Origin of the sequence: Stappia sp., assembly GCF_048268045.1 — a bacterium.
Taxonomy (GTDB): domain Bacteria; phylum Pseudomonadota; class Alphaproteobacteria; order Rhizobiales; family Stappiaceae; genus Stappia.
The window spans coordinates 280,695-395,302 of record NZ_JBLWWG010000003.1 but is presented as its reverse complement, the minus strand read 5'-3'; the positions used below and the strand labels follow the sequence as shown (position 1 = coordinate 395,302).

The 114,608-nt window shown below is 67.2% G+C and carries 99 protein-coding genes and 1 tRNA gene (2 of these 100 cut by a window edge); 55 read left to right on the top strand and 45 right to left on the bottom strand.

The genetic code is table 11. The annotated features are described in order from the left end of the window. Together ACN0WF_RS06900 and ACN0WF_RS06895 are read left to right on the top strand one after the other, a co-directional pair. Positions 1–728: the 3' portion of a polysaccharide deacetylase family protein gene (locus tag ACN0WF_RS06900; protein ID WP_417772066.1), read on the top strand. 355 nt of this gene lie to the left of the window's left edge; the window shows 728 of its 1,083 coding nt (coding positions 356–1,083); its start codon lies off the left edge, out of view; it ends in the stop codon at positions 726–728. Beyond that, a complete protein-coding gene (locus ACN0WF_RS06895; protein WP_417772065.1) occupies positions 725–1,882 on the top strand; it encodes a glycosyltransferase family 4 protein in 1,158 nt (385 codons plus the stop codon). Before ACN0WF_RS06900 ends, ACN0WF_RS06895 begins: the two co-directional genes overlap by 4 nt. On the opposite strand, the gene ACN0WF_RS06890 is transcribed toward ACN0WF_RS06895, so the two are convergent. Both ACN0WF_RS06890 and ACN0WF_RS06885 read right to left on the bottom strand, forming a co-directional pair. Continuing rightward, complete coding sequence (locus tag ACN0WF_RS06890) at positions 1,879–3,156, bottom strand: UDP-phosphate alpha N-acetylglucosaminyltransferase (protein WP_417772064.1); 1,278 nt, start codon at positions 3,154–3,156, stop codon at positions 1,879–1,881. The two genes, ACN0WF_RS06895 and ACN0WF_RS06890, sit on opposite strands and share 4 nt — an antisense overlap. Then, complete coding sequence (locus tag ACN0WF_RS06885) at positions 3,137–5,215, bottom strand: GumC family protein (protein WP_417772063.1); 2,079 nt, start codon at positions 5,213–5,215, stop codon at positions 3,137–3,139. Before ACN0WF_RS06885 ends, ACN0WF_RS06890 begins: the two co-directional genes overlap by 20 nt. Before the next feature lie 250 nt (positions 5,216–5,465). Between ACN0WF_RS06885 and ACN0WF_RS06880 the strand changes: the two genes are divergently transcribed. Then, positions 5,466–6,260: a WecB/TagA/CpsF family glycosyltransferase gene (locus ACN0WF_RS06880; RefSeq protein WP_417772062.1), complete on the top strand. Its 795-nt coding sequence runs from the start codon at positions 5,466–5,468 to the stop codon at positions 6,258–6,260. Positions 6,261–6,271: 11 nt separating this feature from the next. Here ACN0WF_RS06880 and ACN0WF_RS06875 read toward each other — a convergent pair whose 3' ends face one another. Together ACN0WF_RS06875 and ACN0WF_RS06870 are read right to left on the bottom strand one after the other, a co-directional pair. Continuing rightward, positions 6,272–7,006 carry a cobalt-precorrin-6A reductase gene (locus ACN0WF_RS06875; RefSeq protein ID WP_417772061.1) on the bottom strand — a complete coding sequence of 245 codons (735 nt, stop codon included), beginning with the start codon at positions 7,004–7,006 and terminating at the stop codon, positions 6,272–6,274. After that, positions 7,003–8,115, bottom strand: coding sequence for a cobalt-precorrin-5B (C(1))-methyltransferase (locus ACN0WF_RS06870; protein ID WP_417772060.1), 1,113 nt, complete (start codon positions 8,113–8,115; stop codon positions 7,003–7,005). Before ACN0WF_RS06870 ends, ACN0WF_RS06875 begins: the two co-directional genes overlap by 4 nt. A 160-nt stretch (positions 8,116–8,275) precedes the next feature. Here ACN0WF_RS06870 and cobA point away from each other — a divergent pair, with 160 nt between their 5' ends. Together cobA and ACN0WF_RS06860 are read left to right on the top strand one after the other, a co-directional pair. Continuing rightward, on the top strand, positions 8,276–9,151 hold the full coding sequence (gene cobA, locus ACN0WF_RS06865; RefSeq protein ID WP_417772059.1) for a uroporphyrinogen-III C-methyltransferase: 876 nt from the start codon (positions 8,276–8,278) through the stop codon (positions 9,149–9,151). An 11-nt stretch (positions 9,152–9,162) separates the two neighbouring features. Next, entirely contained in the window at positions 9,163–10,497 is a 1,335-nt protein-coding gene (locus ACN0WF_RS06860; protein ID WP_417772058.1) for a cobyrinate a,c-diamide synthase, read from the top strand. A 15-nt stretch (positions 10,498–10,512) separates the two neighbouring features. Here ACN0WF_RS06860 and ACN0WF_RS06855 read toward each other — a convergent pair whose 3' ends face one another. From ACN0WF_RS06855 to ACN0WF_RS06820, 8 genes are all read right to left on the bottom strand, one after another. Then, the gene (locus ACN0WF_RS06855; protein WP_417772057.1) at positions 10,513–11,139 is read right to left on the bottom strand and encodes a class I SAM-dependent DNA methyltransferase; all 627 of its coding nucleotides are present in this window, start codon (positions 11,137–11,139) and stop codon (positions 10,513–10,515) included. 82 nt (positions 11,140–11,221) lie between these two features. Further along, the gene (locus ACN0WF_RS06850; RefSeq protein ID WP_417772056.1) at positions 11,222–11,848 is read right to left on the bottom strand and encodes a class I SAM-dependent DNA methyltransferase; all 627 of its coding nucleotides are present in this window, start codon (positions 11,846–11,848) and stop codon (positions 11,222–11,224) included. Positions 11,849–11,926: 78 nt separating this feature from the next. Then, positions 11,927–12,700, bottom strand: coding sequence for a precorrin-4 C(11)-methyltransferase (gene cobM, locus ACN0WF_RS06845; RefSeq protein WP_417772055.1), 774 nt, complete (start codon positions 12,698–12,700; stop codon positions 11,927–11,929). Continuing rightward, complete coding sequence (gene cobJ, locus ACN0WF_RS06840) at positions 12,697–14,517, bottom strand: precorrin-3B C(17)-methyltransferase (protein ID WP_417772054.1); 1,821 nt, start codon at positions 14,515–14,517, stop codon at positions 12,697–12,699. Before cobJ ends, cobM begins: the two co-directional genes overlap by 4 nt. Next, the gene (gene cobI, locus ACN0WF_RS06835; protein ID WP_417772053.1) at positions 14,487–15,233 is read right to left on the bottom strand and encodes a precorrin-2 C(20)-methyltransferase; all 747 of its coding nucleotides are present in this window, start codon (positions 15,231–15,233) and stop codon (positions 14,487–14,489) included. Before cobI ends, cobJ begins: the two co-directional genes overlap by 31 nt. Beyond that, a complete protein-coding gene (gene cbiE / locus ACN0WF_RS06830) occupies positions 15,230–16,450 on the bottom strand; it encodes a precorrin-6y C5,15-methyltransferase (decarboxylating) subunit CbiE (RefSeq protein ID WP_417772052.1) in 1,221 nt (406 codons plus the stop codon). Before cbiE ends, cobI begins: the two co-directional genes overlap by 4 nt. Further along, complete coding sequence (locus ACN0WF_RS06825; RefSeq protein WP_417772051.1) at positions 16,447–17,103, bottom strand: precorrin-8X methylmutase; 657 nt, start codon at positions 17,101–17,103, stop codon at positions 16,447–16,449. Before ACN0WF_RS06825 ends, cbiE begins: the two co-directional genes overlap by 4 nt. Then, the gene (locus tag ACN0WF_RS06820) at positions 17,103–18,257 is read right to left on the bottom strand and encodes a sirohydrochlorin chelatase (protein WP_417772050.1); all 1,155 of its coding nucleotides are present in this window, start codon (positions 18,255–18,257) and stop codon (positions 17,103–17,105) included. Before ACN0WF_RS06820 ends, ACN0WF_RS06825 begins: the two co-directional genes overlap by 1 nt. 491 nt (positions 18,258–18,748) lie before the next feature. On the opposite strand from ACN0WF_RS06820, the gene ACN0WF_RS06815 reads away from it, so the two are divergent. Both ACN0WF_RS06815 and ACN0WF_RS06810 read left to right on the top strand, forming a co-directional pair. Continuing rightward, positions 18,749–19,306, top strand: coding sequence for a cupin domain-containing protein (locus ACN0WF_RS06815; protein WP_417772049.1), 558 nt, complete (start codon positions 18,749–18,751; stop codon positions 19,304–19,306). A gap of 110 nt (positions 19,307–19,416) precedes the next feature. Beyond that, positions 19,417–19,941 carry a glycine cleavage system protein R gene (locus ACN0WF_RS06810; RefSeq protein WP_417772048.1) on the top strand — a complete coding sequence of 175 codons (525 nt, stop codon included), beginning with the start codon at positions 19,417–19,419 and terminating at the stop codon, positions 19,939–19,941. Between the two features lie 18 nt (positions 19,942–19,959). On the opposite strand, the gene ACN0WF_RS06805 is transcribed toward ACN0WF_RS06810, so the two are convergent. From ACN0WF_RS06805 to ACN0WF_RS06755, 11 genes are all read right to left on the bottom strand, one after another. After that, entirely contained in the window at positions 19,960–21,108 is a 1,149-nt protein-coding gene (locus ACN0WF_RS06805) for a DUF1513 domain-containing protein (protein WP_417772047.1), read from the bottom strand. Continuing rightward, a complete protein-coding gene (locus ACN0WF_RS06800) occupies positions 21,089–22,294 on the bottom strand; it encodes an imelysin family protein (RefSeq protein WP_417772046.1) in 1,206 nt (401 codons plus the stop codon). Before ACN0WF_RS06800 ends, ACN0WF_RS06805 begins: the two co-directional genes overlap by 20 nt. 180 nt (positions 22,295–22,474) lie before the next feature. After that, entirely contained in the window at positions 22,475–24,001 is a 1,527-nt protein-coding gene (locus ACN0WF_RS06795) for a di-heme oxidoredictase family protein (RefSeq protein WP_417772045.1), read from the bottom strand. Between the two features lie 108 nt (positions 24,002–24,109). Further along, positions 24,110–25,375: an imelysin family protein gene (locus ACN0WF_RS06790; RefSeq protein WP_417772044.1), complete on the bottom strand. Its 1,266-nt coding sequence runs from the start codon at positions 25,373–25,375 to the stop codon at positions 24,110–24,112. Positions 25,376–25,458: 83 nt separating this feature from the next. Further along, positions 25,459–25,974, bottom strand: coding sequence for a hypothetical protein (locus tag ACN0WF_RS06785; protein WP_417772043.1), 516 nt, complete (start codon positions 25,972–25,974; stop codon positions 25,459–25,461). Between the two features lie 236 nt (positions 25,975–26,210). Then, positions 26,211–28,316: a putative bifunctional diguanylate cyclase/phosphodiesterase gene (locus tag ACN0WF_RS06780; protein ID WP_417772042.1), complete on the bottom strand. Its 2,106-nt coding sequence runs from the start codon at positions 28,314–28,316 to the stop codon at positions 26,211–26,213. A 155-nt stretch (positions 28,317–28,471) separates the two neighbouring features. Beyond that, positions 28,472–28,945, bottom strand: a complete 474-nt coding sequence (locus ACN0WF_RS06775) for a MarR family winged helix-turn-helix transcriptional regulator (protein ID WP_417772041.1) — start codon at positions 28,943–28,945, stop codon at positions 28,472–28,474. Beyond that, positions 28,945–30,228: a flavin-dependent oxidoreductase gene (locus tag ACN0WF_RS06770; protein WP_417772040.1), complete on the bottom strand. Its 1,284-nt coding sequence runs from the start codon at positions 30,226–30,228 to the stop codon at positions 28,945–28,947. The genes ACN0WF_RS06775 and ACN0WF_RS06770 overlap by 1 nt, the downstream gene beginning before the upstream one ends. Before the next feature lie 115 nt (positions 30,229–30,343). Next, entirely contained in the window at positions 30,344–31,387 is a 1,044-nt protein-coding gene (locus ACN0WF_RS06765; protein ID WP_417772039.1) for a TRAP transporter substrate-binding protein, read from the bottom strand. A 356-nt stretch (positions 31,388–31,743) separates the two neighbouring features. Next, positions 31,744–32,496, bottom strand: coding sequence for a UTRA domain-containing protein (locus ACN0WF_RS06760; RefSeq protein ID WP_417772038.1), 753 nt, complete (start codon positions 32,494–32,496; stop codon positions 31,744–31,746). Further along, positions 32,493–33,869, bottom strand: a complete 1,377-nt coding sequence (locus tag ACN0WF_RS06755) for a formimidoylglutamate deiminase (protein ID WP_417772037.1) — start codon at positions 33,867–33,869, stop codon at positions 32,493–32,495. The genes ACN0WF_RS06760 and ACN0WF_RS06755 overlap by 4 nt, the downstream gene beginning before the upstream one ends. Before the next feature lie 147 nt (positions 33,870–34,016). Between ACN0WF_RS06755 and hutI the strand changes: the two genes are divergently transcribed. The 8 genes from hutI (at position 34,017) to ACN0WF_RS06715 (ending at position 42,385) form a co-directional block, all read left to right on the top strand. Continuing rightward, positions 34,017–35,246 (top strand): imidazolonepropionase, encoded by a 1,230-nt coding sequence (gene hutI, locus ACN0WF_RS06750; protein WP_417772036.1) that lies wholly within the window; start codon positions 34,017–34,019, stop codon positions 35,244–35,246. After that, positions 35,243–36,790 carry a histidine ammonia-lyase gene (gene hutH, locus ACN0WF_RS06745; RefSeq protein WP_417772035.1) on the top strand — a complete coding sequence of 516 codons (1,548 nt, stop codon included), beginning with the start codon at positions 35,243–35,245 and terminating at the stop codon, positions 36,788–36,790. The genes hutI and hutH overlap by 4 nt, the downstream gene beginning before the upstream one ends. After that, positions 36,787–37,605: an N-formylglutamate deformylase gene (hutG, locus tag ACN0WF_RS06740; RefSeq protein ID WP_417772034.1), complete on the top strand. Its 819-nt coding sequence runs from the start codon at positions 36,787–36,789 to the stop codon at positions 37,603–37,605. Before hutH ends, hutG begins: the two co-directional genes overlap by 4 nt. Then, positions 37,602–39,284 (top strand): urocanate hydratase, encoded by a 1,683-nt coding sequence (gene hutU, locus ACN0WF_RS06735; RefSeq protein WP_417772033.1) that lies wholly within the window; start codon positions 37,602–37,604, stop codon positions 39,282–39,284. Before hutG ends, hutU begins: the two co-directional genes overlap by 4 nt. A 64-nt stretch (positions 39,285–39,348) precedes the next feature. After that, positions 39,349–40,167, top strand: coding sequence for a transporter substrate-binding domain-containing protein (locus ACN0WF_RS06730; protein ID WP_417772032.1), 819 nt, complete (start codon positions 39,349–39,351; stop codon positions 40,165–40,167). A 67-nt stretch (positions 40,168–40,234) separates the two neighbouring features. Then, positions 40,235–40,888: an amino acid ABC transporter permease gene (locus ACN0WF_RS06725; protein ID WP_417772031.1), complete on the top strand. Its 654-nt coding sequence runs from the start codon at positions 40,235–40,237 to the stop codon at positions 40,886–40,888. Between the two features lie 9 nt (positions 40,889–40,897). Continuing rightward, entirely contained in the window at positions 40,898–41,557 is a 660-nt protein-coding gene (locus ACN0WF_RS06720) for an amino acid ABC transporter permease (protein WP_417772030.1), read from the top strand. A 21-nt stretch (positions 41,558–41,578) separates the two neighbouring features. Continuing rightward, positions 41,579–42,385 carry an amino acid ABC transporter ATP-binding protein gene (locus tag ACN0WF_RS06715; protein WP_417772029.1) on the top strand — a complete coding sequence of 269 codons (807 nt, stop codon included), beginning with the start codon at positions 41,579–41,581 and terminating at the stop codon, positions 42,383–42,385. A gap of 13 nt (positions 42,386–42,398) precedes the next feature. Here the strand turns inward: ACN0WF_RS06715 and ACN0WF_RS06710 are convergent, their stop codons facing one another. Beyond that, entirely contained in the window at positions 42,399–42,890 is a 492-nt protein-coding gene (locus tag ACN0WF_RS06710; RefSeq protein ID WP_417772028.1) for an ureidoglycolate lyase, read from the bottom strand. Between the two features lie 421 nt (positions 42,891–43,311). Between ACN0WF_RS06710 and ACN0WF_RS06705 the strand changes: the two genes are divergently transcribed. The 6 genes from ACN0WF_RS06705 to ACN0WF_RS06680 all read left to right on the top strand — a co-directional run bounded on the left by ACN0WF_RS06705 (position 43,312) and on the right by ACN0WF_RS06680 (position 58,234). Continuing rightward, positions 43,312–54,546, top strand: coding sequence for a beta strand repeat-containing protein (locus tag ACN0WF_RS06705; protein ID WP_417772027.1), 11,235 nt, complete (start codon positions 43,312–43,314; stop codon positions 54,544–54,546). A gap of 134 nt (positions 54,547–54,680) precedes the next feature. Beyond that, positions 54,681–55,196 (top strand): phage tail protein, encoded by a 516-nt coding sequence (locus ACN0WF_RS06700; RefSeq protein ID WP_417772026.1) that lies wholly within the window; start codon positions 54,681–54,683, stop codon positions 55,194–55,196. 51 nt (positions 55,197–55,247) lie between these two features. After that, positions 55,248–55,763 carry a phage tail protein gene (locus ACN0WF_RS06695; RefSeq protein WP_417772025.1) on the top strand — a complete coding sequence of 172 codons (516 nt, stop codon included), beginning with the start codon at positions 55,248–55,250 and terminating at the stop codon, positions 55,761–55,763. A 12-nt stretch (positions 55,764–55,775) separates the two neighbouring features. Continuing rightward, positions 55,776–56,294, top strand: coding sequence for a phage tail protein (locus tag ACN0WF_RS06690; RefSeq protein WP_417772024.1), 519 nt, complete (start codon positions 55,776–55,778; stop codon positions 56,292–56,294). A gap of 91 nt (positions 56,295–56,385) precedes the next feature. Then, positions 56,386–57,654, top strand: a complete 1,269-nt coding sequence (locus tag ACN0WF_RS06685) for a hypothetical protein (protein WP_417772023.1) — start codon at positions 56,386–56,388, stop codon at positions 57,652–57,654. A 1-nt stretch (position 57,655) separates the two neighbouring features. Then, positions 57,656–58,234, top strand: coding sequence for a GNAT family N-acetyltransferase (locus ACN0WF_RS06680; protein ID WP_417772022.1), 579 nt, complete (start codon positions 57,656–57,658; stop codon positions 58,232–58,234). 40 nt (positions 58,235–58,274) lie between these two features. Here the strand turns inward: ACN0WF_RS06680 and ACN0WF_RS06675 are convergent, their stop codons facing one another. Both ACN0WF_RS06675 and ACN0WF_RS06670 read right to left on the bottom strand, forming a co-directional pair. Beyond that, positions 58,275–58,577 carry a DUF6916 family protein gene (locus ACN0WF_RS06675; protein ID WP_417772021.1) on the bottom strand — a complete coding sequence of 101 codons (303 nt, stop codon included), beginning with the start codon at positions 58,575–58,577 and terminating at the stop codon, positions 58,275–58,277. A gap of 36 nt (positions 58,578–58,613) precedes the next feature. Next, positions 58,614–59,048, bottom strand: a complete 435-nt coding sequence (locus ACN0WF_RS06670; RefSeq protein ID WP_417772020.1) for a hypothetical protein — start codon at positions 59,046–59,048, stop codon at positions 58,614–58,616. Between the two features lie 189 nt (positions 59,049–59,237). On the opposite strand from ACN0WF_RS06670, the gene ACN0WF_RS06665 reads away from it, so the two are divergent. The 3 genes from ACN0WF_RS06665 to ACN0WF_RS06655 all read left to right on the top strand — a co-directional run bounded on the left by ACN0WF_RS06665 (position 59,238) and on the right by ACN0WF_RS06655 (position 62,207). Next, a complete protein-coding gene (locus ACN0WF_RS06665) occupies positions 59,238–60,023 on the top strand; it encodes a SapC family protein (RefSeq protein ID WP_417772019.1) in 786 nt (261 codons plus the stop codon). Between the two features lie 280 nt (positions 60,024–60,303). After that, on the top strand, positions 60,304–61,764 hold the full coding sequence (locus ACN0WF_RS06660; protein ID WP_417772018.1) for an MATE family efflux transporter: 1,461 nt from the start codon (positions 60,304–60,306) through the stop codon (positions 61,762–61,764). After that, positions 61,761–62,207, top strand: a complete 447-nt coding sequence (locus tag ACN0WF_RS06655) for a glyoxalase superfamily protein (RefSeq protein WP_417772017.1) — start codon at positions 61,761–61,763, stop codon at positions 62,205–62,207. The genes ACN0WF_RS06660 and ACN0WF_RS06655 overlap by 4 nt, the downstream gene beginning before the upstream one ends. 83 nt (positions 62,208–62,290) lie before the next feature. Here ACN0WF_RS06655 and ACN0WF_RS06650 read toward each other — a convergent pair whose 3' ends face one another. Further along, positions 62,291–62,854 (bottom strand): invasion associated locus B family protein, encoded by a 564-nt coding sequence (locus ACN0WF_RS06650; protein WP_417772016.1) that lies wholly within the window; start codon positions 62,852–62,854, stop codon positions 62,291–62,293. Positions 62,855–63,127: 273 nt separating this feature from the next. Here ACN0WF_RS06650 and ACN0WF_RS06645 point away from each other — a divergent pair, with 273 nt between their 5' ends. The 5 genes from ACN0WF_RS06645 to ACN0WF_RS06625 all read left to right on the top strand — a co-directional run bounded on the left by ACN0WF_RS06645 (position 63,128) and on the right by ACN0WF_RS06625 (position 69,564). Then, positions 63,128–63,712, top strand: a complete 585-nt coding sequence (locus ACN0WF_RS06645) for a TetR/AcrR family transcriptional regulator (RefSeq protein WP_417772015.1) — start codon at positions 63,128–63,130, stop codon at positions 63,710–63,712. Continuing rightward, complete coding sequence (locus ACN0WF_RS06640; RefSeq protein ID WP_417772014.1) at positions 63,709–64,875, top strand: efflux RND transporter periplasmic adaptor subunit; 1,167 nt, start codon at positions 63,709–63,711, stop codon at positions 64,873–64,875. Before ACN0WF_RS06645 ends, ACN0WF_RS06640 begins: the two co-directional genes overlap by 4 nt. Before the next feature lie 179 nt (positions 64,876–65,054). Next, positions 65,055–68,201 (top strand): multidrug efflux RND transporter permease subunit, encoded by a 3,147-nt coding sequence (locus ACN0WF_RS06635; protein ID WP_417772013.1) that lies wholly within the window; start codon positions 65,055–65,057, stop codon positions 68,199–68,201. 210 nt (positions 68,202–68,411) lie between these two features. Beyond that, complete coding sequence (locus ACN0WF_RS06630) at positions 68,412–69,044, top strand: LysE family translocator (RefSeq protein WP_417772012.1); 633 nt, start codon at positions 68,412–68,414, stop codon at positions 69,042–69,044. 7 nt (positions 69,045–69,051) lie between these two features. Further along, a complete protein-coding gene (locus ACN0WF_RS06625; RefSeq protein WP_417772011.1) occupies positions 69,052–69,564 on the top strand; it encodes a hypothetical protein in 513 nt (170 codons plus the stop codon). A 32-nt stretch (positions 69,565–69,596) separates the two neighbouring features. On the opposite strand, the gene ACN0WF_RS06620 is transcribed toward ACN0WF_RS06625, so the two are convergent. From ACN0WF_RS06620 to ACN0WF_RS06600, 5 genes are read right to left on the bottom strand one after another with little or no spacing between them, the layout of a single operon-like run. Further along, positions 69,597–70,556 carry a sugar-binding transcriptional regulator gene (locus ACN0WF_RS06620; protein WP_417772010.1) on the bottom strand — a complete coding sequence of 320 codons (960 nt, stop codon included), beginning with the start codon at positions 70,554–70,556 and terminating at the stop codon, positions 69,597–69,599. Positions 70,557–70,585: 29 nt separating this feature from the next. Continuing rightward, the gene (locus ACN0WF_RS06615; protein ID WP_417772009.1) at positions 70,586–72,019 is read right to left on the bottom strand and encodes an acetoin dehydrogenase dihydrolipoyllysine-residue acetyltransferase subunit; all 1,434 of its coding nucleotides are present in this window, start codon (positions 72,017–72,019) and stop codon (positions 70,586–70,588) included. A 2-nt stretch (positions 72,020–72,021) separates the two neighbouring features. Continuing rightward, complete coding sequence (locus tag ACN0WF_RS06610) at positions 72,022–73,035, bottom strand: alpha-ketoacid dehydrogenase subunit beta (protein ID WP_417772008.1); 1,014 nt, start codon at positions 73,033–73,035, stop codon at positions 72,022–72,024. A 1-nt stretch (position 73,036) separates the two neighbouring features. Continuing rightward, positions 73,037–74,065 (bottom strand): thiamine pyrophosphate-dependent dehydrogenase E1 component subunit alpha, encoded by a 1,029-nt coding sequence (locus tag ACN0WF_RS06605; protein WP_417772007.1) that lies wholly within the window; start codon positions 74,063–74,065, stop codon positions 73,037–73,039. Between the two features lies 1 nt (position 74,066). Continuing rightward, positions 74,067–75,386 carry an NAD(P)H-dependent oxidoreductase gene (locus ACN0WF_RS06600; RefSeq protein ID WP_417772006.1) on the bottom strand — a complete coding sequence of 440 codons (1,320 nt, stop codon included), beginning with the start codon at positions 75,384–75,386 and terminating at the stop codon, positions 74,067–74,069. Between the two features lie 259 nt (positions 75,387–75,645). Between ACN0WF_RS06600 and ACN0WF_RS06595 the strand changes: the two genes are divergently transcribed. From ACN0WF_RS06595 to ACN0WF_RS06565, 7 genes are all read left to right on the top strand, one after another. Beyond that, positions 75,646–77,202 (top strand): ABC transporter substrate-binding protein, encoded by a 1,557-nt coding sequence (locus tag ACN0WF_RS06595; RefSeq protein ID WP_417772005.1) that lies wholly within the window; start codon positions 75,646–75,648, stop codon positions 77,200–77,202. A 76-nt stretch (positions 77,203–77,278) separates the two neighbouring features. Beyond that, positions 77,279–78,154: a carbohydrate ABC transporter permease gene (locus tag ACN0WF_RS06590; RefSeq protein ID WP_417772004.1), complete on the top strand. Its 876-nt coding sequence runs from the start codon at positions 77,279–77,281 to the stop codon at positions 78,152–78,154. Positions 78,155–78,156: 2 nt separating this feature from the next. After that, positions 78,157–78,999, top strand: a complete 843-nt coding sequence (locus ACN0WF_RS06585) for a carbohydrate ABC transporter permease (protein WP_417772003.1) — start codon at positions 78,157–78,159, stop codon at positions 78,997–78,999. A 3-nt stretch (positions 79,000–79,002) separates the two neighbouring features. Beyond that, complete coding sequence (locus tag ACN0WF_RS06580; RefSeq protein ID WP_417772002.1) at positions 79,003–80,049, top strand: ABC transporter ATP-binding protein; 1,047 nt, start codon at positions 79,003–79,005, stop codon at positions 80,047–80,049. Then, positions 80,046–81,029 carry a carbohydrate kinase family protein gene (locus tag ACN0WF_RS06575; RefSeq protein WP_417772001.1) on the top strand — a complete coding sequence of 328 codons (984 nt, stop codon included), beginning with the start codon at positions 80,046–80,048 and terminating at the stop codon, positions 81,027–81,029. Before ACN0WF_RS06580 ends, ACN0WF_RS06575 begins: the two co-directional genes overlap by 4 nt. 67 nt (positions 81,030–81,096) lie before the next feature. Next, positions 81,097–81,828: a hypothetical protein gene (locus tag ACN0WF_RS06570; protein ID WP_417772000.1), complete on the top strand. Its 732-nt coding sequence runs from the start codon at positions 81,097–81,099 to the stop codon at positions 81,826–81,828. Further along, a complete protein-coding gene (locus ACN0WF_RS06565; protein ID WP_417771999.1) occupies positions 81,821–82,420 on the top strand; it encodes a hypothetical protein in 600 nt (199 codons plus the stop codon). The genes ACN0WF_RS06570 and ACN0WF_RS06565 overlap by 8 nt, the downstream gene beginning before the upstream one ends. A gap of 152 nt (positions 82,421–82,572) precedes the next feature. On the opposite strand, the gene ACN0WF_RS06560 is transcribed toward ACN0WF_RS06565, so the two are convergent. From ACN0WF_RS06560 to ACN0WF_RS06525, 8 genes are all read right to left on the bottom strand, one after another. After that, positions 82,573–83,319: a glucose 1-dehydrogenase gene (locus ACN0WF_RS06560; RefSeq protein ID WP_417771998.1), complete on the bottom strand. Its 747-nt coding sequence runs from the start codon at positions 83,317–83,319 to the stop codon at positions 82,573–82,575. A gap of 127 nt (positions 83,320–83,446) precedes the next feature. Next, positions 83,447–84,349: a LysR family transcriptional regulator gene (locus ACN0WF_RS06555; protein WP_417771997.1), complete on the bottom strand. Its 903-nt coding sequence runs from the start codon at positions 84,347–84,349 to the stop codon at positions 83,447–83,449. A 135-nt stretch (positions 84,350–84,484) separates the two neighbouring features. Further along, a complete protein-coding gene (locus tag ACN0WF_RS06550) occupies positions 84,485–85,978 on the bottom strand; it encodes a sugar ABC transporter ATP-binding protein (protein WP_417771996.1) in 1,494 nt (497 codons plus the stop codon). Positions 85,979–86,044: 66 nt separating this feature from the next. Further along, complete coding sequence (locus ACN0WF_RS06545; protein ID WP_417771995.1) at positions 86,045–87,136, bottom strand: hypothetical protein; 1,092 nt, start codon at positions 87,134–87,136, stop codon at positions 86,045–86,047. Continuing rightward, complete coding sequence (locus tag ACN0WF_RS06540) at positions 87,133–89,250, bottom strand: ABC transporter permease (RefSeq protein ID WP_417771994.1); 2,118 nt, start codon at positions 89,248–89,250, stop codon at positions 87,133–87,135. Before ACN0WF_RS06540 ends, ACN0WF_RS06545 begins: the two co-directional genes overlap by 4 nt. Positions 89,251–89,268: 18 nt before the next feature. Continuing rightward, complete coding sequence (locus ACN0WF_RS06535; protein WP_417771993.1) at positions 89,269–90,285, bottom strand: sugar ABC transporter substrate-binding protein; 1,017 nt, start codon at positions 90,283–90,285, stop codon at positions 89,269–89,271. 39 nt (positions 90,286–90,324) lie between these two features. Beyond that, a complete protein-coding gene (locus tag ACN0WF_RS06530) occupies positions 90,325–91,338 on the bottom strand; it encodes an ABC transporter permease (RefSeq protein WP_417771992.1) in 1,014 nt (337 codons plus the stop codon). A gap of 385 nt (positions 91,339–91,723) precedes the next feature. Further along, positions 91,724–92,482, bottom strand: coding sequence for a MauE/DoxX family redox-associated membrane protein (locus ACN0WF_RS06525; RefSeq protein WP_417771991.1), 759 nt, complete (start codon positions 92,480–92,482; stop codon positions 91,724–91,726). A gap of 262 nt (positions 92,483–92,744) precedes the next feature. Between ACN0WF_RS06525 and ACN0WF_RS06520 the strand changes: the two genes are divergently transcribed. From ACN0WF_RS06520 to ACN0WF_RS06510, 3 genes are read left to right on the top strand one after another with little or no spacing between them, the layout of a single operon-like run. After that, on the top strand, positions 92,745–93,002 hold the full coding sequence (locus ACN0WF_RS06520) for a PepSY domain-containing protein (protein ID WP_417771990.1): 258 nt from the start codon (positions 92,745–92,747) through the stop codon (positions 93,000–93,002). 7 nt (positions 93,003–93,009) lie between these two features. Beyond that, positions 93,010–93,600, top strand: coding sequence for a cytochrome b/b6 domain-containing protein (locus tag ACN0WF_RS06515; RefSeq protein WP_417771989.1), 591 nt, complete (start codon positions 93,010–93,012; stop codon positions 93,598–93,600). Next, a complete protein-coding gene (locus ACN0WF_RS06510; RefSeq protein ID WP_417771988.1) occupies positions 93,597–94,139 on the top strand; it encodes a helix-turn-helix transcriptional regulator in 543 nt (180 codons plus the stop codon). The genes ACN0WF_RS06515 and ACN0WF_RS06510 overlap by 4 nt, the downstream gene beginning before the upstream one ends. A 73-nt stretch (positions 94,140–94,212) precedes the next feature. On the opposite strand, the gene ACN0WF_RS06505 is transcribed toward ACN0WF_RS06510, so the two are convergent. The 4 genes from ACN0WF_RS06505 to ACN0WF_RS06490 form a co-directional block, all read right to left on the bottom strand. Then, positions 94,213–95,163 (bottom strand): MBL fold metallo-hydrolase, encoded by a 951-nt coding sequence (locus ACN0WF_RS06505; protein ID WP_417771987.1) that lies wholly within the window; start codon positions 95,161–95,163, stop codon positions 94,213–94,215. Positions 95,164–95,235: 72 nt separating this feature from the next. After that, positions 95,236–96,570, bottom strand: a complete 1,335-nt coding sequence (locus ACN0WF_RS06500) for a TRAP transporter large permease (RefSeq protein WP_417771986.1) — start codon at positions 96,568–96,570, stop codon at positions 95,236–95,238. A gap of 1 nt (position 96,571) precedes the next feature. After that, positions 96,572–97,159, bottom strand: a complete 588-nt coding sequence (locus ACN0WF_RS06495) for a TRAP transporter small permease subunit (protein ID WP_417771985.1) — start codon at positions 97,157–97,159, stop codon at positions 96,572–96,574. 194 nt (positions 97,160–97,353) lie between these two features. Continuing rightward, on the bottom strand, positions 97,354–98,394 hold the full coding sequence (locus ACN0WF_RS06490) for a TRAP transporter substrate-binding protein (RefSeq protein WP_417771984.1): 1,041 nt from the start codon (positions 98,392–98,394) through the stop codon (positions 97,354–97,356). A 210-nt stretch (positions 98,395–98,604) separates the two neighbouring features. Here ACN0WF_RS06490 and ACN0WF_RS06485 point away from each other — a divergent pair, with 210 nt between their 5' ends. From ACN0WF_RS06485 to ACN0WF_RS06470, 4 genes are read left to right on the top strand one after another with little or no spacing between them, the layout of a single operon-like run. Then, a complete protein-coding gene (locus ACN0WF_RS06485) occupies positions 98,605–99,357 on the top strand; it encodes an SDR family NAD(P)-dependent oxidoreductase (RefSeq protein ID WP_417771983.1) in 753 nt (250 codons plus the stop codon). A 12-nt stretch (positions 99,358–99,369) separates the two neighbouring features. Beyond that, complete coding sequence (locus ACN0WF_RS06480) at positions 99,370–101,079, top strand: FAD-dependent oxidoreductase (RefSeq protein ID WP_417771982.1); 1,710 nt, start codon at positions 99,370–99,372, stop codon at positions 101,077–101,079. Beyond that, a complete protein-coding gene (locus ACN0WF_RS06475; RefSeq protein WP_417771981.1) occupies positions 101,072–101,977 on the top strand; it encodes a DMT family transporter in 906 nt (301 codons plus the stop codon). The genes ACN0WF_RS06480 and ACN0WF_RS06475 overlap by 8 nt, the downstream gene beginning before the upstream one ends. Before the next feature lie 49 nt (positions 101,978–102,026). After that, complete coding sequence (locus ACN0WF_RS06470) at positions 102,027–102,824, top strand: IclR family transcriptional regulator (protein ID WP_417771980.1); 798 nt, start codon at positions 102,027–102,029, stop codon at positions 102,822–102,824. An 86-nt stretch (positions 102,825–102,910) separates the two neighbouring features. On the opposite strand, the gene ACN0WF_RS06465 is transcribed toward ACN0WF_RS06470, so the two are convergent. Continuing rightward, positions 102,911–103,000 (bottom strand) — tRNA-Ser (locus tag ACN0WF_RS06465). A gap of 637 nt (positions 103,001–103,637) precedes the next feature. Between ACN0WF_RS06465 and ACN0WF_RS06460 the strand changes: the two genes are divergently transcribed. The 12 genes from ACN0WF_RS06460 to ACN0WF_RS06405 form a co-directional block, all read left to right on the top strand. Beyond that, on the top strand, positions 103,638–104,255 hold the full coding sequence (locus ACN0WF_RS06460) for a 50S ribosomal protein L21 (RefSeq protein WP_417771979.1): 618 nt from the start codon (positions 103,638–103,640) through the stop codon (positions 104,253–104,255). A gap of 75 nt (positions 104,256–104,330) precedes the next feature. Then, complete coding sequence (rpmA, locus tag ACN0WF_RS06455; protein WP_417771978.1) at positions 104,331–104,600, top strand: 50S ribosomal protein L27; 270 nt, start codon at positions 104,331–104,333, stop codon at positions 104,598–104,600. 139 nt (positions 104,601–104,739) lie between these two features. Further along, positions 104,740–105,360 carry a GNAT family N-acetyltransferase gene (locus ACN0WF_RS06450; RefSeq protein ID WP_417771977.1) on the top strand — a complete coding sequence of 207 codons (621 nt, stop codon included), beginning with the start codon at positions 104,740–104,742 and terminating at the stop codon, positions 105,358–105,360. Further along, positions 105,342–105,938 carry a GNAT family N-acetyltransferase gene (locus ACN0WF_RS06445; protein ID WP_417771976.1) on the top strand — a complete coding sequence of 199 codons (597 nt, stop codon included), beginning with the start codon at positions 105,342–105,344 and terminating at the stop codon, positions 105,936–105,938. The genes ACN0WF_RS06450 and ACN0WF_RS06445 overlap by 19 nt, the downstream gene beginning before the upstream one ends. Positions 105,939–106,137: 199 nt before the next feature. Continuing rightward, positions 106,138–107,181: a GTPase ObgE gene (gene obgE / locus ACN0WF_RS06440; RefSeq protein ID WP_417771975.1), complete on the top strand. Its 1,044-nt coding sequence runs from the start codon at positions 106,138–106,140 to the stop codon at positions 107,179–107,181. A gap of 69 nt (positions 107,182–107,250) precedes the next feature. Continuing rightward, the gene (gene proB / locus ACN0WF_RS06435; RefSeq protein ID WP_417771974.1) at positions 107,251–108,468 is read left to right on the top strand and encodes a glutamate 5-kinase; all 1,218 of its coding nucleotides are present in this window, start codon (positions 107,251–107,253) and stop codon (positions 108,466–108,468) included. After that, positions 108,461–109,750 carry a glutamate-5-semialdehyde dehydrogenase gene (locus ACN0WF_RS06430; protein WP_417771973.1) on the top strand — a complete coding sequence of 430 codons (1,290 nt, stop codon included), beginning with the start codon at positions 108,461–108,463 and terminating at the stop codon, positions 109,748–109,750. The genes proB and ACN0WF_RS06430 overlap by 8 nt, the downstream gene beginning before the upstream one ends. A 29-nt stretch (positions 109,751–109,779) precedes the next feature. Then, positions 109,780–110,445: a nicotinate-nucleotide adenylyltransferase gene (locus ACN0WF_RS06425; RefSeq protein ID WP_417771972.1), complete on the top strand. Its 666-nt coding sequence runs from the start codon at positions 109,780–109,782 to the stop codon at positions 110,443–110,445. 151 nt (positions 110,446–110,596) lie between these two features. Beyond that, on the top strand, positions 110,597–111,007 hold the full coding sequence (gene rsfS / locus ACN0WF_RS06420; protein WP_417771971.1) for a ribosome silencing factor: 411 nt from the start codon (positions 110,597–110,599) through the stop codon (positions 111,005–111,007). 192 nt (positions 111,008–111,199) lie between these two features. Beyond that, complete coding sequence (gene rlmH, locus ACN0WF_RS06415; protein WP_417771970.1) at positions 111,200–111,685, top strand: 23S rRNA (pseudouridine(1915)-N(3))-methyltransferase RlmH; 486 nt, start codon at positions 111,200–111,202, stop codon at positions 111,683–111,685. A 241-nt stretch (positions 111,686–111,926) separates the two neighbouring features. After that, a complete protein-coding gene (locus ACN0WF_RS06410; RefSeq protein WP_417771969.1) occupies positions 111,927–113,351 on the top strand; it encodes a murein hydrolase activator EnvC family protein in 1,425 nt (474 codons plus the stop codon). Continuing rightward, positions 113,348–114,608, top strand: partial view of a S41 family peptidase gene (locus tag ACN0WF_RS06405; RefSeq protein ID WP_417771968.1) — the 5' portion only. The gene runs 74 nt beyond the window's last position; the window shows 1,261 of its 1,335 coding nt (coding positions 1–1,261); its start codon is at positions 113,348–113,350; the stop codon falls past the right edge of the window. The genes ACN0WF_RS06410 and ACN0WF_RS06405 overlap by 4 nt, the downstream gene beginning before the upstream one ends.

The following is a 114,608-nucleotide window of genomic DNA, read 5'->3' as shown; positions in this document are numbered from 1 at the left end:
TGCCCGTGCTCGAGCGCCACGACGCGCCGGCGACGATCTATGTGCCGAGCGGAGCGATGGACCGCACGCTCAATGCCTGGTGGCTTGGGCTCACCGCCCTGTTTCGAGAGCACGATACCCTCGACATCGCGCCGATGGGCGTCCGCTTCCATTGCCCGACCCGACAGAGCAAGGTCGCCGGCCTCGGCCGCGCCATTGCCTGGGTCTGGCAGGACTTCCGTCGGGCAAAGGCCTTCGCACCAGTCTTCGCCGCCCATGGCATCTCGCTCGAAGGGCTTGTCGACGCGGAATTCATGGATGCCGGCGAAGTGCGCGAACTCGACCGCCACCCGCTCGTGGAAATCGCCGCCCACACGCGGACCCACCGTGCGCTGAGCCTGCTTGCCCGCGACGACGCCAGGGAGGACATCGCCGGCAACAAGCAGGATCTGGAGCAGTTGCTCCAGCGCGAGGTTCCGCATTTTGCCTATCCTTATGGGCCGCCCTCGATCACCGGCACGCGCGAAGCCTCGCTGCTGGCGGATATCGGGTTCCGCACCGGCGTGACGACGACGCCCGGCTGCCTTTTCCCCGACCATCTCGAAACGCCGATGCTGCTGCCGCGTCAGAACGCGGAATATCCCGACGACGCCATGGCCAATGCGGTCTGCGGCATCGAGGGCGTGTTCCGGGCGATCGCCTCGCGTGGCGGCGATCCGCGTGTGCTGCCGGCCGAGGCGTCGCGATGACCGGTGCCTCCGCCAGCACAAGCACGCCACTTTCCGACATCAGGCTCGTTCATGTGGTGCGTCAGTACAAGCCGAGCGTCGGCGGTCTTGAGGATTTCGTGGCGAGCCTCGCGGCCCGGCAAAAGGGACGGTTCGAGCATATCCGTGTCGTCACCTGCGATCGGGTGTTTCGCGGCGGGACCGACAAGCCGCTGCCCCCGCGCGAGGAGATCGACGGGGTGGAGGTGGTGCGGCTGTCGTTCCACGGATCCTCACGCTATCCGGTGACGCCGGGGGTGTTTCGCGCCATCGCCGATGCGGATCTGGTGCATGTCCATGCCATAGACTTCTTCTTCGATGCGCTTGCGCTCGCCGCCCCCTTCCACCGCAAACCCCTCGTCGCCACCACACACGGCGGCTTCTTTCACAGCGGCAACGCAGGCGGTCTCAAGACGGTCTGGTTCAACACGCTGACCCGGCTTTCGGCACGCGCGTACCGGGCGATTGCCTGCTGCAGCCAGAGCGATTTCGACCGGTTCGCCACCATCGCGCCCGACACCGTGCGGCTCGTGGAGAACGGCGTCGACCTGTCGAAATTCGGCGATGCCGGCGCGCGGACACCAGGTAAGAGCATCGTCACCATTGGACGGCTGTCGACCAACAAGCGGGTCGACCGGCTGATCGAGGCGATGGCCGTGCTGGCCGCGCGCGACCCGCAATGGCGGCTCGACATCATCGGCACCCCGTTCGACTGGTCTGCCGAGGATGTGACGGCAATGATCATCAAGCATGGTCTTGGCGATATGGTGCGCCTGCACGTCGGACCGAGCGACACGCGCATGCGCGAGATCCTCGCAAAGACCAGTCTCTTTGCCAGCGCCTCGGTCTACGAGGGCTTCGGCATCGCCCTCATCGAGGCGATGAGCGCCGGGCTCGTGCCCGTGGTCGAACCGAACGCCGCGTTTTCGGCCTTCGCCGCGAAGCACCAAGAGATCGCACTTGCCGACTACTCCGACCCGCTGGCGGCCGCGGACGCGTTGCAGGCCGCCCACGCACGGCTGTCCGCAGCGCCGGCGGCGACACGCGCGGCGGTGATGGCCGTCGCCGACGCCTATTCCTGGGAAGGCACGGCGCTGCGCTACGAGGCGCTCTACCGCGAAGCGCTCGCGCGCTAACTGCCTGGAGGGTGCTCGGGCCTCGACGCGAAGCCCCGCCAGACATCGACGGCGCCAGCGCAGAACCACAGCAGCGCCCCGGTCTTGATCGAATAGAAAGAGCTCGAGACCACCATTAGCAGGCAGACATAGGTGATCAGTCCGGCGCGAAACCGCCAGGCGTCGGGAGAGCGCAGCGGCGCAAAGACGTACAGCGACCACAGCACCGCCACCCCGACAAGCCCGATCTGATGCAGCGAATAGGCGTAGCCGTTGTCCTCGAGAAAGCCGTTGATCGGCGACATGCCGAAGACCGCGAAGCCATCCAGCTTGAGCAGCAGCCAGGAAGCGTGCAGCCAGCGCCCGGCGAGATCGTCCTCCCAGCGCAGGGCATCGGTCGACAGGCCGTAGATCGCCATCGCCAGCGTGATCAGCGCCGGGATCAGCACCCAGATCAGGCGCGGAACGATCCGGTAGACCAGCGTCATCGCATAGATCGCGAAGCAGACGAGCATACCGAAGCGCGCATCGCCCAGCACGATGACGACGGCGGCGGCGGCGAAGAGCAGCCAGCGCCGATCCATGTCCTTGCGGAATATCGCCCACAGTGCCAGGAACGCGCCGTAGTTGCCCATAGCCACCGGCTCGAGAAAGACCGAGGACACCCGGTGCGTGCCCAGAAAGGGCAGCAGGTTGCGCCCCTGCATGCGCGTGCCGCTGATGAAGAGGGAGGAGTCCTCGATGTAGTTGTCGCCAACCTCCAGCGATCCGCGGGCGATGTAGTATTTGAGGATGTTGATATTGGCGATGAAGAGGTCGAGCAGGAAGTACTCGAAGAAGCCGACGGCGACGACGATGGCAGCAGACAGCAGCACGATCCGGTCGACGCTCTCGATATCGCGCACCCGACGCCCAAGAAAGTAGAAGGCGATGGGAATGAGCCCGTCGCGGATCGCCTTGAGGTCGAGCTCGGGGCGCAGCGCCAGGATCATCGCCATATAGGCGAGATAGACGGCGACGACCGTGTAGAGACCGGCGCGCCGGTCGGCGGCAAGCAGCAGCGCCATCGCGATCAGCAGCGCCTCCGCCATCATCACCATGTTCTGGGAGACACCGGCGACGCGGGTGTTGACGAAAGCAAGGAAGCAGTTGAAGACGACCGCGCCGATGACGACGCCGGCGGCGGATTTCAGCCAAAGGTCATAGGTCGCGGGCCGGCGCGAAAAGGTCGGACGGGCCTGCGGCAGGCGGTTCCAGACGGGCGCTCCGAGCGCCTCAGGCCGCCAGCGCGACATTGCCGATCATCCTGTCTTCCCAGGGCTTCAGCAGTGCCAGCGTGCGGTCGAGTTCCGAGCGCCCGGTCTCGCCGACCGTGGAGACCAGCAGGATCGCATCGCAGCAGCCCAGGAGCATTGGCAGATAGGGATTGTCGAGTGCCGAGCCGCCGTCGATGATCAGGAACTCGTCGTTCTCCGCCGCGATGGCGGCCGCGCCGGCGCCCTGCGCCCGTCCGTCGAGCCGTTCGACGGTGAAAGGCGCTCCAGCAGACAAGATCTCACCCGCGTCTTGCCGCGCCGCGACGTCCCGGTCCCTCATCTCCGCTTGCCGGCGGCGCGCAGACAGGCGCGAGCGCGCGGGTGCAGCCTCCCCGCCGGAAGCGGCACGCGAGATCGCCAGAGGAGCCACGTCGTCGACCGGGCTTGCGCCGTTCGGCCTGGCCAGAAGCACCTCTTCGCCCATGTCGTAGAGACCCGCGGCAATCGCCCGCGCCAGCGGGGCGACGTCGGTGCCCTCACCGGTCGCGAGCACAAGGATCTGAGCTGGCCGCTCGCCCTCGAAGGCATGGCGCAGCGCATAGGCAATGCGCGTGACCGCGAGTTGCCGGGCCGCGGCCGCCCCCTTGCCCGCGCGCGCCTGCAAAAGATGCCGTCGTCCGGAAGCCCCGGTCGCTGGCACGTTGACGCTGGCGATCAGCGGCACGCCGGTCATTTCCACCAACTCGCGTTCCGAGCCGAGCTTGCCGTTCAACATCTCCCAGCCGACCGCTCCTCCGGCGGCAAGAATGACGCCGAACACGCCGGCGGCCAGCACCACGATGAGCCCGGACGGACCGGTGGGCCTGAGCGGCGCCACGGCAGGGGAAATGATGCGCGAGTTGCTGGTGTCGATGCCGCTCTGTTCGTCGAGTTCCTTCGCCCGGCTCAGGAAGGCGCGGTAGACCGAGGACAGCGATTCCGCCTCGCTTTCGAGCTGGCGAAGCTGGATCTGGGCCCGGCTCTGGTCGACGCTGGTGGAGGACACGCGCGCGAGCTCGGCCTCCAGCGCAGCGACATTGGCCTCCGCGCGCTGCCGGTCGGCGTTGACGGAGCTGCGCACGCGGGCCAGCTCGTCGTCGATCATCTGGCGGGTGTTGGCAAGCTGCGAGCGCAACTCGCGAAGTTGCGGATGATTGGCGCCGAGCGTGGTCGCCGCCTGCGCCTCGCGCTCGGCGATGCGCGCGTACTGCACGCGTAGCGAGCCCAGTGTCGCGGTCTGGAGCCTGGCCGGCAACGCGCCGCCCGCAATCGCCGCGACGGTGACCGTGTCGAGAAGATCGGCGTTGGCCTTCGCCCCTTCCAGCTCGACCCTTGCCTGGGTAAGTTGCGAATTGATGTCCTGAAGGCTCTGGCTGACCACGAGGCCACGCTCGCCGGTGCTAATCAGACCGTTCTCGGCGCGAAAGGTTTCCACGTTGGCTTCCGCGGTCTGCAACCGCTTGCGCAAGTCATCGGCCTGGGACTGCAGCTCCACGGAAGCCCGCAGGGTCGAATCCGTGCGCCGGCCGCGCTGCTCGTCGAGATAGACGCGCGCGGCCTCATTGGCGATCGCCGCTGCCTTGAAGCGGTCGGGATGCTTCATGAAGATGTCGAAGACGAAGGAATTCTCGACGCGGATGACCTGCAGGCGGTCGCGCAATCCATCGATGGTCGCTGCCCGCCTGTCCTCGGCCGTGGTCTCCTTCGGCGCCTTGCCGAGGAGACGCGACAACAGACCGCCGGACTTCGGCAGGATCGCGGGATCGTTTTCCAGGTCGAGCTTGTCGATCACCCGGGTCAGGCCCTCGTTCGACAGGATGACATAGGTCTGGCTGTCGATGGCGAGCCGCTGCACCCCGTCGCCGCCCTGGCGCGAGACGATCTCGTTGCCAACGATCTGCAACGCCTGCGGTTCGATGAGCAGTTCGGCCATGGCGCGGTAGGAAGGCGTGCGCAGCATCAGATAGACGATGGCCAGCGCGACACAGATGGCCGGCACAATAACCAGCCAGACGATCCGCTTCCTCAAGATGCCGGGGATCTGGTAGATGTCGGTCATTGTCGAGGTCCGGTCTCTCTCTTCCGCGAGGCGCGCGCGCGAAGGGCGCACCGCAGCCACGCATCGGGCAGTCTCACCCGATGTTGCGGCAATCCTGCGGCGTTCATGGTTAATATTTCCCCAAGGTCGCGGCCTGATCGCCACCGACACTGTGCCGACGGCGGCTGCCACATGCACGCGGCACGCTTTCGTGTTAGGTGGAGCAAAGCGCGCGACGCGCAAGCCGTGCATCAGGGCGAAGCGGAGAACAATGGACATCAGCGAGCGAGCGGAAACGGGTGAAGCGGAGCTTCCGACGGTGGCGATCGGACCTGTCCGCGTGGCGCGAGCCACCCGGGAGGAGGCGATTTCCTTCCTCGTCGAGGCGCTGCGCGCGGGCCATCGCCATCTCGTTGCCTTCGCCAATGCGCACGGGTTGCTGATGGCGATGGATGATCCGGCCTATGCCGAAACACTCCGCAACTTCCTCGTGCTCAACGACGGCATTGGCGCGGAGATCGGGGCACGGGCGCTTTACGGGCAGGGTTTTCCCGACAACCTCAACGGCACGGACCTGATCCCCGCCCTTCTGGCCGCCGCCCCGCCCGACACGCGGGTCTTCCTGCTCGGGGCGAAGCAGGACATTGTCGAATGCGCCGCCGCCATCTTCGCAGGACGCTATCCCCATCTCGTGATCTGCGGTGCCCGCGACGGCTACTTCTCCCGAGAAGACGAGGAGGAGATTGCCAGGGACATCGCCGATGCCAACACCGACATCCTGCTCGTCGCCATGGGCAACCCGCTTCAGGAAGAACTGATCGGACGGATCTTCGAGCAAAGCGCGGCGACACTCGCCTTCGGGGTCGGCGCGTTGTTCGACTTCACCGCCGGGGCGGCCGTGCGCGCGCCGGAAGCACTGCGCGCCAGCGGGATGGAATGGGTCTATCGCCTCGCACGCGAGCCGCGCCGGCTGGGCAGGCGCTACACGACCGGCGTTCTGCGCTATCTTTGGAAAATCGCCTGTCTCACGGTACGCACCCGCCTCTTTCGCGCCCGTTCCGTCTGACGCGCAGCCCGCTAGAGGCGGCTTTCCAGCCAGCGCCGAACCGCGTCCACGTCGCTTACCGTCTCGGCAGGCGCAAGCGCGGGACGGTCGATCAGAACGACGGGAAGACCGAGCGCGCGCGCTGCCAGTATCTTCGCCCGCGACCAGCCGCCGCCGCTGTTCTTGGCGACGACATGCGTAAGGCCGTGCGCCTCCAGCAGCGCCCGCTCCTCTTCAACGCTGCCGCCCGGACGGGCAAGAACAAGCGTGCCGGGCGGCAGCCGCTCCCCCTCCTCCGGCGGATCGATCATGCGCATCAGACAGTGCAGGTCGCCCCGGCGAGCGAACGCGCCGATCTCCTTGCGTCCCAGCGCGAGGAATGGCCGCGCCCCCGGTGGCAGAGCATCGACTGCCGCCGGCACATCGGCAACGACCGTCCACCGGTCGCCCGGCTCCTGCGTCCATGCGGGCCTTTCCAGCCGCAGAAGCGCAACGCCCGTTGCCGAGCAGGCCTCGACCGCATTGGCCGAAATCCTCGCGGCATATGGGTGCGTCGCGTCGACCACCGCCGCAATGCCTTCTTCGCCGAGATAGGCAGCAAGCCCGTCGGCGCCGCCGAAGCCGCCGGTGCGGGTCGCCAGCGCATAGGCCTGCGGCCGCGCGACCGCGCCGGCGAGCGACACCGTCGCCTCGACCCGGCTGTCGCCCGCAAGCTCCGCGGCAAGCAGACGCGCCTCGCCGGTGCCGCCGAGCAGAAGCAGCCTCATGTCATCCCGCTTTCGTCGGAAAAAGGCACATGCGCGACGATCGCGCCGGCCCGGTCGACCAGATAGACCTCGACGTCGACGGGCGCGCCGCGCAGAACGGCGAGCGCCGCGGTCCTGGCGGCACGGGCGACCTCCTGCGCGACATCGATGCCGGCGGCCTGCGCCAGATCGAGCACTTCCTTGGCTGTGTTGGCGCCGCGCGCGGCGGCAACGAGATCCGCCTGAGCCCCGCAATCCGCCAACACCTGCGCAAGCGCGTCGAAGTCGACGCGGCTGCGGGCGGAATGGAGATCAAGCGCACCCTGTCCGAGCTTCAGGAACTTGGCGAAACCGCCCGAGAGCGTCAGCCTGGGCAGCGGATGGGCGCGCAGGTACTTCAGCAGCCCGCCGGCGAAGTCGCCCATGTCGAGGCAGGCCATCTCCGGCAGATGCGGATGACGGGCAAGCGCGGCCGCCTCCGAGGTGGCCCCCGTCGCCCCGACGACGTGATCGAGACCGGCGGCGCGCGCCACATCGACGCCGCGATGGATGGAGGCGATCCAGGCGGCGCAGGAAAACGGCCTGACGATGCCCGTCGTACCAAGCACCGAAAGTCCTCCGAGGATACCCAGGCGCGGGTTCATGGTCTTTTGTGCCAGCAGTTCGCCGCCAGGGATGGAAACCTCCACCTCGACATCCCCGGAACCGCCACAGCGAGCGGCGACCTCGGCAATGACGCCGGCGATCATGCTGCGCGGAACCGGGTTGATCGCCGGCTCCCCGGGCGGGATCGGCAGGCCGGCTCGGGTCACCGTGCCCACGCCTTCGCCGGCGCGGAAGACAACGCCCGTCCCCGCCGCGCCGGCGCGCACGGTGGAGACCACAAGCGCGCCATGTGTGACGTCGGGATCGTCGCCCGCATCCTTGACGATGGCGGCACGGGCGAAGCCCTCGCCCGTCTCCTCGCGGGCAAGCGCGAAGGCGACGTGTTCGCCGCGCGGCAGAACGATTTCCACCGGATCCGGAAAGCGTCCGCTCAGCAACGCCTCGTAGGCGGCCTTCGCGGCCGCCGTGGCGCAGGCGCCCGTGGTCCATCCCCGGCGCAGCTTCGTCGCATCGGCCTTGCTCATGGAGGCGGACTATAGGCGTGGCGCCGGGGATCGTCACGCGGCGGCGAGCGGCAAGCGGCACACATCCGCAAGAAAGGCCTGAAAAGGTCGCAAATCAAATGCTTGCGGCCGGTCCACCGACCTTGGCGCGGCGGCGAAGCCGACGTAAACTGACGCCACCATGACCGATGCGACGCTCCGCCCCCTCGACCGGCCCGACCCCGACCGCCTGGCGCTTCCCGTCTTCGAACCGGGCTGGGTCTGGCTCGCGGGCGCGGGCCCAGGCGATCCGGGCCTGATGACGCTGCATGTGCTGAACGGCCTTCAGCAGGCGGACGTGATCGTCTATGACGCACTCGTCGACACCAGCATCCTCGGCCTCGCCCGCCCCGGTGCCGCGGTGGACTATGCCGGCAAACGCGGTGGCAAGCCGAGCCCGAAGCAGCGTGACATCTCGCTGAAGCTCATCGAGCATGCGCGGGCCGGCAAACGGGTCCTGCGGCTCAAGGGCGGCGATCCCTTCGTCTTCGGGCGTGGTGGCGAGGAAGCGCTGACGCTCGTCGGTGCCGGCGTTCCCTTCCGCATCATTCCCGGTGTCACCGCCGGCATCGGCGGCCTCGCCTACGCCGGCATTCCGGCCACCCACCGCGACACGAACCAGGCGGTCACCTTCCTCACCGGCCATGACCAGACCGGCCTGACCCCCTCGGCCATCGACTGGGAGGGGATCGGCCGCGGCTCTCCGGTCATCGTCATGTATATGGCGATGAAACACCTCGCCCAGATCGCGGACAAGCTCATTGCCGCCGGTCGCTCGCCGCAGGAGCCGGTCGCCATCGTCTGCAACGGCTCGCTCGCGCACCAGCAGGTTCTGGAAACAACGCTCGGCGGCGCGGCGCGCGATGCGGCGGATGCAGAGCTCGAGCCGCCGGCCATCGTCTGCGTTGGCGAAGTGGTGCGGCTGCGCGCCGGCCTCGACTGGCTCGGCGCCATGGCAGGGCGCAAGCTGCATCCCGATCCGCTCGGGTCCCGCGACGCGACCGCCGAAACCGGGTGAGGGCCCTCTCCTTGTCGACGACGAGACAGCCCCCAGCCGCCCCAGCCGGCCTGGTTGTCGCCGCGCCCGCCTCGGGCTCGGGCAAGACCACGCTGACGCTCGCGCTGCTGCGCGCCCTCGCCCGTCGGGGGCTTGCCGTGAGCAGCGCCAAGGCGGGGCCCGACTACATCGACCCGGCCTTCCATGCGGCGGCAAGCGGCAGCGCCTGCGTCAATCTCGATGCCCACGCCATGCGCGGCGGCCTTCTCGACACGCTGGCGCGCACGCGCGCGCAAGGTGCGGATCTCCTCCTGGTCGAAGGCGTGATGGGGCTTTTCGACGGCGCGGCGGACGGTACCGGCTCGACCGCCGATCTCGCCGCCCGGCTCGGCCTTCCGGTCGTCCTTGTCGTCGATGCGGCGAAACAGTCCCAGTCCATCGCCGCCCTCGTGCGTGGCTTTCGCGACCACCGCGCCGACGTGCGCCTGGCCGGCGTTATTCTGAACCGGGTCGGCAGCGCGCGGCACGAGGCGATGCTGCGCACTGCCCTTGCCGGCATCGGCATGGCCGTTCTCGGCGCGGTGCCGCGCGACGCCGCTCTCGAACTGCCCGAGCGACATCTGGGATTGAAACAGGCGGGCGAGCACGCCGACCTTGAACGCTTCCTCGACACAGCCGCCGCGCGCATCGCGGGATGCTGCGACCTCGACGCACTCGCCGCTGCCGCTGCCCCGCTCTTCGCCGGCATCCCGGCGACAACGGATGCGCCGATGCCGCCGCTGCCGCCGCTTGCCCAGCGAATGGCGATCGCCAGCGACACTGCCTTCGCCTTTTGCTATCCGCATCTGCTTGAGGGATGGCGGAGCGCCGGAGCGGAACTTTCATTCTTCTCGCCGCTCGCCGACGAAGGCCCGGGCGCGGACGTCGATGCGGTCTATCTGCCCGGCGGCTATCCGGAACTCCACGCCGAGCGGCTGGCTGGCGCGGAGACGTTCCGCAAGTCCATGCAAGCGGCGGCCGCGCGCGGCGCCCTCGTCTACGGCGAGTGCGGCGGCTACATGACGCTCGGCGACACGATCACCGACGCGACCGGCAGGACACACGTCATGCTCGGCCTGCTGCCACTGGAAACGAGCTTCGCCGAGCGCCGCCGCCAACTCGGCTACCGGCGGCTGCATGCCTATGGCAACCTGCCCTGGCGCGGGCGTCTTGCCGCCCATGAGTTCCACTACGCCACCATCCGCTTCGAGGGCGATGCCCCTCGGCTCTTCGAAGCCCGCGACGCAACCGGGACGCTGATCGGCGATGTGGGCCTGTGCGTCGGCCGGGTCATGGGCTCCTTCGCCCATGTGATCGATGCGGCCTGAAGATGCCCGGACCGATCAGGCGGCTTCCAAAATGCAGAGCTTGCAGCGGTAGCCTTCCTTCTCCTGGTAGGGCGCGTCCCTGACGGAGCGCACGCGGGCACGGCCGCGCGCGTGCATCTCGGCGAGATGCGCCGCGTAGCCGTCCGCGTCCCAGACCTTCTCGTGCACGGTGAGAACGACCGGCGCGCCGGGCCTGGCCACCCGTGCAAGCTCGTCGATCGCCTCCGGCCCGACGTGACCGCTGGTGAAGACGCCAACGCTCACCACGCCGTCATAGCTGTCGTCGGGCAGATCGAGCCGGCCGGTCAGATCTGCCTCGGACAACCGCCGATAGACACCCCGTTTCTCCGCCTGCTCGAGCATGCCGGGAGACAGGTCCAGCCCGTCGATCTCCGTCTGCGTGCGCTTGCTGAGCTCGAAACCGACGAGCCCGGTGCCGCAGCCGGCGTCGAGAACCACCGCGGGCGACCCGGCGAGCGCCTCGGCCAGCACGTCCGCGACCACGGCCGGCGCGACGTAGCCCATGCCCCCGAGGGTGTCGGCGTCATAGCTTCGTGCCCAGTCCGCGTAGAGATCACGGATGCGGGTTGCGTCACCATCCAGGGCATAGGCACGTTGCAAGAGCGGGTTTGCCGTCTCCATGGCGGGTCTCTCCTTGTTGTGGCTCGGGCCCCAAGCCTAGAAAGACACGGCAGAAGATGCAAACCCGCGCCTGGTGCCTCTCCTAGACCACCTCGAGAACGCAAAGCTGGCAGAAGACGCCTTCATTTCCGAGATAGGTGCTCAGCCGGACCTCGCGGATCACGATCTTTCCGCCCGCCTCCAGCTCCTCGATGTAGGCCTTGAAGCCCTCGCCCTCCCACGCGGTGTCGCGCACGGCAAGCACGATGGGCGCACCGGGTCTGGCGATGCGGATGAGCTCGTCCAGACCCGACGGGCCGACATGGCCGGTGGTGAAGACGCCGGAGCTGACGATGCCGTCGTAGCAATCGTCGGGGAAATCGAGCTTGCCCGTCAGGTCGCCGAGGGTGAGATGGCGATAGACATTCGTGGCAACCGCCTCGTTCAGCATGCTGCGCGTCAGATCGATGCCGTCGATCCGCAGGCTGTGCTTGCGCTTCTTCAGCTCGACGGCGATGAGCCCGGTGCCGCAGCCGACGTCCAGCACCTGGGCGTCGTCGCGCACGCGCGCGGCAAGGGCGTCTGCGGTGATGAGATGGCCAACGTAGCCGATGGTCTCGACCACATCGCTGTCGTAGCTCCCTGCCCACTCGTCATAGAAGTCCGTGATCGTGCGCTTGTCCCCCCCGAGCGAAACGGCGCGTGCGAGCTGCTGGTGTCTTTGCGACATGATCTGTCCCCCTGCTGGATCGATGCAGGAAGTCTAAGCCATGCACTAATTGGTTGCAAATACACTTTTATGAAATATTCAGGTTGCAGACTTGCGCTTTGGCCTCAGCACATGAACGTGGTCGGCGTGATAGAGCGCGCTGTCGCGGAAATCCTCCTGCGGCTCGAGTGCGCGGCCGACGAAGATCAGCGCCGTGCGGGTAATCTTGGCGTCGCGCACCTTGTCGCGGATGTCGCTGAGCGTGCCGCGGATGAACGCCTGATCAGGCCAGCCGACGCGGTAGGCAACCACCACCGGACAATCGGCGCCGTAGAGCGGAACGAGCTGGCGCTCGATCTCGCGCAGGTTGCGGATCGACAGGTGGATGGCGAGCGTCGCACCGCTGCGCCCAAGCGTCACCAGGTCCTCGCCCTCGGGCATGTCGGAGGACTTCATCGTCGTGCGGGTCAGAATCACCGTCTGGGCGATTTCCGGCACGGTCAGCTCCTGGCCGAGGGCGGCGGCGGCGGCGGCGAAGGCCGGCACGCCGGGTGTCACGTCGAAGGGGATTTCCTTCGCCCGCAACCGACGGATCTGCTCGGCAATGGCACCATAGAGCGAGGGGTCGCCGGAATGGACACGCGCGACATCCTCACCGCGCGCGTGCGCCGCCTCGATTTCCGCCATGATCTCGTCCAGCGTCATCGGCGCCGTGTCAATGACGCGCGCGCCTTCCGGTGCCGCCTCGACGACGGCCTCCGGCACCAGCGAGCCGGCATAGAGGCAGACGGGGCAGGACTGGATGAGCTTCAGTCCGCGCACGGTGATGAGATCCGGATCACCCGGACCGGCGCCGATGAAATGGACGGTCATAGCTTTTCCTCGATGCGTTTGGCGTAGCCGCGCGGCGTGTAGACGAAGGGCTTGCCCGAGCCGGTCATGACCGTGCGCGAGGCGGAAGACCCGACCAGCACGGTGGTCAGCATGTCGACGTCGTCGACCTTGAGCGCACCCAGCGTCGTGACGGTGATGGTCTCGCCCTCGCGGCCGAGGTTGTAGCCAAGCACGACCGGCGTGTCCGCCGGCCGGCGGGCCAGCAGGATCTCGCGCGCGGCGGCCAACTGGCTGCGCCGGCGCTTCGACACAGGATTGTAGAAGGCAATGACGAAATCGCCCTCCGCAGCCGCCTTCAGCCGCGTTTCGATCGCTTCCCAGGGGGTCAGCAGGTCGGACAGGGAAATGGTGCAGAAATCATGACCGAGGATCGCGCCGGAGCGGGCCGAGGCCGCCTGGAGCGCCGAGATCCCGGGCGCGTTCACCACCTCGATGCGCCGCGCCGCATCGCTGACGCCGCCTTCCGTCTCCGGTCGGTCGAGAAGTTCATGAACCAGTGCGCCCATGGCATAGATGCCGGCGTCGCCAGAGGAGACAAGCGCGACGGAGCGCCCCTCGCCGGCACGTTCCAGAGCATAGCGCACCCGCTCCTCCTCCGCCCCGAGCGGGAAGGAATGGCGCGGCTTGCCCTGGATGAGCGGTGCGACGATGTCGAGATAGAGCGAATAGCCGACAGCCTCGTCGGCCTCGGCGAGAAGCCGCGAGACCTCGGGCGTGCGCCAGTCGTCGCGCCCCGGCCCGATGCCGACGACGGCCAGTCGACCACGCGCCCGGCCCACGTCGCCCGGCCGGATCGGCTCCGGCGCGATGGCAATGGCGACCGTCGCATTGGCCGTCTTTCGCTTTTCGACAATCAGCGATCCCGCGGCACCGGCCGCGGCGAGTGCGGCTCCTTCCGCAACGCCGTGGCACCCGACCTCGGCGAAGACCACCTCGGAGGGATTGGCGAGCCGCGCGGCCTCCTGTTCGAGCCGCGCCGCGTCGAAGACACGCAACGGCGCACCGAGGTCGGCGGCAAGCGCTGCCATCGCCGGCTCGTCTGCCTTGAGATCGAGTGAGGCGACGAGCGCCACCGCGCCGCGTGCCAGCCCCGCCGTCTCGAGCGTCTCGCGCACCAGCGCAACCAGTTCCTCCGGCGCACAGCCGCGGGCGCAGCCGACGCCGACGGCAAGCTTCATCGGATGGTAGACGAGCCGGTCCGGACCCGGCGGCACGGCGGTTTCCGTCACCGAGATCGCCAGTTCGGCGGATGGCGAGACCACAAGCCGCGAGCGGGAGAGAAACGGTGCCTCACCCTCGATCCGCACCGGGTCTCCGGCGAGAAGCCGGGCCATGAAACCCTTTGCGTCCTGCGGATTGGCCAGCCACCAGCCAGCCGGCGGCGTGTCGAGGGCAACGCCCAGCGCCGTATCGCCGGCGGTGGTGATCGCGGCATGCGCCTCGAGCGCGGCAGCGAGCTGGCGGGCGAGCGAATTCGCCCCCCGGTGGCCGCCGAGCAGCGGCACGACGCTCGCTCCGTCCTCGGAAACCGCAAGGACGGCAGGCTCGGCGCGCTTGTCCTCGATCACCGCGGCAAGCGCGCGGATGAGGATGCCCGAGGCGCAGACGCCGACGATGGGCGTGCCGGCCTGGTAGAGTGCGCGGATATGATTGAGCGTCTCCGCGAAGGAGACATCGAGCCCCGGCACCCGGTGGGCGAGCCCGTGCAGAGTCGCGCCCGGCAGGGCGGCGGCGACGCGCCGCGCCGTGGCAAGGGCCGCCGGCGTCAGGACGAGGATTGCGGCGGAAGCGTCCACGCTTCGTCTCCCTTGTAGATCAGGATCATCGAGAAATAGGGCGCCGCCTCCGACGCCACGTCGGCAAGCGGGGCGACTCGCTGGGCGGCAAGCGTCGCGCGTTCGACATACCCCGCCTGCGCGAGCAGGCCCAGCCGCTCGATCAGCGCCCTGAGACGCGGCAGGTGACGACCGACCTTCATGATCGCGACCGCGCCGGCCGCCTCGATCCGCGCGGCGATCTCCTCATCGGGGAGCGGGCCGGGAATGACGGTCAGCACGTCGTTGCGGGCGGTCAACGGGCGCGCGAGAGCCGCCGCCGTCGCTGTCAGCGAGGTCACGCCCGGCACGATTTCCACCGGAAAGCGGCCAGCGAGCCGCTCGAAGAGATACATGAAGGAGCCGTAGAAGAACGGGTCGCCCTCGCAAAGCACCACCACGTCGACGCCTGCGGCGAGCTCCGCCCCGATCTCCGCGGCGGCCTTGTCGTAGACCTCCTTCGCGGGAAAGCGCTCCACCCGCATCGGCACGACGATGGCGATTTCGCGCGCGTCCGGCGGAATGATACCGGCTGCGATCGAACGGGCGAAACTCTCCCCGTCGTCGGGCGCGGGATAGGCGACCACCCTGGCCGCGGAGATCAGCCGGTGCGCCTTCAGCGTCATCAGCTCCGGATCGCCGGGACCGAGGCCGACGCCGTAGAGCGTTCCAGCGCCTGGGCAGGAGAATGCGGTCATGGCTTCACCAGGCTCCACTGGGTTACCGGCATCAGCGGACGCCAGCCGGTCATTCCGCCGACGGGCGCGGCCCGCGAAACGGCAATGCGGCACAGCTCTCCGCCGAAGCGCGCGTGGGCCGAAAGAAGCACCGCCTCGCTTTCGAGCGTCACCGCGTTGGCGACGAGCCGGCCGCCCGGGCGGAGCGCGGCAAGCACCGTCTCGATGATCCCCGGCGCGCTCGCGCCTCCGCCGAGGAAGATCGCATCGGGAGCCTCGAGGCCGGCAAGTCCTTCGGGAGCGGTGGCGTCGCGCAAGTCCAGCCCCGGAACGCCGAGAGCCGCCGCATTGGCACGGGCGACCGCGCGGCGCTCGTCGTTGGGCTCGAGCGCGATGGCGCGCGCGCCGCGCGCCGCGCGCATCCACTCGATGGCGACCGCCCCCGACCCTGCGCCCACGTCCCACAACAACGCCCCCGGCACCGGCATCAGCTTGGCAAGGCTCGCCGCGCGGATCTCGCGCTTGGTCAGCTTGCCATCGTGACGGAAGGCGTCGTCGGGCAGGCCCGGCACGCGGGCGCGCAACGGCGTGTGGCGCACGGCCCGAAGCTCGATGGCCGTGACATTCAGATCCGCAACGGGCCCCTCGAACCGCTCGGCGCTGGCCTCGATCACCCGTTCCTGCGGCCCGCCGAGGTGCTCCAGCACCACGAGCCGGCTTTCGCCATAGCCTTCATCGACCAGAAGGTCGGCGATCCCTGGCAGTGCCGAGCCGCCGGAGGTGAGACAGAGAATGCGCGCGCCAGGCGTCAGAACGGCCCGCAAGCTGTCGAGCGGGCGGCCGTGAAGCGACAGGATCTCCACCTCGGCGAGCGGCCATCCGAGGCGGGCGGCGGCCAGCGACAGGGACGAGCGTCCGGGCAGCACGACGATCTCGCCCGGATCGATCCGCCGGACCAGCGTCGCGCCGATGCCGAACCACATGGGATCGCCGGAGGCAAGCACCACGACCGGCGTGCCGCGCCGTTCGAGCAGCAGGTCCACCCCATGGGAAAAGGGGCTCGGCCAGGGCGTGACGGAGATCCCGCGCGCGCCCAGGAACGACGCGGCGAGTTCGGCGTGACGCGCGCCGCCAAAGACACATGTCGCCTCGCAGAGCGCCTGGCGGGCGAGCGGGGCAAGGCCCTCGACACCGTCCTCGCCAAGGCCGATCACGGTAAGCCAGGGAGCAAGGCTCATGCGCGCGCCTCCTCAGGCACGCCGCCGGCGAGCGCATTGAGGGCGGCAGCCGCCATCGCCGAACCGCCGAGCCGCCCGCGCATCGCCACATGGGCGATGGCGAAGGGGTTCACGGCGAGCGCATCCTTCGATTCCGCCGCGCCGACAAAACCGACCGGAAAACCGATGATCGCCGCCGGACGTGGGAAACCCTCGCCGATCCGCTCCAGCAGATGAAACAGCGCTGTCGGCGCATTACCGATGACAACGACCGCGCCTTCAAGCCGGTCGCGCCAGAGATCGACCGCCGCGGCCGAGCGTGTCGTGGCAAGTTCCGCCGCGAGCGCCGGCACGCGTGGATCATTGAGCGTGCAGACAATCTCGTTCGAGGCCGGCAGCCGGCTGCGGATGATGCCCTCGGCGACCATGCGCACATCCGTGAAGACCGGCGCGCCGCCGGCAAGCGCGGCGGAGACCTTTTCCGCCACGTCGTCGCTCCACACGAGATGCGCTGTTACCGAGGGGTCGCCGCAGGCGTGCACGACGCGGATCGCCATCGGCCGCAAGGCTTCCGGCAACCGCTCGAGCGCCGCCTCGCCGCGCACGATGGCGAAGGACCTTCGGTAGATTTCCGCGGGATCCTTCACATAATCGTAGCGCGGACGCGACTCCATCAGCCGTTCTTCCGCATCGACTTCGGTCCGAGCGGGTGGTCCGCGTGCGGATAGACCGGATGGTGATGGTCATGATCATGGCCGTGCGAATGGCCGTGACCATGATGGTGATCATCGTGTCCGTGATGATGGTCATGGCCGTGATCGTGGCCGTGGTCATGGCCGTGACCATGGTCGTGGTGATGATGATCATGCGCGGCCACCTGCTTCTCGCAGGCGCCGGTGCAGACATCCTCGCACAGCTTGCATTCGGCGTCGGCGCCAAGCCCCTCGACGTGATGGTGATGGCTTTCCTGCGGCCGCCCGACATCCGCCTCGAAGCCAAGCACCTGCTCGCGATACTTGCACATCTGACAGTTCATCAGGTTGGCGCCCTGGAGGATCTCCTGCACCCGGTCGGCCATCGTGTCGATCACCTGCGGATGGTCGTTGAGGTAGCCGGCCTTGAGGAACTCGATGTCCGAATGGCGTTCGGCCACCTCGTCCACCGTGTTGTAGATGCGGCTGACGAGAACGCCGGAGAAGAGGAAATACGGGAAGACGACGATGCGCTTGTAGCCGAGCTTCGCGGCATGCTCGAGCCCGGGTGCGACCAGCGGAAAGGTCACACCGGAATAGGCGGTCTCGGCCCAGCCAAAGCCGAAGCCCTCCCACAGCATGCGGGTGATCTTGGCGACGTTGGAATTGGCGTCCGGATCGGAGGCGCCCCGACCGACGACGACAAGCAGCGTCTCGTGCAGCGGCACGTCGTCGCCCGCCGCCTCGAGCGCTTCGCGGATGCGCTCGCCGGCCGCGCGGATCATGCGCGTGTCGACGGCCAGTTCGCGGCCGTAGGTGATCGTCACGCCCGGATTCTGCGCCTGATAGGTATTCAGCACGGAAGGGATGTCGTTCTTGGCGTGACCGGCGGCAAACAGCATGCCCGGCACGGCGAGGATGCGGGTGCAGCCCTGCTCGCGAAGCCTGTCGAGCCCGTCCTTGATCACCGGATTGGCGAACTCCAGATAGCCGTATTCCACCGGCCAGTCGGGAAAGCGCTCCTTCAGTCGTTCGGCCAGCTGGGCGAACTCGCGCACGGCCCCGCGGTTGCGGCTGCCGTGCCCGCAAATCATCAGGCCGAGCTTCTCTCCGCCGTTCGCATGTCCATCGGCCATCAAACATCTCCCTCGCATTGCCTGAAGGGACGCTCGCCGATCCCGACGCCGAAAACAAATTCGCAGTTCATCTCGGAAGCTCCCTCCCTTGTCGTCAGGCGGGTGGTGCCCACCGCCTCGTCCGATTCATCCGACGGCATCCGGGAGGAAGTGCGGAAAACGCATGGCCGTACGGATGAGGCGCAAACAACCCACCCCTCCCCCGCAAGAGAGGGAGGCGGACAGGTTGCGCCATCCAGACAGCTCCGGAGTGGATCCCCGACATGGGTCGATCGCCACCGGACTCGCTTTCAGTCCCTGAGGGGACGCCGTCGTTGGCCGGGCACGCTAGTAGAGGCGCGCGCCCGCATCAAGCGGGAAATCCGGCATGCCGCGTTCCCGCAGCGGCGTTTCCCGGGCAGAAGCAATTGCGGAAACCGGATCTTCACCTCTTCGCGCCACGGTTGCCGGAACAAGAAACGCGCCAAGCCCGCAGGGAGGGAAGACGCAAAATGACGACGCCCGCAAGGACGCAAGCCACCCAGGACGCCACCGCAAAGCCGGCCCAGGACCCCGCCGCGCGTCCGTTTTCCGCGCAAGCCGACCGCACGCCCGCCGGCCTGACGCTCGCCCGTCTCGACGGGCTCGAGCTGCAGCCCGCGCCGATCAACCCGGACTGGGTGCTGGAAGGCGAGCCGAGCGCCCGTGCGCTGACGCTCGCGCAAGGCGACGACCGCAGCGCCAATATGTCGGTATGGGACTGCACGGCCGGGCGTTTCCACTGGTATTTCGGCTGCGACGAAGCGGTCTACATCCTCGAGGGCTCGGTGATCGTCACCGGACCGGACGGAGAGACACGAGAGCTTCACGCCGGCGATTCAGCCTATTTCCCAGCCTACGACTGGTACGAGTGGCATGTGCCCGACTATGTCCGCAAGGTCGCCTTCTGCCACGATGTGGTGCCCTCGCTCGCCCGGCTGCCGGTGCGGATCCTGGCGCGCCTGTCGCTGATCGCGGAAAAACTCTACACCGCCGCCTTCGGTTTCTCCTCCCGTCCGCCCCGCGACTAGGCGATGTGATATGCGACGCCGCACCGCGTGACGCGGCGCGGAGCTTCCTCTAGTCTGACGAAACAGCGGCGGGCAAACGCCGCGAAAGGGCCAGGGAGGACCGGACCGCCATGCAGATGATTTCGCTCGTCCTGACGGTGATCGCCGACGACAGGCCCGGGCTGGTCGAACGGCTTTCCAGCGTGATCGCAACCCATGAGGGCAACTGGATCGAGAGTTCCATGTCACGGCTGGCAGGGGCCTTCGCCGGCATCGTGCGGGTCGAGGCGGAGGCCTCGCGCGCGGCGGCGCTGGAGGCGGATCTCGCCGCCCTGGCCGATGACGGCATCATCACCACGCTGAAGCGCGGCGAGGCGTCGAGCGAGCGCCACGGCCATCCGGCGCACCTCGCCGTCATCTGCCAGGATCACCCGGGGATTGTGCACGCGCTGTCGGCCATGCTCGCCGCCAAGGGCGTCAGCATCACCGATCTGGAGACGGAGGCCTATGCCGGCTCGATGAGCGGCGAGCGCATGTTCCGCGCCGAGATCGACGTGGTGCTGCCGGTCGACCTCGAGGCGGGCGACCTTGCCCGCGCGCTCGAGACCCTGGCCGGCGACATGATGGCCGAGATCGAATTCGCCGACGCGGTCTGACCGCGCCGGCCCTGCGCCTCAGGCCGGGGCGATGGCGACCAGATGGTTGTCCCAGGCAACGCCCGGCGTCGCGGCAAGAAGTGCCGGCGCGCCGGCGAGGTCGGCGCTTTCGCTCAAGCCTCCCTGCCCGTCGGAAATCAGGAATGCACCCTGGTCGAGCGCCGCCAGACCGCAGGCGTCGCTGCGCTGCTGCGCGGCGACGAAACCGCCGTCAGCGGCATTGAAATAAAGTACCCTGCCGGCGCGCGGGCAGGAGGCTGCAACGAGCGCGCCATCATGGCTGAGCGTGACCGAACCGACGTAATTGGCAAGTTTGCCCGCCAGAGCGTCGGGAACATCATGCGTCGCGAGCTTGCCGGTTGAGGCGTCGAAGCAGGCCATCAGCGGCGGCGTGTCGTCCTGCGGCCCCTCGTACTGGCCGCCGATCCAGACCTTGGTGCCGGCGCCCACGGCCATGTGCCGGAGCGAAAGCTGGTGCAGGTTCTTCGGTGCCTCGGTGATGCCCAGAATCGAACCGCTGGGCTGGTCGATGAGCGTGATGTTGGGGCGCATGGTGGCTATGTTGAGCTTTTCCCGGTCCCGATCCGGGTGGGTCTCGATGCCGCCGTTGGCGACAACCAGCGTCTTGCCGTCCGGCATCGGCAGGATGTCGTGCGGACCAATGCCGCCACTCCACACCTCCCCGATCCTCTGCGGATTCGGGCCGGAGACGTCATAGACGCCGATGACGCCGCGCGGCGTCTCGAAATCATTCTCCGTGGCAAAGACCAGCCGCCCGTCGGCCGAAAACACGCCATGCCCATAAAAATGCCGACCCGGCACGGCCGCGATCGTGCGCGCCTCCTGCCGTCCGAGCGGATCGAACAGCACCGCGAAGGTGCCCGGCCTGCGGGCAAAGACAAGGCAACGCCCGCTCCTGGGGCAAACAGCGACGTCATGGCCGCGAGAGGGCAGCGCGATCTTGACCCGCACCATGCCGTCGAGACCGGTGACCACGACCGAATGAGTTCCGTCCGCCTCGCGCCGTGCCCCCGCGAAGAGCGGATCCTGCGCATCGAGCGCCAACGCATCGGCGGCGAAGGCGGCGGGCCCACGCAGGGAGAGCGCCGCCAGCCCGGCTCCGGTGCCGAGCAGCAACCGCCTGCGGTCAATCTCCATCGAGCGCATTGAAGCCTCCCTTGAAATCGAGATAGCCGGCCAGTTCGCCAGCGATCATCGGCCGCAAGCCATCGAGCACGGTGCGGACATAGGCGAGCTTGCCAAGGTCCTTCTCGTCCTCAAGTGCCGCAAGCGGGTCGGGCGAGATCGCGCCCAGCGCCTGTCCGGCGTTGCGCGCCTCGAAGGAAACCGTGTTGCCGATCCACTGCGCGTCGGAGTCCGCATCGGCGAACCCGGCGGCATTGATCGCCCCGGCGAAGCCATCCAGCGTCGCAGCCAGATGATCGAAGGCCGTGTGCGAGCGGGCGAAAGGCACGCGGGCGGCGCGCGCGGCAGCCGGCCCTTCCGCCAGCAGCGGCGCGACGACCTGATCGCGCGACAGCTCGAGCGCCGTCAGCAGGGCATTGAAGACGAACCCGGAGGCTTCCTTGTCGGTCTTGGCGAGCGAATTGTCCGGGCCGGGGGTCAGCAGCAGCGCCGTCTGCCCATCCGGATCGCGGTAGGACTTGCTCACCTCGCCGGCGGTCTCGATCAGCCGTTCGCCGAGCGCACGGGCATAGCCGCAGACGTAGTCGCGGCTCTCGGGCTTGCCGGCGGAGCCCAGCGTCACCACCCCGTCCTTGTCGTAGGCGATCCATTCCAGCGCCGTCAGTCCCTGAAGCGCCACGCTCTTGTCGCGCAGGCTCGACGCCTGCAGCGCGCTGGGATCGCCTGCGGCCACGAGCCGCGTCACCTGGCGGCGCACGACGCCGCGCGAATCAGGGATGAAGGCCAGCCGTTCCGCCCGGTTTTCGTCGGCGAGCGCGCCGATCCGCAGGGTGGACAGATGACCATGGGCAACGACGGCGGCGCGGAATGCGGCGGCGAAATCGGCGCGCGCCCGCTTGCCCGCCGCCGCGTCGAGATCGGCGGCGCAGGCAGCGTTGATGGCCGTCTCGAGCGTCACCAGGCGGGTGCCGAGGTCCTCGGCCGCCGGCACGGCGAAGCGCTCGATCAGGCGGGGCACGAAGACGGAATAGTCGATCCCCTTGTCCGCGGGGGGCGCGTCCTGCGCCAGCGCCTGCCCGGCAAGGCCGGCGATCAGAATCGGCAGCGCCAGAAGGGCGGCGCGGCGGTTGCCTGCCGTCCGTCGCACGCGCGCGTCTGCTGTCCCGCCGCGGTCGCCAGCGGACATGGCCTGTGGATCTGCGCTCATCACGGTCTCCTCATGTTGCCCGCCGGGTCCCGCCACCCGTCCTGGCGCGGGGCTTGCGATGCGTTCCTGTTTTCGCGCCCGAACGCTCCGCCTGCAAGTGCGGTTCTGTCGCAGCATGAACAAGTTATCTCCGCAGGGGTGTCAGGACCTGCTCGCGCTGGGGTCCGCCCGCCAGGCGCGTCAGAGCGAGCGAAGGAAGCGAATCAGCGCCTCCCGGTCCCGCGCTTCGGCGGCGGCATAGGCCGCCCGGGACGCCTCGCCCTCGCCGCCATGCCACAGGATCGCCTCCTCCAGCGTGCGGGCGCGCCCGTCGTGGAGATAGGTCTCCTGGCCGGAAACGGTCTGCGTCAGGCCGACGCCCCAGAGCGGCGGCGTGCGCCATTCCCGCCCCGACGCGGTGCCCGCCGGCCGGTTGTCGGCAAGCCCCTCGCCCATGTCGTGCAGCAGCAGGTCCGAGTAGGGCCAGATCAGCTGGAAGCGGTGGGCCTCGATATCGGCCGTGCGCGTGGTCACGTATTTCGGCCGATGGCAGGCGGCGCAGCCGAAGTCGGAAAAGAGCTTCTTGCCGGCAAGCACCTGCGCGTCGCCGACATCACGGCGGCGCGGCACGGCGAGATTGCGGGAGTAGAAGTCGACCAGTTCCATGACCGGATCCGGCGCCTCGCTCTCGCCAAGGTTGGCCTGTTCGCCGGTCGGCATGGAGAAACAGGCGGTCTGGGCCGGCATGCAGTCGCCAAAAGGCTGCGGCCGGTCCGGCGTCGAGATGCCGATGTCGCCGGCGAAAGCGCCGGCCGACTGGGACCGGACCGTCGGTTCCGAGGCCTTCCAGCCGAAGCGGCCGATGACCATCTCGCCGGTGTTCGGGTCGCGCACACGGCTCACGCGGCCAGATATGCCATCGCCATCGGCGTCCCGCGGATCGGCCTGCGCCTCGATGTCGCCTGGATGGATCGCCTCCAGCAGGCCGAGGCCGATCATCTGCGGGGCGACGCGCGGCGAGATCATCACCTTGTCCGAGAGCGGGCCATAGGCCAGCTCGGAGATCATGTAGGAGGGAACGCGCAGGGACACGCGCGTGCCATCGCCAAGCTCGACCTCACGCTCCTGGTAGGAAACGGCGAGCTTTCCTTCCGCCGGCAGTCCGGTCACCGCGAAGGTCTGGAACTGGGTGCCATAGGTCGGTTCCGGCAGCACCAGCGCCTCGTGACTGTCGAGACGCGCCTGCTCCTCGGCGGTCGCAGCCGGCACCGAAAGCCGCAGGAAAAGGGAGACCGGCTCCTCGCCGGTGCGCGGCGGATGGCCACGGCCATCCTTCAGGTGGCACCCCTGGCAGGAGCGCGCATTGTAGAGCGGCCCCAGCCCGTCGGAAGCCTGCGTCGAGGACGGCGAGGATACCCAGAACTTGCGGAACAGGCCGTTGCCCAGGGCGAAGCGCTGCTGGTCCTCGAAGGAAAGATTGGCGGAAGGAAAGGAGAAGGCGTTGGCGTTGACGCGCTTCGAGGAGGTCGTGGCGCCACCGGCCATGGCCTCGAATGCCTCCGGCGCGCTCCAGTCCGTCGGAGGCGCAAGCACGCGGGAAACGCGCGCGCGGTCGCGCGGCGAAAGGTCGTCCCGGTGGGACAGATCGGCGGCCTGGGCAGCGGACGTGGCAAGAAGTGCTGCGACCGCCACGCAGGCGGTCAGGCTCAAAAGACGTGGAATCGGCATATCACTCGGGTTCCGGTACCGGTTTCCCTCCAACCCGGTTGACGAGGGAGAGGAGGCGGCGGCCCCTCGTCGACAGCCGCCTCCCATGTCTTTTCCCGAAGGCCGGTCTTACTGGAAGACCGCGCCCGGATTGTCGAGGCTGTCGGAGCCCTCGAAGGCGACTTCCTCGAGGCCGAGGGACGCGACGACGCGCTCGATGGAGCGGGTCTGGTCGATCAGCGCGTCGACCACGGCCTGGACGGCGGCGTTGCCCGCCTCGTTGCCTTCGCCGATCATCTGATCGTAGGCTTCCACGGTCTCGGCACGCGCGCGCATCTTCTCGGCCGCGGCCACGGTTGCGTCGAGCTTGGCCGTCACCTCGGCGGCAAGCGCCGGATCCTTCGCCTCGACGAGATCCTTGAGCGAGGCAACCTTCACCGGCTTGCCGTCGAAGCCATCATAGGTGCCGACCCAAACGTTGCGGATGCCGATGATGTCGTCGAGATGCGACATGTGGGTGTTGTCGGAGAAGCAGTCGTGCTCCTCCTCCGGGTCGTGCAGCATGAGGCCGAGCTTGGTGCGCTCGCCCGCCAGCTCGCCGTAGGAGAGCGAGCCCATGCCGGTCAGGATCGTGGCGAGACCGCCGGCCTCCCCCTTGTCGGCAAGCTCCTTGCGGGCCTCGCCGCCGACCTTCCACGCATCGGCCATTTCCTGCAGGTCGGAAACCAGAAGCTCGGTCGCGGCCTTCAGATAGGCGGCGCGGCGGTCACAGTTGCCGTTGGTGCAGTTCGCGGTGTCGAAGTCCGTTGCCGGGCGGTTGCCGGCACCCGGGCCGGTGCCGTTCAGGTCCTGGCCCCAAAGCAGGAACTCGATGGCATGGTAGCCGGTGGCGACATTGGCCTCGATCTCGCCGGCCTCCTGAAGCTGCTCGGCGAGCAGCGCCGGGGTGATCTCGGTGGCATCGATTTCCTTGCCGCCGACCTTCAGCTTCGGATTGGCGATGACGTTGGCGGTGTAGAACGCGTTCTCCGGGTTCTCGGTGCCATAGCCGGCGTCGACGTAGTCGATCAGACCCTCGTCGAGCGGCCAGGCATTCACCTTGCCCTCCCATTCGTCGACAATGGCGTTGCCGAAGCGGTAGACCTCGGTCTGCTGGTAGGGACGGCGCGCGGCGCGCCAGGCGTCGCGGGCCGCCTTCAGCGTCTCGTCGCTGGGATTGGCGACAAGAGCGTCAACGGCCGCGGAGAGCGCCTGCGCGCTTGTCAGCGACTCGCCATAAACCGCGGCGGCGATGTCGGCATAACCCGAGACAACCTCGGCCGGCTCGGCGGCGGAAGCGCGCAAGGGCGCCAGCGCGAGCACCGCGATGGATGCCAGAAGCAGTGTCTTTCTCATCGTGTCAGTTCCCATCCCAGGATCGTTTGGGCGCCCCCCGCGGTGACGCATCCGGTGTTGCCGGGCACCCCCGGCGGTGAAGATCAGTGGCGTGTCGCCGAGGCCGGAACATGCCGGGCCAACCCGCAGCGCAGGCGCCCGCCATCCAGCGCGTGCGGAAGCAGAAGCTCCGCCCGGCGCAGCACATCCGAGAAGTTCGCGGCCGCCTCCAGCGTCGACGGCAGTCCCTGCGCGACAACAAGCTCGTCGGCGATGCCGGCCGCCTCCTCGCGCCGCCCGCGCTGCCAGGCAGCGACAAGCGCCACGGCAAGGCACTCGTGGGCGCATCGGCGCGGACAGCCGGACGCAAGCATCTCGAAGCCGCATTTGGCGAAGCCGTTAAGCGCGCGCGCATAACAGGAAAGCCCCGAAACCACGACGCGGGCACGCGCAACGCCAAGTTCGCCCGCATAGAGGCTCCAGGCCCGCTCCCAGGAGTCGATGCTTCCAGAGCCATAGCCCGCAAGCCAATACCGCAGCCCGTCGACAACGAGGCGCTCGGCATGCTCATCCGCTCCGGCCCTGTCGGGCATGGCGCGGGTATCCGTTCGTTCAAACATTCCGACCTCCAATCAACGAGGGTTAAGGCCCCGCCATCAAAGGATGTGGCCAGATCCGACCACGCGGCAGTAATGCTATATTGAGTTATTGAGTCAAGTTATTATTGCATAGAAATCAATACATTAAAATTATTCTAAGGTGATTTCGGAGCGGCTTTCCGGCGGCAGGAGCAAGGCAATGCAGCGGTGCAAGTCGTGGCGGGGAAAGACCTTTCACGGGCAGGCGCGCGCCTCGCTCAGGCCTCGGCCGTCATCAATTCCGGAGGCACCCCTGCTCCGGCCAAAAGGCCCGACAGCCTGGTTTCCCGTTCGCGGTGGCCGGCCTTCGCGAAATCATGCATCGCGGCTGCGGGGAGCGGGCGTGCATAGAGGTAGCCCTGGATCGTCGGGCATCCGGCCGCGCGCAGGAAGGCGAGCTGTTCCTCCGTCTCGACCCCTTCCGCGAGCACTGGCGTGCCCAGGGTTTCGCCCAGCATGAGGACCGCGTGGACAATCGCGCGTGCCTCCGCCGAGGCGGAGAGATCGCGGGCGAAGTCCCGGTCGAGCTTGATCCGGTCGAAGGGAAAGACGCGCAGGCTCGACAGCGCCGAATAGCCGGTTCCAAAATCATCCAGGGCGATGGCCACGCCGAGCGTCCTGATCGCGTGAAGCACCTCGATGCAGCGCTCCATGTCGGCCATCAGCGCCGTTTCAGTCACCTCGAGCTCGACCCTGGCCGGGTCGATGCCGGTTTCCTCCAGGATCGCGGCAATGCGGGTGACAAGATCGGGTTGCTGCAATTGCACCACCGAGAGATTGACGGCGACCTTGACCGGCTCGTCCCAGCCCCTCGCCTGCCGGCACGCCTCGCGCAGCACCCATTCGCCGATGGGTACGATCAATCCGTTTTCCTCGGCGATCGGGATGAAGCGGGCCGGAGACACGCAGCCATGTTGCGGGTGGGTCCAGCGAACCAGCGCCTCGGCTCCCGCCAGCCGGCGGGCCGGCACATCCATCTGCGGCTGAAAATACACCTCGAGCTCGCCGCGATCGAGCGCACCGCGCAGACTGACGGCGAGGGCCCGGCGGCCCCGTTCGGCCGTGTCCATCACCGCATCGCAATATTGCACCGGCGCGAGGCGGTTGTTCTTGGCCCGGCCAAGGGCGACACCAGCGTTGGCCAGCAGGTCGGACGGGCTGAGGCCGTGCTCGGGATAAAGCGCAACGCCAAGGCTCGCGGAACAGGCGAGCATCGTGCCCGAGGCGCGCACAGGCGAACCGAACAACAGGGCGATCCGTTCCACCAGGTCGTCGACAGCGGCCTCGTGCGGGACCCATTTGAGCACCGCGAACTCGTCGCCGCCGATGCGCGCCACCTCGGCCGCCTCTCCCGCGTCCTCCAGCCACGCCCTCGCCCGCGCTCCGAGCGCCGCGAGATAAGCGTCGCCGGCGAGCTGGCCGCGCAGGTCGTTGACGACATGAAACTCGTCGAGATCGACAAGCACCAGGCAGAGCAGCCCCTCATCGGCGTCGACACAGGCGCAACCGTCCTGCAGCAGGCGGGTGAAGCGGGTGCGCGAGCCAAGACCGGTCAGCGGGTCGAATTCGGTCAGACGCGTCACGTCGGCGTCCGCGATCGTGCGCGTATCGTGGTCGATCAGCGCGATCACCACGCCCATGCCGATCACCATGACCGCCACCAGGGCGACGGCCAGCGCCAGCACCCAGACGTAATCCTCCCCTGGCGAAAGCACCGGGCGCAACGGCGTGATCCGCATCGCCGTCATCGCGGTGAAATGCATGCTGACGATGGCCAGAACGAAGGAGGCCTTGGCGCCACGGCGGCACCAGGTCGTCACCGGCCGCATGACCCGGTTGAGCGACAGCATGGAGAAGGCGATGCCGACAACGATGGAGGCGATGACGAAGGAGGTGTCCCAGGCGATCAACCCGTCGACATGATAGGCCGCAATGCCGATGTAGTGCATCGAGACCAGGGCGAGGCCGATCAGCGCGCCGCCGGCCTCCGGCGCGAGCCGCAGGCGGCCGCTGCTGGCCAGCGCGAAGCCGGCCGCGGTGCCGGCCACCGCGACGCAGAGCGAAACGATGGTCAACACCGGATCGAAGTAGAAGGCGGCGGAGGTCCCATAGGCCAGCATCGCCACGAAATGGGTGCACCAGATCGCCGAGCCCGCGGTCATGCCGGTGAGAAACAGCCAGCCGGAGCGGGTCCAGCCGGTCGTGTCGCGCGCGCGCACAAACAGCCGGAAACTTGCCCAGGCGCCAGCCACGCAGATCGCCGCAGCCACCGCCACGAGGACAAGATTGTGGTCGCCCGTCACGCAGGAGAGAACTTCAAGCACCGTCGAATTCCGTTCGGGGAGGCCACCCGGCCGATCAAAGCAGACTGCGAACTAGCGCAATCGATACGCCGGGGACCCTACGACAGGCGCCGTCAAAATTACTTAACGCAACACGAAACTATGAGGAATGGTAAACCGATCCTGAAGGGCGCGGCCTATCTGGGTCCGCTGCGTCCGGCGATGCTTCTCAGCGCCGCGAGGAAAGCCGAGCGCGCGGCCGGATCGAAGCCGGCCAGGAGCCTGTCCTCGGCCTTGGCGATGCGCGGACGCAGGGCATGGAAGCTGTCCCGCCCCTGCCGCGAGAGCCGATAGGCGACGCGCCGTCCGTCGCCGTCGACGGCGATCCGCTCCAGCTGGCCACTTGCCAGCAGCGGCTTCAGCGCGGTCGTCAGCACGGATGGCACGCTCGACATTGCGCTGGCGACGTCCCGATGGGTGATGCCCGGGTTCTTGTCGACCAGTTCCATCACCATGAACTGGAACGGCGTCAGCCCCTCGCCCTCGAACACCTCGGCAAAGACCTGCTGGCCGCGCAGGAAGGCGTGGCGCAAAAGATGGCCGGCGAGATCGTCGAGACAGCCGCGATCAACGGTGGCGGCCTCGGGCGTGGGCTGCGGGAGCGGGCGCATCAAAGGCCGAGGATCGCGTCCGGCGGAACGATCGGCGCGCGCCGGTTGAGGCCGTCGACGTCAAAGCCCGCGAGCTTCTTGTATCCGCTTGCCGCATCCTCCAGTTCCGAGCGCGACAGCACCTCATGGATGTGCAGGAACCCCTCGGGCGCGCGTTCCTCCACCACGTCGAGGATCGCGTCCGGCCCGTCGGCGCGATTGGCCAGCACGATGCGTTCCGTTGCCGGCCGGCGCTCCGCCTCATAGTCGATCAGCGCGAACTCGTTCGCTCCGTGGCGCAGGATCTCGCGGGTCAGCACGCGGGCGTCGAGGATCGCCTGGCTCGCGCCATTGGATCCGATCGGGTACATCGGATGGGCGGCGTCACCCATCAGCGTCATCGGCCCGTGGGTCCAGCGCGGCAGCGGATCGCGGTCGACCATGGGATACTCGTAGATCGCCTCTGCCGCCCCGATCACCGACGGCACGTCCAGCCAGTCGAACTGCCAGTCGGCGAACCGGGGCAGGAAGTCCGTCCGATCACCCGGCCGGTTCCAGTCCTCGCGCCGCCACAGGTGATCCTCGGGCATGCGCAGATCGGCGATCCAGTTGATCAGCGACCCGGGTGTGCCGTCGTCCAGAACAATGTCCTCGATCGGATAGCAGACGAACTTGCGCGGCTTGCATCCGGCCATGGCCATGGTCCGGCCGGTCAGGAACCGCGGTCCGCGGGTGATGCCGCGCCACATGACGATGCCGCCCCATGACGGCAGCCCCTCGTCGGGATAGAGTGCGGCGCGCGCGGCGGAATGAATGCCGTCGGCCGCGACGAAGATCGAGCCGCGCGCCGTGCCGAGTGCCGCGCCCGTCGGGCGGGCGCGAAGGTCGACCTCGACCCTGTCCTCCACCTGCCGCCAGCCTTCGACGGCAACGCCGGTGCGCACCGCATCGGACCCCAGCCGCGCGCGCACCGCCTCGAGCAGCATCATCTGCAACTCGCCCCGGTGAACCGAGAATTGCGGCCAGTCATAGCCGGCCGACAGTCCGCGAGGCTCCGCCCAGACCTTTTGCCCATGGCTGGAGAAATAGGCGACTTCCTGCGTCCTGAGGCCGATGGCGTCGAGATTTTCCAGCAGGCCCAGCTCGTCGAGCTCGCGCACCGCGTGGGGCTGCAGGTTGATGCCGACGCCGAGCGGCCGGATCTCGCGCACGGCCTCGTAGATCTGCACCGGCACACCGATACGTTCCAGGGAAAGGGCAAGGGTCAGACCGGCGATGCCGGCGCCCGCAATGAGCACGGTCATGGAATTCGCTTTCAAGACAAGGCTGGTTGCCGCCCCGGCCGGGCGAACAAAACGGGCGAAGACGGGTGCCGGCCCGTCGATCTCACGACGGGCCGGCGCTTCGGGGTGGCGGAGCCTATTCGGCGCCGGCGTAATTGGCGATCATCGCACGGGCATCAGCGACCATCGCGGCGCCGTCATAGCCCTTGCCGTTCATCTCCTCGATCCAGGCTGCGATGACCGGCTCGGCCGCTTCCTTCCAGCGAGCCACCTCTTCCGGCGGCAGCTTGCGGATCGTGTTGCCGGCCTTTTCCGCCGCCTGGATGCCGGGAAGATCGCCCTCGTCCATGACGCGACCGACCCACTTCGACACCTCACGACCCGAATTGTCGTCGATCACCTTCTTCAGGTCATCCGGCAGGCTCTCGTATTTTTCCTTGTTCATGGCGAAGACGAAGGTCGCGGTGTAGAGGCCGCGCGTCCCCTCGAAGTCGGTGTGGCTGTCGACCAGCTCGGCCACCTTCAGCGGCGTCGTCACCTCCCAGGGCACCACCGTGCCGTCGATCACGCCCTTGGAAAGCGCCTCGGGCATGGCCGGCACCGGCATGCCCACCGGCGTCGCGCCCAGCGCACCGAGCAGCGCGTTGGTCTGGCGCGTGGGGCCGCGCAGCTTCAGCCCCTTCATGTCTTCGAGACTGGTGACACCCTCGCCCTTGACGTGCAGCAGGCCGGGCCCGTGGACATGGACGGCGATCGGGTGGACATCCTTGAACTCGTCCTTGAGATACTTCTCGTAGAAGTCCCAGAAGGCCTGGCTGGTGGTTTCCGCCTTGGCGGCCATGAACGGCAGCTCGAACGCCTCGGTGCCGGGGAAGCGGCCCGGCGTGTAGCCGGGCAGCGTCCAGACGATGTCGACGACCCCGTCCTTGGCCTGATCATAGAGCGAGGGCGGCGTGCCGCCGAGCTGCATGGCCGGGTAAAGCTCGATCTTGATCCGCCCGCCGGACTCCTTCTCCACCTTCTCCGCCCAGGGTGCGATGAAGTTCTTCGGCACCGGCGCCTGCGCGGGCAGGAACTGGTGGACGCGCAGGGTCACTTCCTGGGCGAACGCGGGCGCGGCTGCGAACGCGGCAATGGCGGCAATCGACGACGCCGCAACAAGATGGGCAATGGGCTTCATGCTGTCTCCTCCCCTCGTACGGGCTCTTGCCACCGGCGGCGGCACAAGCCCGTCCTCTTTCCGGGCACGCTCCGTTTCCTCCCGGGAGTACGCACGGAAATCGTTTATGATGTAAACGATCCTGCCAGCGAAGCGGCGCGCGATCAAGACGGGAACGGCGCTGGTCTTGGGATCGTCGATGCCCGGAACGGCCGGACTGGCGTCCAGACCATCCTTCTACAGCGACACCGGGAGCCCGACGGGCGCGACCAGATCCCGAAGCCGCCCGGACCCTCGCCACCTCCCAAGGTGATGATGGGGCTTCCTTATTCAGACGAGCGACTTGCAGATTTGAGGTTGGGGAAGTCAGGCGAGGTTCAGAACCGTGACACCATCCGGTAGTCGGCGCGGTGGAGCATGCGGACATGGGTGATGAGCTGGTCGAGGAGCCAGGTGCTGCGCTCGAAGACGAAGAGCGGATCGCCGTCGCGGATGTCGAGAAGGTCGGCCTCCTCGGGCCGCGCCGCGGTTGCGCCGAGCACGATCTCCATCTCCGAAAACGGCGCGTTGCGCACCAGCCATTCGTTCGGACTGAAGTGCTCGAAGCGCTCGTCCGCGATCTCGGGAACCGCATCGAGATTGATCCAGCGGTCCTCATATTGCCAGGGGCGGCTGTCGGCGGAATGCAGGCAGCGCACATGCAGCATCGGCGCGTCCGCACCGAGGCTGAAGCGGGCGCGGATCGGCTCGGGCGGTGGCAGCGCCTCGCGGGTCAGGACGGTGAAACGGTAGGTGGCGCCGCGCGCCTCGACCTCGTCGCGCACGATCGGGATCTCGAGCCGCGCCTCGCGCAAGGGGTGCTCGGCGATGCGGGTGCCGGCGCGGCGCTTGCGCTCGACGATACCGATCTCGGCAAGCTCGCGCAGCGCCCGGTTCACGGTCGGTCGCGCGCAGCCGAACTCGCGGGCAAGCTCTTCCTCACCGGGAATCAGTTCCCCCGGTTGCCAGATCTTGTCGCGGATGCGCCGCAGGATCTCTGTCTTGATGACGCGAAAGGACCCTGCCGCGCGGGCAGCAGGTGCGGCGGGGGCGACAGGCCCGCCCGCCCCGCCCCGCGCGGGTCCCGTCAAAGCGCGGCCCTCAGGCCTGCCATCGCCTTGCGGTAGCGTGCCTCGATCGCCGCCCGGCGCACATGGCGGCCGTCCGCGACCACATGCCGTCCGGCCGCCCAGACATCGCTGACGACGCGGTCGTCGCCGGCAAAGATCCAGGCGTCGAGCAACGCGTCGCCGGACAATCCCTCCAGGTGCAGGGCACCGCCATCGAGCGCCACGAGATCAGCGAGCCGGCCGACCGCGAGAGCGCCGCTGTCGCGGCCGGCGGCGCGTGCACCGCCCTTCAGCGTCTCGTCGTAGAGCCGGCGTCCGCAGGAGCGCTCGGGGGTCGCCAGCACCGCCCGGTGCCGGTCGCGCAGGCGCTGCGAATACTCCAGCGTCCGAAGTTCCTCCGAAAGGGCGATGCGGATGTTGGAATCCGATCCGATGCCCAGCACCCCGCCCTCGGCCAGATAGTTCGCTCCATCGAAGATGCCATCGCCGAGGCTCGATTCGGTGATCGGGCACAGGCCCGCGACCGCACCGCTCGTCGCGATCGCGCGCCGTTCCCCGGCTGTCAGATGGGTGCAGTGGATCAGGCACCAGCGCGCGTCGACGGCGTGATTGTCGAAGAGCCATTCCACCGGGCGACGGCCATGGACGGCGAGCACCTCTTCCACCTCGCCGGTCTGTTCGGCGATATGCATGTGCAGAGGCGCGTCGGGGCGCATCGCCGCGACGCGGGCAAGATCGGCGGCCGGAACGGCACGCAGCGAATGCGGCGCGATGCCGCTGCGCGCATCGGGCGAAAGCCGCCTCACCGCGTCTTCCGCACCCTCCACGATCCGCGCGAAGCCGTCGAGATCGGAGCGAAAGCGCACCTGCCCGCCGGCCAGCGGGCGGCCGTCGAGACCGCCGGTGGCGTAATAGACCGGAAGCAGCGTCAGCCCGATGCCGGAGACGCCGGCCGCCGACACGATCCGCCGCGACAGCTCCGCCGGGTCGGCATAGGGCGTCCCGTCCGCCTGGTTGTGGACATAATGGAACTCGACGGAGGCGGCATAGCCGGCCTCCAGCATCTCCATCTGCACGAAGGCGGCGACGTCCTCGATGGTCTCGGGCGTGAAGGCGGCGAGGAAGCGATACATGATCTCGCGCCAAGTCCAGAACGTGTCATGCGCGCCCGGCCCGCGACGCTCGCTCAGGCCGGCCATCGCCCGCTGAAAGGCGTGGGAATGAAGATTGGCGGGGGCCGCAAGCAGCACGCCGACATGCCTCCCGGCATCCGCCGCCGCCCGCTCGACACCTGTTGAAACGGCGGAAATCCGCCCACTTTCGTCCATGTCGACCGCAACTTTGCCTGCCCACCCATCTGCCAGCAAGGCCGTCTCTGCCCAAATCCGCGTCATGCTCGCCTCATTTTCAGGATTGACAATTATGTACATACATATCCTAATTTCACAAATACATATTTCTCAGTTGAAGGCCGGGCAAAACGGCCGCGACAGCCGGACACGGGGTGCGCCCCGCGGTCCGGACAGGGATGGGGACAGACGATGAAAACGACGGCGGAGACGACCGGAACGGTCCTGTCCGGGGCACGGCTTGCCACCATGCGCAAGGGTGGCACGGCCTACGGGCTGGTCGACAATGGGGCGCTTGCCGTCGGCGGAGACGGTCGCATCGCCTGGTGCGGTCCGGCAGAGGAACTGCCCACCGATTTCTCGGCCTGGCCGTCGCGCGACCTGGGCGGGCGGCTCGTCACCCCGGGTCTCATCGACTGCCACACCCACATTGTCCATGGCGGCAACCGTGCGCGCGAATTCGAGATGCGGCTCGAAGGGGCGAGCTACGAGGAGATCGCACGCGCCGGCGGCGGCATCGTCTCGACCGTCACCGCGACACGCGCGGCGAGCGAGGACGAACTCGTCGCCTCCGCCCTCCCCCGGCTCGACACGCTGATCGCCGAGGGCGTCACGACGCTCGAGGTCAAGTCCGGCTACGGCCTTACCGTCGCCGACGAGATCAAGATGCTGGCCGCCGCCCGCCGTCTCGGGCGGGAACGCCCGATCCGCATCGTCACCACCTATCTCGGCGCCCACGCGGTGCCGGCCGACTACAAGGGCCGCCAGGGCGCCTTCATCGACGAGGTGGTGCTGCCGGGTCTGGACGCGGCCCATGCCGCAGGCCTCGTCGACGCGGTCGACGGCTTCTGCGAGGGCATCGCCTTCTCGACCGAGGAGATGGCCCGGGTCTTCGACCGGGCGACAGCGCTCGGGCTGCCGGTGAAGCTCCACGCCGAACAGCTCTCCGACCTCGGTGGCGCGGCGCTTGCGGCTCGCTACGCGGCGCTGTCCGCCGATCACCTGGAATACCTCTCGCAGACGGGCATCGACGCCATGGCGAAGGCGGGCACGGTCGCGGTGCTGCTGCCGGGCGCGTTCTATACGCTGCGCGAGACGCAGCTTCCCCCGGTTGCCGCGCTGCGGCGCGCCGGCGTGCCCATCGCGCTTGCCACCGACTGCAATCCGGGCACCTCGCCGCTGACCTCGCTGCTGCTGACGCTGAACATGGCCGCGACCCTCTTCCGCATGACGCCGGAGGAAGCCCTTGCCGGCGTCACCCGCGAGGCCGCACGCGCCCTCGGCCTCGCCGCCGACCTGGGCACGCTGGAAGCCGGCAGGATCGCCGACCTTGCGGTCTGGAACATCGACGAGCCGGCGGAGCTTTCCTACCGCATCGGCTTCAATCCCCTTCACGAGCGCATCTTCGGGATCCCATCATGACGAGCCTCACCCTGACGCCGGGCACGGTCACCCTGGCCGAGCTGGAAGCGATCCACCGCGACAGCCTCGCGGTCGTCATCGACCGGGCGGCGCGGCCCGCCATCGATCTTGCCGCAAGCCGCGTCGCCGAGGCGGCCGGCGGCGATGAGGCGGTCTATGGCGTCAACACCGGCTTCGGCAAGCTCGCCAGCGTCAAGATCGCCTCCGGCGACACGGCGAAGCTCCAGCGCAACCTCATCCTCTCCCATTGCTGCGGCGTCGGCGAGACGCTGGAGCGGGCGACAACCCGGCTGATGATGGTGCTCAAGCTGCTGTCGCTCGGGCGCGGGGCCTCGGGCGTGCGCTTCGAGGTGATGGAACTGATCGAAGGGTGCCTGGCCGCCGGCGTCACCCCTTGCGTGCCCTCGCAGGGGTCCGTCGGCGCTTCCGGCGACCTTGCCCCGCTTGCCCATATGACCGCCGTTCTGATCGGCGAGGGCGAGGCGGAACTCGACGGCCAGCGTCTGCCGGGCCGCGAGGCGCTGGCGCGGGCGGGGCTGTCGCCGGTGACGCTGGGACCCAAGGAAGGCCTCGGGCTCATCAACGGCACCCAGTTTTCCACCGCGCTTGCCCTTGCCGGGCTTTTCGACGCCTGGCGTCTCGCCGAGGCAACGCTCGTCACCGCGAGCCTTTCCACCGACGCGATCATGGGCTCGACCGCCCCCTTGCTGCCCGAGATCCACGCGCTGCGCGGCCATCGCGGCCAGATCGAGGTGGCCGCCGCCATGCGCGCGCTGATGGAGGGCTCCGAGATCCGCGAAAGCCACCGCACCGGCGACAGCCGCGTGCAGGATCCCTATTGCATCCGCTGCCAGCCGCAGGTGGCCGGGGCCTGCGTCGATCTGCTGCGCATGGCCGCGCGCACGCTCGAGATCGAGGCGAATGCGGCGACCGACAACCCGCTGGTGCTGATCGACGAGGGCCGCATCGTCTCGGGCGGCAATTTCCACGCCGAGCCGGTGGCCTTCGCCGCCGACCAGATCGCGCTTGCGGTCGCCGAGCTCGGGGCCATCGCCCAGCGCCGCGTGGCGCTGATGGTCGACCCGACGCTCTCGTTCGACCTGCCGCCATTCCTCGCCCGTGATCCCGGCCTCAACTCGGGCATGATGATCGCCGAGGTAACGACGGCGGCCTTGATGAGCGAGAACAAGCATCTCGCCAATCCCTGCTCGACCGATTCCACCCCGACCAGCGCCAACCAGGAAGACCATGTCTCCATGGCCGCGCACGGCGCCCGGCGGCTCGGCCGCATGACGGCGAACCTCGCCGTGATCCTCGGCGTCGAGCTTCTCTGCGCCGCGGAGGGCGTCGAGCACCGCGCGCCGCTTGCGACGAGCGGTCCGCTGAAGGCAGCCATCGCCTGCCTGCGGAGCGAGGTTGCCCCCCTCACCGAGGACCGCTACATGGCTCCGGACCTCGACAGGGCTGCAAGGCTCGTCGCCAGCCGCGCGCTCTGCCAGGCAGCGAGCGGCACGCCCCTTCTCGTTCTTGGAGATGCCGCATGAACCCGATCGAAGTCCGCCAGGGCTCCAGCCCCGTCATCCTCGGCCTGCCGCACACCGGCACCCATGTCCCGGCGGAGATCGCCAGCCGGCTCAACATGCGCGGCCTGGAGCTTGCCGATACGGACTGGCACATCCACACGCTCTACGAAGGCCTGCTCGCGGATGCCACCAGCGTGCGCGCCACCTTCCACCGGTACGTCATCGACGCCAACCGGGGGCCAGACGGGGCGAGCCTCTATCCGGGTCAGAACACCACCGGGCTGGTGCCCACGACCGATTTCGACGGCGACCCGATCTGGAAAGAGGGCGAAGCCCCGGACGAGGCGGAGATCGCCGCCCGCCGCGCGACCTTCCATGCCCCCTATCACGCAGCCCTTGCCGCCGAGATCGAGCGGGTGAAGGCGATCCATGGCGTCGCCATCCTCTATGACTGCCACTCGATCCGCTCGCACATCCCGTTCCTGTTCGACGGCACACTTCCCGACTTCAACATCGGCACGAACACCGGCACCACCTGCCATCCGCTGATCGAACAGGCGGTGGCGGAGGTCTGCGCGGCGGCCGAAGGCTACACGAGCATCGTCAACGGCCGCTTCAAGGGTGGCTGGACCTCGCGCCACTACGGCCGCCCGGCCGACAATGTCCACGCCATCCAGATGGAGCTTGCGCAATCGACCCATCTGGCGAGCGAAAGCGCACCCTTTGCCTACGACGCGGAGAAGGCTGACGCCCTGCGCGTCCATCTTCGCGAAATCCTTGCCCGTCTGGAGCGCCTGGCGCTCGACGGTAGCCTGACCACCGGAGGCGCCTCATGACCAATCCCCGCCACAATTCCCGCGACGTGTTTCCGCCGACGGGCACGGAGCTGAACGCCAAGTCCTGGCTCACGGAAGCCCCCTTGCGGATGCTGATGAACAACCTGCATCCGGACGTGGCCGAAAACCCGCATGAGCTGGTTGTCTATGGCGGTATCGGGCGCGCCGCGCGCACCTGGGAAGATTTCGACAAGATCGTCGCCGCGCTGAAATCGCTGGAAGAGACCGAGACGCTGCTGGTGCAGTCGGGCAAGCCGGTGGGCGTGTTCCGCACCCACAAGGACGCGCCGCGCGTGCTCATCGCCAATTCGAACCTGGTGCCGCACTGGGCGACCTGGGAGCATTTCAACAAGCTCGATAAGGCCGGGCTGATGATGTACGGCCAGATGACCGCCGGCTCGTGGATCTACATCGGCAGCCAGGGCATCGTGCAGGGCACCTATGAGACCTTCGTCGAGGCCGGGCGCCAGCACTACGAAGGCAGCCTCAAGGGCAAGTGGATCCTGACCGCCGGTCTCGGCGGCATGGGCGGCGCCCAGCCGCTCGCCGCCGTCATGGCCGGCGCCTGCTGCCTGGCGGTGGAATGCGACGAGACCCGCGCCGACTTCCGCATCCGCACCCGCTACGTCGACGAGAAGGCCCACACGCTCGACGAGGCGCTCGCCCTGATCGAGCGCTGGACGAAGGCGGGTGAGGCCAAGTCCGTGGCGCTGATCGGCAACGCCGCCGACATCTTCCCCGAGCTGGTCGAACGCATGAAGGCTGGCGGCCCGCGTCCCGACATCGTCACCGACCAGACCTCGGCCCATGACCCGATCCACGGCTACCTGCCCAAGGGCTGGAACGTCGGCGAATGGCGCACGAAGCAGGAAAGCGATCCGCAGGCGGTCGAGAAGGCGGCCCGCGCCTCGATGCGCGAGCATGTGGCGGCCATGGTCGACTTCTGGAACGCCGGCGTGCCGACCCTCGACTATGGCAACAACATCCGCCAGGTGGCGCTGGAAGAAGGGCTGGAGAACGCCTTTGCCTTCCCGGGCTTCGTGCCGGCCTATATCCGCCCGCTGTTTTGCCGCGGCGTCGGCCCGTTCCGCTGGGCGGCCCTTTCCGGCGATCCGGAGGACATCTACAAGACCGATCAGAAGGTGAAGGAGCTGCTGCCCGACAACGCACACCTTCACCAGTGGCTCGACATGGCGCGGGAACGCATCGCCTTTCAGGGACTGCCGGCGCGTATCTGCTGGGTCGGCCTCGGCGACCGCCACCGCCTCGGCCTCGCCTTCAACGAGATGGTCCGCAACGGCGAGCTGAAGGCTCCGGTCGTCATCGGCCGCGACCACCTCGATTCGGGCTCGGTCGCCTCGCCCAACCGCGAGACCGAGGCGATGAAGGACGGGTCGGATGCCGTCTCCGACTGGCCGCTGCTGAATGCGCTGCTCAACTGCGCCTCGGGCGCCACCTGGGTCAGCCTGCACCATGGCGGAGGCGTCGGCATGGGCTTTTCCCAGCATTCGGGCATGGTGATCTGCTGCGACGGCAGCGAGGATGCCGACCGGCGCCTCGAGCGCGTCCTGTGGAACGATCCGGCAACCGGCGTCATGCGCCATGCCGATGCCGGCTATGACATCGCGCTCGACTGCGCGCGCGAGCACGATCTGAATCTTCCAGCCATTCTTGGCTGAAGAGACCAAGAACAATAAGAAGCCAAGAGGGATCATCCTCCAACACGATCAGGAGACAGCCGAAATGAAATCGAAATTCCTCAGTGTGGTGGCCGCCGTCGGCATCAGCCTCGGCCTCGCCGGCGCCGCCCATGCCGATCTGCTCGCCGACATCAAGGCCAAGGGCAAGATCGTCGCCGCGACGGAAATGCACTTCGCGCCGTTCGACATCCTCAAGGACGGCAAGTACCAGGGCATCTGCCACGACCTCTTCGTCGAGATCGCCAAGGAGCTCGGCGTCGAGGCGGAATTCCTCGACCTGCCGTGGCAGTCGATCCTGCCGGGCCTCGAGGCCGGCAAGTTCGACATCGTCAACGCGCCGGTGACGATCACCGCCGAGCGCATGCAGCGCTACAGCTTCACCCTGCCGATCGGCAACGCCACGGTGGCGCTCGCCAAGAAGGCCGGCGACACCAGCATCATGAAGCCCGAGGACATTGCCGGAAAGACCGTCGGCTCGCAGAAGGGCTCGGCCCAGCTGGCACAGCTCAAGGCCTATTCCGAGACACTGCCGAGCCCGATCGACGTGCGTGAATACGTGAACATCGACGAGGCGCTGGCCGATCTCGCCGCCGGCCGCATCCAGGGGGTGGCCAATTCCATGCCGCTGATGGGCTATGCCTCGGTGCAGCGTCCGGGCCTGTTCGAGCTGGTTCTGCCGCCGTTCGGCGAGCCGAAGTACTTCGGCTGGGTCGCCCGTCCGGGCGACGAGACCGCCTCGCTGGTCGAGGCGATCAACGCCGCCCTGCTGAAGATGCACAAGGACGGCCGCCTGAAAGCCATCAACGAGAAGTGGCTCGGCTCCGCGCCGGATCTGCCGACCACCATGCCGGCCGTGAACTGATACGGATCGCAGGCCGGCGGGGGCGCTCCCCGCCGGCTTCTTCGCCGCGAAAGGGGAGCGATCGCCGGTGGACTTTTCCTTTGACGTCATCGTGCACAATCTGCCCTACCTCCTGAAGGCCGCACGCTGGACGCTTGTCATCTCCGTGGCCGGCATGGCGATCAGCATCGTGCTGGGCGTCGTCCTGTGCGCCGCAAGGCTGGCCGGAAACCGGCTCCTTGCCGGGCTCGCGGCGTTCTACATCAGCTTTTTCCGCGGCGTGCCGCTGCTGGTGCAGTTGCTGTTGTTCTTCTATGTGCTGCCCTATGTCGGGCTGGACCTGCCGGCGATCGCCGCCGCCATCCTGGCGACCGGCATGTGCTCCGCCGCCTATACGGCGGAGATCCTGCGCGGCGCGTTGCAGGCGATCCCCAGGGGCCAGTCGGAAGCGGCCGAGGCGCTGTGCATTCCCCATTTCGCCCTGTGGCGGCGCATCCTGGTGCCGCAGGCGATCCGCATCGGCCTGCCCTCGCTCGTCAACGAGCTGATCCTGCTGGTGAAGGTCTCCTCGCTTGCCTCGGTCGTCGGTATCGCCGAGCTGACGCGGGTCGCGCAGAACATCACCGGCGCGACCTACCGGCCGCTGGAGATCTATGTCGCCGCCGCCGCGATCTATTTCGTCATCAACTTCGTGCTGTCGCGCCTTGGCCGGATGGCCGAGAAGCGGCTGCAGATCGGATAGGGGGCAGGGATGGAACTCGATCTTTTCGTCCGCTACGGCCCGGCACTCCTGTCCGGCTTCGGCGTCACCATCCTGTGCTGGATCGTCGGCACGCTCGGCGGGTTGCTGCTCGGCTTCGCCATCGCCTGCGCCTATCGCTGGAGCATCGCTCCGGTGCGCTGGGCAATCGACGGCTACGTGGAGCTGATCCGCGGCACGCCGTTCATGATCCAGCTCTTCATTCTCTACTACGGCGGCCCGCACTTCGGGCTGGTGCTGACGCCCGTGCAGGCCGGCATCCTTAGCTTCATCGTCTACGGCAGCCCGTATTTCGCGGAGATCTTCCGCTCCGGCTTCAACGCCATCCCCCGCGGCCAGATCGAGGCCGGACGCTGCGTCGGACTTCCCGAGGCAACGATCCTGCGTCGCATCGTGTTGCCGCAGATGCTGGTGCCGATCACCCCGCCACTGACCAATTTCATCATCATCCTCAGCAAGGAGACGGCGATCCTTTCCGTCGTCACCGTGCCGGAGCTGCTCTACGAAACGCAGACGATGGCCGCCGAGACCTTCACCTTCGTCGAGCCGTTCCTGGTGCTGTCGCTGTTCTACTGGCTGATGGTCATCGTCACGAGCTGGCTCGGCGGGCGGGTCGAGGCCCGCGTGACGCGCCACCTGAAGCGCACCTGAGACAGGACCCGAAGAGACCCCATGCGCCCAGACACCACCGCAACGGATGCCGCACCGATGATCACGGTGCGCGGCATGAGCAAGTCCTTCCAGGACTTCAAGGCCCTGCAGGACATCGACCTCGACGTGAACCGCTCCGAGGTGCTGTGCCTGATCGGCCCCTCGGGCTCGGGCAAGAGCACGCTGCTGCGCTGCCTCAATTTCCTCGAGGCCTATGACGGCGGCGAGGTGCGCCTCGAGGGCGAGCTGGTCGGCTGGCAGGAGAAGGCCGAGCCGCGCAGGCCGGTCTCGCCCAGCGTCCTGCGCCGCCAGCGTCAGCACATCGGCATGGTGTTCCAGCAGTTCAATCTGTGGCCGCATCTGACCGCGCTCGAGAATGTCGCCGAGGCGCTGATCCAGGTGAAGCGCATGGGCAAGGCGGCGGCGCATGAGGCGGCCCGCGCGGCGCTCGCCAAGGTGCATCTCGCCGACAAGACGCTGAACTATCCGGCCAATCTGTCCGGCGGCCAGCAGCAGCGCGTCGCCATCGCCCGGGCGATCGCCATGGAGCCGAGCGTCATGCTGTTCGACGAGCCGACCTCCGCGCTCGATCCCGAACTCGTTGGCGAGGTGCTCGCGGTGATGAAGGAAATGGCGGCGGAAGGCATGACCATGGTGGTCGTCACCCACGAGATGGGCTTTGCCGCCCATGTGGCGGACCGGGTCGCCTTCCTCGACAAGGGACGGATGGTGACGCTGGCGCCGCCGGCCGACATCTTCGGCCGGGAGCCCGACGACCCGCGCGTCCGCTCGTTCCTGCAGACCTACCGCGAGCGCAACGTCGTGTGAGCGCCGCCGGCGGTCACACCGGCGCGATCACGGCGACGTCGTCCTCGGCGAAGAACACCTCCTCGAGGTTCTCGCCCGGCCCCTTGCGGTCGACGACGAGAAAGTCCTGCATGGGCTGAAGCACCAGCAGCGGATGATGCCAGACGCCGCGCGCGATCTGTACGCCCTGGTCGCCGCGCGCCAGGAAGCAGCGGCAGGCGGCGGCCTCTGGTCGATCCGAAACGACGACCAACCAGGGGTGGCGCTCCATCGGCACGAAGGCCTGCGACCCGCGCGGATGGCGCTCCAGCATGCGCAGCGTCACCGGCGCCGGCCAGGGCGTTCCCCGGAAGATCGAGAGAATGGCTTCCCCCTCCTCCCCCGGATCCGCCGTCGCGCAGGCGTGAAACCGGCGCGTACGCCCCGCGTTGATCAGATGGCTCGCCGCCTGACGGGCCTCGATCACCTCGCCATAGGGCGCAAAGGCTTCGCCGGTCAGCGGTTCGGGTATCAGAAAATGGCTCACGCGGCGCTCCTGCCTCCTGAATTCGGCTGCATGCGAACGGCAGAACACCTCAGCCGCGGGCCGGGTCTCCGTCACATCAACGACACATTCATAAAACCAGCAATATTCATATAAAACAAATACTTGGAAAAGCCATGTAGCGGATCCGCAACAATTTCGACAAAAAATTAACTCAAGGGTATGGATTCGACCATGGGCATTGCATTCCCTCGAGTCATCGCGGATCTTACCAGCGGTTGTATCAGCATAGCGCCACGTCTTAATTTCGCTAGTTCGCATCTATTGCACCTGGGAGGGTGTCATTTCTTACCTCGGTCACCATCAGCGCTTCCTCTCGGGAGCGGGGCGCGAGCTCCTGTGCTCATCCTGCGTCGCGGCGCTGCTCGCGGGAACGTCCGGGGCGGCTCTCGCCCAGGATGCGTTGCCGCAGCAGTGGGGGGCCTGGGGTGAGATCGGCGCCCAGGCGGGCTCGGAAGCCAGCGGCTTCCTCGAGGGCTTCATGCCGCTCGGCCAGGATGGCAGCAACCTCGTCTTTCTCGACATGCGCCTCGACTACGGCGACAACAGCCGGGGATCGTCCTCCTTCGGCCTCGGCCTGCGCTCGGTCGTCGGCAGCAACCTCATTGTCGGCGCCAACTCCTTCATCGACGTGGTTCACACCGACAATGGCAACTACCATCTCGGCGCGACCCTCGGGCTCGAGGCCTTCACCTCGATCTTCGATCTGCGGCTCAACGCCCATATTCCGCTTCAGGGCCGCGCGGACGCCGGCTCGTTCGTCGGCGGCAGCGGCGTCTCCGTCGTCAACAACCAGATCGTCGAGAACCGGGTCCGCAGCGACCGCCGCGAGGCGCTGCTCTATGGCCTGACCGCCGAGATCGGCGCGATGTTCGATTCGCCCTTCGCCGACGACCAGAGCATGCGCGCCTATGCCGGCGCCTATGTCTACGACCGTAACGGCTTTCGCACCGAGACCGGCGCGCGCCTCGGCCTTGAGTACCAGATCCACGACGTCCTCAGCCTGACCGGCTCACGCTTCACGCTGGGGGCCGAGCTCGTCTACGACCGGCACGACAAGCTCGACGCCGTCGCCACGGCGCGGTTGCGGATTCCGCTGTTCGGCGGCGATGGCGCGCCGGATGCGGTCAGCGACCGCGACAGCGAACGCCACCGGCTTCTGTCGCGGATGGACGAAAGCGTGCGCCGCGACAAGGGCATCCGCGTCGGCACATTCGACAAGACCACCTCGGTCAACGGCGTCCCGGTGGTCAATCCGGCCACGGGCACCGCCTACGGCCGCATCTACTTCGCCTCCCAGGGCTCGAGCGGCACCGGCTCGGCCGTCGACCCGACAGCGCTCGCCACGGCGGTCGCGAGCGCCGGCGCCGGCGGCATCATCGTCGCCATGGGCGACGACGGCACGATCACCACCTCCGGGGTGACGCTGCAGAACGGCCAGACACTGATCGGCGGCGGACAGACCATCGCGGTGCAGCTCGCCGACGGCACGACGACCAGCTTCCTGCTGGCCGGCACCGCCGGCACCATCGACGGCGATCCGGGCGTCACCACGGTGACGGTGACCGACGGCGTGACCGTTCGCGGCCTGACCATCCAGGGCGGCAGCACGGTGATCGGCGGCAACAATGTCACCGGCGCGACGCTGACGGATCTCTCGATCCAGAACGCCACCGACGGCATCCGCATCACCAATGCCTCCGGCACGACACTGAACAACCTCTCCTTCAGCGGCATCACCGGCACCTCGATCTTCCTCAACAACGAGGCGGCGAGCCTGTCCGGCATCACCATCAACGGTGGCACCAACGGCATCTCGATCGCCAACAACACCGGTACGACGACCCTCTCCGACATCAGCGTGACCGGCGTCAGCGGCGACGCGCTGTCCTTTGCCAACAACACCGGCGTGATCAACGTCGTCGACTTCACCGCGACGAACACCGGCGACGACGCCGTCGTGATCTCCGGTGCCGGCACCTACGGGTTCTCCGGCGGCACGACGATCAGCGGACTGGGCGCGGGCACCACGAGCGACGGCATCGACCTGTCCGGCACCACCAACGCCACGCTGACCTTCGGTGACGTCGACATCACCGGACTTGGTGGCGGCACCGGCCTCAACATGGCCGGCGCGGACGCGACGGTGACCATGTCGAGCCTCGACGTGACCGGCACCGGCGTTGCCGGCAGCCGCGGCGTGGACATCAGCGGCACGCAGAACGGCCGCACGATCTCCATCGTCAACGGCGGCACGATCTCGAACGTCGGCACCGGCCTGGTGCTGGGCACATCGGGAGCGGCGCTCGCCGCGCCGGACGCGGTGTTCACCTGGGGTGGCGGCGACATCGGCGGCCTCGCCTTTGCGCTCGACGGCGTCGGCGTCAATGCCGCGAACGGCAGCTACTCCTTCGGCTCCACCGGCTTCACCGGCGGCTTCAATTTCACCACCTCCGGGGTGGCGAACTACTTCATCGCCGCGAGCGCGACGGGCGCCGGCGACGGCTCCTCGACCTCCGACCGCGCGACCATCGCCACGGCCATCGCGGCCGCCGCGGGCCTTGGGACCGTCAACTTCATCCTGATCAACGACGGATCGGAGATCGACACGTCGGGCCTGACCTTCGCGCTGGCCGACAACCAGACGATCGACACGTTCGGCGACGGCCGCACCTTCTCCTCCACCGGTTATGTGATCGCGGCCAACATCACCGGCTCGAACCTGCCGTCGGGCGCGGTGACCATCACCGATCCGACCGGAAACGGCGCGGCGACGCTCACCAGTTCCTCGGGCGCGGTCAGCACGATCCAGGTCGCCAATGGCAACACGGTGCGCAACATCACCGTTGGCAGCACCGCCGGCACGGCGATCTCCGGCTCCGGTATCACCGGGCTGACCATCGAGGGCGTCACGATCGGCTCGGGCGGCACGACGGCGCAGAACGGCATCTCGCTCACCAACACCAGCGGCACCGTCACCATGACCAACGTGTCGGTGACCAGCTCCGGTGGCAGCGGCCTGTCGCTCACCAATGCCGGCGGCACGGTGACCGGCAACAACGTCGACATCACCGGCTCGAACGCCCTGACCGTTTCCGGCGGCGACGCGGCGATCTCCTTCAACGCGTCCAGCTCGATTTCCAACAGCGCCGGCAACGCGGTCTCGATCTCGGGCCGCATCGGCGGCAGCTTCAGCCACTTCGGCAGCGTGACGTCGAATGGCGCCACCGCCGGCGGCATCTCCGTTTCGGGCGGCGCGGCAAGCAATGTGACCTTCGGCGGCATGGTCTCGCTCGGCACCACAACGGCGCTGACGACGGGCACGGCCGGCATTCTCCTGGACACCATCGACGCGGGCACCACGGTCGCCTTCGACGGCGGCCTCGACGTCGCGACCAACGGCATCACGGCCCTGTCGGCGGACAGCGGCTCCCTGCGTGTGAGCGATGCGACGACGGAGCGGCTGACGGCGACGGGCGCGGCGGCGCTGCTGGCAAGCAACATGACGCTCAACGCCAGCTTCGACGCGATCAACGCCACCAATACGGCCCAGAACTCGGTGACGCTGAGCAATCTCGACGGCGCACTTGCCATCAACGGTGGCACGCTCGACACCCTTGCCAATGCCGGCGCCTTCAACAGCGTGAGCCTGATCCAGAACGATACGGGCGCCACGCGCAAGCTCAAGCTGACCGTCGACGGCATGACAATCCGACACGACGCGACCGTCTACAGCAGTGCCAACGAATACGGCATCTATGTCGAAACACGCGGCGACGACCAGGCCGAAGTCGCGATTTCCAATTCCACCTTCCAGACCGAAGACAGTTCGGTTCGCGTCATGAGCTACAACAGCGGCTCCGTGGTCACCGCATTTGCCGACAATACGCTGCTTGGAGACGCCACGTCGGCGCGGCCGGATTTCTTCAACAATGGCATTGTCTTCGATGGCGTGATCTTCGACGGAGACACGAGCACCGCCGGCCTGCAAACCGTCAATGGCGGCACATTGACAATCGGCACGGCCAGCGTGTCGGCCAGCAGCGGCCTGTTCTTTTTGGGCACGAGCGGCACCTCCAACACTGCCGGGCGCATCGATTTCTCCAACTACACCGCTTACGCCTTCACCAGCGGCCTCCAGATTTCGGGCGACCAGTCGGGCCTGTCCCTCGGCATCGGCAGTGGCGCGATCACCGCAGCCACGGTTGCGCTTGGCTCCAGCAGCACTGTCGCCGGCAGTGGCGGCACCGGCGATATCACGCTGTCCAGTCTGACCCTGACGCAGAACAACGGCAACGGACTGTCGGCAAGCAGGTTCGGCGGCAGTTTCACGGTAACCGGCGCAACCTCCATCCTGGCGACGGAGCGTTCGACTATTTTTGGCGCCGATTACTACCGCAACGTGCTTCGCAACGGCATTGCGATCACGGATACGACAGCGAACTTCTCGTTCGGCGACATCACGATCGGAACCGCAAGCGGGAGTACCGGCGGGGCCGATGTGTATACGACCGGCGGCTCCACGGTCGGCATCAGTCTCGAGAACAACAGCGGCACCTTCACCTCCACGGGAACCGTTACGATCACCGACACGGTGGAAGACGCGATCCGCATCACCGGCACCAGCGGCGCAATCAGCTTCAACCGCGTCTCGGTCGTCAATCCTCACGCCGCGGTGATCCCGACGGGCACACCGCTTATCAACCCGCGCGAGGCGCACAGCGCCGGCATCGACATTTCCGGCACGATCGGCGGAACGATCTCCTTCAACGATCTCGACATCGCGCTCAATTCGGACGAGACGACCGGCATCGAGCTGACCGGCGCGACACTGAACGCCGCCGTCACCGCCAACGACTTCGACGTGACCGGCAACGGGTCCGCAAACACCATCGGCGTCGATCTGCGCGGCACGACAGGCGGCGGCACGGTGCGCCTCGGCGACAGTTCGGCCTCCGGCGAGTCCAGCAGCATCGCCGGCGTCAAAACCGGCGTCTGGCTCGATAGCTCGACCAATGCGATCTTCACCTTCGGCGATGGCGAGAACGGCACGGATCAAGGCTCGACGATTTCGGCCAATACCGCCATCGACGCCTCGTCCGCCCCCACGGTCGGAAGCTACGATTTCCGGGATGTGAACTTCACCAGCAGCCCGGGCCTCGGTTTTGGCACGGGTGACATCTACTTCGTGGATTCCGACGGCGCGACCGGTGGTGGCGACGGCTCGGGCAGCGATGCCTCCAACCCGATGACACTGGCGGCGGCCGAGGCGGCCGCGGGCGCCGGCGACATCATCGTGCTGATCAACAACGGCTCGGCCATCAATGTCGCGGGAACCAACGGCAACGACACGCTGAACCTGCTGAACCAGATGCAGTTGCTCAGCTTCGGCGACGGCGCCGGCGGCAGCCAGTCCGTCACCGTCAGCCTCACGGTTCCACCGACGATCCTGCTCTCGGCCGCCGGCCTCACCATCGCCGACCCGACCAACAACGGCGGTGCGGTCGTGTCCTCCACGGGCACCGACCCGCTTGTGGGGCTCGGCTCGGCCGGAAATCGCATTGCCGGCGTGATCCTCGATGGCGGAGGAACGACCGGCACCGGCATCTCGGGCGCGTCCTCCACCGGCCTGACCGTCGACCGCTCGATCATTCGTAATTTCACCGGCACCGGCATCAGCATCACCACCTCGACGGGCACCCAGGTGTCCAATGCGTCGTTCTCGGGCAATGCCAATGACATCTCGCTTGGAAACGCGTCCGGCTCCTCGCTTTCCAACATCACGTCGACGGGTGCGACGGGAAGGTCGATCTTCTTCGGCGCCAGCTCCGGCGCGAACAGTCTGAACAACGTGTCGATTGCGTCCGTGACAGGGGGCACCGGGCTTTATTTCCTCAACGCCGGCGGCACGTTCACCGGCACGAATGTCGACATTTCCGGGACCAGCGGCAACGCGCTCTACATCGAGGGCGGCGACGCCGCCTACAGCTTCGATGCCGCAAGCTCGATCGACATCACGTCGGGTGGCGCCGTCACCCTGCTGAACATCGCCGGCGGCAGCCTGACCCACGCCGGCACGGTGACGGCCAACGGCAACGGAGCCAGCGGCATCGCGGCCGCCGGCGCGACCGGCGCCTATTCCGTTTCCTTCACCGGCGCGGTCGACCTCGGCACCACGACAGCGATTGGCGGTTCCGGCGTCTCGGTCGGCAACAACGGGCAGAACGGCACGTTCAGCTTCGCCGACCTCGACATCAACACCGATGGCGGCTTCGGCATCCTGATGCAGAACGGCGGTTCGCTCGGCATCACGACCGGCAGCCTGGCCGTCACGAACGCCCAGGGCCTCAGCCTCGCCGGGTCGGACATTGCCGCCGGCGGCATCACCCTGACCTCGTTCAGCAACACCAGCGCCGGCACACCTCTGTCCATCGGCATGAACGGTGTCAGCGGCGGTGCCTTCACCGTCACCGGCACCACGACGATCAGCGGCACGACCAGTTCCGCGATCTCCATGACCAATGTGAGCGCGAATGTCGATCTCGGCACGGTCAACCTGACGCTTGCCGGCGGCGACGGCTTCCTGCTCAACGGCAACTCCGGCACGCTCACGGCCGGCGACACGACCATCGACATGGCCGGCGGTTCGGGCAACGCGGTCCGCGCGACCAATGCCAACGGCAACATGACGTTCGGCAACGTGGATGTGGTGAATGTCGGCGCCGGCACCGGCCTCAATCTGTCCGGCGGAACCTTCGACGGTCAGATCACCTTCGCCACCCTCGACATCACCGGCAATGGAACGGCCGGGTCCAAGGGCATCAATCTCACCGGCTATGACAACACGAAGAACGTGGTCACGACCGGCTCGAGCGCGATCCTCAATGTCCAGACCGGCATCGACTTCACCAACGCCAATATCGCCAATGGCGTGCGTTTCCAGTACGGCGACGGCGACGCCACGAACCCGGGTACGGAAAGCACCATCGACACGACCGGCTTCGCGCTGGTGACGACGGGCATGGGTGCCACCGGCGAATACGATCTGGAGGACGTGGCCTTCGGGACGGTGCTCGGAACCACCAACACCTCTAACCTTTCCGGACCGACCTACTATGTGGTCGGCAGCAACGGCAGCACGGGCGCTGGCAACGGCACCTTCCTGACGCCGGGCACCATCGCCGGCGCGGAAGCCTCGGGCGCCAATGCGATCATCCTCGTCGACAACAACGCCGACACCATTCGCGACGTGATCGATGTGGTCGCGCAGGACGACGGAACCTTCACGCTTGCCGACGGCCAGGCGCTGGTGTCCATGGTCAACGGCGAGACGGTGGACCTTGCGACGCTCGGCCTCAGCGGCGGCGGAGCTCCGGCCAGCCTGAAGCTCACGGGCATCAGCTCCAACACCCAGGTGACGGCGTCCGGCAATGCCGACATCGACAGCGTCCGCGCGATCCTGACCTCCAACGCCGCTGGCGGCACCGTGGCGCTCGCGGGGACCGCGACAATCCAGAACACCACGATCCGCAACACGGGCTCGGGTGACGGCGTCTCGGCCTCCTATTCGGCCAATGCCACGGCACGCATCCGCTCGAGCCAGATCTCGGGCGGCGGCGGCGGCGCCTATGCGGTGGACCTTGCAACCTCCGCCGGCACGTCCTCGGTGGAGTTGTCCGACGCAGCCATCACCGGCGGCATGCGCCTTGACGGATCCGGCGGCGGCACGCTGACAACGACGGCCACCGGCACCAACACGATCGCGGATGGCGGCACGGCCGGTGGCCTGGACCTCAACACGGTCGTGATCGGCGCCGCTGGCTTCACCTTCGACAGCCTGGCCAACAGCGGCAGCACCGGCAATGGCGTCCGGCTGCAAAGCGTCAGCGGCACGGGCACGCTGACCGTCGGTTCCGTCAGCGTCGACAATGCCGCCAACTACGGCATCTATCTCCAAAGCAGCTCCGCGACGATCAACCTGGGCACCGACACGTCGGGCACCGGCGTCCGGCTCGGCGCCAATACGTCCATCGGCTCCGCAGGCATCTACGTCTCGGCGGCGAGCGGCACGATCAACATCGGCAACGCCTCCGTGACCTCGCTCATCAGCGCCGGGGCAACCTCGACCAGCGCCTCGGGCGTGTCGGTCACGTCCAGCGATGCCGCGATCACACTCACCAGCCTCGACATCACCCGCACCGGAACGGGCAGCTTCGGCTCCGGTATCTATGTGAACGACACGAACGCCTCCGGCTCCGTGACGCTCAACGGCACCAATCGGATCAACAACACCGGCGGCGACGGCGTCCTTATCCAGGGGGGCAATGTCTCGCTGTCGAACCTGACCCTCGGCGACACGGCGACGGGTACGGGCGATGACATCACCCAGGCCGGTATCCGCATCGCCCATGCCGGCGCGGTCGACAACACCATCTCGCTGTCCAACATCACCATGGGCGGCGCTGCCGGCGACACCGGCGACATTGCCGGTCGCGGCATCAACGTGACCCATACCGGCACCGGCATCCTGACCGTGAACCTGTCGGGAACCAACGTCATCCGCACGACCGGCCAGGCCTTCGTCGTCAGTGACACGGCCGGCACGGTCACGCCCAATTCCGTGCGGCTGGCGCTGTCCGGCACCACCTTCGAGACAGTGACGGCGAACCAGCCGACCGTCTCGATCACCGGTCAGAACCTGTCGCCGACCTCGAACTCGGTCCAGGTGCGCGGCTTCGCCAACAACGTCGTCACCGGCAACGGCACGTCCGGCGTCGGCGGAGGCATCCGCTTCGAGAAGGTGGACTTCGACAGCGACGGCGCTGGAGCGACGGTCTCCGCCGGCACGCTGAACGTGGGCCAGGGCACGACCACGCGCGTCGCGGGCACCGGCGTCGCTTTCATCGACACCACGGGCGCGATCGATTTCGCCACGCTCAACATCTACAACAACAACGGCACCGGTCTCCAGGTCGACACCAAGACGAACGGGCTGAACACCGACTTCACCATGACGGGCGGCGGCTCGGGCACGGTCGACACGACGAACGGCACGGCGCTGTTCCTCGACCCGCTGACGATGAACCTGAGCTTCTCCTCGGTGCGTTCGACGAGTGCGAATGGGGCCGGAGGGCTCGGATCGGGCGTGTTCATCGACGCGGGCAACGCGTCGGGCGGCGCGGCAAGCCAGGCGCTCAACATCGGCACACTCTCGGTTACCGGGTCGTCCGGCGCAGGCCTGCGCATCACCAATTCGACGGGCACGTTCAATTTCGGAGCGACGACCATCAACAACGCCGGATCCACCGGCGGCGGTGTCGATCTCGACCTCGGTGCAAGCGACACGGCAACGGTGAATTTCACCGGGGCGCTCGACATCGACACGAGTGCGGGCACCGGCTTCGATGCCAACGCCACGAGCGGCGGCGCGCTGACGTTGAATGTCGCAAGCACCGGCACGCAGGAGATCAACACGGCGACGGGCCAGATCCTGCGGATGAACGACGTCACCATCGGCGGCACCGGCGTGTCCTTCGACACGCTCGCGGCTTCGGGCACGGTCTCGGGCGACGCCGTCAGGCTGTTCGATGTCGATGGCGGCGCCTTCAACGGGGGCGCGGTGAGCGTGGTCAACACGTCGGCCGCCGGCAACGGCATCGTGATTTCCGGCTTTTCCACGTCGACGTTCAACTTCACGTCCGCGACGATCGACGGCGCGGCGGGTGCCGGCATCCTTCTCAGCGGCGCAAATGGCGCCGTGACGTTCGACACGGTCGACATCGACGGGACGGGCGACGATGGCGTGGAAATCGCAAACACCCACAGTGCCGTGACGATCAACGGCGGCTCCATCGGCGCGACCAATGATCCGGCCGGCATCGCCGTGGATATCAACGGTGGTTCTGCCAATGTGACGATTGCCGCAGACATCACCAAGACCACTGCGAATGATCTAATCGAGATTTCCGGGCGCAGCGCCGGAACCGTAACCTTCTCGGGCAATCTGAGCGCGACCGGCGCGGCAGGCGGTATCCAGGTCACGGCGAACAATAACGGCACGATCAATTTCTCGGGCGGCACGAAGACGCTCAACACCGGTGCGAACACCGCCGTCAGTCTGACCAACAACAGTGGGATGACCGTCAACTTTACCGGCGGCGGGCTCGACATCGACACGACGAGCGGCGCGGGCTTCGTTGCCAGCAACAGCGGGACGGTCACCGTTCAGGGAACCGGCAACACGGTCAGTTCCACAGGCGGCGGCCGGGGTGTCGATCTGAGCAGCACCACCATCGGGGCCAGCGGTGTCACGCTGCAGTCGGTCTCGACGAATGGCGCGGATCGCGCGGTTTCGCTTGTCAACACCGGAACGACGGGCATCTTCTCGGTCACGGGCAGCGGCTCCACCGATGGCTCGGGCGGCACGCTTGTCAACAGCACCGACACCGGCATCTGGATGCAAAACACCGGCGACGTGCGCTTCGCCAACATGCAGGTCAATACCAGCACGAATTTCGCGGTACGCGGCCAGACGACCGCCGGCGTTCAGCTCACCAATGTCGACCTCATCGGCAATCACGGCAACGGCGCCAACGAGGGCGGCGTCTACCTGAGCGCTGCCAGCGGAACGGTCATCATCTCCGGCGGCACCTATCGTGGCGGCTTCGAGAACGCCATCGATATCGACAACACCGGAAGCGCCGGCACGCTCACGCTGACGATTTCGGGCGCCACGATCTTCGCGGGCGATGATTCCACCGCCGGCTTCGGCAATGACGCGCTGCTCATCGAGGCGAACGCCGGCACAATCAACGGCACCATCACCAACAACATATTCGCTGGTGCCCTTGGCGATCACATCCAGATCGTCGTTTCCTCGACCGCCAACCTCGATCTCGACATCGGCGGCACGGGTGTCGGAAACACCTTCCAGCGTCATGGCAGCAACCCGACCAGCGGCGGGGCCGGCGTCAATGCCGGGTTCTCCGGGTCAGGCACGATTGCCCTCGACATTCTCGACAATGACATGAGCGTGATCTACAGCGCCGGCTCAGGCATCAGCCCGGTCAAGATCCAAACCACCTCCACCTTCAGCGGAACGCTGACCTCGCAGGTCCGGAACAACACCATCGGCACGGCCGGTGCGATCGGGTCCGGTGCTGGCGGCAGCAGTGGTTTTGGCGGTTATGCCATGCAGTTCCTGTCCGATGGCGGCGGCACGGCCAGCTATGTGGTCAGCAACAACATCATCCGTGACTACAACGACTCGGGCATCAGGTTCTTCCAGCCCGGTGGTGGAACGCAGAACATCAAGGCGGTGATCACGGGCAACCAGATCACCTACACGTCCGGAGCGTCTTTCCCAGTTGCCGGCATCGAGATGGACGCCGGCAACCTCAACACCGGCTCGATGTGCGCGGAGATCACCGGCAACACCGTCACGGATCCCAAGGGGGCCCATACCGGCGGCATTTACGTCACGTCGGACACCGGCCACACATTCAACCTCGTGGGAACGCCAGTGGGCAGTTCCACGGGCCCGGCGATCGCAGGCGTGCTCAACGGCACCAACACGCTCACCGCGCCTTCATTCGGCGGCAGCAACGGCAGCTACAACATCGTTGCCGCCTGCCCATGAGGGCAGGCGGCAACGCCGCATGAGTGAACAGGAGACCTGCAAGGTGCCAGGGGCGGAATCCGCCTTCAAGCACAACCGGTAATTGATATTTTTTACAATATACCCCTACTGGCACAGAACGGGAGGTATGCGCCATGGCAGAACCATTTCTCGCGGAAGTCCGCATGATGGGTTTTAATTTCCCGCCACGCGGCTGGGCTTTCTGCGACGGCCAGATCCTGCCGATCAACCAGAACCAGTCGCTTTATTCCCTGCTCGGCACCACCTACGGCGGCGATGGCCGTACAACCTTCGCGCTTCCCGACCTGCGCGGACGCACGCCGATCCACGTCGGGCGATCCGATGGCGGCGCCTTTCACAACGAGGGGCAGAAGTCGGGCGAGGAAACCCATACGCTCAGCGTCAACGAGATGCCGCAGCACACCCATACGGCCGACGCGATCTCGGGTCCCGGCACAACGCCCATTCCGCAAAATGCCTATCTCGCCGACCTTCCCGATGGCTACACGGACCCCGGCGCGAACCTCACCAGCCTGCGCGGCAACACGGTCATCCATGTGGGCGGCAGTCAGGCGCACCAGAACATGCAGCCCTATCTGACGGTTTCGTTCTGCATCGCGATCCAGGGACTTTTCCCCTCGCGCAACTGAAACAGCGCCAGGCGCATTCCGCCCAAACCGTTTTCCGGGAGGACCCAATTCATGTCAGAGCCCTATGTCGGCGAGATCCGCATGTTCGCGGGCAACTTCGCCCCGCGTGGCTGGGCCTTTTGTGATGGCCAACTGCTGGCCGTTTCGCAGAACGATGCCCTTTTCAGCCTGCTCGGCACCATCTACGGCGGCGACGGCCGCACCACCTTCGGCCTGCCCGACATGCGCGGGCGCATCCCCCTCCACCAGGGCCAGGGCCCGGGACTGTCCGAGCGACGCATCGGCTCCAAGAGCGGCGCGGAGACGGTGACGCTGACGGTGAACCAGATGCCGAGCCATGGCCATGACTTCAGGGCGATGCAGACCCCCGGCACCGACGATACACCGATGGGCCGGGTGCTCTCCGAGCAGATCGCGCCGATCTTCACGACGGAAACGCCGATCACGAACATGGCCCCGAACGCGCTCAGCCATGTGGGCGGCAGCCGCTCGCACCCGAACATACAGCCCTATCTTTGCGTGAATTTCATCATCGCGCTTTTCGGCGTGTTTCCGAGCCGGCACTGAGGGAGGCCCGTCATGTCTGAACCCTTCATCGCGGAAATCCGCATCTTCGCGGGCAATTTCGCCCCGCGCGGCTGGGCCTTCTGCAACGGTCAGCTTCTGCCGATTGCGCAGAACACGGCGCTGTTCTCCCTTATCGGCACCACCTATGGCGGGGACGGGCGCACCACGACGGCACTTCCCAACATGGAAGGGCGTGCGCCGATGCACTCGGGGCGGGGCCCCGGCCTGTCGTCCCGCCGGCTCGGCGAGCGCGGCGGCACCGAGACGGTGACCCTGACCGAGGCGGAGTTGCCCAACCACTCGCACTCGCTTTTCGCCAGCACAGCGATTTCGGACGAAGCCCAGCCGTCGTCCACCGTCACGTTCGGCCGGGCCAGAAGCCTGGCCTACGCCACCGGATCGGCGAACACGAACATGGCGTACCAGACGATCACCGCCACCGGCGGTTCGCAAACCCACAACAACATGCAGCCCTATCTGGCGATGAATTTCATCATCGCGCTTCAGGGCCTCTATCCGTCGCGCAGTTGAGAGACCGGCACGCGGGGCGGTTCAGTATCCCGCGTGCCCTTTCAGGCCACAGGCGACGACCGGCCCCGGCCGGCAGACAGGGAGAACACGCATGAGCCAGACACGGCAAATCCCCGGCGAGCATGGGGACCTGATCGACATCGAGGTCGGCGAGACCCCCTTCGCGGAACTGTCCCGTCTGATGATGGTCGGCATCAGTGCCGACAACAACCAGCTGGTCTGGACGGCGCAGGCCACGCCCAACGGCCCGTGGACCGGGACGCTGACACCGGTTGACACGGGGTACGCCTATATCGTGCTCGGCACCGGATCGACGCTGGACGGGCGCGTTGCCATGGTCGCCCAGACCACCGGCTCGCCTGCGTCCGTTCACTACATCGACGAAGCCGTCCAGCAGGCGCCAGGCGGCGGCCAGCGCTGGAACGCGCCGCACGACCTGGGGATGCCCGACGGCCTCGCCGGTTTCCAGCAGCTTGTCCTGGGCCGCGGCCCGTCCGGACGCGTCGAGGTTTACGGCGTCGACGCCGACAGCGGAATCGTGTGGTGGTGCTACCAGAACCCGATGACCACCGAGACACGGACGGAAACGGTCACGCCTCCGGGCACGGACACGCCGATCGAGGTCACGGTCGAGGTTCTTGTCCCGCCCGCAACGCTCTGGAGCTCCTGGGTCGGGCTGCCGGCCGGCGACGTGGCTCGCATCAGCCTCGTCAACGACGCCAGCGGGCGCATCATGCTGATCGCCATCGGTCGGAACCCGGACGAAACCCCGGTCTACGTGAACGCGCAGACGGCCCTGCAGGCGCTCGACCTCGGCGACTGGACGGGCTGGCAGCGCGTCGACGACGCCGCCAGCGGCACGGCCAAATCGCTGCCCTGCGGCATTCTTGACGACACGGACGCGGTCAACATCTTCATGGTGTCCTCGGACAACGAGGTCTCGCAGTTGCGCCAGGCCGTTCCCGACGAGGAAGGCTGGTTGGAATGGACGAAGCCCGGCCTGACCAGCGCCACGCTGATCAATGTGACCAGCGGGTTCGACGGTGACGGCCTCATCATGCTGGTCGCCGATGCGCAGGACGGCGGCGTATGGGCAAACCTCCAGACCCATGTGGCGGGCCAGCGCTGGAACGGCTGGGAGAAGATCGCGACGGCGTCCGGCTTCGGACAGGCGGCGATGGACTACAATTCCGACGGGCGGCTGAGCTATTTCCTGGGCGCCTCCCAGAACAACTCGGTGTCGGTGATCAGCCAGGCCGCGCGGAACTCCACGACTTGGGGGGCCGGCTGGAGCCAGATCGCTCCCTCCGGCATCCTCACCTACGGCATCGTGCACGATCTCACCCCGCCCGAAAGCTGAGATGACAAACGCGGATGCAGCATCGGTGGGCGCGCCCCTCACGCCGGCGGAGTTTCCGTCGGCGCACGGGGCGGGTCTCGCCCTTCGCGCCTTCACGGCCGACGGCGTCAGTAGCGCGGATCTCGCGTTCCTGAGCCGGCTATATGCGTCGACGCGCGCCGAGGAACTCGCTCCCGTGCCCTGGAGCGAGGCGGAAAAAGCCGCCTTCCTCGACATGCAGTTCCACGCCCAGCACACCCACTACATGCAGAACTACCCCGACGCCGCGTGGTTCATCATCGAGCGGGAGGGAGAGGCGATCGGCCGGCTCTATCTGGAGCGCTGGCCCTCGGAAATCCGCATCATCGACATCGCACTGCTTCCGCTGGCGCGCGGCAACGGCCTCGGCGCGGCGCTTCTGGCGGATGTTCTCGCGATGGCGGAGAGGGAAGGACGTGCCGTGGGCATTCACGTGGAGCACAACAACCGCGCCATGGGCCTCTACCGGCGGCTCGGCTTCATCCTCGTCGAGGACAAGGGCATCTATCATCTGCTGCGCTGGCGGCCGGGCACTGTGGCGGCGTCCGCCGCCAACGGCTGATCCTGCGCATGCACCGTTCTCGGACGCGCGCGAAGGCGGATCAGGTGAAGACCGCCTCGTAGCGGGTTCCCGTCTCGTCCTGGTAGACGGGAACCAGAAACAGCGCCAGCGCCGCATCGCCCTCGATCTCGACTTCATGCAGCCCCTGGTCGACCATCGGCGTGGGCGGTCCGTCGAACAGCACGGAGAAAGCGCCACCGTCGCGGGTGCCATGGTTGAGCCGCGTGACCGTGGCGATGGCCAGGTCCATCGTCTCGCCATTGGCGGAAATCCGCGCCTTGCGGTCCATCCGCGCCTCGAAGTGCTCGGCCGTCAGGCCCGCCAGTTGCTCCAGATCCGCCATGCATCCCCCCTTAGGTATGACGCGCATTGCCGCGCTTCAGTTCTTTGCCCCTTGCGGCCCCCTGCGCACGATGCGCGGCACCGGGAAGACGCCGAAGCCAAGATCGATGACCCGTTCGCGCCGACCGGCGCTTGCGCCCTTCACCGGCGCCTCGGCCGCCGAAGACAGGGCCGCACCGCTGCGGATGCCCTCCAGCGTGGCGCCGATCAGGTCGGTAAAGCCGCCCTGGTTGAGGCCCGCGAGCATCGCCAGCGTATTGGCCGCGGCCTCCGCGAAGGACCATCCACAGTCATGAAACCGACAGCCGGAAATCACCGGAATCGCACCGCCGCGATAGACAAGGCGGCAGTTCTCGAAGGCGCAATCGCGGAACTCGCCGCCATCGACGACAACGGTCTCGCCGCGAAACACACGCCCGCGATGAGACCCGGCGGCAACCGGTTCCGTCCTGTCCTGCCCTGTGTCGCCCATGCTCGCCGCGTCCCCATTCGATCTGCGGCGATCCTAGTGCGCTTCGACCCGAGGTGGAAGCGCGGATCCGCCTCGCGCCTTGCGCGGTACGCCCCCCTAGGCAACGCCGATCAGGAACGCTAGAACTCCACCCGATCCTATTTTCGACCAGACCATTCGCGCGGCAGCGCCCGGATAAGGACATCTGAGATGACAGACGCAGAAACCACGTCGGGAACGCCGGCAGCCCCCAATGGCGCCGCAACGACGGGGACCGCGAGCCTGCCGCTGTTCTACAAACGCCCGGAGGCGCTGCGCTCGGAGACCCACGCGAAGCTTGGCGTCTCGCTTGCCCCCGACTACCGTTTCGCCGCCGGCATCCATGCCGTGCCGGTCAACGCGGTCGAGTTCGCCCCGCTGTCGCTGCACTATCCGGTGGTCTTCGCCGCCGGCACCAATCCGCCCGCCGCGATCGCCGTCCTCGGCCTGCGCCGCGACCGCAATCTCTTCGTCGATGCGGACGGGGCCTGGGCGGCGGACACCTACATTCCCTCCTATGTGCGCCGCTATCCCTTCATCCTGGCGCGCAATGACGATGGCAGCGAGTTCACGCTCTGCCTCGACATGGCCAGCGACAAGGTGAGCAACAAGGCGGAGACGCCGCTGTTCGAGAACGGCGAGGCAGCCGAGATCGCGCGCAAGGCACTCGAGTTCTGCATGGCTTTCCAGCGCGAGGCGCGCGAGAGCGAGGCCATGCTGGCGAAGATCGCCGAGCACGATCTGCTGGTGCAGAACGAAGGCCGCTTCACCCTGCCCTCGGGCGAGGTCCTGACGGTCAACGACTTCCGTGTCGTCGAGGAAGAACGGCTGAACGCGCTCAGCGACGAGGCCTTCCTCGACCTGCGCCGCGCCGGCGCGCTGCCGGTGATCTACTGCCACCTGCTGTCGATGCGCAACTGGCCGGCGCTGTTGCGCCTGTCCGCCGCGGCCGCCTGAGCACACCAGACCGCGCAAGACGGTCTCCCGCGCGCCGACCGTCCACGCCGACCGTCCGCCCCGACCGCCCCGCCCGAAGGCCAACGGTCGGGGCCTTGCGCATTGACAAGGCCCGTCCGGGTGGACTAACTGCCAGGCTTAAGGTCTCCGGCACCTGCCGCCTGCGGACGAAAGTCACGGTGAAGCCGGACATCGCAAGACGATCCTCACCCTCGAAGCGTTTCGTCGGTGGGCAATGCAGGCCCCCATCCCTGTCGAGACGCTCCATGAGGAGTGAGAGATGTCTGCCGGACATTCTCGGGATACCTGTGCTCGCCCGAAAGGGCCCTCTCCAAGCGTCGCCCGCCCCGCGACGCCATCCCCGGACAGCCCCTTTCTGACCGGTTCTCCCGGCCGGGTCTTCATCGCCACCGCGCTGCCAATGACCGTCGTCATGGCCATGAACGGCCTGCTGAGCATCGCCGATGCGGTCTTTCTCGGCCGTTTCGTCGGCGCCGACGCCATGGCCGCCGTCAGCCTCGCCTTTCCCGTCATCATGCTCGCGATCGCGCTGTCGACGCTTGTCAGCGGCGGCATGTCGAGCCTTCTCGCCCGCCACCTGGGCGCCGGCGGGCGCACCGAGGCCGAGGCGCTTTTCGCCCGCACCCATGGGCTCTCGCTTTGTGTGTCTCTGGCGCTGATCGCGGCGTTTTTCACCGTCGGGCCGCGCCTCGTCGCGGTGACGGCGCCGGAAGCCCCCCCGGTGGCGGACATGGCCCGGATCTATCTGGCGATCACGATCCTCGGCACCCCCGTCCAGTTCCTGCTCGCCGTGCATGCCGACACCTGGCGCAACGAGGGGCGGGCCGGGTTGGTGGCGGCGCTTTCGGTCATCGTCACGCTCGCCAACATCGCGCTGAACGCGCTGCTCGTCATCGGCCTCGGGCTCGGCGTCGCCGGCGCGGCCGCCGGCACGGTGCTGGCCCAGGCGCTCGGTCTCGCCCTTCTGGTCGGCCTGCGCCTGCGCGGATCACATCCGGTACGGCTCGCGGCGCTGTGGCGCAATCGCTGGCACGGGGGCTGGAGCCGGATCCTGGCGCTTGGAGCCCCCGTCAGCCTCGGCTTCGTCGGCATCGCCCTTGTTTCGGCAACAGCGATCGCCGCCGTGCGGGCAAGCGCGGGCGACGACACTGCCGCCGTCATCGCCGCCTATGGCATCGTCACCCGCCTGTTCGGCTTCGCCTTCCTGCCGCTGATGGCGCTGGCGCTTTCCACCCAGAGCATCGTCGGGGCCAACGCCGGTGCGCGGCAGCACCGGCGCTGCGACCAGGTCCTGCGGCTGGCGCTGGCCATCGCCCTCGCCTATTGCCTGGGCCTTGAGGCGCTCTGTCTCGGCAACGCCGACGCGGTCGGAGGCTTTTTCGTCGGCGACCGACAGGTCATCGGGCTCACGGGCGCGATCCTGCGGCCCATGGCCGGGCTCTACGTCCTCACCGGGCCGGTGCTGGTGCTGGCCTTCTACTTCCAGGGCGTCGGCCAGCCGCTGCGGGCTGCGGCGCTCACGCTGGTGAAGCCGTTCCTGCTCGTGCCCGTCCTGATCACCGCGCTCGCCACCTTCCGGGGCAGCGCCTCGATCTGGTACGCTTTCCCGCTCGCCGACGCGGCGGTCGGACTCGTTGCCGCGGCGATCCTCGTCGACGCCTGGCGCAGGACGCCCGCGACCGGCGGGTTCGGGCTTGCCACGCAAGGGAGGGCGGCATGAGCGTTCCGACACGTGCCGAGGCGAAGGCACAGGCAAAGGCGCTGCGCAGGGAACTCGCGCGCCGCGGCACCGAGATCGGCCATGCCGAGGCGCTGGAACTGGTGGCGCAGCAGCACGGCGCCCGGGACTGGAACACGCTGCACGCCCGGCTTTCCGACGCCGGGGAGGGCGGGCCGGCGGAGCCCTTCCGCCTCGGCCAGCGGGTGCGCGGGCGCTATCTCGGACAGGCCTTTCGCGGCGAGATCACCGCGATCGCGCGCGCCGGCTCCGGCCGCCACCGGGTCACCGTGCGCTTCGACACGCCCGTCGACGTCGTCCGCTTCGACAGTTTCTCGGCGCTGCGGCGACAGGTGAACGCACTGGTCGGCGCGGACGGGCGCTCGCCGAGCCGGACCTCTGACGGCGTGCCGCATCTCGTGCTCGAACCGGAGGACGCGGCGTGAAACGCAAAGGGGCCGGCCGAGGACATCACGTCCCGGCCGGCCCCATTTTTCTGGAAGCGACGCAAAGCCCGTGCTGCGGCGGCTCAGCCCTTGAGCTGGCCGTAGGCGGCAGTGAAGCCGATCAGCGTCACCGGAATGGCGAGATCCTTTTGCTGGGCGGTCTTGAAGCCGATCACCAGCCGCTCGCCCTTCTTCATCTGCGCCAGCAGCTCGTCGGAAATGGCCATGCCGGCATAAGCGCCGTTGGCGTCGCTGGTCTGGATAACGAGCGGCACTTCCTTGTTCTCGTCAACCTTGATCACCGCGCCCGCCGGCAGGAACACGCCATGCGGCAGCGCCAGCACCAGGGCATGGTTCGGCGCGCCCTCGCGCGGCTCGACGACGATGGTCAGAAGCCGCTGGCCGCTGTCCTTCATGACGATGTTCTGCAGCGCGCGGCAGTGCTTGGGGGTGTCGTCCTTGGGCTCGCTGCATTGCACCACCCAATTGGCCGGCGTCTTGTCGCCGCCAGCAGCGGGTGCGTCGGCCGACTGCGCCAGCGCGGCGGAGCCGGAAACCAGAGCCGCCGACAGGAGAGCCGCGCCGACAAGGCCCGCGCGGAAAAAACGGCGCGCGCAGGCAACCGCAACGAAAGAAGAAAGGGGCATGAGATATCCACGATTGACGAAGAAAAAATGGGCCGCGCCGAGTTTAAGAGGCAGGCCGACAAGCGGTCAATGCTCCGTGTCGACGCTTTCCACCTCAAGCTGCAACGCGGATCTGCCGCAACGGTATGCGCCAAGCGCGCCGATGGCTGTCGCGGCAGGCGAACAGCCGGGCGAATGGCGGTCTGACGATTTCGATAACTCGTCAGAAACACCTTTTCTTCGCCGCGAAGCACATATATATAACCGTCCGGTTGGAAATTATCCGGAGACGGCATGGGCCGCAAACGCACGATCTGCCGCGAGGCCCTGCTGGATGCGGTGGCGCGTGTTGTCACACGCGACGGCGCCACGCGTCTGACGCTCGAGGCGGTCGCCACCGAGGCTGGCATCAGCAAGGCAAGCGTGCTCTACGACTTCGGCAACAAGTCCGCCCTGATCCGTGCCCTCATCGAGCGCAAGGTGGCGGAAAAGGAAGGCGACGCGCGACGGGTCGCCGAGAGCCTTGGCGGCGCTCCCAACGCCGTCGTTCACGGGCGCATTGCCCTGGCCGCGGATCCGGTCTCGAACCAGGACCGCGCCATGACTTTCGGCCTGCTGGCCGCGCTTGCACAGGAAGAGGAGCTGTGCGAGCCAATCAGGCAGGCCTACAGCGACGTGCTCTGCGACATTCGTTCCACGTCGCAGAACCCGCGCGGAGCCATGCTGGCGTTCCTGGCCCTGGAGGGGCTGCGTTCGATGGAATGGCTGGGACTGCACAGCTGGGCGCCGGAGGAGCGCGCAACCCTGCTTTCGGAAATTGGCTGGCTGGTCGAACAGCGACCGGACGCCCCTCGTATGTCCAAGAGGTCGACTGAATGAGAAAGAATTTGATCGTCATTCTGGCGGCGGCCGCGCTCCTGGCCGGCTGCAACGACGAGAGCCAGACAAAGGACCAGGGCGGCGCGCCGGCGATGCCGCCTGTCGGCGTCAGCATTGTCGAGGTCCAGCCCGAGACCATCCCGATCACCAACGAGCTTCCCGGCCGCATCGCCGCGACCCGCATTGCCGAGGTGCGCCCCCGCGTCTCCGGCATTCTGGTCGAACGCGTCTTCGAGCAGGGCGGCATGGTGAAGGAAGGCGACGTGCTCTACCGCATCGATCCGGAGCCGTTCAAGGTGCAGGTGGCAAGCTCCAAGGCGACGCTGCAGCGCGCCGAGGCCACCCAGCTCCAGGCCCGCCAGCAGGCGGACCGGCAGAAGGAGCTGCGCGAGCGCAATGTCGCCAGCGCCTCCGCGCTCGAGAGCGCGGTCGCGACCCTGGCCCAGGCCGATGCCGATGTCGCCCAGGCCCAGGCGGGGCTCGCCGCGGCCGAGCTGAACCTGCACTACACCGAGGTCCGCGCCCCGATCTCCGGGCGCATCGGCCGTGCGCTGCTGACCGAGGGCGCGCTTGTCGGCTCCGGCGGCTCGGAGATTCTGGCCACCATCCAGCAGCTCGACCCGGTCTATGCCGATTTCACCCAGTCGGCCAACCAGTTGCGCCAGTTGCGCCGTCTGTTCGCCAGCAACACGCCGAACGGCAACGCCGCGAGCGAGCTGACGGTGCACCTGCTCTATGACGACGGCACGCCCTACGAACACGAAGGCAAGCTGCTGTTCTCGGAAGCGGCGGTGGATGCCACAACCGGCCAGATCACGCTGCGCGGCGAGTTCCCCAACCCGAAGGTCGACCTGTTGCCGGGCATGTATGTGCGCGTGCAGATCGAGCAGGGCGTGGCAACGGAGGCTCTCGCCGTGCCGCAGCAGGCGGTGCAGCGCAACGCCGGCGGCCAGGCGCAGATCTATGTGGTCACGAGCGACAACAAGGCCGAGCTGCGTTCCATCGAGGCCGGCCGCGTCGTCGGCACCCGCTGGATCATCTCCAAGGGTCTCAAGGCCGGCGACAAGGTTGTTGTCGAGGGCTTCCAGAAGCTGCGTCCGGGCGCTCCCGTGTCCGCCACGCCGTGGAAGCCCATCGATCCGGCCACCGTGGCGGTCAAGTAACACGAACAAGACGGCCGCCGCCCCTCGGCGGCCGTTGCCTCTCCAGCGGTCGCGGCCTCCCCCGCCCGCTTCGCCCGCCGGGCGCCGAATGGCGCCCGCGCCTCGTATCCCCGCCGCCCGCGCGGCGTCCGGCGCGTCTCTCCGCGATCCGCGCACGGAGCTTGCAAGGTTGGATTGACATGCCGTCCTTTTTCATCGACCGGCCGGTCTTTGCCTGGGTGATCGCGATCTTCATCACGCTTGGCGGTGTGATCGCGATCCCCTTCCTGCCGATCTCACAATATCCAAGCGTGGCTCCGCCGCAGATCCAGATCTCGACCAACTATCCCGGCGCCTCGCCCGAGGACGTGTACCTCAGCGTGACACGGCCGATCGAGGAAGAGATCAACGGCGTCGAAGGCCTGATCTATTTCGAATCCACGTCGGAATCCTCCGGCCGCATCTCGATCACGGCGACATTCCGCCCCGGCACCGTCGTCTCCCAGGCGGCCGTCGACGTGCAGAACGCGATCCGCCGCGTCGAGTCGCGCCTGCCGCAGGCCGTCACCCAGCAGGGCATCGACGTCGAGGAGGCCGGCGCCGGCTTCCTCATGGTGATCGCGCTCACGTCCGCCGATGAATCGCTCGACGTCATCGGCCTCGGCGACTACGTCAGCCGAAACGTCATTGGCGAGTTGCGCCGCGTCGACGGCGTCGGCAAGGCCGAACTGTTCGCCACCCAGCGCGCCATGCGCGTCTGGATGGATCCCGACAAGATGCTCGGCCTCAACCTGACGTCCAACGATGTCATCGCCGCCATCCAGGCCCAGAATGCCCAGGTCGCAGCAGGACGCATCGGCGCCCAGCCAAACCCGATCACGCAGCAGATCTCCGCCACCGTGCAGGTCAAGGGCCAGCTCAGCTCCATCGAGGCCTTCGGCGACGTGGTGCTGCGCGCCAACCCGGACGGCTCGACCGTGCGTCTGTCGGACGTGGCGCGCATCGAGATCGGCGGCGAGAGCTACAACTTCTCGACCCGCCTCAACGGCAAGCCGAGCGCGGCGATCGGCATCCAGCTTTCGCCGACCGGCAACGCCATGGCGACCTCCGAGGCGATCCGCGGGAAGATGGAGGAGCTTTCGCGCTTCTTCCCCGAGAACATCACCTACGACATTCCCTATGACACGACGCCCTTCGTCGAGGCATCGATCGAGAAGGTGATTCACACGCTGATCGAGGCCGTTGCCCTCGTCTTCGTGGTGATGTTCCTGTTCCTGCAGAGCTTCCGCTACACGGTCATTCCGACCCTCGTGGTGCCCGTCGCCCTGCTCGGAACCTGCGCGGTGATGCTGGCGTCCGGTTTCTCGATCAACGTGCTGACCATGTTCGCGATGGTGCTGGCGATCGGCATTCTCGTCGATGACGCCATCGTCGTTGTCGAGAACGTCGAACGCATCATGGCCGAGGAAGGCCTGTCGCCACGCGAGGCGACCCGCAAGGCGATGACCCAGATCACCGGCGCGATCATCGGCATCACGCTGGTGCTGACGGCGGTGTTCGTGCCGATGGCCTTCTTCCCCGGCGCCGTCGGCGTGATCTACCAGCAGTTCAGCCTGACCATGGTGGTCTCCATCCTGTTCTCGGGCTTCCTGGCGCTGACCTTCACACCGGCGCTTTGTGCCAGCATCCTCAAGCCGGTTCCCGCCGAACACCACGAGAAGCGCGGCTTCTTCGGCCTGTTCAACCGGGGCTTCAACAAGACGACCCGCGGCTATGGCGGGATCGTCGGCTTCATGACGAAGCGCGCCGGCCGGATGATGGTGATCTACCTGGCCCTGCTCGTCGGCCTGGGCTGGGCGTTCATGCGCCTTCCCTCCTCGTTCCTGCCGGTCGAGGATCAGGGCTTCCTGCTCGTCAACGTCCAGGCTCCGCCGGAAGCCAGCGCCAACCGGACGCTGGAGGTGATGCAGACGGTCGAGAGCATCTTCGGCAAGGAAAGCGCGGTGACCCGCATCGTCGGCATCCTCGGCTTCTCCTTCTCGGGAACGGGCCAGAATGCGGGCCTTGCCTTCGTCACGCTGAAGGACTGGTCGGAACGCGGGCCCGAGGATTCCGCCGGCGCCATCGCCGGCCGGGGCAACGGCCAGCTCTTCCAGATCAAGGACGCGATCTCCTTCGCGCTCTCGCCGCCGGCGATTCAGGGCCTGGGCACCTCGAACGGCTTCACCTTCCGCCTGCAGGACCGCGGCGGACGGGGCACCGAGGCGCTGGCCCAGGCGCGCGAGCAGTTGATGGCGGCGGCCTCCGCCAGCCCGATCATCACCAACCTGCGCGTCGACGGCCTGCCCGACGCGGCGCAGGTCAACCTCCACATCGACCGCGAGAAGGCCAACGCCCTCGGCATCGCCTTCTCCGACGTCAACGCGACGATCTCGGCCAATCTCGGTTCGTCCTACGTCAACGACTTCCCCAACTCGGGCCGCATGCAGCGCGTCACCATCCAGGCCGAGCAGGAGAAGCGCATGCAGACAAAGGACCTGCTGCAGCTGTCCGTCAGAAACCAGAACGGCGGAATGGTGCCGCTGTCCTCCTTCGCCACGGCGGAGTGGACGAAGGGGCCGGCTCAGATCGTCGGCTACAATGGCTATCCCTCCATCCGCATCTCCGGCGAGGCGGCTCCCGGCTATTCGTCGGGCGACGCCATCACCGAGATGGAGCGGCTCGCCTCGGCGCTGCCGCAGGGCTTCGGCTACGAATGGACGGGCCAGTCGCTGCAGGAGATCCAGTCGGGCTCGCAGGCGCCGTATCTGATCGGCCTCAGCGTGCTCTTCGTCTTCCTGCTGCTGGCCGCGCTCTACGAAAGCTGGGCGATCCCCGTGTCCGTCATGCTGGTGGTGCCGCTCGGCGTCATCGGCTCGGTCACGGCCGTCACGCTGCGCGGAATGCCGAACGACGTCTATTTCACCGTCGGCCTGATCGCCATCGTCGGCCTCTCGGCCAAGAACGCGATCCTGATCATCGAGTTCGCCAAGGACCTGATGGCCGAAGGCAAGACGATGATGGAGGCGACGATCGAGGCGGCGCACCTGCGCTTCCGTCCGATCATCATGACGTCGCTCGCCTTCACGCTTGGCGTGGTGCCGCTCGCCATCGCCTCCGGCGCCAGCGCCGGCAGCCAGAACGCCATCGGCACCGGCGTCATGGGCGGCATGATCTCCGGCACGGTGCTCGCCGTGTTCTTCGTGCCCGTGTTCTTCGTCTTCGTCATGCGCCTCGTCGGCCGTGGCGACGCGACACATGACACGGCCGAGACGACGGCGAACGCCTCCGGCAAACCGGCGGAGTGATCCGCCCGGGGACAAGCCGGACAACGACATGAGGAGGGCCTCCGGAAGACATCATCCGGCGGCCCTTTTTTTTCATCGCAATCGCGAGACAGATTTTCGAAAATCACGTCGCCCGATTGCACGAAATGCCGCGAGATTGCATAGATTGTACGCGATGTGCGCCGCGCCCGGCCGGATGGCGGAGGCGCTTTATCAAGAAAGGCCTGCGTCATGAGCCTCGACCTTTGGCTTGTCTATCTTCTCGCCTCCTGCGCCCTCTCCATAACGCCGGGCCCCAACGGGCTGCTGTGCCTCAACCACGGGGTCCGCTACGGTTTCTCCCGCACGGTGTTCACCGCGCTCGGCTCGATCACCGGCGTGACTCTGCTGATCGGCGCCTCGCTGGCCGGCCTCGGCGCACTGATGCTCACCTCGGAGGTGTTGTTTTCACTGGTGAAATGGATTGGCGCGGCCTATCTGGTGTGGCTCGGCGTCAAGCTCTGGCGTTCGCCCGCCTTCGCCGCGCGGCTCGAGGAGGAGACCGGCAATCCCCGTGCCAGCCGACAGATCAGCCGGGCCCGCACCTTCTCGCAGGGAATGCTCGTGGCGCTGTCGAACCCCAAGGCGCTGATCTTCTTTTCCACCTTCCTGCCCCAGTTCATGCAGCCGGGCGTGTCGCTGCTCGTGCAGTTCGCCATTTTCGCCGGCACCTATGCCGTCATCGAGTTCGCCTATGAACTTGTCCTCGCCGGCGCCGCCGGCCGGCTCGCGCCCTTTCTCGAGCGCTGGGGGCGTGTCTTCAACCGCGTCACGGGCGGCGCCTTCATCGGCGTCGGCACCATGGTCGCGATTTCGCAGCGCTGAGGAGCCCATGACACTGTCCCCGTATGCGCGCCGCCTCGCGGTGACGTTGCTGCTCGCGCTTTCCGCCGCGAACCTGACGTTGATGGTGCCGGGAGGCCCCGTCGAGACGCGCGACTTTTCCGCCTATTCCCCGCTAGTGCTTGGCGCCTTCAACATCTTCCTGACGGTTCTGGGGATCGGCAGCTTCGTGATCGCGGGTCTTCAGATTGCCGGAAGGATCCGCGCACCAGGGCTCGCCGGGCTGTGCGGCCTCGGCTTCCTCGCGGTCTATGTCGCCGATCTCGCCGGGATATTCCCGGTCTCGCCGGTTGCCATGCCGCCGCTGTTGAGCCTGCTCGAGCAGCTCGGCACGGTGCTCGCCCTGCTGCTGATCGGCGCCGCGATCCTTGCCGGAAGCGCCGATCCGAGCCGACACGGCGGAACCGGCGCGGCGCGGCTGCCGCTGCCGCTTGTCCTCGCCCTCGGCGTGCTCGCCATCGCCATCGTCGCCTTCGCGACGCGCGCCGCCATGGGCGGTTGAAAGCACGAAAAGACTTGGGATTTCAGAAGGCTCTAGCCGATGAGCCAGCGCGCCGACTGTTCGTCGGTGATGAGCACGGTCGGCTCCAGCGTGCGGATCGAGGCGCGCAATGCCACCAGCTTTTCCTTGCCGCCGGAGATCAGGACCCGCTCCGGCGTCCGGCGCAGGCGCGACAGGCTGACCGAAATCGCCCGCTGGTTGACCTCGTGGTCGACCGTCTCGCCGCCCTCGCCGATGAAATTGTAGAGAACGTCGCCCACCGCCCCGGCATCGACCAGCGAGCGGCGGTCGGCCTCCGACAGATATCCGGTCCGGTAGCTTGTCGTCAGCGTCGAGATGCCACCGACGGAGATCAGTGCCATGTCGAGCTTATCGGCCATCTCGAAGATCGCGGCCAGGCCGCAACGCTCCAGCAGGGCGTGTTTTGTCTCCGGGCTATCGACCACGGCGGGTGCCGGTATCAGGAAGCCTTCCCCTTGAAAAAGCTCGGCAAATTGCCAGGCGAATTCGGCCGGGTTGAAGCGCCGGGCCGCCGCGATGCCGCCGAGAAGCGACACCACGCGGAAGTTGTCGAGCGTCTGGCCGACGATGAAGGGCAGCGTGTTGTAGAGGGTGCGTCCCCAGCCGACGCCGACCGTCATGCCAGGCTTCATCTCCGACGAGATGAAGGTTCCCGCCGCCGCCGCGATCACCTTCACCGGATCGCCGTCCGGATCGGCGAAGGGCGCGACGATCACCCGCGCGATGCCGTAACGGGTCTCGACGCCACGCTCGAGTTCGACCAGTTCGGCGAGCGGCGCGGAGATCGTCACCCGCACCTCGTTGCGACGGCGGGCATCGGCAAGCAGCCGCACCACCATCACCCGGTTGATGCCGAGTTGGCGGGCGATCTCGTTCTGGGTGCAGCCCTCGACATGGTAGAGCCAGACGGCGCGCGCGCGCAGGCGATCGGCCTCGCTCTGAGCGCCGATGGCATTTGACGCTGGCTGCATGTGCAAGGCTCCTTCCCGGCCGGATCCGATCAGGCGGAGGCCGCGACCCCGGCGAAGAGCCGTGTCAGGATCCGCGCGACGCGATCAGGGCATTCTATCTGCGGAACATGGCCCGCACCGCCAAGCAGATGAATACCGAAATCCCCGGGAACGGCAAGCGCCTGCCTGAAGGGAAGGATGTGATCCCGCCGCCCCCAGAGGATCTGCGCGGGCAGATCCAGCCGCGAAAGCGCAGGGCGCAGGTCAAAGGCCTGAACCCCGTCGGGAAAAAGGCTTTCCGCCATGGCGAGCTGGCACGCCCGAAGCGCCGGATCGCGCCGGGAGGCCATGGCGGCGCGGATGTAGGCGTCGCTTGTCGCCTCGGGCTCGGCCGTCAGCCGGCGCAACCAGGGACCCAGGCTTTCCTCGCGGCTCGCCCTGGCAACGCCGAACAGCGTCGCCGCGTCGATCTCCGGGCCAAGGCCGGCGGGCGATATCAGCGACAGGCTCGCGACCTTGCGCGGACGAATGTCGGCAAGGGCAAGGGCGAGCGCCCCGCCCAGAGAATGGCCGACGAGATGCACCGGTCCAAGGTCGCGAACGGCGTCGTCGAAGGCTTCGACGATCATCCGCGCAAGTCCGGGAAACCCGGAAATCCGCCGCTTCGGTGAACGACCGTGGCCGGGAAGGTCAATGCGCACGATCGTGCGCTCCGCCCCCAGCGCGCTGGCGAGCGGTGCCCAGGACTGGCTGTCGGCGGCAAAGCCGTGCAGCAGCACCAGCGGCAGACCGGCGCCATTGCCACGCCGGGTCACAGCAAGCGGCCCCGGCTCCGCGGCAAAGGCGGTGGCTCCCCCGGCCCCGGCGATCCCCGCCGATGACGGCTGGCGCGCGAGAGCGGCGACATCGTCCTTCTGGATGCGTCCGCGCGGGCCGGTTCCCGGCACATCGGCGAGCTCGAGCCCGCAGGCGCGGGCAGCCGCCCGTGCCGCCGGCGTGGCGCGAAGCCGCAGGTCACTGTTCAAAATGCCGCCGTCCGGACGGGCGGCCGGAAAATCGCCGGCAGGGAGAGACCGGCGATCCTCCGGGCCACCGCCCGACATCCCCGCGGCCGCTGGAGCGCCAGCGGCCGAAGCGGCCTCGCGCGCGTCCACCGCCGCCCCGGGGTGGGAGGGTTCGGCGTCGGATGACGCCGCACGGGGCGCGGCGTCAGGTGTTGCGGCAGGCGGATCGCCGACGGTTTCCCCTTCGGCGTAGAGCCAGGCGACAGGCGCGCCAACGGCGACCCGATCGCCCTCGCGCGCCACAATGTGGTGGAGACGACCGGCGGCGGGCGCCTCCACCTCCATGGCCGCCTTGTCGGTTTCGATATCGAACAGCGCCGCGCCCTTGGCCACGGTCTCGCCCTCGCCGACGTGCCACACGGAAACGGTGCCATGGGTCATGTCCATGTCCACCTTGGGCATGATGACTTCGACGGGCATCGTCAGACCTCGCGGCGCACGAGCCGGCGCACGGCGGCTTCGATCGTGTCGGTCTGGGGCACGGCGGCGCGTTCCAGGTCCGGGTTGTAGGGGATCGGCGTTTCGGCCCCGCCCAGGCGCAGGATCGGCGCGTCGAGGAAGTCGAAGGCATCGCTTTCGGCGACCATGGCGCTGATTTCCGCGCCGATGCCGTAGCTTTTCACGCCTTCGTGCACCAGCACCAGCTTGCCGGTCTTGCGCACCGAGGCGAGGATGGTCTCGCGGTCCACCGGGCGAATGGATCGCAGATCGACGATTTCCGAATCAATTCCGTCCGCGGCGAGCCTTTCGGCCGCCTCCAGCGCCCGGTGCACCATGATCGAGGCGGCGACGATGGTGACATCGGAGCCCTCGCGGCGCACCGCTGCCTTGCCGATGGGCGTCGTGTAGTGGCCGGCTGGCACGTGACCCTTCATCTTGTAGAGCAGCTTGTGCTCGAAGATCACCACCGGGTCCGGATCGGCCAGGGCGGCAAGCAGCAGTCCCTTGGCGTCCTCCGGCGTCGAGGGCTGAATCACCTTCAGGCCCGGAACATGGCCGAACCAGGCTTCCAGGCTCTGGCTGTGCTGGGCCGCGGCCCCCGTGCCCGAGCCGGAAGGCATGCGGAAGACGACCGGCACGGCGGCCTCGCCACCCAGCATGTAGCGCAGCTTCGCCGCCTGGTTGACGATCTGCTCCATGGCGAGCGCGGCGAAGTCGGAAAACTGGAACTCGAAGATCGGCTTCAGGCCGGTAAGCGCCGCGCCGACGGCGACACCCGCGCCGCCAAGTTCGGAGATCGGCGTATCCATCACCCGTTCCGGACCGAAACGCTCGACCAGATCCAGCGTCACCTGGAAGGCGCCGCCATAGACGCCAATGTCCTCGCCCATCAGCACCACCGCCGGATCGCTCTCGAGCGCCAGCGCCATCGCCTCGCGGATAGCCTCGGCATAGGAAAGCGTGCGGACCTCGTCCGCCTGCACAGTCTTGTTCATCTCAGACCCCGGCATGGCTGTCGGCATAGACATGGGCGGCAAGATCGGCCGGATCGGGCGCAGCACTCGCCTTGGCGAACTCGATGCCCTCGCGAACCGTCCGTTCCGCGCTTTCCGCGATTTCGCCCGCGCCCGCCTCGTCGAGAATGCCGTGGGCGATCAGTTCCTTCTGGAAACGCTGAATCGGATCGCCGGCCATCCACTCCTCGATCTCCTCCTTCGTCCGGTAGCGATTGCGGTCGGACTTGGAATGCCCGCGCCAGCGATAGGTGAGGTTTTCCACGAGGCTCGGCCCCTCGCCCGCCCGCGCCCGGGCGACCGCCTGGTGGACCGCCTCGGCGACCGCCGAGAAATCATTGCCGTCGACGGTAACGCCGGGCATCGAATAGGCGCTTGCCCGCTCGGAGATCCGCGCGACCGCCGTCGAGCGCTCCACCGAGGTCGACATTCCGTATTTGTTGTTCTCGCAGACGAACACGACCGGCAGTTTCCAGATCGAGGCCATGTTGAGCGCCTCGTGGAAGGCTCCCTCGTTGTTGGCCCCATCGCCGAAGAAACAGATGGTCACGTCCGGCCGGCCAAGGCGCTTGGACGACAGTGCCGATCCGACGGCGATGGGCAGGCCGCCACCGACGATGCCGTTCGCGCCGAGGTTGCCCGTCGCCACATCGGCGATGTGCATGGATCCGCCGCGCCCGTGGCAATAGCCCGTCTCCTTGCCGAAGAACTCCGCGAACATGCGCCCCACATCCGCGCCCTTGGCAATGCAATGGCCGTGGCCGCGATGGGTGGAGGTGATCTTGTCGGCATCGCCGAGCTCGATGCAGGTGGCCATGGCGCTTGCCTCCTGCCCGATCGACAGGTGCATGGTGCCGTGGATCAGCCCACGCATGTAGCTCTCCTCCGCCCCTTCCTCGAAGCGGCGGATCAGGTACATGCGCCGCAGCGCCTCGCGCAGCTTCTCGGGTGCGTAGGAACGAATGGCGAAGGGCCGGTTGTCAGCCTCGCCGGTCTTTTCTGTCGCTGTCATCTCAAAGTCCCAGCATCGCGTCCTGGCGCGCGCGCAGCGCGGCGATGCGGCTGTCGGCGGGGACGGCCGCGTTGGCGGAGGTGATGAGTTCGCCCTTGCGGATCGGCGCCGTGACCTTCGCCCCGGCAAGCAGGCCGCAGGGCGTGGCCGAGGCGGCGCGCGCCTCTTCGACGGTCATGATCCAGGCGCGGTAGCAGTACTCGCCGATCTGGTCGAGCGTCTCGCCCGGCTGAAGATCGCGCTTGGCGACGGCGCAGACCTCGGCGACGGGCCGGGCCATCGGCACCATGTCCGCCTTGCCGTAGAGCACGACGCGCGCGCAGGTGAGCGGCACCTCCAGCGAGGTCAGGTGGTAGGGACGGAAGAAGGTGAAATAGGGCCCCTTGCCCATCTTCAGGTCTTCCATGCGCTCCCAGATGCGCGGATGGTCCATCTCGGCGACGACGAAGACACCCGGCGCGACGCCCTTGCCGATGGTGTAGTCGACACGCCCCTCGGCCGACGACAGCAGGCCGCCGGCGCTTTCGGGAACCAGCACCTTGTTGAGGTCCTCGCGCGAGCAGGCGGGGCCGTGCATGCCCGGCTTGTCGGGCACCAGTCCGGTGGCGTTGGCGATGGCGGCCATCTCGACCATGGTCTTGGAGCCGTCGACGAACTCGACCAGCATGCGCGGGTTCATATGCCGCCGCACCGCCTCTTCCTCGTAGGCATCCGGCGTCGCGTCGATGTTGAGCGGGTTGTTCTTGCCCTTGCCGGCACTGACGATGCGGTGACCCATGGCCGACACGAACTCGATCAGCTCCATGCAGCTCGACGGCTCGTCACCGGCGCCGAGCGAATAGACGACGCCAAGCCGCTCGGCCTCGGCGCGCAGATAGGCACCGATGGTGACGTCGGCCTCGACGTTCATCATGACGAGATGCTTGCCGCGCTCCATCGCCGCCAGGCCGATCTCGGCGCCGACAGCGGGAATGCCGGTGGCGTCGACGACCACGTCGATCAACCCCGATTCGAGCAGCACGTTGACGTCCTCGGTAACGGCGACGCGGCCCTGTTCCATCGCCTTGTTGGCGGCATCAGGCGTCGTCGCCGCAACGGAACGCTGCTTGTCGCCGTAGGCGATCTCCACCGCCTTGGCGGCCGCGCCGGGCTTCGGCTCGCTGATCGCGCCGATGGCAATTCCCTGCATGTGGGCGACGCGGCTGACGATGTCCGTCCCCATTTCGCCAGCGCCGACAAGCCCGATGCGGATCGGCTTTCCAGCTTCCGCGCGGGTGGCCAGATCGCGGGCGAGACCCGTCAGGGCGACATTCGTGGGCATGCTTTTTCTCCTCCAGTCCGTGACGAAAAGGTATGCACATCTGTTTTTCTGTCAATCAAAAGTTCACGCTGCAACGCAGCATATCTACCAATTCAAATCCTGTTGACACGGATTTGTCATGCACACATTATCATTTTGTGTAACGAAAGTTCACATCTGGTCCCGGACGGGCCGGGCGCGACATGAGGAAGACGCGCCCCGCAGCGGCTTGTCGGGCAGCAGGGCACCTGCTTTACTGACACTTGGGAGGATGCACGAAATGACAATGCTGAAGACGGGGGTTTCCCGTCGCTCGTTCCTGCGCTCCGGCGCGGCCTTGGGGCTTGCCTCGGGCGCGACCATGGGGCTCAAGCTGCCCGCCTTCGCCCAGTCCGGGCTTCCCGACATCCAGTCCGTTCTCGACGGGATCTCGGTCGAAGGCTACGTGCGCGAGGACTACCGCAAGCTCTACGACATGACCAACGAGCCGCTGTGGGATCCGGCCAAGGACTGGATCCGCACGGTCGACTGGGAGAAGGTCCGCACCGAGCAGGCCGGCAAGACGGTGCGCTTCGCCATCGGCGCGGCGGACCAGGAGTCGGCGGCGGAGGGCCTGAAGCCCTTCGAGCAGCTCTCCGGCATCAAGGTCGAGCTCGTCCCGATCCCCGACGACAGCTTCTACGACAAGGCCGTCGCCGAGTTCATTTCCGGCAACGCCTCCTTCGACGCGCTGCAGTTCTTCTCGCCCTGGCTCGGCGACTTCGCCGCGCCGGGCTTCCTGGCGCCGCTCGACGACTATGCCGCCAAGTGGAACCTGCCGCTCGACGACTTCTATGACACCTACCGGCTGAACTACGGCTACTTCGGCGGCCAGCTCGTCGGCATTCCCTTCGACTGCGACATCCAGATGGTGCATCTGCGCAAGTCGATCATGGAGCCGATCCTGGGCGGAGAGATCGACCGGGCCAACTCGGTTCCGACCTATGACGAGCTGATCCGCATCTCCGCCGAGGCCAACAAGCTCGGCGGCGGCGTCGCCGGCGTCGGACTGATGCTGGCGCGCGGCTTCTGGGCCACCTACACGTGGGAGCACATCGCCGCCCAGGCCGGCCTGCAGCTCTTCGATGAAAACTGGAACCCGATGCTGACCAGCGACGCCGGCATGAAGGCGATGGACATCATCATGGCGCTCCAGAAGAACGCCATCGAGGGCACGGCCGGCGCCGGCTGGGGCGAGAATCGCGCCGCCTGGCTCGGCGGGCAGCTCGCCTCCAGCGTCTCCTGGCAGGACAGCGGCACCCAGGCGATGCGCCCGGACCAGTCGAAGATCGTCGGCGACTTCGTCACGATCTACGAGCCGCGCATCGAGGGCGGCGTCTTCGCCCCGCCGAACATCGCCGGCTCGACCTCCTGCGTCGCGGCGACCTCGCAGAACCCGGAAGGCGCGTTCCTGATGCTCGCCTTCCTGACCACCTCCTCGATCATGGCCATGAACGAGGCCAATGCCAACGGCGTCGGTCCGGGCTACAAGTCGGTGCTGGCGAACGAGCGCCTGCGCGCGGTCAGCCAGCCGGCGAAGGTGTGGGCCGACAGTCTCGACCACGCCTGGTGCGCTCCGCGCCTGCCCGGCATGTTCGAGATGGAACAGGTGCTCGGCAACGAGATCAACCGCGCCGTCACCGGCCAGATCTCGGCCAAGGAAGCGCTGGAGAACGGCCAGTCGGCATGGAAGTCCATCATGGAAAAGAACGGCTTCTCGGGCGGCAACGGTCCCGTTTCCTATGCCGATGTCGCGCCGGGCATGTATGTCGGTGCCGGCAAGGCCCTGCCGTTCTGATCCGATGACACAACTGGCATCAGAAAGCCGGAGCGGGGGGGCGGTCCAGACCGCCCCCGACCGCGCTCCCCGGCCCGTGCGCCGCCGTTCGCCCTGGCTGCGGCGCGCGTTCCCCTATCTGCTGGTCGGCCCGGCAGTCGTCTATCTCCTGGCGATCACGCTCTATCCCGGCATCTTCGCGATCTACCAGAGCCTCTATGTCGTGCGCTTCGTCAACTGGACCTTCACGGGTCTGGGCAACTACGAGCGCATCATCCAGGACCGCGAGTTCTGGGCCGCGCTCGGCAACACCGCCATCATCGGCGGCATCTCGCTGACGGCGCAGACGGTGATCGCCATGGCGCTCGCCTATTTCGCCTACCGCGACCCGCTGATCCGCGGCTGGCGCATCATCTTCCTGATGCCGATGCTGTTCATGCCCTCGGCCGTCGCCTACATCTGGAAGCTTGCGTTCAACGACGGGCGGGTCATCTCGGACCTGCTGATGGGCCTTGGCGTCGTTGATCGCAACGTCGACTGGCTGGGCTCCGTGCCGCTCGCGCGGCTGACGCTGATCGTCGCCGACGTGTGGCAATGGACGCCGTTCCTCTTCATCATCTTCGTCGCCGCCCTGCAGGGACAGGACCAGGAGATCGAGGAGGCCGCGCGCCTCGACGGCGCAAGCTGGCCCGCCATCTTCTGGAACATCTCGCTGCCGATGATGCGCCCCATCATCGTCGTCGCGGTGACGCTGCGCGGCATCGACATCACCACCATGTTCACAAATGTCTACATCATGACGCAGGGCTCGCCCGGCGGAACCACGGAGACGATGAGCTTCTTCATCTACCGGCAGGGCTTCCGCATGTTCAATTTCGGCTATGCCTCGGCCGCCTCCGTGCTGATGCTGGCGCTGACGATCCTGATCGCGCAGACCGTCGTCAAGCGCGCGTTCCACTCGGGGAGGGCCTGACCATGGCAAACCTGCGAAGGAAGCGCGGAGAGAGCCGGCTGCTGCGCTATCTGGTGCTGGGAGGCTGGGCGCTGCTGTGCCTCGCCCCGATCCTGTGGTTCCTCACCATCGGCTTTCGCCCGCGCACGGAGATCGTGGTGCCGGAGCCGATCTACTGGCCGACCTTCTCGCTCGACGCCTGGCGGCTGCTGATGAGCGACTGGCCGATCGCGCAATACCTGCGCAATTCGGTCGTCGCGGTGGCTGGTTCCGTGGTCATCGACCTGGTGCTGGCGATCCCGGCCGCCTACGCACTGTCGCGCTACGAGTTCAAGGGACGCGACGACATCGGCTTCTACATCCTGTCGACGCGCATGATGGCTCCCGCCATCGTCGCCGTGCCGATCTTCTTCCTGTTCCGCGAGCTGGGGCTGCTCAACACCGTGTGGGCGCTGATGCTGGTCTATGCGGCGATCAACCTCAGCCTCGTGACCTGGATCATCCGCAGCTACATGCTCGACATCCCCAAGGAGCTCGAGGATGCCGCGCGCACCGACGGGGCCGGCGATCTCACGATCCTGCGCGAGATCATCGTGCCGGCCTGCCTGCCCGGCATCATCACCGCCGCCGTGATCGCGGCGATCTTCGCCATCAACGAATTCCTGTTCACGCTGCTCATCGCCTCGACGTCCGAAGCCTACACCATGTCCGTGGCGCTGGCGAACTTCACCGGCGGCTCCGACGGCGTGATCTACAATGCAATCGCCCTCGTCTCCTTCCTCGCCTTCGTGCCGATCCTGATCCTCGTGATCCTGATCCAGAAGCACCTCTCGCGCGGATTGACGATGGGCGCGGTCAAGGGCTGAGACATGGCTTCCATCCGACTTGAGAACATCGTCAAGCGCTACGGCGCCTTCACCGGCGTCAAGCACATGTCGCTCGACATCGCCGACGAGGAATTCCTCGTCCTGCTCGGCCCCTCGGGCTGCGGCAAGACCACCACCATGCGCATGATCGCCGGACTGGAGGAGCCGACGGAAGGGCAGATCATCATCGGCGACGAGGTGGTCAACGAGATCGACGCCCGCGATCGGGACGTGGCGATGGTGTTCCAGGGCTATGCGCTCTATCCGAACATGTCGATCTACGAGAACATCCGCTTTCCCCTGCGGATGCGGAAGATCGCCCGCGACAAGCACGACGCGCTGATCCGCCAGGCGGCCGACATGGTCGAGCTCGGCGACTACCTCGACCGCAAGCCGGGCGCGCTTTCCGGCGGCCAGCGACAGCGCGCGGCCCTTGCCCGTGCCGTCGTCCGCCAGCCACAGGTGTTCCTGATGGACGAGCCGCTGTCCAATCTCGACGCCAAGCTGCGCGCCTCGATGCGGGTTCAGATCAAGCACATGCAGCGCCAGCTCAAGGTGACGACGGTCTATGTGACCCACGACCAGATCGAGGCGATGACACTCGCCGACCGCATCGTCATCATGAACGGCGGCGCGATCCAGCAGGTGGGCACGCCGGACGAGATCTATACCGATCCCGCCAACACCTTCGTCGCCGGCTTCATCGGCTCGCCGCCGATGAACCTGATCGAGGGCACGGCCGCGGCCGGGCGCTTCACCGCCCCTGGCGTCTCCGCCCCCTGCCCCGCGCATCTTTCCGGAGCGATCACGCTCGGCGTCCGCCCGGAGGACTGCCGCGTCAGCGGCGACGAACTTACGGGCACGGTCTACGGCGTCGAGCCGACCGGCGACGTCACCTATCTGACAGTGGCCTTCGGCGAACGCCAGATGGAAGTGAAGGCGGCACGCGACTTCCGCGCCGACATCGACACGCCGATCGGCATCGGCTTCGACGCGGATCGGCTGTATTACTTCGACGAAACGGGCAACCGGATCAGGGAGGTCGCATGAGCCCGCGCTTCGACTTCACGTCCATGGGGTTCATCACCTTCGACGCGCTTTGTCGTCCGGTGACCCAGATCCCGCCGGGCGGCGGCACAATCTTCGTCGACGAGCTGACGCTTGCGGTCTCCGGCGCGGCCGGTTCCGCCGTCATCGTCGCCGCCAAGCACGGGCTCAGGTCCCGGGCTGTCGGCGGCGTTGGCGAGGACGACATGGGCGACTGGGTGCTGATGAAGCTCGACCGCTTCGGCGTCGACACCAGCATGATGGCGCGCTGCCCCGGCTTCACCACCTCCTCGTCGATTGTCACGACCCGTCCAGACGGCGCGCGCCCGGCTCTGCACAAGCGTGGCGCGACCGACGGTTTCCTGATCCGCGACGACCAGATGGACGATCTGCTCGACACGCGCATCCTGCATGTCGGCGGCGTCGGACTGATGAACCGGATGGACGACAGCGGCCGCACCGAGGAGATCATGGCGGAGGCCAGGCGGCGCGGCGTGATCACCACGCTCGACGTCTTCGCCTCGACACCCGACGATCTGCCCAAGGTCGAGCGACTGCTGCCGTACACGGACTATTTCCTGCCCTCCGAGGAGGAAGCCCAGGCGCTATCGGGCCTTTCCGACAACCGCGCGCTCGCGGACTTCCTGCTCGAGCGCGGCGCGGGATGCGTCATCCTGACGCTTGGCGCGGAAGGCGCCTTCTACCGCGACCGCGAGGGGCTGGAGTTCCATACGCCGGCCTTCGGCATCGAGGTGAAGTGCACCTGCGGCTGCGGCGACTGTTTCAACGGCGGTTTCGCCACCGGCCTGATCAAGGGCCTGAGCCCGCAGGAGGCGGTGCGGATCGCCCAGGCAAGCTCGGCGCAGAACGCCACCGGGCTCGGCAGCCAGGCCGGCGTGGTCGACTATCCCACGACCCTCGATTTCATCGGCAGGACCGCTCCGCGACAGCCCACCGACAGCTTGGTCGCGGGCGCGACATAGGCTAAGTTCGGTCACCAGAAACGGGACCACAGCCTTGACCAGCCCTTCGCCGAGAACACCCGATCCGATGCCGCTTCGCGAGGCCTTGCGCGGGCTCCGCCATGTGCTGCGGCGCGGCGGCGCGACGCTGCGCGAGACGCTGACCATCGACATGCTGCCGCAACCGGCCGCGCATCTGGCCGGCAGCATGCTGCGCGACGTGGAGACGCTCGCCAAGGGTGCCGATCGCATCGCCTCGGAACTGGCCAAGGCCGTGCTCGGCGGCGTCCATCCCGCCTCGTCGTCGCTTGCCGAGATCGCCGCGCGCGGTGATCACGGCGAACTGTTCTCCGCCGCCGCCTATCCGGCGCTGCGCGACGTTCTGCTGCGGCTCGGCGCCAAGGACGCCTTCGTCAGCGAGGCGGCCGCCCGCAGCGCCTTTGCCGCCGCCCACGCGCAGATGCTTGCCCGCGACACCGCCCATGCGGCCATCGAGGAGACGCCGGGGACCGACGACAAGGCGGCGGCCGAAGCACGCATGGCCGCGGCGCTGACCCTTGCCATGATCGAGGCGCGCGCCATCCGCGGCCTGCCGGGTGGGCGCGAAACGCGCGTTGCCGCCTCCGCTCTGGAGCCGGTGGCCCTCTTCTCCGTGATGCTCTGGCTGCAATCGGGCGCCGGCGAGGAGGAAAACGAGGCGGCGCTGTCCGCGGCCACCGACCTAGCGGTGGCGCTGGCCGGCGACGTGGAGACGGCCGCGCGGGCGGGCGACGCCGCGCGCATCGCCGCCCTCTACCTGGAGTTCGCCTCTCATGTCTGAGCTGCCGCGCCATCCGGAAGCGTTTCCGCAGACAAACGAGCCGCTCCGGATCGCGGTCCGCCGTCTGCGCTGGTTCACCACTGCCTTCCGCCGGCATGTCGAGGCCTTCGGTGCCGACATCGGCTGCCGGTTCGAGATCGACGAGGCGAAGCTCGCCGGCATCTTCGTGCGCTGGCTGCGCACCGTCGAGCGGCAAAAGCCCTCCGACAAGTCGGCACGGGAAGACTATTTCGATTTCGCCGCCGGCATCATGCTGCGCGAGCTGACCGCCGACATGCCGATCCGCGCCCTGGCCGCGCCGACGAAGGCCGCGCCGGACAGCGCCGCCGCCTTCTGGCCGGAGGGCTATGTGTCGACGCTCTTCTGCCTGTCCGTGCACGCCGCCGCCGCGCGCCAGGAGTTCCGCCACGCGCCGGAGCCCTCGGCGGCGATCGACGACCTGCGCCACTGGTGGTCCTTCCGCGAGAACGCGGCGAAGAACGCCAGCTTCTCGGTCGGCTTCCTGCAGATGTTGCTCGGCCATCAGCCGAACTGGGCGATGCCCGATGTGTTCCGCGCCCGGCTGGAGCGGGAAGTCGCCGAACGCGGCTGATACGGCCGCTCCCGCAACACAGGCAGGCGGCGGCGAAACGAAAACGGCGGGAAGGGGTGCCCCTTGCCCGCCGTCGTCACGACCGGATCCGCTGTTGCAGCTCCTGGCAACCTCACCCCATGCGGAGCGGCCGCCACCGCGCGAGGCGGCACTCAGATGCAGCGGCCGCCATCCACTTCCATGGCGATGCCCGTGACCATGCCCGCCTCGTCGGAGCACAGGAACGCGGCCGCGTTGCCCATGTCCTCCGGCGTCGAAAACCGGCCGATGGGGATGGTCGACAGGAACTTGGCGCGCACCTCCGGCGTGTCCTCGCCCATGAAGGTCTTGAGCAGCGGCGTATCGCCGGCGACCGGGTTGATCGCGTTGACGCGAATGCCGAAGGGGGCAAGCTCCACCGCCATGGCGCGGGTCGCGGTGATCACCCAGCCCTTGGAAGCGTTGTACCAGGTCAGGTTGGGGCGCGGCGAGACGCCGCCGGTGGAGGCGACGTTCAGGATCGCGCCCTTCTTCTGTGCCTTGAAGTGCGGCACGACGGCGCGCGCGCCATGATAGATCGAGCGCATGTTGACGTTGGCGATGCGATCAAAGGTCGCCTCGTCGATCTCTTCCAGCGGCTTGGGCGTGTGACCGACGCCGGCGTTGTTGACCAGAATGTCGAGACCACCGAAGCGCGACAGCGCGATATCACGCGCCTGGGCGAAGCCCTCGGCCGACGATACGTCGGCGACGAGCGGGGCGATCGACGCCGGCGCGCTCTCGGCGACGCGCTTGGCCGCATCCCCGTCCCGGTCGACCAGGACGACGCGCGCGCCCTCGGCCACGAATTTCAGAACGATCCCCTCACCGAACCCCGACCCTCCGCCGGTGACGATGGCAGTCTTGCCCTCAAGTCGCATGTCATGTTCCTCCAAAACTGGCCGCACATTCGAAGATGAGCGGGCGAAAGGACAGACGGATTATCTGAACGGGTCTTGAGGTTTCCTGCAAGCAGGCCTGTCGGCATTCGATGGCCGGGAGGAAACCTCAGGCCATCTCGCGCAGGTTGGTGCGAATGAGATCCATCAGCTGTTCGGAAAACCCGTGCTGCACATAGCCACGCGCGGTGATGATGCCGACGGCACGGTGGGCTTGCGGATGCGACAGCGGCACCACCGACAGCGCATCGTCATGGCGCATGCCGATGGCGATGCTCGGCACGATGCTGACGCCAAGCCCCGCCTCGGCCAGCGCGATCGCCGTCTGGGCGTTCTCCACCTCGTATTGCGGCGTCAGCACGATCCCCTCCTCGGCGGTGAGCCGATCGATCAGCCCGCGCACGGCGGTCTTGTCGTTGAGCAGGATCAGCGGCGCGGCGCCGGCTCCGAGGTCGGACAGGGCGAAGGCGCGCGCCTCGGTGCGGTGCTCGCCCGGCACGCAGGCGACCAGTGGATCGTCGATGATCGATTCGAACTGGAATTCCGCCAGATGCGGCACCTCCGGCCCAATGTAGAATTCCACCTCCTGCTGCTGGAGCAGCACCAGCGCGGCGGTGGGAGGCGTTTCCTTCACTTCCACGAAACTGCGCGGATACCGCAGCTTGAAGGTCGCCAGGATGTCGGGAAGGCGGGTGCTGGCAAGCGTCGGCGCGCAGGCGATGCGCACCCGGCCCTGGCGCTGCGCGGCGATCTCGGCCAGCCTGTCCAGGCCGGACTGAACGTCCTGCATGGCCCGGCGCACCTGTTCAAACAGGATCCGCCCTTCCGGCGTCAGGTTGGCACGGCGCGGGGTGCGGATAAACAGGCTGATGCCGACCTGCTCTTCCAGGTCGCGGATCTGCATGCTCACGGCCGAGGCGGAGCGATGGCTCTCCTCCGCCGCGCGGCGAAAGCTGCCATGCTCGGCGGCAAGCAGAAAGGTCTGAAGAAGCTTGAGGTTTACATTGCTCATATCGGTCGGCAGGATCGCGCCGCAGGGAGCCGCGATTAGGCCTTCTGCGGTCTTGAAATGCAAGGGCGCCCTGCCAGAAATCCCGATACCCGGCTACGGAAATCCCGGCCGGAACCCTCCCTATTTCCGGGCCCGTCAGTGGACGGCGGCGAACATCACCCGTTCTTCCGTCGCGTCCGACACCATCATCTCCTCGACAATGCGCCCGCGCTTGGCGACGAGGATGCGGTCGGCCACCGCAAGGATCTCGGGCAAATAGGAGGAGATGACGACGACGGCCATGCCCTGGTCGGCAAGATCGCTGATGAGCTGGTGGATCTCGACGATGGCGCCGACATCGACGCCGCGCGTCGGCTCGTCGAAGATGATCAGCTTCGGCTGCTGGATCAGCGCCTTGGCGATGACGATCTTCTGCTGGTTGCCGCCGGACAGTTCGATCATGCGGGCCTTGTCGCTGATCGACTTCAGATGCAGCTTCTCGCCCCATTCCTTGGCCAGCTTGCGGGCCTGCGACATGGAGACGACGCTGAGCGGGTTCGCGCCGTTGGACAGTTCGCCCACGTGCAGGTTCTCACCCACTGTCATGGTCTCGAAGAAGCCGTCGTGCTTGCGGTCCTCGGTGACATAGACAATGCCGTCGAGCATCGCCTGGCGCGGCACGCGGTAGCGCACCGAACGGCCGTGGAGGCGGACCTCGCCACCGTAGAAGAGATTGCGCTTGATCACGCCGGAGACGACCTTGGCCATCTCCGTGCGCCCGGCGCCGACGAGGCCGAACATGCCGGTGACCTGTCCGGCGAAGACCGAGAAGGACGAGTTGCGCACAAGCCCGGCATAGGACAGGTTCTCGACCGAGAGCACCTTCTCGCCATAGGGCCGGGCAGCGCGCGGCGCCGCGCCGTGCAGCGTCTCCGTCAGGCTGCGACCGACCATGGCCTGAACGATCGAGGCGCGGGTGAACTCCTTCGCCTCCCCGCTCGCCACGATCTCGCCGTCACGCATGACGGTGATGCGGTCGGAGACCTCCAGCGCCTCCTCCAGCGCGTGGGAGATGAAGACGATGGTCACGCCCTTGGCGACGAGCCGCTCGATGAGGTTGAAGAAGTGGCGCTTCTCCTCCGGCGTCAGCGTCGCCGTCGGTTCGTCGAAGATGATGACGCGGGCCTTGTGGTGCACCGCGCGGGCGATTTCCACCATCTGCTTGTGGGCTGCCCCGAGCGTCGAGACCTGGGCGGTCGGGTCGACCTGAAAGCCCATTCCGACGAGAAACTGTCGCGCCTCGATGTAGAGGCCACGCAGGCGGTTGAAGACCTTTTCCTCGCCCAGATAAATGTTCTGCGCGACCGTCATCGCCGGCACCAGGTTGGTCTCCTGGAACACCATGACGATGCCGGCGGCAAGAGCATCGGAGGGCGAGGAGAATTCCACCGGCTTGCCATCGAGCAGCAACTGGCCGGAGGTGAGCTTGTGCACGCCCGCCATCACCTTGGTCACGGTCGACTTGCCGGCGCCATTCTCCCCGAGGATCGCGTGGATCTCGCCCTTGCGCAGGCCGATATCGACATTCCGAAAGGCCGGATTGCCGCCGAAGGTCTTGGTCGCGTCGCGCAACTGGACGATGTCGCTCATGTCGCCTCCCGGAGCATCTGGCGAAGGTGCCGCCGCCTGCCCTGATGTTGTGTTGTTCCCAGCGCCTCAGCGCCCGCCGGCGATCGCCGGAAGCCGCAGGATGCGTCCGCCTCCACGCGAGGCGACGACCAGATCGTCGCCAAGCTCGCAGGCCGAAACGACGCCGTGGGCCGTGCCGTCGGCACGCGAATGGTAGCTGGCATAGGGTTGCATGCGCGCGTTGCAGGCGACCACCAGGCCGTAGGACCGCGTCGTCGCATAGGGTTTCAAGACGCCCATCTGCTTGAGCTGGCTGCCCTGCATCGGCTCGCGGAAATGCTGCCCGGAGGCAAGCGAGGGGGCCATCCAGAACGGCTCGGGCACCTCGGTCAGCATCCGGTTGCGGAACGTGTCCTCGCGCAGGATGAATTCCACGAGCTGGTTGCGCACGGAATAGAAGGAAAGCCAGTAGCCGGCGTCATAGGCGGGCGCGATGCGTGCCGGATAGGCCGGCAGATGCTCCAGCACGGGCTCCGTCTTTCCGTTCGAGATGTCGAAGGCGACCACCCGATGGCGCCAGGCCTCGGTAAGATAGACTCGGCTCGAGCCGGTGGTGGCGATGCCTGCGGGCCAGGCGAGATCCTCGGCCAGGCACGTCGCCTGACCGCTGCGCAGGTCCAGCTTCCAGAGGCTTCCGCTCGCCCCCTTCTGCAGCAGGTCGCGCCGCCATTCGCCAGCGCCGACCTGCCGGGAACCGCTGGTCATCAGCAGCGTGTTGGCGTCGAAGAAGGCCAGCGCGGTCACCGCGCCGAACGCCCCGGCGCCGTCGCCGGGAAACACCCGCCCGTCATGTGGTCCGCCGCAGATCACCACGCCCTCGCCGTCGAGACCGACGGCGAGCATGCCCTTGGCCCCGGCGAGCGCGGAGACCGGGCGGTCGAACTCCGCCACAAGCTCCGGTGCGCCGCCATCGCGGGAGAACCGCAGAAGCCTCTGTCCGGAACTCGCCACCAGGCCCTTTTCAGTGGCGACGAGATTGTCCGCCGCCTCGAGCTCGGCGAAAGTCTCCGCCTCCTCCAGCGCCTGGTTGGGCAACAGCGGACCGTCGAGCACGGGCAGCGTGATCGACCAGTCGCCGCGCCCGAGAAAGCGGTCGAGAAACCCGCCGAGGAACGTCATGCCGGTTTCCTCCAGTAGCTGTCGACACCGCACCAGTGCGGATCGGCGTCGGGAAGCGGCAGGGTGCCCATGCGGTTGTTGAAGATGCCGCAGAGATAGAGCACGCCCTTGTGCTCGCGCATCGAGGTGATCATCGGGTGCTTCTGCCCCCCCTGGTCCCAGAAGCTCTCGAGGATCTCGCCCTTCTCGTTAAAGCGCAGCACGCAGCCGGTGTTGAGATTGGGCATCAGCCAGGCATCCTCCGACACGCGCCGCGCCATGCGCCGACGGAAGCCGGGCATCTCCAGCGACAGGTCGAGCGCGGGCGTGCGCATGCCCATCAGCGCCAGCCAGTAGGTGCCGTCGGAGGCGCGGTTGATGTTGTCGGGATAGCCCGGCAAGCCCTCGATCACCCGCTCCAGCCGGCCCTTCTTCGGCCCTGCGTAATAGTAGCGATTGATGCGGCAGGCCCAGCTCTCGGCAAAGAGAACGGATTCCCCGTCGTAGGAGGTGCACACCCCGTTGGGGAAGACGAGACCGTTGATCAGCGTGCGGGTCGAGCGCGTCTTCGGATCGAAGCAGATGAGCCGGCCATTGCCACGGCTTTCCAGCGCGTCGGCGTACCAGTCGTGCATCTCGAAGCGGATCGTCGCCTCGGAAAAGACAATCCGCCCGTCGGGAAGGATGTCGCAATCGTCGGCAAGCTTCATCGAGCTGTCGTCGGCGACCGAGGTCAGGCTGCGGTTGGTTTCCGCCGTCAGCAGGCTTGCCTTGCCGTCCGGCGTGATCTGGTAGAGGCCCATGCCGCCGACGCAGACGGCCATGTTGCCGGCCTCGTCGAAGACCATGCCCATCGGCGCGCCGCCGATATGGGCGAAGACCTCGTGGCGGGTGTAGTCGGGCGGGAACCAGCGCAGGATGTCGCCCTGGCGGCTGCCGGTATAGAGATTGTCGTCGCGATCGAAGATCACGTCCTCGGCACCGTCGAGAACGCCCAGGCCGATCACCCCGACGCCGCGCAGCCTGTCGTTGGGCGCCATCGGCGACCCTGGCGCGGTGGAGACCGCGGGCGGCATCTTGTTGTAGGTCGGAGAGATGTAGACGCTGCGCAGGATCTTGTGGCGGTTCTTCACCCAGCGCACGTCGAGGAACACGGCGGCGACCAGCACCAGCCCGAGCACGAGATCGTTGACCGGTCCGGGCACGGCAAGCGTCAGCAGGCCGTTCGACAGGATCAGCACGAAGACCGTGCCCATCAACGCCTTGGCGACCGAGCCGCGACCGCCGCCAAGCGAAATGCCGCCGAGCACCGTCGCCGTAAGAGCCTGAAGCTCAAGACCCGACCCGATGTCGGAGGCGGCGCTGCCAATGCGCGCGGAAAAGAAGAAGGCCGCCAGCGCCACGAACATCGAGCAGACAAGATAGGCGCTGAAGACGGTGAAGCGCACATTGACGCCGGCGTTGTAGGCCGAGCGGCGGGCGCCGCCCACCGCCAGCAGCCGCCAACCGTATCGCCCGCGCGACAACACGACATGCAGCGCCAGGGCGATCACCGCGAAGACGAGGAAGGACACCGGAATGCCCCACACCCGGCCGATGCCGAGAAGATCGTAGAGCGGGGAATCAGGGTAGCTCATGACGATGTCGGTGGAGATCTCCGGAAAAATGATCTCGAAAACCGCACGGAAGATGATCAGTGTCACCAGCGTCGTCAGGAAGGCCCGCATCCTGAGGATGCCGACCAGGAACCCGTTGATGATGCCGCAGACCGCGCCGACGCTGAGCGTTGCCGCAAGCCCCGCGCCGAACCCCCACTGGCCGACATTCATGCCGTAGAGCGCGGTAAGAACCGCGATGGCGAAGGTCGAGCCGACGGAAAGGTCGATGCCGCCCGAGATCATCACGATGGTGAGGCCCAGCACGATCAGGCCGAGTTCGGCGACCTGACCGCTCAGATCCGCCATCGTGGTGAGATGGAAGAAGCGCGGCACGATGCTGCCGAAGATGGAAACCAGTATCACCAGCGCCATGAAGGGGATGATGCTGTCGATCCACTTCTTGCTGAGCACCTCCCCGACAACATGGTCGGGGAGAAGCCGGTAGCGCCAGCGAACGATGCTTTCAGACAGGGACATGCCGCGCTTTTCCGTCACTTACTTGAGGTCTTCGAGCTTCCAGCAGTTGCGGCCGGAGGCGTTGGACGTATCGACACGGGTCACGGGACCGAAGAAGACGGTCTTCTCGGATCCGGCCTCGCGCTCGGGGTGCTGGAGAAGCTCGGAAATCTGCTGCGCGGCGATCTCGCCCTGGATCGGGGCGTTGAAGTTGTAGATCACGTCGAGCAGGCCCTTGTGGATGCTGTCGCAGCCCGTGGAGCTGCCGGCGCCATTGGTGACGATGGTCACCTGATCCTGCTTGCCGGCGGCAAGAACGGCCGCGCCGGCACCGACCTCGGCGTTGTCCCAGATGCCCATGATGCCGCAGAGATCGGGGTGCTGCTGCAGAACCGTCTCGGTGATCTGGCGGGCCTTCTCGCTGTCGTAGTCGGCCGGCTGGTCGGAGACGAGCTCGAGGCCGGGGTTTTCGGCCAGCACCTGATCAAGGCCGGCTCGCATGAAGATGTTGGCGGCGCCGGTCTGCACGCCGGCGAGCCAGACGATCTTGCCGGAGGGCGCATCGGGACCGGTACAGACCCTGGCGAGTTCGCGCGCCTCGAGGAGGCCCATCTCGATCCAGTCGTTGCCGACATAGCTGTCGGTCTGGGTCGCCGACTGCATGTTGACCTGGATGACCTTGATGCCGGAGGCCTGGGCCTGCTTCAGCATGCGGGCGTAGGTCTGCACATCCGGGTTCTGCACGATCAGCAGGTCGGGACGCTCGGCGATGGCGCCCTGAAGCGCGCGGATGCCGGCGCTGGTGTCCATGTTGGGATCGCGGACCTCAAGCGTGAAGCCGTAGCGCTCCGCGTGGCGCTGCCACACCGCGACCCAGGCCTGGTTGAGGTCGAAACCCTGCGAGATCGGCACGAAGATCACCTTCTTGCCTTTCATCGCCTCCAGATAGGCCGCCCGACCGATCTGCTCCATGTCGCGCGCCTGCGACATCTGCGGCTGAGCGAAAAGGGTCAGCGCCGCCAGCGCCCCCCAAACCATCTTCTTTGCAACGCCCATTCTCTTTCCTCCCTGAGATGTCATTGATGTCCCGCGGCCTCAGATGTCTCCGCTTTGCGAAGTCTGCTCGTCGCGCGGATTGATGAGCGCGTCGATGACCAGAGCGAGCAGCAGGATCACGCTCTTGATCAGGCTCTGGCTGGTGTAGCTGATGTTCATGATCGTCATGCCGTTGATCAGGATGCCGACCAGGACCGTGCCGACGATCACGTTGCGCACGCCGCCCTGCCCTCCCGCCAGGCCGATGCCGCCGAGCACCACGACGAGAAGCACGTCGTAGATCATCGTCGAGTTGTAGAGCCGCGTGTTGATGCCGGTGACCAGCCCCGTGAGGAGGATGCCGGCGACGAAGGCGATGAGCGCGGCGATCACATACTGGGTGATGATCACCGGCCGGGTCGGCAGACCCGAGGTGCGCGCCGCGTCCGGGTTGTCGCCGGTCGCGTAGACGAAGCGGCCAAAGCGCGTGTATTTCAGGAAGACGCTCATGATGAAGGCGACGAGCGCGAAGACGAACACCGCGACCGGAATGCCGAACACGCTTCCCGCGCCGACGAAACTCAGCCACTTGGCATCGGCCGGCGCATAAAGCACGTCCGAGCTGAACAGGATCCGGCCCGAGCCGTAGACCGTCGAGGCGATGGCCAGGGTGGCGAAGATCGGCGGGATCTCGGCGACCGCCACCATGATGCCGGTGAAAAGCCCGATCAGCGCGACAACGCCGGCACCGACGAGGAGCGCCACGGTGAAATCGAGCCCCTTGCTCGACAGCCATATGCTGAAGGCAACGCCAACCACCATGACCGCGACCATGGTCAGGTCGATGCCGCGTCCAACGACGATAAAGCCCATGCCGACGGCGAGCGTGCCGAGGATCGACACGTTCTTCAGCAACGTGGCCAGGTTCGCCTTTGTGTTGAAATCGTTCAGAAAGACCGAGAAGAGGACGAACAGCACGACGGAAATCGTGATGACGACCGCTTCCTGACTGATCTTGCGCGGCATGCGCAAGACGCCGATACCGGACCCCGAAGCCTTCGGTGCTCCCGCCACGTCTTCCTCCCATCTGGTCTTGCCGCGGGCGGACAGGACACGCGCCCGCGCCCCGCCCGCTGCCAGCCATTGGGCAAACGGTTCCGTGTCGCGATCGGTGATTGGTGTCCACCCTGGGCCCTGGCCCTCCCCGGCCAAGGTAGCGACGATCATCCGCGACCCCTGATGGAAGCCGCAATTTCGTTTTTCTTATGCGCTGTGCAACCCCTTTCAGTCCCTACGGAAATCGTCTTATCCCGGCGATTTCGGCAGGACTTTTGTCGGGTTTCCCGGTCGTTTCCCTCGCCTCGGGGAACAAGGATCTGAGAGACGACCGCACGCCAGAGGCGCGGCGCGAGGTGGACGGGAGCGACCGGCGGGGAGGGAGCGAGCTGGCCTTTTCGGGTCAGGCGATGGCGCGCAGGCCGATCCACAGCGCCATGGCGATCATCATCAGGTTCTCGGTCAGCGAGACGAAGCCGAGTGGAACGGTGGAGCCGCCGCCGACGCAGGCGCACTTCAGCTCGCGCTGCTCGACGTAGACCGCCTTGAAGACGGACACCGCCCCCACCGTGCCGACGAACAGCGCCACGGGCACCGAAAGCCAGGGCAGCAAACCCGCCAGCATCAGCAGGCCGGCCGCCGTTTCGGCGTAGGGGTAGAGATAACCATAGGGCACGAAACGGCGCGCCAGCAGGTCGTAGTTCAGGAACATGGTCGAGAAGCCCTCCACGTCCTGAAGCTTCTGCAGGCCGAGAAGCACCATCGCGATGGCGATGAACCGCTCGAGCGAGCCCACGACCAGGGGCGAGCCTTCCACCAGCCAGGCGACGGCAAGAGACATCAGCGCGGCAATCGCAAAGATCGCGACCACCGGCCGGTAGGAGGTGTCGCCCTCCTTCGGCACGCGGTGGCCGAAATACGCGCGCAGCGCGTCATAGCCGCCGATACGTTCGTTGCCGATGAAGGTCTGAGGCGTCGTCTCCACCCCCTCCTCACGCATGAAGGCATCCGTCTCGGCGCGGGTCGTCAGATGGTGGTCCTCGACCGTGTATCCCTTGCGCTCCAGCAGCCATTTCGACTTGAGGCCGAAGGGGCAGAGATGCTCGGGCATCACCATCCGCCAGAGGATGGCGCGGCGCGGCGTGGCGGGTCCGGTGCTCATGGGAACCTCCTGCGTGTGTAGCCTTGCGTCGGGGGTCAAGAGCCCAACGCGCCAGGCGACGGATGTGTTCCCCGACAGGTGGGAGGGCCGCGTAAGCGCGCGCTTACGCGCTGGCATCTACGCCCGCTGCCAATGGCGCGGGGACCCCGTTCCAACCCAGATCGGCGGCACCGGCCCGATAGCGGACCGGCCAATGCAATGCGCCGCCCGGCCTCGCCAGATGCGCGAAGACCCCGGGTCCGGCAACCCAAGGACATGTCACATGCGCAAGCTTCTCATCGTTCTCGCCACCACCGCCGCCCTTGCCACCCCGGCGCTGGCCGCCGACCTGACGAAGGACAGCACCCTCGGCACCACGATGGACGCGGTGAAGGCCAGCCTCACGGAGATGGGCTACGAGGTCCGCAAGTCGGAGATGGAAGACGGCCGGATCGAGGTCTATTTCGTCAAGGACGGCAAGATGGGCGAGGTCTATGTCGACGCGACGACCGGCAAGGTCGCCAAGCTCAAGATCAAGTGAGCCGGCCATGAACGCCATCGACGAACGGATCGGCGGGCGCTTCGGCGCCCGCGACGGACAGTCCCGCGAGTTCGCCGTCTGGGATCCGCTGGTCCGGCTCATTCACTGGAGCCTCGCGCTGTGCATCCTCCTCAACGGCGTGTTCACGGACCCGGAGGAAAGCCTGCACATGTGGGTCGGCTATACGGCCGCGGGTCTTCTCGCGGTCAGGCTTCTTTGGGGCCTGATCGGCCCGCGTCCAGCGCGCTTCACCTCGTTCCCGCCGAGCCCGGCGCGGGCATTGCGCCATCTCGCCGCGCTGCGACGGGGCGACAGGACCGTGCATCTGTCGCACAATCCGCTCGGAGCCTTGATGGTCTACAACATCTGGGCGACCGTCGCCGCGCTGGCGGTGACCGGATACATGATGGGTACGGTGCGGTTCTTCGGGATCGACTGGGTGAAGGAGGTTCACGAGACCGCCTTCAACTGGCTGGTGATCTCCGTGGCGCTGCATGTGGGCGGCGTCGCTTTCGACACCTGGCTCTCGAAGGTACCCCTGGTGCGGGCGATGGTCGACGGACGCAAGCGCGTGCCCGACGGAGCGAATGTTGAATGAACGGATCTTGGCTTCCGGTATTCACGCGAGAGCGGCGGGCGATGACGCTTGCCGCTCTCATCCTGCTGCAGAGCCTGTGCGCCCTGTTCTTCATGGCCGACGTGATGATCGACCTGAACGACGGGGATCACCTCGACCACATTCAAATGCTCCTCGAGGCCATCGCGGCACTGGCGCTTTCCGGCGGCGTGATTTTCCTGATGCTCGAACTGAGACGCCTGCTCGCGCGGATGGACACGATGGCGACCGGCCTGAGGGCGGCCCGCGGCGAGATGGCGGAGCTGATGGACGGCTTCTTCGAACGCTGGGCGTTGACCCCCTCGGAACGCGACGTGGCGCTGATGGTGCTCAAGGGCGTCGACAACGAGACCATCGCCAGCCTGCGGGGCACGGCGACAGGCACGGTGCGCGCCCAGTGCACCCGTATCTACGCCAAGGCCGGCGTCGATGGCCGCTCGCAGCTCTTCAGTATCTTCATGGAAGAGCTGCTGGCCGGCGACCATCCGCTCGGCCCCTCCCCTGACACACACCGGCCATGACAGGCGCCGGACGTGAAAACGCCCCCGCCGGCGGCAACCGGCGAGGGCGCTGAAACCAGGCGTGACAGCCGTGTCAGCTCTGGACCATGTTCCACATCATCTGGTCGCGCTCGGCGGTCCAGATGCGCGGCGTCTCGACGCCGCGCGCCTCGTCCCAGGCGCGGCCGATGTTGAACGGCAGGCAGTGCTCATAGATCGCATAGTCGCCGAACTTGGGGTCGCAGGCAGCGCGAACAGCGGCCGTCGCCTCCTCGAGCGTGCCGCCGCGCGCGGCGATCCGCGCAACGGCGTTATAGGTGCTCTCGACGAAATCACGGGTGTTGGCAACCGCCTTTGCGACCATCTCGCGGCCGACCAGCGCGTCGCCGCGTCCCGGCGCGATCGAGGCCGGGTCGAAATCGAGAATGGCGTCCAGCGTGTAGCCCCAGTCGGCGAAATGGCCGTCGCCGCAATAGCAGGCGGAGTGATACTCGACGATGTCACCGGTGAACATCACCTCCTGATCGGGAACCCAGATCACCGCATCGCCGGCAGTGTGGGCGCGGCCGAGGTGCATGATGTCGACGCGGCGCTTGCCGAGCCAGACCGTCATGCGGTCGCTGAAGGTGGTGGTCGGCCAGGTCAGGCCCGGGATTTCCTCATGGCCCTGGAACAGACGCGGGAACCGGCCGAACTCGCTGTCCCAGTCCTCCTGGCCGCGCTCGACCACCTGGGCACGGGCGGCGTCGGACATGATGATCTCGTTGGCGCCATAGGCGGAGGCGCCGAGCACGCGCACGGCGTGATAGTGGGTCAGCACCAGATGGCTGATCGGCTTGTCGGTAACGGTGCGAACCGCCTCGATGACCTTGCGCGCAAGCCGCGGCGTCGCCTGCGCCTCGACGATCATGACGCTGTCGTCGCCGATGATGACGCCCGAATTCGGATCGCCCTCGGCGGTGAAGGCATAGAGCCCCTCGCCGATTTCGGTGAAGGTCGTCTTCTTTTCGGAAAGATCGCCCTGCGATGCGAATGCCTTTGACATGATTGCTCCTTTGTTCGGTTCCCGGGGCACGGGCCGCGTTTGGCCCGGGCCCCGGAGAGGGTCGTTCCGCCTCTAGCGCATGCTCATCGGCAGCGAGAGCACGATGGCGGGGAAGAAGATCACCAGCAACAACGCGATGATCTGGATGATGACGAAGGGCGTGACGCCCCGGTAGATCGTCGAGATCGGCAGGTCGGGCGCCACCCCGCGCAGATAGAACAGCGCATAGCCGAAGGGCGGCGTCAGGAACGAGGTCTGCAGGTTCACCGCCAGCGCGATGGCGAACCAGATCATCACCTGGTCCGACGGCAGGCCGAAATCAAGCGCGGCAACCACCGGCGCGACAATCGGCACCACCACGAGGGTGATCTCGACCCAGTCGAGGAAAAAGCCGAGCACGAAGATCAGCGCCATCACGATGAAGAGCACGAAATAGGGATTGCTCTCGTGGATGTCGAAGAAGTCGATGATCATGCCATCGCCGCCGAGCCGGCGGAAGACGACGGAGAAGATCGACGCGCCAATCATCACGAAGACGATCATCGCCGTGGTCTTGCAGGTGTCGTGCAGCGAATCGCGCAGGGCCCTGAAATTGAGGCCGCCTGAGACGAAGGCAAGCAGCAGGGCGCCGGCGGCGCCGATGGCGGCGGATTCCGTCGGCGTGGCGATGCCGGTGATGATCGTGCCGAGAACGGAGAGGATCAGCAGCATCGGCGCGAGCAGGTCGCGCACGAGGCTCCACAGCGCCTGGCCGATGGGCCCCGCCTCCCGGCGCGCCGGCGGCGGCATGCGGTGCGGCGCGAAGATGGCGATGGAAAGCAGATAGAGGAAGTAGAGCCCCGAAAGCAGAAGCCCGGGATAGATCGCCCCCATGAACAGGTCACCGACCGACAGACGCATCTGGTCGCCGAGGATGATTAGCATGATCGACGGCGGCAGCAGGATCCCGAGCGTGCCGGAAGAGGCGATCAGCCCGGAGGCGAGCCGCATGTCGTAGTTCGCCTCGCGCATCGCCGGCATCGCCATCATGCCCATGAGCACAACCGACGCGCCGATGATGCCGGTGGAGGCGGCCATGATGACGCCGATGATCGCCACGGCGAAGGCGTAGCCGCCGGGCATGCCGCGAAACAGCGCGGCGAGCGAGCGCATCAGCCGCTCTGCGATGCCGGAGCGTTCCAGCATCAGCCCCATGAAGACGAAGAGCGGGATCGCGACCAGAAGCCAGTTGGTCAGCGTACCCGAATAGATCCGCTGCACGCCCATCGACAGGAACAGCATGGGCACGTCGGCCAGGACGGCGAAGAGAACGCCGATGCCGGCAAGGACGAAGGCCACCGGATAGCCGGAGAAGATCCCCAGGATGAGGCCCGCGAGCATGAGGAGGGGCCAGCCATAGTCTCCCATCTCAGGCTCCTTTCGTCGTGGCGTCGTTGTCGCCGGCGCCGTCGTGGCCGCCGCGCGCGAGCCAGATCAGCGTGCCGATGCCCCTGACGACACCGAAGACGGCGAGCATGCCGAAGCACACGGGAAGGGCCGCCTTGATGATCCAGCGCGCGTCGAGCCCGCCCTGGGTCGAGCCCTCGCCGGTGCGAAACGCCGTCTGCGTGAAGCCATAGCCGTACCAGCAGATGATCAGGCTAAAGGGCAGCAGGAAGCCGAGATCGCCGAAGACGCGCACCCAGAGCCGCTGCTTCCGGCTCATCATCAGGGACAGGAAGTCGACCGAGACATGTGCATCGTCGCGCAGCGCCCAGACGCCGCCGAACAGCACCAGGAGCGCGAAGATGTACCACTGGACGTCGGTCAGCGTGTTCACCGTGAGCGCCTTGCCCAGGATCGGAAGCGTGCCGTCCCAGTCGGCCAGGACCGTCACGCCGGCCGCCGCCGAGATGACCGAGACGGTGATCGCCAGAATGAGCGGCAGGGTCAGCCAGCTGACCCAGCGCCCGGGAAGGCAGAGCAGGTCTATCAGGCACGAACAAAGGCGTGGCATGGGGCGTCCTTTGGCGAGAGGGGCGAAAAGCGCACGGCGGAGCGGAGTTTCTTTTCGCAGCGACAGGCGCTTTGCGCCAGCATCGCCCGAACTCCTTCTCCCGACAGCGGCCCGCCCGATCCTGCTGGAACGGGCGGGCGCGTCCTGTTGGCAAAAGGGGCCGGCCGGAGAACCGGCCAGCCCCTTTCTCGTGGTCAGCGCGGCGGCAGGGCCTGCAGCGAGCTCCACTCACCGACGGAGTCCATATACGCGTTCAGCGACTGCAGCGCCTCGGCGAAGATCGGATCCGCGGCGGCCTGCTCGGCCATGACTTCCTTGGAGGCATCACGCAGAGCGAGGAGCACCTCGTCGGGGAAGCGCTTCACCTCGACGCCGGCCTTGCGGATCTCGGCGATCGCGGCGGCCTGTGCATCGATCTGGTTGCCCAGATTGTAGGCGATGTTGGCCTGGCAGGCATCAGCCATGATCTTCTGGGTCCGCTCGTCGAAGCCGTTCCAGACATCCTTGTTGATGATGATGCTGTCCCAGCTCGACGGCTGATGCCAGCCCGGGAAGTAGTAGTATTTTGTCACCCGCTGGAAGCCGAGGCCGATGTCGAGCTGCGGCGCGGAGAACTCCGCCGCGTCGATGCGGCCGGTCTCGAGCGACAGGAAGATCTCACCCGCGGGAACGAGCTGCGTGTTGGCGCCGAGCTTGGCCATGGTCAGACCGCCGAGACCGGCGATGCGCATGTTCAGGCCCTTGAGATCGTCAACCGAGTTGATCTCCTTGTTGAACCAGCCACCGGCCTCGGCGCCGACGAGATGGCAGGGCAGCACCTTCACGTTGAAGGGGTCATAGGCCTTCTGGATAATCTCCAGACCACCGCCCTCGAACATCCAGCCGAGCGCCACGTCGGGGCTCGGGCCGAAGGGCATGGAGCCCACCAGGTTCGCGACGGGAATCTGCTGCGCCCAGTAACCGATCCAGTCGAAGCCCATCGGCAAAGCGCCCGAGGACACCGCGCCGAACACCTCGAAAGGCGGCACGAAGTCGCCGGCGCCATGCACCTTGATCTTCACCGCACCATCGGTGGCACGCTCGACACGGTCGGCCCAGAGCTGCGGGCTCGGACCGATCGACGGCGTGTTCAGGCCGAAGACGCTCTGAAGATCATAGCTTTCCGCAGACGCCGTGGCCGGCAGCGCGAGGCAGGTCGTGGCGGCCAGCAGGGCCGCTGTGAGGGTCAGCTTCATTGATATCCTCCCTATCCGCTCCCGCCTCCCGCGGGGCATGGGCCGGGGCGTGTCGCCCTCCGGCATTTTGCGGAGGGTGCACCGTCCCCCCGACGATTTCCAGTGTTAGATATATTCAAATTCATTTGCAAGATACAAATTCTTTATCCATGTTGGCGGCCGAGCAAGCCGAACAGGAATGCACTCCCCGGAAACGGGAAGGGAGGAAAGATGAAGGGAATTTCCCAACAAACAGCGGTAGTTACCGGCGCTGCCCAGGGCAACGGCAAAGCGATTGCCCTGGGGCTCGCCGCCGCCGGAGCGCGAGTCGCCTGCTGCGATATCAAGGTCGAAGCGCTGGCCGAAGTGGTCGCCGAGATCACAGCCGCCGGCGGCACCGCAATTGCCATCGAACTAGATATTTCTGACGAGGCGGGTTGCGCTGCGGCCGCAGGCAGGGTCGAGGCCGAGCTCGGTGGCGCCGCGATCCTTGTCAACAATGCCGGCATCATCCGCCGCACGCCGCCCGACGCGGAGAGTTTTCCCGCCGACTGGCAGGCGATCATGTCGGTCAATGCGACTGGCACGATCCAGATGATCCGCGCCTTTCTGCCCCAGTTGCGCGCCACGCGCGGCCGGATCGTCAACATCGCCTCGATCATGTCCGTCTCGGCCGGCCCCGGCCAGACCGCCTATGCGGCCTCCAAGGGCGCCGTGCTGCAGATGACCAAGGCCCTGGCCCACGACCTTGCCGCCGACGGCATCCGCGTCAACGCGATCGCGCCCGGCGTCATCGAGACGCCGATGACCGTGGTGACGCGACAGAACCCGGAAGCGATCAACCGTTTCATGGCGCACACACCGATGAAACGGCCCGGCAAGCCGGAGGAACTGGTGGGACCGGTTCTTTTCCTCGCATCCGATGCATCGAGCTACGTGACCGGAGCGCTGCTGCCGGTCGACGGCGGCTATCTGGCCGCCTGAAGGGAGACTGAAATGAAGCGTATCGACACTGACGTGCTGGTCGTCGGCTCCGGCGCTGGCGGCCTCGCGACGGCGGTTTCCGCCGCGCATCGCCGGCTGAACGTCATCGTGGCGGAGAAGGAGCCGGTCTTTGGCGGCACCACCGCCCGCTCCGGCGGCTGGATGTGGATCCCCTGCAATGCGCCGGCCCGGCGTGCGGGCGTCGACGACAGCGCGGAGAAGGCGCTGACCTACCTGAAGCACGAGACCGGTGCGCATTTCGACGCCGCGCGCGTGGCCGCGTTCCTGGATTCCGGCCCCAAGGCGGTCGATTTCTTCGAGAGCGAGACATCGCTGCAGTTCGACCTCGGCCCGTTCTTCGCCGACTATCACCCGACCGCGCCCGGCGGCATGGACGGCGGCCGCTCGATCGTCGCGCGCCCCTTCGACGGCCGGGAGCTGGGACCCGAAATCCGCCGTCTGCGCCCGCCGCTGCAGGAAATCACCTTCCTCGGCATGATGATCGGCTCCGGCAAGGAGCTGCTGCATTTCTTCAATGTGACGCGCTCGCCGGTCTCCGCCTTCTATGTCGCCAAGCTGTTCCTGAAGTTCCTGCGCGACATGGCCTTCCACGGACGGCCGATGCGGCTGATGAATGGCAATGCGCTTGTGGCACGGCTGGCGAAATCGGCCTTCGACAAGGGCGTGCCGATCTGGACCTCCGCCCCCGTGCGCCAGCTCCTGCGCGACGACAAAGGCCGGGTGATCGGAGCACGCATCGACAAGCCGGATGGCCCTGTCGAGGTCTATGCGTCGAAGGGCGTGGTGCTGGCGGCCGGCGGCTTCCCGCAGGATCCGGTGCGCCGCAAGGAGCTGATGCCGCATTCGCCCTCGGGCTATGAGCATGTCTCGCCGGCGCCTCCGGGCAACACCGGCGACGGACTGCGGCTCGGCGAGAGCGTCGGCGCTTCCGTCGACACCTCCCTGCCCCATTCCGCCGCCTGGGTGCCGATCTCGCGGCCGCCGCGCGGCGACGGCACGCTCGGCACCTTCCCGCATTTCGTCGACCGCTCGAAGCCGGGCGTCATCGCCATCACCCGGTCCGGCCGCCGTTTCGTCAACGAGGCCAACAGCTACCACGACTTCTGTCAGGCGATGGTGAAGCGTTGCCGGGAGGAAGGCGGCGAGGAGGCGGAAATCGCCGCCTGGTTCGTCACCGACCACCGCGCCTTCCGCAAGTACGGCCTCGGCTTTGCCAAGCCATCTCCGGTCCCCTTCGCCAGGCACATCCGTGACGGCTACCTGATCGAGGGCAAGACGCTCGCCGATCTCGCCCGCCAGATCGGCGCCGACCCGGCTGAACTGGAACGCACCGTCGCCCGCTTCAACCCGGACGCCAAGCGCGGCGAGGACACCGAGTACGGCAAGGGCACGACGAGCTACAACCGCTCGCTGGGCGATCCCGACCACGGGCCGAATCCGTGCCTGGCACCGCTCGAGAACGGCCCCTATTACGCCGTTCGCCTTTATGTCGGCGACCTTGGCACCTTCGCTGGCCTCAAGGCCAACGAGAACGCACAGGTTCTGGATGAGGCCGGCCGGCCGATCCCGGGTCTCTATTCGGCCGGCAACGATGCGGCCTCGATCATGGGCGGCAACTATCCCGGCGGCGGCATCACGCTCGGCCCCGCGCTCACGTTCGGCTGGATCGCCGCGCACCACATGGCCGGAGCGAATGACTGACAGGAACGGACTGGCGGGAGGCGTCGCGCTCGGCTGCGCCGCCTCCCTTGCCTGGGGGGTCTTCAACGTCGGATCGGAACTCGGCCAGGCGGCCGGGTTCCGGCCGTCAGACCTGACAGTTCTGCGTTTCGGCGTCGCAGCCCTGCTGCTCCTGCCGGTGCTGGTGTTCGCACGCGGCGCGCAGCAGCCTCCGCTTGGCAAGGTTCTCGTGCTTGCCGCGCTCGTCGGCCCCGGTTTCTCGCTGTTGCTGAACGCCGGCTTCCAGCATGCCCCGCTCAGCCACGCGGTCGTGATCAGTCCCGCTTTCTCGATGCTGACAGCCAATGCCCTGGTGCATCTGACCGGCCGCAAATGGCCGAGCGGCAACCGCCTTCTCGGCATCGCCATCTTGCTGGCCGGGCTCGTCGCCATCGCGCTCGATGCGCCTCCGCCAAAGACCGAAGGGCTTTCGGTCCTCGTCGGCGACCTGTGTTTCATCGCCTCCGGCACACTCTGGGGGTGCTACGTCTTCGCCATGGGCCGCTGGCGTCTCGATCCGGTTCGCACGACCGCCGGCATCGCAACGGTGTCGCTGATCGCCTACGGCCCGGTGTGGCTGATTCAGGGCGGCGTGCCCGACCTGCCGGCGGGCCAATGGATGGCGCAGGCCGTCTTCCAGGGGGTCATCGGCGGAGCGCTCGCGTTCATGATCCAGGCGGCAACCGTCTTGCGGCTCGGCGCGGGGCGCGCGGCACTGTTCTCGGCGCTGGTGCCGCCGACGGCGGTGCTCATGGCGATCCCCTTCGCGGGCGTCTGGCCCGGGCCGCTGCAATGGGCAAGCGTGCTCCTGGCGACGCTGGGACTTGCCATCTCGCTTGACCTGAAAGGCGAGATTGCGCGCCCCCGACCCAGTCGCTAGGTATCTGACCCGAAACGGGCACGCGCACGGGCGCAGAACGGACGAACGAATGAGCGCACAAAAACCTGCCAAGCCCCAGCGCGGCGTCCAGACCGTGGAAACGGCCGGAGCCATTCTGCGCGCATTCGCCCGCAACGTGCGGCCGATGAAGCTGCGCGAGCTCAGCGACGCCACCGGCATCGCCCCCTCGCAGCTTCATCCCTATCTGGTCAGCTTGCGCAACACCGACATGGTCGAGCAGATCGAGGGCGCTCTTTATACGCTCGGTCCCTTCGCGCTGGAGCTGGGCCTTGCCCGGTTGCGCGGGCAGGACGCCTATCCGGAAACCATCCGCCGCATCGGCGAACTGTCCGAGGCAACGGAGCTCATGGTCGCGATCTCGGTCTGGGGGGCGCACGGAACCACAATCGTCTATGTGCGCGACAGCCCGAAGCTGATCCATTCCTACGTACGCCCCGGCAACATCTTTCAGCTCAGCCTGACGGCGACGGGCCGGCTTTTTGCCGCCTTCCTGCCCGCGGCGCGCACCGACGAGATGATCCGGGCGGAATTCGCCGCGCTCGACCGGTCCCAGAGCGCGCATTATCGCATCGACGAGCCCTGGTTCCGCGCCAGGCTCGAGACGATCCGCGCGCAGGGCTTCGAGACGACGGTCGACATCCCGATCCCCGGCGTCAGCGCCGTGGCCGCCCCGGTGTTCGACCACACCGGCACGCTGCAGCTCGGCGTGACGCTGATCGGCCCAAGCCCGACCATCGACCTGCGCCCCGAGGGCAGCGCGATCCCGCAGCTCACCGCGTTCACCGCGAAGCTGTCGGCAGATCTTGGGTATTTTCCGCAAGACTGAATCGGGAAATTGCTCGGGACAGCCACGCGGCATCGCCCGCGCGCTTGACGCGCGCCGGGCCTGACATCTGTCAAAAAAAGGGAAAATGGCGGAGAGAGAGGGATTCGAACCCTCGGAACGCTTGCGCGCTCAACGGTTTTCGAGACCGCCCCGTTCAACCACTCCGGCACCTCTCCGCATAGACGAGATGTCGTGGTCTCGAGTGGAAGGCTACATAACGAAGACCGGAGCAGGGCACAAGGGGGAGGTCGATAATTTTCCAGAGCTTTGTCGCCAAGGCGCTGCGGGATCGTCCGGAGCATTCGCCGCAACATCCGTTTTTCCCAGACCGGACAGGGCGTTAAAGCGCGGGAGTGCGCCCTTTCCCGGCGATGCGGAGCCCGGCGCGAAAGGGCAGATTTCAGCGCGCGCGCAATTGACTTTGAAAGATGGATCCGTATAGTCGCGCTGCTTCGCAAAAGGGGGTGTAAACCCTCATGTCGTCGCCCGAGGCTTTTCGCCGCCCTCCAGCCCACCGCAACCGACGTCTCCGTCAGGAGACAGCGCGCGGGCGATGGACGGTAGGGTCCACGTTCGACCGCAAGCGCAGGCCGCGCCGGCTTTCCCTTATGAGGGTGCCCGGCCGGACACGCCGGCGGTCTTGTGGACCTTCCCAAAGTCCCCTCCCGGAACGGGTCTTCCCGACCGGCCAGGGGCGCCACAGGGTACGAGTTGCGGGCCGGCCGGCCTCATGCCTTCCGATCTCCCGAAAGCGGGACCGGAGCATGCAGATGCCGACTGAAACCAGAAAACGAAAAGAAGGACGTGCGAGACATGTTCGCAGTGATCAAGACGGGCGGCAAGCAGTACCGCGTTGCCCAGGATGACGTGCTGAAGATCGAGAAGCTTGCCGGCGAGCCGGGCGAGACGGTGACCTTTGACGAAGTGCTCATGGTTGGCGGCGAGACCGACACCATGATCGGCGTTCCCCTCGTCGAGGGCGCGAGCGTCGTGGGCGAGGTCGTCGACCAGGCCCGCACGCGCAAGATCATCATCTTCAAGAAGCGTCGCCGCCAGAATTCGCGCCGCCGCAACGGCCATCGTCAGAGCGTGACGCTGGTGAAGATCACCGACATTCTGACCGGTGGCGCCAAGCCGGCCGCGAAGAAGAAGGCCGCTCCGAAGGCCGAAGCCGCCAAGGCCGAGACCGCCGAGGCTGATCTGCCGGTGCTGTTCACCGCTCCCCAGGGCGCGGCGGACGACCTGAAGAAGATTTCCGGCGTCGGTCCGGTGCTCGAGAAGAAGCTCAACGCTCTCGGCATCACGACCTATGCCCAGATCGAGGCCTTCACGGCCGAGGACATCGCCCGCGTCGACGACGCCCTTTCGTTCAAGGGCCGTATCGATCGCGACAACTGGGTCGAGCAGGCGAAGGAACTCGCAGCCAAGTAATCGGCTGCGGCGCGTACCGGAAACGGCGCGTCTTTCCTTCGACACGCACAGAGACATTCGACGAGGAGTTTCGTCATGGCACATAAAAAAGCAGGTGGCTCGTCCCGTAACGGCCGCGATTCCGCCGGCCGCCGCCTCGGTATCAAGAAGTTCGGTGGCGAGAGCGTCATTCCGGGCAACATTATCGCGCGCCAGCGCGGCACGAAGTGGCATCCGGGCACGGGCGTCGGCATGGGCAAGGATCATACGATCTTTGCAGTCATCGAGGGCGCCGTGACGTTCCAGGCGAAAGCCAACAAGCGAACGTATATTTCCGTCACGCCACTCGTAGACGCAGCAGAGTAACGCCGACGTGTTTCTTGTAACCCGCCGGCGTCCCATCGACCCGGCGGTTTGATCAAGAACCGGCACGATCGCGAGAGATCGAGGGGGAGATGGGTCGCCATCTCCCCCTTTTTTTTCATGCCGATCGCCGGAGAACACCATGGTTGCGGATCTTGAGGATAGCTTAGACGACGAGAGTCTGGAGGCGGCAGTGTTGCCGCAGGAAACCGACCGGCTGCGGCTCGATATGCCGCGCCCGGACGACATCGCAGACATCGTCTTTCTCGCCAACAACCGTCGTATCGCAACGATGGTCAAGAGCCTCCCCCACCCCTTCACGCTTGCCGACGGCCGCAATTTCGTGGCCAACGCGGCCCACAGCTCGGCTCTGGGAGCCCGCTTCGCAATCCGCCTGAAGTCGACCGGCCGGTTCATTGGCACGGCCGGCTTCGGGCCCCTCGACGACGACGGCCCGATGCATCTGGGCTATTGGATCGGCGAGCCGTTCTGGGGTCAGGGCTACGCCACCGAAGCCGCCCATGCGGTCGTCGATTTCGTCTTCGCAAAGACACCGGCGGAACGGCTGGCGGGCGCGGCGCGGGTGACGAACCCCGCCTCACGGCGCGTCCTCGTCAAGTGCGGCTTCCAGTATGCCGACCAGGGCATGATGGTGTCGAGAGGCGCCGGCGGACCGGTTCCCGTCGACCGCTTCCTGCTGGAACGCAGCACCTGGCGTGCCCTCAAGCAGTGGGGGAGAGACACATGTCTGGAACACGCCTGACGGAGCCCGGGGCGGCGGCGCTGGCGCTGACGACCCGACGTCTCGTCCTGCGCCCGCTCGCGCTTGCGGACGCAGCGGCGGTCGAGGCCCTGTGCGGCCGCGATTTCGAGGTGGTTCGCTGGCTTACCTCCCCCTCATGGCCCTATGAGGACGGTGCGAGCGAAGCCTATCTCGCGCAGGCAACTCTTGCCGATCCAGTTGGCGGGAAAGCGGATTTCGCGATCACGCTCGGCGGCGTGATGATCGGCGTGGTCGCGATCTCGGCGGAGAAGCTCTTGCCGGACACACCGGCCGGTCCCAGCATCGGCTACTGGATCGGACGTCCCTTCCAGGGCTTTGGCTACGGCACGGAAGCGGTCGCGGCGGCCTGCGAATGGGCGTTCGAGGCCGGTGGCGTGCAAGCCCTTGCGGCGCGGGTGTTCACGGACAATCCGCGCTCGCAGCGGCTTCTCGCCAGGCTCGGCTTCCGCCAGGCCGGACACATGACGAGCTGGTCCAGGCCGCTCGGGCACGAGAAGGAAAGCCTGGTGATGCGCTGCGACCGGAACACCTTCGCGCGGCCGGCGGCGGCCGCCTGAGGCCGGACACACCGGCGGCATTGGACGAAAGCCCGGTGATCGGCTATTGCCTTTGCCTTCCGGCGTCTTCACGGGCGCGCGGCACGAGACACGATATCGAAGGTGGCCCCGGACGGGCGCCGCCGGGCCGGCGCGGCTTGACCGCGACGGCCTCCCCCTCTTTGATCGCCGACGGCGAAAGACGCGAACGGAACAACACATGAAATTCCTCGACCAGGCGAAGATCTACGTCCGGTCCGGCGACGGCGGGGCGGGAGCGGTCTCGTTCCGCCGCGAGAAGTACATCGAGTTCGGCGGCCCCGACGGCGGCGACGGCGGACGCGGGGGCGACGTCTTCGTCGAATGCGTCGACGGGCTCAATACGCTGATCGACTTCCGCTACCACCAGCATTTCAAGGCCAAGACCGGAATGCATGGCATGGGCCGCAACCGCACCGGCGCCAAGGGCGACGACGTGTTGTTGAGGGTACCGGTGGGAACCGAGATCCTCGAGGAGGACAATGACACGGTCCTTGCCGACATGACCCGCGTGGGCGAGCGCCTGTTGCTGCTCAAGGGCGGCAACGGCGGTTTCGGCAATGCCCATTTCAAGTCCTCGACCAACCAGGCTCCGCGCCATGCCAATCCGGGCCTGGAGGGCGAGGAGAAGTGGATCTGGCTGCGGCTGAAGCTGATCGCCGACGCGGGGCTCGTCGGCATGCCGAATGCAGGCAAGTCGACCTTCCTGGCGGCTGTCTCCGCCGCCCGGCCGAAGATCGCGGACTACCCCTTCACCACGCTTCATCCCAACCTCGGCGTTTGCGAGATCGACGGACGCGGCTTCGTCATCGCCGACATTCCCGGCCTGATCGAGGGTGCCCATGACGGCGTCGGTCTCGGCGACCGGTTCCTCGGCCATGTGGAGCGCACCCGCACGCTGCTGCATCTGGTCGACGGCACCCAGGACGACCCGGCCGAGGCCTACCGCGTGGTGCGCGGCGAGCTCGCCGCCTATGGCAACGGCCTGGACGAAAAGCCCGAGGTCGTGGCGCTCTCGAAGGTCGATGCGCTCGACCCCGAAACACGCGAGGAGAAGGCTGCGGCGCTAGAGGCGGCCTGCGGCCAGAAGCCGATCCTGATTTCCTCCGCGAGCGGCGAGAACATCGACCGGACCCTGCGCATGATCCAGCGCGCGATCGACAAGGACCGCGAGGACGAGGCGAATTCCGTGCCATCGGTGCCAGCCGATCAATGGCGGCCATAACGGCCGCGCCACCGGAGTTCCCAAGTCTCTCGCGCCTGGCCACGGGCGCCATTTCGAAGTGAAACGTCCATGTCCGTCCCCTCCTCCCGCGCGGCCGCCGGCCGGCTTTCCCGCTACAGGCGCATCGTCGTCAAGATCGGCTCGGCGCTGCTCGTCGAAAACGGCAAGCTGAAGCGTGCCTGGCTCGATGCGCTGGCCGACGATCTCGCCATGCTGTCGCGCGCCGGTGCCGAGATCATCGTCGTCTCGTCCGGCGCCATCGCGCTGGGGCGGGGCGTGCTGTCGCTGCCGCGCGGGGCGCTCAAGCTCGAGCAGGCACAGGCGGCCGCCTCGGTCGGGCAGATCGCATTGGCGCGCGCCTATGCCGAAGCGCTCGGCGCGCGCGGGCTTATCGCCGGCCAGGTGCTCCTGACCCTCGGCGACACGGAGGAGCGCCGGCGTTACCTCAACGCACGCGAGACGCTGGACACGCTGCTGAAGCTGAGCGCAGTGCCGATCGTCAACGAGAACGACACGGTGGCGACGTCGGAGATCCGCTACGGCGACAATGACCGACTGGCCGCGCGCGTTGCGACAATGGCCAGCGCCGACTGTCTTGTGCTGCTGTCCGATGTCGACGGTCTCTACACGGCGCCACCGGCGAACGACCCGCTGGCGGTTTTCCTGCCCGAGGTCGCGGCCGTCACCGCCGAGATCGAGGCGATGGCCGGGGCGGCGGGATCGGAACTGTCGCGCGGCGGCATGCGCACGAAGATCGACGCGGCCAAGATCGCGACCTCGGCGGGAACCGAAATGGCGATTGCCAGCGGCAAGGCGCTCAATCCGTTGCGCGCCATCGAGGACGGCGGACGCGCGACCTGGTTCGCTGCCCGCTCGACACCGGCAAACGCGCGCAAGGCGTGGATCGGCGGGCACCTGGAGCCGCGCGGCGCGCTCCAGCTCGACGCCGGCGCGATCCAGGCGGTGATTTCCGGCAAGAGCCTGCTTCCCGCCGGCGTGCGCGGCGTCGACGGCGAGTTCTCGCGCGGCGATGCGGTCAGGATCGTCGATCCCGACGGCCGCGACATCGGCCGCGGCCTTGTCGCCTACGATCATCCTGAGGCCAGGCTTCTGGTCGGCCGCAACAGCCGCGAGATCGAGGCCATCCTGGGACATGCGGGGCGCGCGGAAATGGTACATCGCGACGATCTCGTGCTAAGCGATCGCACGCTCGGAAACTTGCCGGCAAACGACACGCATGACAATACAGCCGGCGACGAGACGGAAGGGGACAGCAGCCATGCTTGATCGGGCAACGCAACAGGCAGCGACAGACATTGCCACGCTGATGCACGACATGGGCAAACGCGCGCGCAAGGCGGCACGCCGGCTCGCGACCCTTCCGGCCGCGCAGAAAAACGCAGCTCTCAAGGCAATGGCGGCGGAAGTACGCGCCGCGCGCGCCGAAATCCTTTCGGCCAACGCCGAGGATATCGGCGCGATGACGGCGAACGGCCAGACCGAGGCCTACCTCGACCGTGGCACGCTGACGGACGAGCGCGTCGAGGCCATTGCCGCCGGGCTCGAGGCAATCGAAGCGCTTGCCGATCCGGTCGGTGAGGTGACAGCATCCTGGGAACGGCCGAACGGCCTGCGGATCGAGCGCGTGCGCACGCCGCTCGGTGTCATCGGCGTCATCTACGAAAGCCGGCCGAACGTGACAGCAGATGCCGGCGCGCTCTGCCTCAAGGCCGGCAACGCGGTCATCCTGCGCGGCGGCTCGGACACCATCCGTTCGAACCTCGCCATCCACGCGGCGCTCGTGCGCGGCCTTGCGGCGGCCGGACTGCCGGAAGACGCCATCCAGATCGTTCCGCTCGCCGACCGCGCCGCCGTCGGGGAGATGCTCAAGGGGCTCGACGGCGCGCTCGACGTGATCGTCCCGCGCGGCGGCAAGAGCCTCGTCGCCCGCGTCCAGAGCGAAGCGCGCGTGCCGGTCTTCGCCCATCTCGAGGGCCTCTGCCATCTGGTCATCGACGCGGCGGCGGATCTCGACATGGCGGTTTCAATCGCCCGCAACGCCAAGATGCGGCGCACCGGCATCTGCGGCTCAATGGAGACGCTGCTGGTCGAGCAGGCCGTCGCCGACACCCATCTCGTGCCGATCTGTGCCGCGCTTGCCGAGGCCGGCTGCGAGATCCGTGGCGACGCGGAAGTCTGCGCCCGCTTCCCCGGCGCAGTGCCGGCAAGCGAGGAGGATTGGCGGACGGAATACCTCGACGCAATCGTTTCGGTGCGAATCGTCGACGACCTTGACGCCGCCATCGACCATATCGAGACCTATGGATCCCACCACACCGATGGCATCGTCACGAGCGATCAGGCGGCGGCGGAACAGTTCTTCGCACAGGTCGATTCGGCGATCCTCACGCACAACGCCTCGACCCAGTTCGCCGATGGCGGCGAGTTTGGCATGGGGGCGGAAATCGGCATCGCCACGGGCCGGATGCACGCGCGCGGACCGGTCGGCGTGGAACAGCTCACCAGTTTCAAGTACCGGGTGCGCGGCACCGGACAGGTGCGGGCCTGAATGGAAACCGCGCGCATGCCGGTGCCGGGATGACGGCTGCCCTTCGGGACGGGGCGCAGGCCCTGCGCATCCCGCACGCGGAACCGGGCAACGCTATCGGGCTGTTCGGCGGCTCCTTCAACCCGGCGCACTCGGGCCACCGTCTGGTTGCCGAGATCGCGCTGAAGCGGCTGGGCCTGGATCAGGTCTGGTGGCTGGTGACGCCGGGCAACCCGCTGAAAGACCACGGCGAACTCGCTTCTCTCGAGGCGCGCATCGCCGACGTCAAGACCCTGGCGAAGCATCCGCGCATGAAGGTCACCGCGCTGGAAGCAGGTCTTGGCTCGAGCTACAGCGCGCGCACCATCGCCCGGCTGAAGCAGATGCGCCCGCGCCTCTCCTTCGTCTGGATCATGGGCGCGGACAATCTCTCCGGCTTCCACCGCTGGCAGGACTGGCGCGGAATTCTTGGGGAAGTGCCCGTCGCCGTCATCGACCGCCCCGGAGCAACGCTTGCACCGCTCTGGTCGCCGATGGCCCAGAGCTTTGCCGCTTGTCGCATGCCCGAGCGCGACGCCAGCCTTCTCGCACAGGTCGCCCCGCCGGCCTGGGTGTTCCTCCACGGCCCCCGGGATGCCGCTTCGTCAACACAGATCCGGCAGGCCCGGAAACGCAACGGAAAGGCTCTCGGACAAGAGAAAACCGCCAAGTCTTGAAAACGCTGCAAAGCAACGTCACTCTATACACTGACACCGGCAGAGTCGCGCATGCGCGCGAACCGGTGTACCGGATCCGTGCCGCGACAGCCTCGAGCAGGCCGCCGATGGATGGAGCCGACGAACGGCACGAAAGGCTATACGTCTGAACATGACCTTTGAGAGCGAGGGGGCGACCAGCGCCACACCTCACCCCGCAGCAGCCGGCACGCATCAGCGTGCAAGCCTGCTCGAAACCGTCCTCGCCTCCTTGGAGGATTCCAAGGCGGAAGAGATCGTCACCATCGACATCACGGGCAAGTCCTCGATGGCCGATCAGGTCATCGTGGCCTCGGGCCGCTCCCACCGTCATGTGGGCGCGATCTCCGATCACCTTGCCCGCGACCTCAAGGAGGCCGGCCACGGCACCGCCCAGGTCGAGGGCGCACCCCAGTGTGACTGGGTGCTGATCGACGCCGGAGACGTGATCGTTCACGTCTTCCGCCCGGAAGTGCGCGCCTTCTACAACATCGAGAAGATGTGGTCGGCGGACATGACGGCACCGGTGCACTACGCGGGCTGACGCGCCCGAAGCAGGCGCGGCAAACAACCGGAACAGGCGGCTCGCCGGTCGAACGCGACCGGCGAACGGAGTCGGCGGGCCAAACGGCCGGGCGACCTCCTGGACGAGGAAGCGCACCGCGGGTGCAGCGGCCCGCGTGCCGTCGCCTTCTCCTTTGGCGCGGGCGCGCAAACCAATCCCGACGGAGCCTTGATGCGTCTTCACATCGCCTGCATCGGCCGACTGAAAGCCGGGCCGGAGCGCGAGTTTTTCTCCCGCTACAGCGAGCGCGTCACCAAGGGCGGGCGCGGCGTGTCGCTCGGCCCGCTTGAGATGATCGAGCTGCCGGAATCGCGTGCCCAGCGCGCCGCCGACCGCAAGGCGGAGGAAGCGCGCGCGCTTCTTGCCGCGCTGCCGGCAGGCGCGGTGATCGTCGCGCTCGACGAGACCGGCAAAACCATGTCGAGCGAGGATTTCGCATCCCGGGTCGCCGACCTGCGCGACGCGGGCACGGCCGATCTCGCTTTTGTGATCGGCGGGCCCGACGGACATGGTTCCGCGCTGGTCGACGCAGCGCGTCTGGTGCTGGCGCTCGGGCCGATGACCTGGCCTCACCAGATCGTGCGCGGCCTCATCGCGGAGCAGATCTACCGCGCGGCCACCATCCTCTCCGGTCATCCCTATCATCGCGGTGGCTGAGCCGGCCGACAGCAAGTACCGGCCGCAGCCCTTGCAATACTGCCCGTATTCCGCCCCATTTCTCGTCTACGCCTTGCCTTGCAGGCAGGATTAAACGGTTTACCTTTCGTTAGGGTTGACGCTTCGTTAACCAAGCTGGGGCAAGCTCATCACTGTTTTATCGCCCGCGGCGGAGGACCGGCACCGGCCCGATGCGACGCCCGGGCCATGGCTTGCGCAACTGGCGCAGGCGGAGTGGTGAATGCGCGAGAACCAATCAGGTCCCCTGCGGATGTGCTTGCGGCTCGTGAGCGCCGGGGCCATCGCGGCCATCGTGACCGCGACGGGGCCTTCGACGAGGCTCGCGACCGCCCAGGAAACAGCGCCAGGGGCCGCCGACATCGAGACGGCCGGCGCAGAAGAAAAAAGCGCCGATGCCGGCGCATCCGTTACCGGGGACATCACGGTCGCCGATCCGGATCTGCCGCTTGCCGAACGCAAGGCGAAACGGGAAGCCGAGCTGGCGGCGCTGACGAAGGATCTGACGCTTTCGGGCGACAGGCAATCCGCGCTTGCCCGGGAAATCCGCTCCATCGAGCGCGACCGGCAAGCACTCAACGCCGACCTCCTGCGCACCGCGCAGCGGGTAACACGGCTTGAAGAGCAACTGGCGGCGACGGAAGACCGTCTGCGCCGCCTCGGAGAGAATGAGGACAAGGTGCGCGCCTCGCTGGTCGAACGTCAGGATGTACTGGCCGAGGTCCTGTCCGCCCTTCAGCGGATCGGTCGGCATCCGCCGCCCGCACTCGCGGTCCGGCCGGAAGACGCACTGTCGGCGGTGCGTGGCGCTCTGGTGCTGAATTCCGTCATGCCCGAGCTCAATCTCGAGGCCCAGGCGCTGGCATCCGATCTGGCGTCGCTGCGCCAGCTGAAGGTGTCGAGCGCAGCCGAAAGGGACCGCCTCGTCGCCGATGGCAAGCGCCTCGCCGAGGAGCGTGCCCGTGTCGAGATGCTGGTCTCCTCGAAGCGGCGGGAGCGCGAGCAGAGCGAGGCCAGGCTTGCCGAGGAGCAGGCCCGTTCGGAGAGGCTCGCCGGCGAGGCCGGTACGCTCAAGGAACTCATCGCATCGCTGGAAAGCGACATCGAAAGCGCCCGCAAGGCGGCGGAAGCGGCGAAGCAGGCAAGCGCGGCAGGCGGCCTTCGCGGCGCGATCGGCGACCCCGGGCGTCTGGCTCCGGCGGTGCCCTTTGCCCAGACGAAGGGCACGCTCTCGCTGCCGGTGACCGGCGCGGTGCTGCGCGACTACGGCGTCGACGACGGGTTCGGCGGCATGACCCAGGGCAGGTCGATCGCGACCCGCACGGGAGCTCAGGTCGTTGCCCCTTCGGACGGCTGGGTGGTCTATGCAGGACCCTTCAGATCCTACGGGCAGGTCTTGATCCTGAATGTAGGCGATGGATATCATGTTCTCCTGGCGGGAATGGAGCGGACCAGTGTCGAGCAGGGACAGTTCGTCCTCGCCGGCGAACCCGTTGCCGTCATGGGAGAGACGCGCGTAGCCAGCGCGGCAACGCTTGATCTATCGGCGCTTCAGCCGGTGCTTTATGTAGAGTTTAGAAAAGACGGCGTTTCGATCGATCCCACCGCGTGGTGGGCTCGACCCGAAGAGGAAAAGGTTCGCGGATGATTCGGAAAGCTTCCCTGTTGGTGGTCGGTGCTCTCATCGGTGGTGCGACCGTGACCGCCCTGTCGCAGATGCCCGTGCAGATGAGCGGCGTTGCCAATGCCGCCGCCTCGGACACCTACCGCCAACTCAACCTGTTCGGCGATGTGTTCGAGCGGGTCCGCTCCGACTATGTCGAGGTGCCCGACGATGCGGCGCTGGTCGAGTCGGCGATCAATGGCATGCTGAGTTCGCTCGACCCGCATTCGAGTTACCTGTCGCCGAAGCACTTCCGCGACATGCAGGTGCAGACGCGTGGCGAATTCGGTGGTCTCGGCATCGAGGTCACCATGGAAGACGGCCTCGTCAAGGTGGTGACGCCGATCGACGACACGCCCGCGTACAAGGCCGGCGTTCTGGCCGGCGACCTGATCACCCATATCGACGGTGAGCAGATCCAGGGCATGACGCTGTCCGACGCGGTCGAGAAGATGCGCGGGCCGGTCAACACCGACATCGAGCTGACCGTGCGGCGCGAAGGCCAGGCCAAGCCGCTCAAGCTCTCGATCACCCGTGACATCATTCGCATCCGCTCGGTGCGCCAGCGCGCCGAGGGCGATGTTGCCTACATCCGTGTCACGCAGTTCAACGAACAGACCTTCGACGGCCTCAAGGACGCGATGGACGAGCTGTCGAAAGAGATCGGCCCGGACAAGCTCAAGGGCGTCGTTCTCGATCTGCGCAACAATCCGGGCGGCCTGCTCGACCAGGCAATCGCCGTATCGGACGCGTTCCTCGAGCGCGGCGAGATCGTCTCGACCCGTGGCCGCAACACTGCCGAGACGCAGCGCTACAATGCCCGCTCGGGCGATCTGGCGGAAGGCCTGCCCGTGATCGTGCTGATCAACGGCGGCTCGGCCTCGGCTTCGGAAATCGTCGCAGGCGCCCTCCAGGACCACAAGCGGGCGACCCTTCTCGGCACGCGCTCCTTCGGCAAGGGATCGGTGCAGACCATCGTTCCGCTCGGCGCCAACGGCGCGATCCGGCTGACGACGGCACGGTACTACACGCCGTCGGGCGTTTCGATCCAGGCCAAGGGCATCACCCCGGACATCGAGCTTCTGCAGAAGCTTCCGGACGAGCTCAAGGGCGAGGCGGTCGAGACCAAGGGCGAAGCCGGCCTCAAGGGCCACCTGCAGGGTGACGGCGAAGAAGGCTCGGGCAGCCAGGCCTATGTGCCGCCGGACCCAAAGGATGACGCGCAGCTCAAGCTCGCACTCG

Bases quoted from the DNA above. Each gene is read 5' to 3' on its own strand.
- ACN0WF_RS06895 (WP_417772065.1), top strand. From the start codon at position 725: ATGACCGGTGCCTCCGCCAGCACAAGCACGCCACTTTCCGACATCAGG.
- ACN0WF_RS06890 (WP_417772064.1), bottom strand. From the start codon at position 3,156: ATGTCGCGCTGGCGGCCTGAGGCGCTCGGAGCGCCCGTCTGGAACCGC.
- ACN0WF_RS06885 (WP_417772063.1), bottom strand. From the start codon at position 5,215: ATGACCGACATCTACCAGATCCCCGGCATCTTGAGGAAGCGGATCGTC.
- ACN0WF_RS06880 (WP_417772062.1), top strand. From the start codon at position 5,466: ATGGACATCAGCGAGCGAGCGGAAACGGGTGAAGCGGAGCTTCCGACG.
- ACN0WF_RS06875 (WP_417772061.1), bottom strand. From the start codon at position 7,006: ATGAGGCTGCTTCTGCTCGGCGGCACCGGCGAGGCGCGTCTGCTTGCC.
- ACN0WF_RS06870 (WP_417772060.1), bottom strand. From the start codon at position 8,115: ATGAGCAAGGCCGATGCGACGAAGCTGCGCCGGGGATGGACCACGGGC.
- cobA (WP_417772059.1), top strand. From the start codon at position 8,276: ATGACCGATGCGACGCTCCGCCCCCTCGACCGGCCCGACCCCGACCGC.
- ACN0WF_RS06855 (WP_417772057.1), bottom strand. From the start codon at position 11,139: ATGGAGACGGCAAACCCGCTCTTGCAACGTGCCTATGCCCTGGATGGT.
- ACN0WF_RS06850 (WP_417772056.1), bottom strand. From the start codon at position 11,848: ATGTCGCAAAGACACCAGCAGCTCGCACGCGCCGTTTCGCTCGGGGGG.
- cobM (WP_417772055.1), bottom strand. From the start codon at position 12,700: ATGACCGTCCATTTCATCGGCGCCGGTCCGGGTGATCCGGATCTCATC.
- cobI (WP_417772053.1), bottom strand. From the start codon at position 15,233: ATGACCGCATTCTCCTGCCCAGGCGCTGGAACGCTCTACGGCGTCGGC.
- cbiE (WP_417772052.1), bottom strand. From the start codon at position 16,450: ATGAGCCTTGCTCCCTGGCTTACCGTGATCGGCCTTGGCGAGGACGGT.
- ACN0WF_RS06825 (WP_417772051.1), bottom strand. From the start codon at position 17,103: ATGGAGTCGCGTCCGCGCTACGATTATGTGAAGGATCCCGCGGAAATC.
- ACN0WF_RS06820 (WP_417772050.1), bottom strand. From the start codon at position 18,257: ATGGCCGATGGACATGCGAACGGCGGAGAGAAGCTCGGCCTGATGATT.
- ACN0WF_RS06815 (WP_417772049.1), top strand. From the start codon at position 18,749: ATGACGACGCCCGCAAGGACGCAAGCCACCCAGGACGCCACCGCAAAG.
- ACN0WF_RS06810 (WP_417772048.1), top strand. From the start codon at position 19,417: ATGCAGATGATTTCGCTCGTCCTGACGGTGATCGCCGACGACAGGCCC.
- ACN0WF_RS06805 (WP_417772047.1), bottom strand. From the start codon at position 21,108: ATGCGCTCGATGGAGATTGACCGCAGGCGGTTGCTGCTCGGCACCGGA.
- ACN0WF_RS06800 (WP_417772046.1), bottom strand. From the start codon at position 22,294: ATGAGCGCAGATCCACAGGCCATGTCCGCTGGCGACCGCGGCGGGACA.
- ACN0WF_RS06795 (WP_417772045.1), bottom strand. From the start codon at position 24,001: ATGCCGATTCCACGTCTTTTGAGCCTGACCGCCTGCGTGGCGGTCGCA.
- ACN0WF_RS06790 (WP_417772044.1), bottom strand. From the start codon at position 25,375: ATGAGAAAGACACTGCTTCTGGCATCCATCGCGGTGCTCGCGCTGGCG.
- ACN0WF_RS06785 (WP_417772043.1), bottom strand. From the start codon at position 25,974: ATGTTTGAACGAACGGATACCCGCGCCATGCCCGACAGGGCCGGAGCG.
- ACN0WF_RS06775 (WP_417772041.1), bottom strand. From the start codon at position 28,945: ATGCGCCCGCTCCCGCAGCCCACGCCCGAGGCCGCCACCGTTGATCGC.
- ACN0WF_RS06770 (WP_417772040.1), bottom strand. From the start codon at position 30,228: ATGACCGTGCTCATTGCGGGCGCCGGCATCGCCGGTCTGACCCTTGCC.
- ACN0WF_RS06765 (WP_417772039.1), bottom strand. From the start codon at position 31,387: ATGAAGCCCATTGCCCATCTTGTTGCGGCGTCGTCGATTGCCGCCATT.
- ACN0WF_RS06755 (WP_417772037.1), bottom strand. From the start codon at position 33,869: ATGACGCGGATTTGGGCAGAGACGGCCTTGCTGGCAGATGGGTGGGCA.
- hutI (WP_417772036.1), top strand. From the start codon at position 34,017: ATGAAAACGACGGCGGAGACGACCGGAACGGTCCTGTCCGGGGCACGG.
- hutH (WP_417772035.1), top strand. From the start codon at position 35,243: ATGACGAGCCTCACCCTGACGCCGGGCACGGTCACCCTGGCCGAGCTG.
- hutG (WP_417772034.1), top strand. From the start codon at position 36,787: ATGAACCCGATCGAAGTCCGCCAGGGCTCCAGCCCCGTCATCCTCGGC.
- hutU (WP_417772033.1), top strand. From the start codon at position 37,602: ATGACCAATCCCCGCCACAATTCCCGCGACGTGTTTCCGCCGACGGGC.
- ACN0WF_RS06730 (WP_417772032.1), top strand. From the start codon at position 39,349: ATGAAATCGAAATTCCTCAGTGTGGTGGCCGCCGTCGGCATCAGCCTC.
- ACN0WF_RS06720 (WP_417772030.1), top strand. From the start codon at position 40,898: ATGGAACTCGATCTTTTCGTCCGCTACGGCCCGGCACTCCTGTCCGGC.
- ACN0WF_RS06715 (WP_417772029.1), top strand. From the start codon at position 41,579: ATGCGCCCAGACACCACCGCAACGGATGCCGCACCGATGATCACGGTG.
- ACN0WF_RS06700 (WP_417772026.1), top strand. From the start codon at position 54,681: ATGGCAGAACCATTTCTCGCGGAAGTCCGCATGATGGGTTTTAATTTC.
- ACN0WF_RS06695 (WP_417772025.1), top strand. From the start codon at position 55,248: ATGTCAGAGCCCTATGTCGGCGAGATCCGCATGTTCGCGGGCAACTTC.
- ACN0WF_RS06690 (WP_417772024.1), top strand. From the start codon at position 55,776: ATGTCTGAACCCTTCATCGCGGAAATCCGCATCTTCGCGGGCAATTTC.
- ACN0WF_RS06685 (WP_417772023.1), top strand. From the start codon at position 56,386: ATGAGCCAGACACGGCAAATCCCCGGCGAGCATGGGGACCTGATCGAC.
- ACN0WF_RS06680 (WP_417772022.1), top strand. From the start codon at position 57,656: ATGACAAACGCGGATGCAGCATCGGTGGGCGCGCCCCTCACGCCGGCG.
- ACN0WF_RS06675 (WP_417772021.1), bottom strand. From the start codon at position 58,577: ATGGCGGATCTGGAGCAACTGGCGGGCCTGACGGCCGAGCACTTCGAG.
- ACN0WF_RS06670 (WP_417772020.1), bottom strand. From the start codon at position 59,048: ATGGGCGACACAGGGCAGGACAGGACGGAACCGGTTGCCGCCGGGTCT.
- ACN0WF_RS06665 (WP_417772019.1), top strand. From the start codon at position 59,238: ATGACAGACGCAGAAACCACGTCGGGAACGCCGGCAGCCCCCAATGGC.
- ACN0WF_RS06660 (WP_417772018.1), top strand. From the start codon at position 60,304: ATGTCTGCCGGACATTCTCGGGATACCTGTGCTCGCCCGAAAGGGCCC.
- ACN0WF_RS06655 (WP_417772017.1), top strand. From the start codon at position 61,761: ATGAGCGTTCCGACACGTGCCGAGGCGAAGGCACAGGCAAAGGCGCTG.
- ACN0WF_RS06650 (WP_417772016.1), bottom strand. From the start codon at position 62,854: ATGCCCCTTTCTTCTTTCGTTGCGGTTGCCTGCGCGCGCCGTTTTTTC.
- ACN0WF_RS06645 (WP_417772015.1), top strand. From the start codon at position 63,128: ATGGGCCGCAAACGCACGATCTGCCGCGAGGCCCTGCTGGATGCGGTG.
- ACN0WF_RS06640 (WP_417772014.1), top strand. From the start codon at position 63,709: ATGAGAAAGAATTTGATCGTCATTCTGGCGGCGGCCGCGCTCCTGGCC.
- ACN0WF_RS06635 (WP_417772013.1), top strand. From the start codon at position 65,055: ATGCCGTCCTTTTTCATCGACCGGCCGGTCTTTGCCTGGGTGATCGCG.
- ACN0WF_RS06630 (WP_417772012.1), top strand. From the start codon at position 68,412: ATGAGCCTCGACCTTTGGCTTGTCTATCTTCTCGCCTCCTGCGCCCTC.
- ACN0WF_RS06625 (WP_417772011.1), top strand. From the start codon at position 69,052: ATGACACTGTCCCCGTATGCGCGCCGCCTCGCGGTGACGTTGCTGCTC.
- ACN0WF_RS06620 (WP_417772010.1), bottom strand. From the start codon at position 70,556: ATGCAGCCAGCGTCAAATGCCATCGGCGCTCAGAGCGAGGCCGATCGC.
- ACN0WF_RS06615 (WP_417772009.1), bottom strand. From the start codon at position 72,019: ATGCCCGTCGAAGTCATCATGCCCAAGGTGGACATGGACATGACCCAT.
- ACN0WF_RS06610 (WP_417772008.1), bottom strand. From the start codon at position 73,035: ATGAACAAGACTGTGCAGGCGGACGAGGTCCGCACGCTTTCCTATGCC.
- ACN0WF_RS06605 (WP_417772007.1), bottom strand. From the start codon at position 74,065: ATGACAGCGACAGAAAAGACCGGCGAGGCTGACAACCGGCCCTTCGCC.
- ACN0WF_RS06600 (WP_417772006.1), bottom strand. From the start codon at position 75,386: ATGCCCACGAATGTCGCCCTGACGGGTCTCGCCCGCGATCTGGCCACC.
- ACN0WF_RS06595 (WP_417772005.1), top strand. From the start codon at position 75,646: ATGACAATGCTGAAGACGGGGGTTTCCCGTCGCTCGTTCCTGCGCTCC.
- ACN0WF_RS06585 (WP_417772003.1), top strand. From the start codon at position 78,157: ATGGCAAACCTGCGAAGGAAGCGCGGAGAGAGCCGGCTGCTGCGCTAT.
- ACN0WF_RS06580 (WP_417772002.1), top strand. From the start codon at position 79,003: ATGGCTTCCATCCGACTTGAGAACATCGTCAAGCGCTACGGCGCCTTC.
- ACN0WF_RS06575 (WP_417772001.1), top strand. From the start codon at position 80,046: ATGAGCCCGCGCTTCGACTTCACGTCCATGGGGTTCATCACCTTCGAC.
- ACN0WF_RS06570 (WP_417772000.1), top strand. From the start codon at position 81,097: ATGCCGCTTCGCGAGGCCTTGCGCGGGCTCCGCCATGTGCTGCGGCGC.
- ACN0WF_RS06565 (WP_417771999.1), top strand. From the start codon at position 81,821: ATGTCTGAGCTGCCGCGCCATCCGGAAGCGTTTCCGCAGACAAACGAG.
- ACN0WF_RS06560 (WP_417771998.1), bottom strand. From the start codon at position 83,319: ATGCGACTTGAGGGCAAGACTGCCATCGTCACCGGCGGAGGGTCGGGG.
- ACN0WF_RS06555 (WP_417771997.1), bottom strand. From the start codon at position 84,349: ATGAGCAATGTAAACCTCAAGCTTCTTCAGACCTTTCTGCTTGCCGCC.
- ACN0WF_RS06550 (WP_417771996.1), bottom strand. From the start codon at position 85,978: ATGAGCGACATCGTCCAGTTGCGCGACGCGACCAAGACCTTCGGCGGC.
- ACN0WF_RS06545 (WP_417771995.1), bottom strand. From the start codon at position 87,136: ATGACGTTCCTCGGCGGGTTTCTCGACCGCTTTCTCGGGCGCGGCGAC.
- ACN0WF_RS06540 (WP_417771994.1), bottom strand. From the start codon at position 89,250: ATGTCCCTGTCTGAAAGCATCGTTCGCTGGCGCTACCGGCTTCTCCCC.
- ACN0WF_RS06535 (WP_417771993.1), bottom strand. From the start codon at position 90,285: ATGGGCGTTGCAAAGAAGATGGTTTGGGGGGCGCTGGCGGCGCTGACC.
- ACN0WF_RS06525 (WP_417771991.1), bottom strand. From the start codon at position 92,482: ATGAGCACCGGACCCGCCACGCCGCGCCGCGCCATCCTCTGGCGGATG.
- ACN0WF_RS06520 (WP_417771990.1), top strand. From the start codon at position 92,745: ATGCGCAAGCTTCTCATCGTTCTCGCCACCACCGCCGCCCTTGCCACC.
- ACN0WF_RS06515 (WP_417771989.1), top strand. From the start codon at position 93,010: ATGAACGCCATCGACGAACGGATCGGCGGGCGCTTCGGCGCCCGCGAC.
- ACN0WF_RS06510 (WP_417771988.1), top strand. From the start codon at position 93,597: ATGAACGGATCTTGGCTTCCGGTATTCACGCGAGAGCGGCGGGCGATG.
- ACN0WF_RS06505 (WP_417771987.1), bottom strand. From the start codon at position 95,163: ATGTCAAAGGCATTCGCATCGCAGGGCGATCTTTCCGAAAAGAAGACG.
- ACN0WF_RS06500 (WP_417771986.1), bottom strand. From the start codon at position 96,570: ATGGGAGACTATGGCTGGCCCCTCCTCATGCTCGCGGGCCTCATCCTG.
- ACN0WF_RS06495 (WP_417771985.1), bottom strand. From the start codon at position 97,159: ATGCCACGCCTTTGTTCGTGCCTGATAGACCTGCTCTGCCTTCCCGGG.
- ACN0WF_RS06490 (WP_417771984.1), bottom strand. From the start codon at position 98,394: ATGAAGCTGACCCTCACAGCGGCCCTGCTGGCCGCCACGACCTGCCTC.
- ACN0WF_RS06485 (WP_417771983.1), top strand. From the start codon at position 98,605: ATGAAGGGAATTTCCCAACAAACAGCGGTAGTTACCGGCGCTGCCCAG.
- ACN0WF_RS06480 (WP_417771982.1), top strand. From the start codon at position 99,370: ATGAAGCGTATCGACACTGACGTGCTGGTCGTCGGCTCCGGCGCTGGC.
- ACN0WF_RS06475 (WP_417771981.1), top strand. From the start codon at position 101,072: ATGACTGACAGGAACGGACTGGCGGGAGGCGTCGCGCTCGGCTGCGCC.
- ACN0WF_RS06470 (WP_417771980.1), top strand. From the start codon at position 102,027: ATGAGCGCACAAAAACCTGCCAAGCCCCAGCGCGGCGTCCAGACCGTG.
- ACN0WF_RS06460 (WP_417771979.1), top strand. From the start codon at position 103,638: ATGTTCGCAGTGATCAAGACGGGCGGCAAGCAGTACCGCGTTGCCCAG.
- rpmA (WP_417771978.1), top strand. From the start codon at position 104,331: ATGGCACATAAAAAAGCAGGTGGCTCGTCCCGTAACGGCCGCGATTCC.
- ACN0WF_RS06450 (WP_417771977.1), top strand. From the start codon at position 104,740: ATGGTTGCGGATCTTGAGGATAGCTTAGACGACGAGAGTCTGGAGGCG.
- ACN0WF_RS06445 (WP_417771976.1), top strand. From the start codon at position 105,342: ATGTCTGGAACACGCCTGACGGAGCCCGGGGCGGCGGCGCTGGCGCTG.
- obgE (WP_417771975.1), top strand. From the start codon at position 106,138: ATGAAATTCCTCGACCAGGCGAAGATCTACGTCCGGTCCGGCGACGGC.
- proB (WP_417771974.1), top strand. From the start codon at position 107,251: ATGTCCGTCCCCTCCTCCCGCGCGGCCGCCGGCCGGCTTTCCCGCTAC.
- ACN0WF_RS06430 (WP_417771973.1), top strand. From the start codon at position 108,461: ATGCTTGATCGGGCAACGCAACAGGCAGCGACAGACATTGCCACGCTG.
- ACN0WF_RS06425 (WP_417771972.1), top strand. From the start codon at position 109,780: ATGACGGCTGCCCTTCGGGACGGGGCGCAGGCCCTGCGCATCCCGCAC.
- rsfS (WP_417771971.1), top strand. From the start codon at position 110,597: ATGACCTTTGAGAGCGAGGGGGCGACCAGCGCCACACCTCACCCCGCA.
- rlmH (WP_417771970.1), top strand. From the start codon at position 111,200: ATGCGTCTTCACATCGCCTGCATCGGCCGACTGAAAGCCGGGCCGGAG.
- ACN0WF_RS06410 (WP_417771969.1), top strand. From the start codon at position 111,927: ATGCGCGAGAACCAATCAGGTCCCCTGCGGATGTGCTTGCGGCTCGTG.